Source organism: Dyella sp. BiH032, from assembly GCF_031954525.1.
In the GTDB taxonomy this organism is placed as follows: domain Bacteria; phylum Pseudomonadota; class Gammaproteobacteria; order Xanthomonadales; family Rhodanobacteraceae; genus Dyella_D.
This window is the reverse complement of record NZ_CP134868.1, coordinates 110245-197852: the sequence shown is the minus strand read 5'-3', so window position 1 is coordinate 197852 and position 87608 is coordinate 110245. Positions and strand designations below refer to the sequence as shown.

The following is an 87608-nucleotide window of genomic DNA, read 5'->3' as shown; positions in this document are numbered from 1 at the left end:
CGACGAACGACACATACGAAAAAGCCCCACGGGTGCGAACCGCAGGGCTTCTTTTCGTAGACCTATGGGATTGGTTGTACACACCCCAAAAGGCCCGGTTTGGCGACCGGTCTTTAGGGTACGACCAAAAAACCATTTGGGTCAAGTTTCGCTCGTCCTCAAAAAAGTGAGGACCCCAAATGACAACTTATGCGCACACCATCCCGAACGCTTCGGCGGTCGCCGACGCCCTGTCGATCCTGCAGCGGCTCCGTCAACACTGCTCGAGCCTCCCTGCGGCCGTCGTACTCCTGACGCTCGCCCAGACCACCGAGTTCGCAGAAGGGGAGTGCACAACCGCGCTCTCCACTTACGAGATCGCCAACGCAGCGTCCATGACGCCGGCTGCTGTGCAGCGTGGAATCAACGCCCTTCGCGAAGCGGGCCTCATTGCCCGCCATCAGCAGATCAAGCAGAAGGGATGCGTCGCCCTCACGCTCATCACGCCAAAAGGGCTTGACATTCTACGCCCATCCGCGCTAGGCGCAACTGCGCTCCCGGCAGGGCTCCTGAGTGACCTTGTGGGTGAACCGCTGAGCGTCATGGAAGCGTGCGCCCGTGCGTGGAAGGAGGGGCTTGTGCCCGACCCGACGCTCCTCCAGGACTTCCGTGGACCGTCTGACGCCTACGAGCGCGTAATGGGTGCACTGCGGGCCAATACCGAGCAAGCGCAGGAGATGCTGATGGCCGCGGTTGACGAGGCCCAGATGATGGCCGACGCGGAAGAGCAGGGCAGGGTGGTCGTTCCGCTCTCTGACGGAAGCATCCTCGAACTCAACGCCGCAGAGTTCGCCGCCCAGGCGCCGTGCCCCGTGGACCTTCGCTTTATCCGCGAAACGCTCTTGCTCGTAATGGCGCGCGGTCGTCAGCTCGACGCACCAATGGCCAAGCGCCTCGCTGCGGAGGCCGGCTACTCGCGAGCCGTGGGCTTTGTACGCGGCCACGCTTGGGAGGCCGGCAGTCGTGTCCTAGCATCGGTGATGTCCCGTGTGACTTGGTCTCGCCCGCGCAGCATCCGGCAAGCCTGGTACACGGCCGTTGAATCGTGCTCAGCAGTCCTCGGAGGGCAGTTATCCACAGGTGCATCGGTTTCAGTTCACTAACTTGGTTTTCCAACAGATAAAAGCTCTCTAAAGAAAACCAGTTAGCTGCCGACAAACGACATGCCTGTGGACCGGATGCCCTGATTGCGCTCTTGGTTGGTCCGCTATGAATCCGGATCGCTTGGGGCCTGCTGTACCCGGACACAGTGCTTAGGAGTGGAACGTGCTGGATGCAAACACCTTTCTGGTAAACGACCTGGTCGACTACGGGTTGGATGCGCTGATGTTCATTCGGCAGGTCGCCGCTCGCGATCCGTCCGCTGCCCAAGAGATCTGCCGTTTCCGCAATCAGCGTTTGCTGTACGTCCTCGAGCGTCTCGACCAAGCCGCCTTGCGCCGGTTGTTGGGCGCTGTCGGTTGCCCGTTTGCCCCCCGAACTGCCGAGCTTCTCGCGGCCCTCGATGCACTGGAAGGCGGGCTTCGTCCGAAGGGTTTGATCAACGCACCTGAGTTCTATTCGGAGAACGAACACTTTGGACGAGAGCTGGAACGCATCCAGCAGCAGTTCTGGACATTGTTCCGCCAGGAAGCCCACCAGAACCACCATTCATGCGCCACGACCTTTGACATCGACGACCACCAGGTCATTCGTCGCATCGCCACGCTGAAGCTGAACGAGCTGCGTCTCCTTGCGCGATTCCCCATTGCCCTTAGGATTAGCCAATCCTCAGGCTTCGAGCTCGCGTTGAGCTTGGAAGGGCAGGGCGTGACGAATCCCACGCGCCTAGCTGTTGCCGGGATGGCGGCTGCATGCTTCGATGAGCCGGCAGCAGAGCACGCGCAAGGGGTGGTGTGATGACGACTCAGAGGCTTGTTGGTAAGGCCCACGACGGGGCCATGAAATTGGCGATCCTTCAGGCCAAGCATCTCGCTGGCTACCAGGAAGGCTCAATCGTCAATTCGGCGGAGCGCCTTGCCAAACTCGGCTTGCGCGCGAGCCTGATCCACGAACTGACCGGCATCCCCCAGAGCAACACCTCGCGCATCGTTAAGTCAGTGGGCAACTTTAAGACTGGTCGACGCAAGACCAGCATCGACGACATCTTCCGAAATGCGACGACGCATCAGCAGATATCGATGTTCCTCGTCATGGTTGAACGCCAGCGCAAACTCAATCCCGCGGGCACACTGCTGGCCTGCCACATCCTGGATGCCGTCCGCAGCATGTGCGCACGAGCACCGAGCCAGCTGCACTCAGCTGACTGGGAGCGCCTCACTGAGGCCGCGCTGTCGCTGCAAACGGGCGCGCTGCGGTTGATCACATGTTCCGCGTGCCACACGCGGCATGTCGTACCATCGAAGGAGAGCGAGGGGCTTGGTGCCAAGATCAATGAGTCCGATCGGGCGTGCCCCCTGTGCCGGATCACCGAGTCGGTGACCACCATGAAGAAAAAGGTGGTTGACGATCGCGAAGTCACGTTCGTCACCACAATCAGACAGGCAGACAACACCGTTATTCCCACCCTTGCGGCCGACCTCTTCGAGCGTCGCCAGCGCCTAAGGGCGGCAGGAGTGGGGGAGCCGAAGACGGCAACACGCTAAACCGGCCCGGGGCAAAACAACAGCAAACAAAGGCAGTGTTTCGCCGCTGACCTCCAGGGGCCGCCACCTAGCATGGGTGGTATGCGCGCCCTCATCTCCGCAGTTCTAACTTCCATTTCCCTGTTGGCCTCCACGCCCGTCAGCGCCGTGCCGAGTGCACAGGCGCCCGCGCCCCCTGGGCGACAGGATTCGCCGCAAACGGCGGCCAAGCCCGAGCGCAATCCGGACGACGGCTGGTTCTTCTACAGGGACCCGCGCGAGGAGGAGAAGAAGAAAACGCCACCTCCCAAGCCGGCAGTGCCGGCGGCGCCGACCGACATGAGCGAAAAGGTCGGTAGCGCCGAGTGGATTCAAAAGAACCTGCCCCGGATCATGATGGACGCCATCAACAATCCGAAGGATCGGGAGAAGGTTGAGCTCTACGGCTACGTCCAGAAACTCGCGATGGACAAATCGGAGCAGTTCGCAAATACGTACATTCGCGTCATGAGCGCCAACCCTGCGCTCGACGAGACGATCAGCAATCCCACAAGCACATTCGCGTTGCGCGAGCTCGACAGCAAGCGCGACACCGAGCGCGCTGCTGTCCTTCAGGAGATCGCGAAGACTACCGGTCTCTGGTACTTCTTCCGGTCCGACTGCCCATATTGCCATCGCCAGAATCCGCTCCTCGATCTGCTGCAGCAGGACTCGGGGATCTCCATCCTTCCGATCAGCCTGGACCACCAACCGCTGCAAGACGGGTCGTATCCAAACTGGGTCGCAGATAGTGGCCAGGGCCAGTATCTCGGCGTGACCAGTACACCGACTCTCTTCATGGTCCATCCGTCAACGGGGCAGCTGGTCAGCCTGGCTGTCGGGCAGCGGTCCCTCCCTGACATTGAACGACGGATCATCGAGATCTCGCGCGACCAGAATTGGATCGACGAGGCAACGTATCAGCGCGCGATGAAAGGAATGCCGCAGCGCTTCATCACGGACGCGTTCGATCCGTCATCGATCGACGATCCCAACGATCCGAAGCAGGTGCTCGACGCACTGCGCCGCGCAGGCATGCACGGCGAAGCGCAACAAGCCGCGACTCTCGATGACCTACAGAAGGCAACGGGAAGCAATGCCACACCATGGAAAGGCTCGGAGTAAGCAGCAATGAAGCGAATTCTTCTACTCGTACTCGTTGCCTTTGCGGCGATCAGCGGTCATGTGCACGCGCAAAGTGGCGTCGCAGGCCAGTCGGCGAACATCTTCAATTCAATGACGAACACAACCGACCCGAAGGTCGTGATGGGCGCGCGCCGAGGCGTCATCACTGGCGGCAGCTTCCAAATGAAGAACCGCATGATGAACGTGCAGCTCATCTCGATGAATGCACCCAACGTGACGGGCGGCTGCGGTGGCATCGATGCATTCATGGGGTCCTTCTCGTTCATTTCTAAGGACCAGATTGTCTCCGCATTGCGCTCTATCGCATCGGCCGCAGTCGGCTACGCGTTCAAGCTCGCGCTGCAAAGCATGTGCCCGTCCTGCGAAAAGATCATGGGCGAGATGCAGAACATGATGAACAACGTGACGATGAACAACATCAACTCGTGCGAGGTGGGGCAATCCATCATCAATGCCGGTGGAGACGACTCGATTGCGCACGGAATTGAATCCATGGGCGCGCCGGTGCGCACCTGGCTTGGTCAGGCCGATGACTACCAGGCCAGTAAGAACCAGAACAAGTCCAGCACTCCGCTCGGCTCACTTGCGAACCAGTCTCCCCAAGTCTTCGATCAGGTTATTCCTGGGAACGTGGTGTGGCGTGCACTGATGTCACAAGGCGTCGGCACGTGGGTTGGACAGCAAAACGATCAGATGCTCGAGGACATCATGTCGCTCACTGGCACGATTATCGTGTGCATGCCTGATGCGGCGCAGAGTGAGTGCTCTGTTGCGGGGGCCCAGGGCAGCAGGATCGGCCAGCAAGGGTCGCTCATCCAGTACCGCCAGCCACCCACCATGACGATCAAGGAGCTTGTGGAAGGGACTGATGGGTCGCGTCAGATCAAGCGTATCCAATGCGTCGGGCAGCACCCGCATGACCTGAACGGCTGCAATCGGATAATCGTGCAGGACTACAGCGACTACGAGGGCCTGCGGACCAAGCTCATGAAGGTATTTCTTGGCGACGGCACCGAAGGGTCGGGCATGTTGGACCAGGTTTACATGGGGCAACGCGCGCCAACGGCACAAGAGCAGGCGCTGATGACCGGTGGTGGCCAGTACACCCAGCTGGCTATCAGCCTTGCCATGAAATCGCCGGCGGCGGCGAAGCGATTCGTCGCCCAATTTGGTGATCTGATTGCGGCGGAACTGGCTCAGGAAATCGTGTTCGTCAACATCGACTCCGCCCTGACCGCTGTTGCCCAGCAAACCAGTGGAGACACGAAACCCATCCGGCAGCTGCTGCAGGAATCTCTGCAGCGTAACCAGGACGAGATGAAGCTCTACTACGACAACGCCAAGTCGAAGAGCGCGGTTATCAACTACTGGTCCGAGATCCAGCACGCGCTGGAGAAGCGCGACCCGGTACAGCGCCCCGTCGGCGCCGTGAACTGAAGAAGGGAATCCTCAGTGCCAAATCTATTTGTCAAGACGGGAAAAGTCTTCGAGATCTACTCGATGGGCGACGGCCTCTATATGAAGCGCGTCCTCGACGGCGTCGCCTCGATGAGCAACAGCGGACTTTTTGTCTCGCTGGGTGCCCTCGGGCTGCTGCTTGGTCTGTTGATGGTCGCTGTTAAGCATGTCTCGAACAACGCCCAGAGGACCGAGTTCGGTGTTCTCTTTTTGTCATTCATTGCATTCTGCGTCATCTTCGGCATGCGGGCGGACGTCATCATCCATGACCTCGGCGGCGCTCCAGGTGCGGTGCAGAATGGCACGTTCCCGGTGGACAACGTGCCGTACGGTGTTGCAGCTGCGGGAAGCATCGTCTCCACACTGGGCCTCACTCTGTCCGAGAAGATGGAGCAGGGCTACGGCCTACCGTCAGGCGGAACAAATCTCGATGGTACGACGGGCTTTGGAAGGAGTTTGGAGTGGATTAACGCGGTGCGAAATTGGGAGCTGCCGGAGTTCGACGACACGGGGTCGAACGGCATCATTTCGCGATTCAAGAACAACGTTTCGTACTACCTGGCGAACTGCACATTTGTTGCGGCAGGCAACGGCCAGCTCAACATGGCGAAAGCCTTCAACACCGCAAATCCTTTCAGCTTCGGCGATACCACGACGGGAGGGCTTGGTTACAACAACCGGTTCATCACCACAAAGTGGGAAGATGCGAATCACAACATCACGGACATGGACTGCTCTGCGGCCCTCAATCAGTTGAATGCCGACGCCGGCAGTGACTCTCTATTCACTGCGTTTGCAAATGCGTCTGCGGTCCGAATGAAGCGCTTGGTACCGGGATACCCAGCCGCACAACAGATGCGGGACGCCTTCAGCGACATTGGCATGGCCGGCGACGAAGCGGCTGCCTACACGATGAGCTCGGCGGTCAATGCGGTTTGGTCTATGGCGCTCCGACGCGGTAGCGATCCCTCGGGACTGGACGTCATGACCGCTGTTATGGTCAACCAAGGGACTGAGCAGCGTGCCACCCAATGGGGCGCCGATGAATCGATGTTCCGCCAGGTGGCTCGGCCGATGGCCGCGTTCTTTGAGTCGATGATCTACGCGATGGCACCGTTCATGGCGTTGGTCGTTGGCTTGGGGGCGTGGGGCTTCCAGAAGCTCATGACGTACATGGTGCTGACCATTTGGGTGGCACTATGGTTGCCCGTGTTGTCAGTGGTGAATCTGTTCCAGATCACCATGGCCCAACATGGCGTCGACGCGATGATGCAGGTGCCCCCAGGGGCAACGGCACTCTCGGTAACAAGTATTGCGGGAGCTGCCAACCTGCAGCATCAGATCGTCAATTGGTTGGCCACGGGCGCAACTATCGCGGCCGCCACACCGGCGATCACCATGATGCTTATCTTCGGCGGTGCTGTAACCGCAAGTGCGCTGGCTGGCCGCATGCAAGGGGCCGAGTTCAGCAACGAGAAGATGGTGAATCCTGACACGGTGAAAGACGCACCGGTCATGGAGCGCAAGGCGATGGAAACTCACGATCAGATGTCGGGCACGGTGGCTACAGGCTCCAGCGAACTGCAGCCGAAGTACCAGACCAGCGACATCCGAAGCGCCGCTACCCAGTCCGCGAGCAGCGAGCTTTCATCTGCGTCCCAGACATTTGCGTCCAACGCGTCCTCCGCGGTGAAGGCAGACTGGACCAACAAGCAAGGTCAGTCGTTCTCTGCCGCGCACACGTTTGACAGCAGGGCAACCGACGCGCAGAAGCAGCTAGTCCAGTGGGGTCAGCAGAACGGCTTCCAGATCGACAATAGCAATGCAGCAACCTTCGCCGCGATGGTTTCTAGCGCGGTGGCCGGCAATTTTGGGGCGGCTGCGAAGATCGGAGGCAACGCTGGCCTGAACATGGCTGGGCAGTCTGGGGGTTCCTTCACCGAGAACGATGCGAAGCAACTTAGCCAGCGCATCGCAAAGTCCATCGCCGAGGGAGGCGACGCGTCCGCGACGATCGCGCGCGCCATCGGCGATACGGTGACGCAGCAGGCGTCGCTTGGCTCCGAGTCGGCGCAGAGCGCGTCGCAGGGTAACGATTACAAGCGCAGTGAGGCAGACCTGCAGCAGAAGCAGCAGAACTACTCTGAGACGGTTTCCGCATCCAGCTCGCTGGCTTCGGGGCAGACGTTGACCAATCAGTCTGTGGCGCACGCTCTCGTGGAGCGAGGGCTCGGCCAACGGGTGGTTGACCAGGCCCGAGAGCACGCCGGTGCACCGGCCTTCAAGGAAGCTCAACAGCGTGTCGCTGAAGCCCCTTGGGCCAGTGCGAACGCACATGAGCGGGACGTACAGGCTGCACTTGTCGCGCTTGATGGCCAGGTTAACTCACCGGGCTCGCTACGCGAGGGGCACAGTGCGGATAGACAGCGAGCCTTGATGGAAGCGCTTGGTGCCGCCGGTGGTGTCTCTGGAGCGGGAGTCATGTCGGCCGCCATGAGCAATCCCGATAGGAATGCCGGTGTCAGCGGAGAGGTGGCGTTCGGAGACGCGACGAGGGCCGTGCAGCACGCTGGAGTCGGAACCAACTTGAACGCTGGCCAGGTAATCGGGCAGGCCAACGGGACAATCGCAGGGCAGGGGGCCGAGGAGGCGAAGGGTAACGTCATTGGTCGAGCTGGCATCTCCGACGCGATGGCAGATCGAGGCACTCACGAAGGCGAGCTTCAACAGCATCGCCAGAACCCTGATGGGTCTGAGCTCGCGCAGCGGATGCATGGCGACTACAAGGAACGGTCACTCGAAATCGGCAAGGATCTTGGCGCTTACCGCGATGCCCAGGCGGAGGGCATGATGGCCCGCGACACTGGAGGTCTGGGTCGCGCGCCGAAGAGTCTGTACAACGACGTCCTCAACAACGGCAATAACACGAGCACGAGCTCTGTCGTCGCAGCGCTGGAGTACAGCTATAACGTCGGCCGCCATCAGCCTACTGATGCAGCGGTCACAACAATCAATCAGAACGCAGACAGTAGCTTTGGCGCAATGTTCGGCCGGGGCATCACTCAGGAGTCTGCCGCGAACGCCGCCTTCGACAAGGATGCAGCGGCAAAGTCCACGCGCGACTTCAACTCGGAATTGGCGCGGATTGAGCGACTTCAGGGAACCGAATTCAGCCCACAGCTTGTGGCGGCTCAAGCGGCTGTCTCCGCGACGCGAATGAACAATGGTGCGTCCCCGTACGTCGCCGAGCGCTACTTCGAGGCCACCAGTAAGCTGACTGACGGCGAGAAGAAGTTCCTCGCGGAGTGGTCCGACAAGGCCCACAACGGCGACGCCGGCGGCGGCGTGGCGGACATCTCGCCTGGCGCAATGGCTGCTGGAAAGAACCCTGAGGGGCTTCAGTTCCGCGAGGATCGGCCCGCGCTCTCCTTTGGTCCGGTGAGTCCCGACGCAAATGGGTTCCAGACCTCCTCATCAGCCCCACAGGCGGGTGCGTTCAAGTTTGGAGGAGCGGGACCAGTGAACCTTATGAGTCCCTCCGAGGGGAGTACGTACGAGTCCGTCAGCGTTGAGGTGGGCGGCGGTGGTCAGGGTGTGCCGACCATGTCCCGGGCAATGCAGTCACCGTTTACGACCGTTGAACGAAGCGCCGCGGGCGCAGGCTCCGCCCGAGCGCCAGAGGACGTCGCTGCATCGCGGGGCCCTGGCGGATAGTCGGAACCAAGAGCCTGCTGAGAAGATTGCAGGGCATAAAAAAGGGTATCCGGATTTTAGTGTGGGAAGACCGCACTAGCCCTTCTTGTCTGACAGCTCTCGTTCGGTAGGTTTCTGGTATCGCAAGGCTTACGCGCTTTTAGCCTTCAGTGTGGGCTTTGTCTGGCGCATGTCGGTGCAAGGAAACAATCAGTGGCAGGTCACCTTGCCCCCGGCTCGAACTGGGGTTTGAGGCGCAGTGGAACGGAAAACCGGGTTAAGCCACGCGCCTAGCTCCCGTGCAGAGAATCGATCAGCGGGCACGACACAGTGCCTCGCTGCGCATGGCACTCGTTGACCAACCGTGACAGCACCGCTTCGATTCGCGTCAGGTCCGCCATCTTGGTGCGCACGTCGGTGAGCTGGAGCGCAGCCAGCTCGGCGGCTTCGCTGCAGTGAGTGCCGTCCTCAAGCTGTAGGAGTTGGCCGACTTCGTCCAGGTTGAACCCCAGCCGCTGGGCGGATTTCACGAAACGCACCCGCGCCACGTCCGCCGATCCGTAGCGGCGAATACTGCCGACGGGCCGACCTGGTTCTGGCAATAACCCCTTGCGCTGATAGAACCGGATGGTCTCCACGTTGACCCCAGCGGCCTTGGCGAAAGCCCCGATGGTCAGTGTTTGCGGATCGTTCACCATCGCGCTTGACTCCGTACTTGACTACGGAAGTAACCTTAGCGCATCACGCAACGTCTCGGAAGGAGATCCCTCACATGGCAGACCCCAGCAACGGCCGCGGTGCACTGGCCGCCGGTGGCCTCGCCGCCATCCTCGCCTCGACCTGCTGCCTCGGTCCGCTGGTGCTGATCACGCTGGGTTTCTCCGGCGCCTGGATCGGCAACTTGACCGCGCTGGAACCGTACCGGCCGATCTTCATTGGCGTGGCGCTCGTGGCGCTGTTCTTCGCGTGGCGTCGCATCTTCCGGCCGGCTCGCGCCTGCGCGCCGGACGACGCATGCGCCGTGCCCCAGGTGCGGACGGCCTACAAGGTGATCTTCTGGATCGTCACCGCCCTGGTGCTGATCGCGCTCGTGTTCCCCTACCTCATGCCCCTGTTCTACTGAAAGGAGATTGCCATGAAGAAACTCGTCGCATTGCTCGCTCTGACCGTTGCCCTCAGCGCTCCCGCCTGGGCCGCCACCAAAACCGTCACGCTGTCGGTGCCGAGCATGACCTGCGCCACCTGTCCGATCACGGTCAAGAAGGCGCTGACCAAGGTCGAAGGCGTCATCGAGGCCAAGGTGACCTGGGAGCCCAAGGAGGCGGTGGTAACCTACGACGATGCCAAGACCACTCCGGCCGCGTTGACCAAAGCCACCGAGAACGCCGGCTACCCGTCTACCGTCAAGAAGTGAGCACACGCTCATGACCGAGGCGATCACGCTGCACATCGATGGCATGACCTGCGGGTCGTGCGCCGAGCACGTCAAGCAGACCTTGGAAAAGGTGCCCGGCGTGCGTTCGGCCTCAGTGTCCTACCCACAGCGCCGGGCCGAGATTGAGGCCAGCGTAGGTACCGCCGCGGACGTGACCTCGCTGGTCGCGGCGGTATCCGCACTCGGTTACCGAGCGCAGCTTGCCGATGCGCCGGGGCAACCCAGCGACCTGCTGAACAATGCACAAGAGCGGCTGGGCGGCGAACCAAAGCGCGAGGACGATGAGGCTGCACTGCACGTGGCCGTGATCGGCAGCGGCGGCGCGGCGATGGCGGCGGCGTTGAAGGCCGTCGAGCAAGGGGCGCGTGTGACGCTGATCGAGCGCAGCACTCTCGGCGGCACCTGCGTCAACGTCGGATGTGTGCCGTCCAAGATCATGATCCGCGCTGCCCACATTGCGCATCTGCGTCGCGAGAGTCCGTTCGATGACGGCATTGCCGCCGCCTCGCCGAAGATTCTGCGTAAGCGCTTGCTGGCTCAGCAGCAGGGGCGCGTCGATGAACTGCGCCACGCCAAGTACGAAGGCATCCTGACGAGCACCCCGACCATCACCGTGCTGCGCGGCGATGCCCGATTCAAGGATGCGCACACGCTGACCGTGGCAACCGCTGACGACGGGATGCGCGAGGTGAGTTTCGACCGCTGCCTCATCGCCACCGGGGCCAGTCCGGCGATTCCACCGATCCCGGGCTTGAAAGACACGCCCTTCTGGACGTCGACCGAAGCGCTGGCCAGCGACACGATCCCCGATCGGCTGGCCGTGATCGGCTCGTCGGTGGTGGCCGTCGAACTCGCGCAGGCCTTTGCCCGGCTGGGCAGCAAGGTGACCATGCTGGCGCGCAGCACACTGTTCTTTCGCGAAGACCCCGCCATTGGCGAGGCCATCACGGCCGTGTTCCGCGCCGAAGGCATCGAAGTGCTGGACCACACCCAGGCCAGCCAGGTCGCCTATGAGGATGGGGAATTCGTGCTCACCACCGAACGCGGCGAACTGCATGCCGACCGGCTGTTGTTCGCCACCGGCCGCACCCCAAACACCCGCACGCTCAACCTCGACGCGGCCGGTGTGGTGGTCAATGCGCAAGGCGCCATCACCATCGACCACGCGATGCGCACTACCGTGCCGCACATCTATGCCGCCGGCGACTGCACTGACCAGCCGCAGTTCGTCTACGTCGCGGCGGCGGCCGGCACCCGCGCTGCAATCAACATGACGGGTGGCAACGCGACGCTGGATCTGACGGCGATGCCGGCGGTGGTGTTCACCGACCCGCAGATCGCCACCGTGGGCTACAGCGAAGCCGAAGCGCACCACGACGGTATCGAGACCGACAGCCGCACGCTGACGCTCGACAACGTGCCCCGGGCGCTGGTCAACTTCGACACGCGCGGTTTCATCAAGCTGGTTTCGGAGGCCGGTTCGGGACGACTGATCGGCGTGCAAGCGGTAGCCCCGGAAGCAGGCGAGCTGATCCAAACCGCAGTACTGGCGATTCGCAACCGCATGACGGTGCGAGAGTTGGCCGACCAGTTATTCCCCTACCTGACGATGGTCGAGGGGCTGAAACTCGCGGCACAAACCTTCACCAAGGACGTAAAGCAACTGTCCTGTTGCGCGGGGTAGTGGCTGGGCCTCTTACCTATGCTTCATCGGCTGAATCACAAATTCAGGCTGAAGCGCCGCCTCTTGCACAATGGGCTGAGGACTATTCGAAATACCCCTCTTCGAGTAGCCGCGCCAGCGTCGGGAGATAGGGGCCGTACTCGACCACGCGCGTGATCTTCTTCTTGCGCGTTGCCGCCGTGGTCATCCGCTGGAACACGAAGTCCGTGGTCATTGGGTCGTCGTCATCGACCAACACGGTTTCGATAACCGAGCCATCCTTGCGCGCCTTCTTGTCGTAGAGCATGCGCGCCCGAAGCACCTCGAAGCTGTAACCCCTGCCCATGCGGTTCATGTCTTTGGCCACTCGGTTGACTGACTCAGTATAGGCATTGGTAATCGGCTGCTCGAAGTAGGCGAAGATTTCGTCGTGCCAGTTGTGCACGGCGGTGGTCAGGTCCTTGAACGTGGCCGCCAATTCGGTCGGAATATTGGCCTGCCACTTCGCGCAGGCGGCTTCTGCTGCTGGGCGGGTCTTCTGATCCCAGATCGACAGAAATCCTTCCTTGAGCGCGTGGGCTTCGCTTAGGAGCGGGAACTGTTGGAACCATTCCCGCATCCGGTCCATATCTCTCCCTGTCAGGTCGTGCTGCCGCTTGAGCAGCAGGAACCGCTCGTCCTTGAGTTTGAGGCGCTGCCGGGTGGCCAAATCCTTGCGAATGCGCTTGCGCAGCTTCTCCAGCGCGTCGTTCGCCATGCGCTGGATATGGAATCGATCGACCACGATCCGGGCCTGTGGCAGCGTGGCGCGCACCACCTGCCGATAAACGTGGTACATGTCCATCGCCACCCACTCGACCGAGTCCTTGTCCCGCAGGTCGCGGAAATAGGGCATCAACTCGGCTTTGGCCCGGCTGGGGCGGATATCGAACACGGTCTTGCGCTCGACGTTGGTGATCATGGCCCGGTACTGGCCGATGATCTTGAGCTCGTCGATACCCAGCACCCGCGGCGTCCGGAACTGGGTCTTGGCCTCGACCTCCTCGATGAAATCGTCGAAGACGTGGCGGACCGTCTTTTCGTCCACGGCTACTTCCCGGGCAAGGGCCGCAAAGGTCTTGGAGAAGGACTGGTCGCGGATATAACGCACCAGACGCGCCGTGGCTTGGCGTTTTCCATCAAGGTCCGCCACAGGCTCAAACAAGGTCTTGGTGCAGCTTGTACAGCGATAGCGACGGCGCTGGATGAAGATCACGACGGGTTTGCCGTGCGTCGGTGTGTCCTGAAACGACTGTTCCTGTGAGCCGTGACCATGCAGGCGTCCGGTCTTGCACAGCGGGCAGGTCACCCACTGATTGACGCCTTCGGCCTTGACGACGTAACTGTCCTCGCTGGTCAGGATTTCAAGCGTCTTCAGGCTTCGCAGCTGGAGAAAGTCCGTCACTCAGCACCTTGGGCGAACCCACACTGAAATCCGACTTTTACTCTAGCACATCCGCTCAGCCGTCCAACACCAAAATCCATTCTTTGAAAGTGATAGCTACAAAGACCCAAGGAGCCAGAACCCACACCAGATTCCGGATACCCATAAAAAAGGGGTGCTTCGAGCGCCCCTTTTTCCTTGACCACGGTCATTCTGCGGCGCTACCTATTGTCGAACGCCGAGCCCAAGCTGTCGTCGGACGGCGAGAGGCTCTTGTTGTGCGGCCACGATTGGTCTGCGGGGAGGCGAACGTCTCCATAGCCGTCTGGCGGGTTTGGAGTGCTCGCCGCTCCGAACCCAGAACCGTCGCCAGCCGCGGAAGCCTGAAACGGCCTGATGCGCCCCTTGTTCCGTTTTGCGGAGCGCCAGCGCGCGTACGAGACGAGCGCAATAATGAACGTGAGGAAGAGTACGATCTTCATAAGAACCCCCTGACCGCCTTTACCCTAGCACGCGCCTCAGCCGACCCCAAAATCCTCTGGATTTTGAGGTGGCGCAGACGGTAGGATCGTAGCTAATTCAGTGTCAGCCCATAGCCGACACTTCGGTGACGAGGCCCACCCAATGGCCGAACCTATCCTCCAGATAGGCCCCTCTGATCCAGTACGGATCGTTTCAATCCCTTCTTTGCCAGTCACTGGCTAAACCTATTGTCCCAACGGGACCCATCCTCCCGTTGTGCGCGGGTTGGATTCTTTCGTCTTGCACTCGTCCGCACAGCGAGAAGGAAATCACCATGTCTTTGGAACTTATCGTTCTGCTCATCGGCTGCGCCCTGATCATGATTAGCAACAAGCAGAACAGGGCCCCGAAGAGCCAACCCAATGATCGCCAGCGCCTGCTGGACGAGTCGCTGTCCAAGCCGCTTCCCCAGACCCCTGTCGTAGTGAAGGAGTCGAAGGATGGTCGCGTGAAGGGTGAGCCTCAGCTCGCTGATCTCAGCAGCCTCGCGGCCGCTGCGATCGAACCCCCGATCATGACCAGCAAGCAGCTCTTCGAGCGTCTGTCCGCTGCCGGCGGCCCGAACGTGGTCGTCTCGGAAGAGCGCGTGATGGAGATTCGCCGCGCGCGCAATCTCTTGAAGCCTCGCGAGGACTTGGTCGAACCCGCGGTAGAGGTGCCGTACGAGATCGTGGATTTGGGCCTCCCGCCCGACTTGATCAATGACGAGCACGTCGATGTCTGGGCTGACGAGCATTTTGCTGAAGTCGCCTGAGAAGACCCACAAGGAGCCCCACTCAGGGCTCCTTCTTTTTTCCTGTCCAACAGAGCGCCATGGCGTTCCAATTGGGGTCGACAAACCAACCCCTACGGACGACCTCCTCTCCCGCTTCAATCTCAACGGCCCCTTTCTAGGGGCCTTTTTTTTCGGCATCGCGCGCGGCGACGCCGACACGAAACTGGCCCCGGTAATGGCACTGTTTCGGAGATAGGACGCTTCGACTGGCCTCTACTGTGTGAGCTCCCGTCATCGGAGCGACCCCACACATGCAGCGCGTCCAGATCCCGCGCCACGTCGATGCACCCCAGCGGTTCCTGCTATGGACCGTCGACCAGGCCATCCCGTTCCTGATCATTGTCGGCCTTGGCATCTTCCTCAAGATGCTCTTCGTTTCGATTTGCGTAGGCATCGCCGTCAGCTGGTACTTCAATCGGTATCGCGAATCTCGCGCAGACGCCTTTCTCAAGCACATGTTTTGGTGGTATGGCATGTCGAGCGTCAAGTCGAGTGTGCGGTCGGTCGTCAATCCCTTCATGCGGAGGATCTTCCCGGCATGAATTTGACGAACTACCTCTCGACATGGAAGGGGACCCTTGCTGAGAATCGGCTTGGGCGGCACGTGATGTTGGTCCAAGCCGCTGTGATTCTCGTTCTTGGCTTCGCGCTGGCCACACGCCATCCGGTCGTCGTGATGGTTCCCCCCGGGCTCACCGACAAGGGAGCCATGATGGTGGACGACGCCAACGACGCGGTGCGCACCGCGTGGGGCGGCTTCTTTGCCGACACGCTGGCAAACGTCACGCCGCGCACGGCGGACTTCCTCGACAAGAAGCTCGGCCCATTCCTCGCGCCGGACATCAGCAGCAAGGTTCGGGATCTGATTGCCGCGCAGGCTAAGCAGATCAAGGATGAGCAGGTCTCCATCCAGTTTAGCGCGACCGACGTGTGGGCCGTACCCGACACCGACACTGTGGTAGTGACCGGCGAGTACACGATCCATGGCATTCGCGAAGCAGAGAAGCGGACAACACGCACCTTCGAGTTCGGAATCAAGATCGTCAACTACCGCGTTGTGCTGACGGGTATCGATGTCTACGAAGGGCCGTGGCGCCCGTCCACCGAACGCGAAAAGAAAGCGGCGGCAGCGGCGCGCAAGGCCGCCGAAGCCCAGCAGCCAGGAACCTAAGGAGAAGCAAGGATGCGAACGATGCGCGCGCGAGTGCTCGCGATTGCCATGATGGCGTATGGGTTGTCAGCCTATGCCGAAACGACGCCTGGCCTTCCGGTTCAGCAGGCCCATCCGCCGCAGGCGCAGGGCAATGGTCCGCAGGCGCCGATGGCCGGTGGTGTCGAAGGCACTGACGGGCTTACCCCGGAGGAACGGCGCGTTGCAGCTGGACTGTTGGCGCCGGCCCCGCGAAATGCAGAGGTCGCGAAGGCACCGGTAAAGGCGCCGCCGCCCGAGATGAAGGTGAAGGCGGGCGTGACCACGATTTTCGCCATTGGTCGATCGCAGACCAACCGCATTGTCGTTCCCTTCAAGAAGCCGAAGGTGATGACAGCTGCGACCGAGGACCAAGCCAAGATTGATGTTGATCCGGACTTCCCGCTTGTCTACGTGACGACGGCTCGGAGTGAGCCAATCAGCATGTTCATCTACGACGAGAACGATAAGACCAACGCAATCTCCGTATCCCTCGTCCCCGCAGACATTCCGGCGGTGAGCGTGACCATGCGCCTCGAGAACTACGTGCCGCGTGAGCCAGTCGAGCAGGCGCCCCGTCACGAAGGCGACGCAAAGTCGGCGCGAGGTTGGGAAACGGACCAGCCGTTCACGGACACGATCAAGGAGCTTTTTCGAAATGCCGCGTTGGGCAAGGTTCCTTCCGGTTACTCGCTGGGACCCATGGATGCGCGCTCAGCAGCGGCCGCGCGATGTGAAATGCCTGGACTGCGCATCGAGCAGAAGCAGCTCCTGACTGGGTTCAACATGCAGCTCGTGGTGGCGCGGGTGACCAACATGCAGCCGGTTCCCGTCGATGTGGTTGAGACGGGTTGCCGAGGCAGTGATGTTCTTGCCGCAGCCGCGTGGCCTAGCGTGCATCTTCAGCCAGGTCAGGCGACCGAGCTTTATGTCGCCATCCGTGCGCCGGGCGAGGAAGCTAACGACGAAGTACGCCCGTCCCTGGTGAGCGAGGGACACTGATATGGCTATGCCAAAGGCAATCACCGAACGCTGGGAAAAGCTGAACCCGAAGCAGAAGCAGTATCTGACATGGGGCGCGATGCTCAGTGTCCTTTTCGTTCTCGGCTACTACATTTTCGTTACCCCGCCGAAGCAAGCCACTCACAAGGGGCCGCAGCAGATCAAGATGGCGAATGAGCTTATGCCTTCGAACGCAGCCCGCGATCTCGGCATGAGCAGCCTGGCCACGAGCGTGAAGGACGCGCAGCGTGACCAAAAGCAACTTGGTCAGACCGTGAACCAGTTAAGGCTGCAGAACGACGCTCGCAACCGCCAGGGCAATGACGGACAAGAGCGCAGTGCAGCCCAGAAGACGCAGTCCGAGCTGGGCGATCTACGCAAGCAGGTGGAAGAGCTCCAGAAGAAGCTCGAAGAGGGCGGTTCTCAGACTGCACAGGGCGGTCAGCAGGCGCCCAACGGTCAGCGTGCCGGCCAGGCCGGTGCGGCGATGGCTCCGATGGCAGGCACCGCCGCGGCATCTGGTGTCGCCGGTTCGGGCGTTGTCACCCTACGTGAGATCGGACGTGGTGGCCCGTCGACCGCGCACGCAACCGCAGCCAACGCTGCGCCGGCGGCGGCCGGCGTACCCAATAAGCCCGGAACGGCTATACCGGCCACGACCACGAAAACTGATGAGAAGGTGCCTACGCAGTACTTGCCTTCGGGATCGATGCTTCAGGGCGTGAACATCACCGGCATGGACGCCCCGACGGGCAAGGGGGCTATGAAAGACCCGGTGCCGATGCTGATCCGAGTGAAGAAAGAAGCGATTCTCCCCAACCGCTATCACGCGGACGTCCGGGAGTGCTTCATCGTCGCCTCCGGTCATGGTGATCTCGCATCCGAGCGTGCGTACATCCGATCCGTCAGCATTTCGTGCATCCGCAAGGACAAGCGCGTGATCGATATCGCGGCCGAGGCCGTGGTGATTGGCCCAGACGGCAAGGTCGGTATGCGCGGCCGACTCGTGACCAAGCAGGGCCAGATGATCGCGAAGGCGGGCGTCGCCGGCATCGCACAGGGCTTTGCACAAGCCTTCAGCGGCAGCAACTACCGCATGAACTTCGCCTCCGACAACACCGATTACGGCACGGCATTCGAGCAGGGCGCAGGGCAGGGCGTTGGGTCCGCGTTCGATCGTATTGCCAAGTACTACCTCGACCTCGCCGACCAGATGTTTCCTGTCGTCGAGATCGATGCGGGCCAGCGCGTGACTTTCATGCTGGTGAAGGGTGTCTCCATGGGCGTCCTCAAGTGATCTGACGAAACAGGGCCCGACAACCCGTTCGTTTCCAGCCCCGAATACGCGCCCTCTCGTCGAGCATGACGAGGTCAAGGAGAGACTCATGTATCAACTTCGAATTATTTCCGCTGGTCTGCTCGCGTTGGCGCTTAGCGCCTGCGCGACTGGCAGCTCAAAGTTCGCTTGCCCGCGCCCACAGGGCGTGACGTGTATGTCTGCCCCTGACGTCTACACCGCGACCAACAACGCAGATGAGGTCGTCGGTGTGGATCCGTCGGAGGCCGCCAAGCTCGCAAAGCAGGGCAAGAGCGCGGGAAAAGTTGCGTCGCCGGCTCCGGCTCCGGCGGTCGCTAGTGTCACGCCGGCTGGACCTGTCGCGCAGTCGGTCAGCGCGCCGGCGGAGCTGCACCTCGACGGATCAACGCTCGCGTTGTCGCCGCCCGGCTCGCGTGTCGTGAGCGACGCGAGCCAGTACAACACTGCGGCAGCCATCTCCAGTCGACAGACAGCAAGCAAGCAGCGCGGTGTCCCCGCGCTCGGAGCGGACAGCTCGCCGGACGCATTCAGGCAGCCGGCAAAGATCATGCGCATCTACGTTCGCCCGTGGGAAGACGACGCGGGTGACTTGCACATGAGTGGATTTATTTTCACGGAGATTGAACCGCGCAAGTGGTCGGTCGCTCAGAAGTCGAGCGACGACGACGGGCTGTTCCGTCTCCTTGATGCACCCGGGAAGGAAGCGGCGCAGGAAGCACCGGCAGGCGTTGGAAAAGCCACTCCGACGACTCCCCGCACGGGAAACGGAGGTGGCGCCAACCCGTAAGGAAATCCCATGAAGTATCTGAAGAACCTGGCCGCGCGCATGCAGAAGAACAAGAAGCTGCAGCGCGCGAATGAACTGGTCCAGCGTTACGGCCTCCTGGTCGCTCTCCTCACCCTTGTGTCCGGCATGGCAATCGCCGGGAATCAGGGTGCCGAGTTCGACACGATCTACCAGATGGTCCGGGGCTGGCTGGAGGGCACGCTCGGCAAGGTGCTCGCGATGGGTGCATTCGGTATCGGCATGGCCGTCGGCATCGTGAAGCAGTCCCTGATGGCACTCGCCATCGGTATCGGCTTCGCCGTCGTCCTCGCTTATGCGCCGGCAATCATCGACGCGATCTTCACCTTCTCGCTGTAACGGGCTCGCATTTCACGCCCGGGTTTATCTGGGGCCGGCAATCACGTCGGCCCCCTTTCTCTCTACCGCCAAAATCGATTCGTTCAAATAGGAGACGGCTTGTGCCAACCGCTGCCGAACGCCAGGAGGCGCTGATTCGCAACTTCGGTGTTGTTCACGCGTATGACTCGGATGACGGGATCTTCGTGGTGTCGCCCGATCGAATCGGCTTCGGCGCGATCATGCCACCGCTCAACGGCATCGATACCGCCACACTTGAGGCGTTGAACGTCCTGCTGAACGTGCCGTACCCGACCAACTCGACCCTACAGGTCCTGCATTACGCGTCGCCGGACATTGAGCCTGTGGTTTGGGACTTCAAAGAGCTGCGCCGGAATGAGAGGGACCCGGCCCTCAATAAGATTTCCGAAGAGCGCGTCAACTTCCTGCGTGGCCTGACGCTCAACGCCGCGAGCGAAGTAGCCGGAGCGCGTCTCCGTCAGCTCCAGGTCGTGATCACGGTTACCGTGCCCCACGGTACACACGAGCCGACGTTGCAGGAGAAATCCGCAATCAAAGAGCTGATGCAGAACTTTGACGCGGCGCTGAAAGCGATCCGCCTGCCATTTGAGAGGCTGACCGCCTCGCGCTACGTGCGCTTCATGGAGACGCTCCTCAACCACAGTCCGAACGCCATCTGGCGCCGAACCGCGGTGGCCGAATGCGAGCCGGACGAACTCCTGTGTAACCAGATCTTGGATCCCGACACCGTCATTGACTTCGAGAGGGACGCGATCCGCCTCGGTGACTACGCGCACGTGCGCTGCCTGAGCGTCAAGCGCTACCCCGACTCGCTCTTCCCCGGCATGGCCCAGTACTACATGGGCGACATCATGAAGGGAACGAAGGCCATGCGAGACCCGGTCCTCTATGTGGTGAATGTTATTTACCCGGACCACGAAAACCGCCGTGGGCTCCTGCAGCGCGACTTCCAGTGGGCGAAGAAGAACGCAGAGGGCCCGCTCGCACGCCTGGTTCCGGAGTACGGCCGACGCGCCGAGAGCCTTCGCCAGATGGTCGAGGCCATGGACAACGGCGATCGGATCATCTATTCGTACTTCGGCGCGGCAGTCTTCTCTCGCACGAACGAGCAGTCGATTCAGGCCGCCGGCGACGTTCAGGCGATGATGCGCACGCTCGGATTCCAGGCGGTGCCGGACAAGTACGCCCTCCAGCCTCTCTTTTCTCAGCTCATGCCCTTTGGGGCCGAGCCAGCCATGCGAGAGTTCACGGGTCGCTACCGGACCTATGGAACGCGCCATGTCGTTCCGATGCTGCCAATCATCGGTAGCTGGCGTGGGTCTCGCCGTCCGCTGTTGACGTTCATCAGCCGCGATGGCCAGCTCATGCCCTGGTCGCCGTACGACACAGACAGTAACAACAACTTCGTCATCGCCGCGAAGTCGGGCTCGGGCAAGAGCTTCCTCGCGAACGCGATCGTGACCAACTTCCTCAGCATCGGCGGTCGCGCCTGGCTGATCGATAAGGGCTTCAGCTACAAGAAGCTGTGTAAGGACCGCGGCGGTCAGTACATCGAATTCGAAGCGGACTCTGACATCTGCATCAACCCGTTCTCGATCGTTAAGGACTTTGGCGACGAGGTCGAGATCCTGGTCGGCATCCTTCAGATTATGGCCGCGCCGAAGGAAGGCTTCGATGAATTCCAGGCACCGGGCGTCCAGCGCGTTCTTACGCAGCAGTGGGAGAAGCATGGGCACAAGCTAATCATCGACGACATCGAAGAGGCTCTGCTCGCAGAGGACGACCGTCGCCTGCAGGACGTGGGAAAGCAGCTCTTCCCGTTCACATCGAGGGGCCAGTACGGCAAGTTCTTCAACGGTCCCAGCAACGTCAATCTGGACAACCGCCTGGTTGTGCTCGAACTCCAGCAGCTGACAGGTCGTCAGCACCTGCAGCGCGTGGTGCTGCTGCAGCTGATGTATCAGATCCAGCAGTCGATGGACAAGCTCCCAGTGGAGATGCCGAAGTGCCTGCTGGTGGACGAGGCGTTCAATCTGATCGCCACCGGCGAGACCAAGGAGTTCATCATTAGCTGGTATCGCCAGCTGCGCAAGTTCGGTGCGGCGGCCGGCATCTGTACCCAGTCGGTGAACGACTTCTATCAGAACGAGGGTGCGGCGGCGATCATCGAAAACTCCGCTCATAAGCTTCTCCTTGCGCAGGAGCGCGACTCGATCTCGATGGCCAAGAGCAAGGGCCGCCTGACCCTTTCGGAGGGCGAGTTCGCGCTGCTCGAGACGGTGCATTCGGTGCAGGGCGAGTTTTCCGAGATCTTGATCGTTGGTCCGTACGGCACTGGAGTTGGACGCCTGGTTGAGTCGCCGTACAACAAGCTCTTGTATTCGTCGCACGCGGCTGACAAGGGCGCTATCGAGAACTACGTCAAGGCCGGTCTGGAGCAAGACGCGGCAATTCACGCGGTCCTTCGTGATCGCGGCATTTCGTACGGGGCGAGGACCGCAGCATGAGTGAGGGCACGCACAAGATCAGTGGCGCGCCGCCGTCTTCCGGCACAGGACGCTCCGTGTTTTGGTTTGTGGTTCTGGTATGGCCCGTCGTAGTAGCTCTTGTCGCGCTTCGCTGGAGCGGCGCGCTTCATCTGTCCGACGAGCTGGCCCAGCGTCCACGCGTTGTTGTGATGGACGTACAGGGCACGATCCAAGCAGAGGTTACCCGGCTTGGTGGTGATGACGCCGCACTAAAGGTAGCTATCGGTCACGTGCAGGATGTCGCGCGCGACTTGCGGAGCCAGGGTTACGTCGTTCTTGACCAGTCCTATGTGTACGCCTACCCGCAAAGCATTGAAGTGCGCACCGAAGAAGAGGGTGCGCCCGCGAGTCCAGCGGGCACCGGGGGACAAAAGTGAGCCTGGCGGTCCTCCGTTCCGCGCCGGCGCCCAAGGAGCGCTGGAGTAAGACCAAGACCCTGAACCTGGTGTGCGGGATCACGATTGCATGGCTGATCGCTCTTAAGGCGCTGGGTTCGTTCGTCCACCTCGGGGTGGATCCCCAGCCGACGCCGTGTCTGCCTTGGCGCTACTTCATTGTCGGCCAGCAAGTCCCGGACGTGGTCGAGCGGGGACGGATCTACATGTACCGCGCGTACCGCATTCCGATGATGCCGAACGGCATCCACGTCGCGAAGTACGCGGGCGCGGTGGCTGGCGATCACGTTGTCGTGAACGAACAGGGCATTTTCATCAACGGCCGCCGCTGGGGGCCGCTCAACAAGGAAGTGATGATGAAGGGAAGGATGACCATGGACGATGTCCGTGCTGACTACGTTGTGCCCGCAGGCAAGGTCCTGATGCTTGGCACCATGCCTAACACGTGGGATGGGCGCTACTGGGGTCTGGTGAAGATCGGCCAGATCGACGGGAAGGCGGTGCCCCTGTGGTAACTAAAGCCAATTCGTTCCTCGTCGCCGGACTCGTTGCTGTGATCGGTACCGCCTATGCACAGCAGATCGCTGCACCAGCGAAGCCGTCGTCGTCCGCCGTGGCCGACAAGATCATGGTCGAGCGCGCACAAGCGGCGCTGGAGAACCCCGAGGCCGTCGCCGGCAGTGGCTGGCAGGAGAGCGCTGACGCCACCATTGCGACTGAGAAAGCGGCACGTGGTGATCAGCTGAGGGCCATCGTTGACCAGCACCCCACTGCGTTGCAGCAGGAACTGGATAAAGCCGCGAAGACGCTGAACTTGCCGTCTCCGGTTGCACAGAAGCCCGGGATTGCAAAGCAGGCGCCCAACGTGAAGTACCGCGTCTACCTCTCGCAGTCGATGGGAGAAGCCGCGGTGCGGGAAGCCATGACGGATGCGGTAGGTCGCGAGGACACAATGCTGATCTTCCGTGGGCCGAACAAAGGTCAGACGGTCAATCAGCTCCAGGTTTGGCTCGGCAATATGGTGAAGGAGCGTGTGCAGAAGGCCGAGCCGCTCCCCAACATCTTCGTGGACCCGACGGCTTTCAGTGAACACGACATTACGGTGGTACCCACCGTGGAGCGCGTGGACGCCGCTGGGAAGACCATTGCGTCTGTTCGCGGCCTATTCGATACCGCGTGGCTGGGGTCCGAAGTGGCGAACGGCGCCAAAGGTGACCTGGGGTCTCGCGGCCAAACTTATCCCGTGTCCGAGATCGACCTGTTGGCCGCCATGCAGGAGAAGGTCAAGAATTTCGACTGGGATGCATGGAAGCAGAAGGCTGCGGCCGATTACTGGAAGAAGGCGCCCTTCACTGAGTTGCCGCGCGTGAGCCAGGCCCGGGTGCGCGAAATCGACCCAACGGTTGTGGTGCCGAAGGACATCATTGCTCCGAACGGTACGGTTGTGGCCAGGGCAGGGGACACCTTCAATCCCCTCGAGTCAATGGGCTTCCACCAGAAGCTGTTGATCTTCGACGCAACGGACAAGGCCCAGCTGGAGTACGCGCGAAAGTTCCTCAAAGCCGCGGCGGGAACGCGCGTGACCTTGATCACCACGACTATGAACCGTGACGAAGGCTTTGACGGCTACGTGGGGATGGAGAACGAGCTGGAGCATCCGGTCTACATGTTGAATGCCCAGGTCCGCGACACGTTCCACGTGGAGATGGTGCCAACGACAGTTGAAGCCACGAAGAAAGTCTTTGTTGTGACTGAGGTGCCGGTGCACCAGGGAGTGAAGTGACATGAGCCGCCTGGTACTGACGCTGCGCCGTGGACAGGGTGTCACGGTGGACATTCCACACGGCGAGGGTGAGCCCGAAAGCATGCACCTTCAAATCGAGCACGTGGAGAAGGGAGAGGTACGCGTGGCGTTTGAGGCGCCAACCCACATCTCCATCATCCGCGACCAACTCCTGAAAGCGGGATTCAAGCGCGCGGCCGGGGGTGGCCATGATTAAGGCGCGCTTGCGCGCCTTTGGCGCCAAACTCATCCTCGGCTTCACCCTTGCGTTCGGCTTCAATGCGTTGGCCCTTGCCGACGTAGCCTCTGACGTGGGTGTGTCCGGCGCAACCTGTCCGGACGCGAAGTTCTTCAGCGGAGCGATGATCACCAATCTATGCTGGAAGTGCTTCTTTCCCATTCGGATCATGGGCATTCCTATTGGCGGCGGCCCGGTGCCGGACGATGCGGCTTCTCCGTTCTGCATTTGCCCAGGCCGAACCTTCGGCATTCCATCGCCGGGCATCACGCTCGGCCTTTGGGAGCCCCGTAACATGTTCGAGATGGTGCGGCAGCCATGGTGCAGTCCTGTCTTTGGTAAGCCGCTGATTAGCTCGAAGACGAAGCTGGGTGTCTCGGGTCTCGCGCGCTGGGGCGGTTACAAGCCAGAGAGCATGGAAAACCCGCAGTCCATGGGTGCCTACTACAACTGGCACTGGTGGGCGTACCCCGTGAACGTGCTGTTGGATTCCTTGATCGGGTCCGTTTGTTCGACCAAGGGCGGATATGACATGGATCTCCTGTACTTCTCCGAGATTGATCCGACCTGGAACAACGATGAGCTAGCGTTCTACACGCAGCCGGAGGCGAAGCTATTCTCAAACCCGCTGGTCATTGCCAGCTGCGCTGCGGACGCGGTGGCGGCGACGGTCGATAAGCCCATCCAGTTGATGTACTGGTGTGCTGGCACGTGGGGTCATGCATACCCATTCACTGGCAACGTGAACAACGCAGACAGTCCGCCGCGAAACACGTCGCTCCTCACGTTCCGTGCACTTGCCGCGCTACATCGAAGGACACTAGCCAAGAAAACGTACGGTGACGACTCGGTGTGTCGAAGCTCGATTTCTCCGATGATCCCGAAGCAGCAGTACCGTCTGCAGACTTTCTATCCGCTACCTGAGAAGAGCGGCAACCATTGGCTCGGCGCGAGCCCCTTCGAGTGGGGTGAGTGGCGCAATATCCCAATGAAAGGCGAAGACTACATCATCTTGCAGTGGAACTGGGTCGACTGCTGTGTTACGTTTTATTAACAATTGAAATAGACGGCTAGACGTCCAAACGCCAGCGCTGCCTAGCGCTGGCGTTTCTCTATCCGTGTGCTGCGCTACGCGCGGCAGATCTCCCTGCCGTCTGTGCCAGGCGCGTGTTTTACCGAGTGCCGCACGCGGGCCGCGTCGTACGACGGCCCGCCCTCGCTCCTCTTGTTGTCGCGTGGGAAACGCGACGGTTAAAAGGCAGTGTTTCGGCTCCTGGCCAAGTGTGGCGGTGGCTAGAGTCTTCGGTGGTCAAGTTGTAGCTCCGGCCCGCCAGGGCGGGGCGCCGAAGTGACCGCTTTGGTTCAGGGGCAGCGGCCAGTTTCGCAAGGGCCTTGTCTTCCGCGTGCGTTACCGGTTCAAGCTTTGAGGAAAGGAATCTCGATGTTCCGTAAAGGACGCAGTAACGCCATTGCCCTCGCGATTGCCCTTGGGGTCACGTGCTTCGGGATCTCAGCTCAGACTGTGCCGGCGGATACCGGCCAGGCCGTCTCCACGCAGCAAACTGCGCTTTCAAGCACGCAGACAGCGAGTACGACCAACACAGCCACATCTGACGGTGACGCGTTGCTCGCGAATAAGCCGAACGTGGGGTACGCCGACGGGGGCGAGGCGGGAACCGGGACCGTCAGCCTCAACGGCGAGACAGTCGACATGAACCGTTTGGCGCCGAGCACGACGGATAAGTCGTATCTAGACAAGCTGAAGAACGCGAATAACGGCAAAGACTTGAACGGACTTAAGGCCGTCTACGACTCGGAGTCTGCGAAGGTCGATACAGACACCGGCGCAATGGGGCAGGCCAGTAACGTAGTTTCGAAGTCCGCGTCGAACAAAACGTTCAGTCAGAGCGATCTTGAGAACGACCCCGCGCTTAGTGGATCCGCCACTGCCTTCGACAGCGCAACGAACGGCAACGCGCTTAGCAATGTGTTCGGTGACTGCAAAGACACCACCGTCGTCACTCCGACGACGGAGGAGGGGTACATCATCGACTACAAGACCTGCGACAAGGTCCTGACTCCGACCCAACAAGGCGTGGTGTGTACTCGTACGCGTCATGGCACCGTGACCATTCCCCGTGTGCCGGGACAGAAGGATGCGCAGCTGCTTGTGGAGCAGGGCGCGACCATGCAGGTTTGCCAACGAAAGACGACCGCTTACAAGTATCGGGAAACCCTGCACCAGACCCGCGACGGCGACCTGACCATCACCACCGAGACGGGTGGACTATCTTGCAAGCGCGTTATGTCTGCCTCGAGCTCGAGCCAGACAACGCAGGGGTCGGCCCAGGGCGACCTGCCGATAAGCACTGAAATGGGTAGCGTGTCGTGCAGGCGCACCGTCTATGTGACGGGTGGGTCTTCGAGCACCCCGACGAGCCAGGTGATCAAATCCACTGGCGGCTCAAAAACTGCAACGGATTACGAGTGCTATTCGGCAACGATCAGTGTCCCCGCCGGGGCCTCCGTGAGTGGGCTTACGGTCGGTGGCAACGGTTCCTTCACGACTGTCTCGGGAAGTTACGTCGGCGGCAGCACGATTGAATACTGCTACTCACAGCGTAAGTTTACCGGCACGTCCCAGATCATCGCCTACTGGAACAACGTCGTTAACACCCAGGCAGCGGGTCTCCAGGAAGATGGTTGGTGCGGCGACCCTGGCTCAGCGCAGTGCCCGACGCGTTGGAGCTGTGATGCCACTGCCCCGTACAACGTCAACGGCCAGACTGTGCAGCCCAATATCGCGCAGCAGAAGGCGTACCTGTTCCCCGGTGCCCCGGACACGTGCGTCGTGGCGTCGCTGAATCGGTCGTGCGGTGGGACCGCCACCAACGGTGCAGCAATCCCCATCGGTGACAAGGTCCCGGCGGGTGCAACGTATGGCAGCATCGCGCCGAAGAAGCAGAGCGCGATCGAGACGATCAGCGAGTTCGTGCTGCCAATTGCCGTTGCCGGCGAGGTCAGCGGCATTCGCGTGACGAACTTCAGCTGGTGGGTCTCTAACCCGCAGAACGGTGTGAGCGTCACCCTGACGCAGACGCCGACGCAGGCGAATGGGTGGGTGGCGGGCTTCTCTGTGAGCCGTTCTGACTTTTCCTACGTACCTCAGCAACCGCACATCGTGATGACTTGGAACGTCGTCACGTCAACGACCGATGTAGGCGTAGGCGATCAGGGCAACTGCAACGACCCGGGTAGCACCGCGTGCCCAACTCAATGGTCATGTACTCAGCAGGCGCCGACGACCCTCAACGGTTTGGCTGTATCCGCAGCGCTGGCGCAATCGAAAGCGCCACTCTTTCCGGGGGCCCCGAACACGTGCGTGGTGGGCGAACTCAACAGGGTGTGCAACGGGTCATCGAGCGCCATCACCAGCATTGGTATCGGCGACCTACTGCCACCAGGTGCAACGGATATCTCCGCCTTCAACTGGTACGTAACGAACCCGGATACGAACCTTTCGGTGGCGCTCACCGCGGCGCCTACGCTCGCGAACGGCTGGACCGCGTCTTTCCAGGTTATACGGAGGTACACGGGCAATAGCTCGCCGACCCCGGCGAAGCCTCATATCCACATGACGTGGGACGTGCTTGGCCCAGAGAAGATTGCGGTCGGTACGCAGGACACGGGTGACTGCAATGCATCTCCGGAGAGCCCCAGTTGCAAGATGGTTTGGCACTGCACTCAGAAGTCGCCTGGCGACGTCGACGGCATCCATCTGGAGTACAGCGACCTCTACAATGGCGGTCGTGGCCAGCTCTACCCGGGTGAGGGTTATGGCTGCTTAGTGGCAACCTATAATCAGGAGTGCTCGGGCACGGGCGGCGTCCAGACTTCCGTGTCGATCGCGGACCAGATCAAAGGCGGCGTGAAGCAGATCTTCGACTACTCGTGGACTGTAAGCGTGCCGATCGCCGGCGTTACGGTGACCCAGATCCAAGCACCCACGTTCGACAACGGGTGGATCGCGATCTTCCAGACGACGCGCCAGACCTGGGCGAGTGAGCCGCCAGGGCAGCCCACGGTCCACCTCCAGTGGAACCAGGATGGTGATCCCCAGTACGGATTCTCCGTCGAGGACTCTGGTGATTGCTCTCTGCATAGTGACCAGTTCTGCAAGGTGAACTGGACCTGTGACCAGCGCGCTCCCGTTGTCGTCAATGGCCTGACAATCCCGGCCGAGATTGTGCAGCAGCAGCCACCGCTGTTTGACGGTGACGGCGGCACCTGCATGGTGGCCACGCTCCACTACGACTGTTCAGGCATCTACAACAGCACGGGTGACGTTTGCTGGGACGACGATGACGGCACTCGCCATTGCATGCCCCAGGAACCATCCGACGGGCAGCCAAACTCCTGCGCCGACCTCGAGAGTGACCCGACATGCACGCTCAAGTCGAAGGACTGCGCCGAGGGCGGCATGGGCGACAACGGGTGGTGCTACATCGAGACCTATCAGTATGCCTGCAAGAAGGGTGTCCCGATCACGGATCACACGGTGACCGAGACGACCCAGTGCAGCGCGAACAACGCGTGCCTCGATGGGTCTTGCACGTCCCAAGACAAGAAGGACGAAGCGTCCTATTCGCGCAACCAGTCTTTGGCCAAGCAGGTTGAAACCCAGCACGTATTGAACGACTGGACCATCGATGGCGCCGCGCCTACTGGTTCCACGTCGCCTTCCCCGAACCCTGCTCCGCAGTCGATGTCCGTCGTGCCAGCTTGGGCAAACCCCACAGGAGGTGGAAATTGAAATCGTTGATTCTTCGGCTTGCCGCGTTGGCGACGGTAACCGCGGCGGTTGGTACCGCGTTCGCTCAGTCTTCCGGCGGGACTACGGTGCAGCCTGGTTGGTCGCCGACCGAGGCCACGCAGTGGGGCATTCCAGCTGATACTCCGCTGCCGGAAGGCATGGGTGGCGTCAAATCCCTCGACGGGTTCGACCTCAATCGCATTAGCTTTTTCGCGGGCAAGCGCCTTGACTGCAAGAACATGCTGGGCGGCCTTCTAAAGTGCTGCAAGAAAACCGTGCCGGACCCCCAGAAGGATTGGTGGGACCAGTATCGGAAGACGCAGAAGCAGTCGACTGCATTTGACGCAAGCAAGCTCATTGACCACGTCCAAGGGGCGTGGAATCAGATGCAGGGGGGTGCAGATCACTGGGATCTCAACTCCACGTTTACCTCTTCCTTTGAAAACCTAACCGGTGGTGGCGCGACGCCGACGGACACGGGCTTTGGGAGTATTGGTCAGGCGAACGACGCGTTCATGGATGGCCAGAATACAAACGTCAAGCCAAAGCTTGGCTGGTACTGTGACGACTCAGATTTCGAGGTCGCGGTCCAGAAGCAGGTGGGGACGTGCCACTACCTTGGCTCCAAGTGCCAGAGCAAGGTCCTCGGCGTATGCCTGGTGAAGAAGGAGCTGTACTGCTGCTTCAACTCACCGATCACTCGCATCATGCGCGAAGACATGATGTCTCGCGGTATTGGTGACATGGGTGACGCCAAGCACCCTAACTGTGCCGGGCTATCGGTTGCACAGCTGTCGGGCGGCGCGCTGGACCAGATTGACACCAACGAGATGATCGGGCGAATGCAAATGGGAGGGTTCCTTCCGGACGACGTGATGGATCCCAACGCTGCGGAGTCGCTCTATACCGGTGCCGGTAGTACGTATGGCGATCCGAGCCGCATCCCCGTGAGTCAGCGCACTGATCAGCACCTTGAGTCGATGGACTATCAGGGCTCAACGGCATCAATCAACGACGACCTTTCCAAGACACTGCCAACTCAGGCCACCGATACGCCGACTGGTCCGGGGCAGATTACGTTCACTACCGGCTATTACAGCTTCGACAGCGGCAAGCCGGCGGTGATTTCGATGAGCCGCAACGGCGGTACCGGCATGGTGTCGGTCGTGTTCAACACGCAATCCGGGACTGCCACCGATGGCCGAGATTTCAGCGGTGTGAGTCAGACCATCTACTGGAGCCAAGGCGATGTGGGTGAGAAGACTGTCTCCGTCCCGACATCGGCCTTCAGCGGAAGCGACAAGCGAACCTTCAAGATCGTGCTCAGCCAGCCCACGGGCGGCGCTACGGTCACGCCCTACACCAATGTGGACGTCGACCTGCGTCCGTCGGAGAACTGATCATGGCTGTACTGACCACCGCCGCTTTGCCGATGTTCGTGGAGAACATCACCGACTGCCTTCCCGTCAGCTCCGGGCGAACGATCCGCCAATGGCTCCTGAGTCACCCGGATCTGCTCCATCAGGGGCTGCTCACAGCTATCCGCCAGGCGTTCAAAGAGAGTGGCCAGGCCAAGGGCGCGCCCACCGACACCGACCGCAGAGCGTTCCTGTTGCGCTGCCTAACGGCGGTGGTGGACCCGTTTGACGTGCCGGCGGCCACCGAGGAAGTGAACGAAGCCTGGTTCCAGCCCGACTACCTCGCGATGCTCGAGGCCTGCGCGCTGTATGGCATCCATCTTATGCGTGACTTGTTCGACCGCTTCAGCGAGACGAGTGGGGCGCAGTCCGATGAGGACGCGGCAATCAACAAGCTCAACGGGAGGCTGCTGACCGACGCCGGCGTATCCGAGCGGATCAAGATGGTGTACCAGCTCACCCACGTCGAGGCGCTGGAGAGGCTTCTCGACGCTGCGTGGAAGGAGCGATCGGGGGCTCGTTACAAGTATCGGTCCACGGTGGTGCTGGAGAACGGCGAAGCGCGCTGGACGGTCGATCGCGACGCCTTCGTCGCGGGCCCGCATGGGCTGACCTGGATTCGCAATGGCGTGATCTGGTTTGGCCAGGGTCACGTGTGCGGTGGGCAGCCGATTATCCAGTACGAGGACAAGGCAGCGCTGCGACTCAACAAGAGCAATATTGAGTCGAGTCGCGACCTCTGGCGCGCCGGGCCGACACTCGCGGTCGACAACGGGGCTACTGCCGCGACGCTATGAGCCTAGAGCTTTGGCAGAGTGACTTCGACGATTTGCGCGCGCGGCGGCCCACTCGCTGGGGCCCGTGGGTATCGCCGCGGGTTGTCGTGGCACCGTGGATCGTTTCGGCGCTCTTTGGCGATGTCACCGTCGCGTTTGGCCGACTGATGGTCAGGAGGGCGCTCCTGGGTGCTCCCTCGTACGCACGAAGGTCTCTGCTGGCGATCGCGTGGGGCAGGGTGGTGCGTGGTCACCTTGTCGCATCCGCCGGAGCGTTACTCTGCCTGGGCGCGTTCCTGATGCTCGGCACGATCCGCGGCGCTGAGCTTCTGGCCTGCAGCGCCGGCGTCGGTCTGGCTGTGTGGGTGGCGTGGCTTGGGCGGGCTCGACGCGCGTTCGAAGCGGATGACGAGGCGTCTCGCTTGGTCGGCAGGGGAGGGGTTGTTGCTGGATTGCTATGGCGTGGGGCCAAGAAGCGCGCTGCGGCGACCCAGGCGTCTCGCCCCGAATCGAAGGACTCGCGGGCCCCCTGAAGCCGAAGTTGTGGATGAGCTTGGTGGCGCGCATCGAGCCTATGGCCGCAATCGGGCGCGCCGTCGCGGCGTCTCAGGCGTCCGGCGGGGCCAGACGGGCTTTCAAGCAGAACTCGCGTGCGTACTTAAGGTTGTCGCGGGCCATCCCGTCATCCCCGAAGCACTCCTGGTCGACAATGTGCCCCGAGATTGGATCAAGTGACGTCACCTTAGCGACGTTCAGGACGTTCCAACCGATGACGCGGTCGTAGTTGATCGCCTCGACATCTGCGCGCGCGTACGTAAGTTGAAGAATCGGCTTTTCAAACTCGCGACCGTACTTGTCGACGAGCTGCTCAACCATCTGCACCGCGATCGTGTCGTACGGGACGTCGGCGAGATCCTTGCGTGCGTGCTCGAGCACGTCCTTAGCCTGGTTGCCGCCGGAGAAGATCGAGTCCTGCCGAATGGCGATGGTCACCTGTTTCGTGGCCGAGTCCAGTGGGCGCACTGAGATCACCTTGTGCAGTTTCTCAAGCTTTGCGTAGGGCGAGGGAGCAACCTTGGGCATCGGCGCATCCTCGCTGCCACGGTGGTTGTCGTCCTTGCCAACAAACGCGCCAAGAACCACGAGTCCAATGGCGAGACCCGCCAGGCCCTGCCCGAATTTCTTGCTTATCCCTGCCATCAACTTCTCCTTGGTGTGGTGGATCGCCGCTGAGGTGAGCCGCTGGTCCAAACGCTCGGCATTTAGCCTGCGCTGCGCGGCGACGTCAAACCGATGTCATCCACGGACAGTTTGATGGTCATGGGTTGGAAGCAGACCTGTGGCTCTTCCTGGTGGCAGCCCTGCACGGTCACCGAGATGTCGCCGGCGGCACCTTCTGTCAGAGGGATGGCCATCGTGAAGGTATCCAGGTACTCCTCCGATTGATTGCCGAGGCCATCGTCGACAAGCTGGCCAGCTGGGAGTTGGGCAGCACCGCGCACACGACCGGTGCCTCCATCACGCACGTGGATGCGCTCGCGGTACACGGCGTAGCCCGGCTCAACGTCCCATGTCACGTAGAGGGTCTGCCCGACCCGGGCGGAGTGGGCCACTCTAAATGCCTCGGGGGCATCGAGAAGGTCGCCGGCGTGCGACGTAAGGGGGGCGAGAGCCGCTGCCGCGAGTGCGGCAATGAGGAAATGACCCATCTCAAGCAACCCCTGCCAACCTGGAGCAATGTTCGTCCCATGCCGCATCGACTACCTCGTCGCATCGGTCCTCGAGGACGTTCTTCAAGGTAGAGGCGTCGTTCGCAGCGTCCACAGGGTCGCGCGTCAGTGCCGAGCGTAGAGCGTCCTTCAGCCAGTTCGAGGCCCCCGGATCAGCGAGGATGTTGTCGATCTTCGGATTGCTCATGGGAATTGTCTCCTTGAATGGTCAGGAGACGATAGGCAAGGTCAGGATCCACAGCGCTCGGAAACGACGCGATCAGCGTCGGGGGTTTTCCGGCTGCGGCGGCCCCATGAGCGCGAACCACTCAGCCGATGAAGGAAGTCGACGGGCCGGGGGCAGCCATTGGAAGCACATGATCACCGCGCTCATAGAGCGCATCGAGGACGTGGCTACCTAACGTGCGGGTGTTGTATTCGTTGCCGCTGCCGTTTGTGAGGGTTATCCCTAGGCCTTTCGCCATCTCGCGCAACGCGGGTTTCGTCGGCTCGACAAGCTGTCCTGAGGACCAGACCTGGATCGTGCCGTTCTCTAGCTCAACGACTTTAGAGCCGTTGTGGAAAGCCTCGCGCGCAACGGCCAATGGCTTAGCCTCGCCCGGAGGCGAGGCTAAGCCGCGCACTGTCAGCATGAGCTTGCCGCCTTCGCGACCGGCCATAGCCGTCCGCGCGACCGAAGATAGCTCGTCGTAGACCTGCTCAACCTGCATATCTTCCGTATTGATGCGCACCACCACGACTCGGTCCACCTCGGACAGCGTGTTGGCGTTGAACGGAATCTGACAGGGAAGGCTGCGCGTGGTGGTCTTTACGCTCACCCGTTCGCCGGCGGCGCTCACGACGTCGTAGCCGCGCTGGTTCGCCTGCAGTGCCATCTGGCCGTTGGTGAGCACGCAGGCATACAACTCACCGATGCGCCCGCAGAGGTGCGGAAGAGCTTTGGCCTCGACACCCCAGTTGAGTTCCCGTTCCAGCCACGCGAGCGCTTCGCCGAGACTTTGTAGTTGCTGCATCTGAGTGAGTGCCATGGGTGCATGGTCCTGAGGCGGGTAGGGAATCGAGATCTCAGCAGGGCCAGTTGGCTCCAGGTGCATTGGCACGGCCCGGGCTCACGCAGGTATCGGTCCTAGCAACTCAACGTCTGACTGGGCGAGAGGATAAAGGCTGCGAGCTAGTACGCGACGCCCGTTGGTGAAAACCTTGGCGGCCGGATCCCAATTGCACTCGTAAAGCTTGCCGTAGCCAATGCGAAACACGGGAATGCCGGGTAGTTCGTGGTGAACCATCTCGTCTGTGATGTCCATTTCCTGCCCGGTGCGATGATCAACAACACGCATCCATTCTTGGAGAAAGACACCGTACACGTTGTAGCGAAAGAGCGTCACTTCATTGCAATCGTATTCTCCACGCTGCGTTACTGCATTGTGGATGCAATTAATTGACTGGGCCCTCAGGTGTTCCGGATACATGCGCCGGTCCGGACTGTCGGGGTCCTGCTGCGTGCTACCTTGCGCAAACGCGGCCCCAACGGACGCATCATCGAAGGGCCCAACCACGAGCCCAATGGGGCCGTAGTAGTTCATGCATCCGACGCTCGGGTTGTACATATCGCCGCCGAGCACTATGGAACACGAAATCTCGATTTGGTTCCTGCGTCGATACGCGACTTGAAGTCGTTCCACCGGCCCGAGTGCGTTCGTAGCGTCCGTGCCGATGCCCTTGGCAACACCTATGCAGTGAACCAAGAAGAACTCGTTGTCGGCCAAGTAGAAATTGAGCTCTGCTGCTGGGACCACGCTTGCTCCATTAGGCTGAAAGTGGATTGGCGAACAGCTCCGATGCACTGTCGCGCGAGAGCCTTACGCCATCTTCGTCAGCGACGCCTGACCGATCCGTAGCGAGCAGTGACGATGGATTCTTCGTATCCGTGGTAGCCCTCGACAGCCGTTATGACGGCGTCTGCTGCGGCGTCGGGTTGGCCCAGCGAGGCGAAATCACTTGGCGAGACGAACCGCTCCACCTGCTCCTTGCGGTTTTTCTCAAAGACTTGAGGGGCACTTAGACCCGCAAGCACCAGAATGTTGAGCTCGACGGCCAAGTCCTTCAAGGCGCGGGCATGTTCTCCCGCCATCCGCGGTGAACCTGAAGTTCCGTTCGAGCGCCGCATAGATGCCATGTCGTCTACGACAAGCATGCGCGTACTGCCGGCGATGGGAGTGATCGTCCTCGAAATGGCCTGGACGGTCGGTCGCGCAACCGACTCAATCGAAATATCGATCGCTTCCACGAGCCGCCAGAGTTGCTGTTGCTCTCGATCGATGGTGGCGGCCCGCGCCGTTCGCCACGAGGCGTCAAGATGAATCTTGGACGCGTCGTCATAGGAAGGCTCGTGCTCTCCGTGCTCCTTGTCGGCCGCTTGCCGCGCCAGTGACTCGATACGGCGAGCTAACTCGTTTTGCCACCGGTCTAGCGCAACACCAGGGTGCTCGGACAGAGCCAAGTAGAGAATGCCTCCTGTTCCTGACCCATTTGCCGCTGCCCGTACTAAGGCTGCGTCGCGCCAGTCGCGATAATGACTGGCGATAAGGACCAGAGATCCAAGCGGGATAGGCGCGAGGTCTGCGATCTTGATGTCACACCGCGGTCCAGTTTGAACGACTGTCATCAGGCGACTCCGACGCAAACGAATGTAAATGATGGCATTTGGGAATGGATCGTCCCGGCCGCGCGCGCATCCGGGGCATTCTCCCACGTTACGCGCAAGCCCCGCTCAAATGGGCTCCTGCCAGAAGGCACAGTAACTATCGCGTCCGGTTTGCGCGCGGCCGGGTATTGGCCTGGTGTCGTACGGGCCGGAGCTTGCGGCGAACGGGACGTGCCTTTGCCGAAGCTGGATCCACGTCGGCAAAGTAGCGGTCGCACGGGACGCACTTCGCTTCGATGCCGTGGCCGCCCCAGAATGGTGTGCGACAGCCCGGGCACTGGTACTTTCGGCGGCTGCCGGCGGGCGTCGGCTCGCGGTACACGAGCTTGTCCTGAAGCGAAGCGTACGCCGGCTCGGGCAGCGGCGGTGGTGGCACCTCGGCGACGGGGGCATTGGGCAGCGGTTCCTCCGTGGTGTCGTGGTCGCCGAGGCGTGGAGCGCGCGCCTGTTCGGGCGTGGCCGTGTGGGGCAGCGCCGCCGCGTGGCGATCGACCCAAGAAAATGCGAAGCCCTCCGCGAGCAGCTTGCGGCACGCCACGTCGAAGGGGCCGCCCTCCTCGATGACATGACCGACGCGATGGCCGGTCTCCTTGCCGTTAGGATCGCCGTCGACGCGCGGTAATAGTCCAACTTGCTTCAAGTAGTTGGCCAGTTCACGGTTGTGATAGCTGGGTCGACTTTGGTGCTGGCCAACCAAGCTTTGCTGGAGTCGGCACATGGCATGCACCATGGTCGCGAGGCTCTCCGTGAGGCTGCGCACCGGCAGCCAACTCGGGTTGAGGGCAAGCTCGCCTGTTTCACGACGCGATCGGTGAACGTACTGACGCTTGCGGTAGAACCCGAACGAGTTACTTTCGCGCTGGTACGAAAGCACGATCGTGTTGGGCAGCGTGCCTCCAAACAAGGAATTGTTGAAGTAGGTGTAGGCGCGCTGCAGTTCTTGGCTGACTTCGTCGGTAGGAGTCGTCACGGGCCGGTCCATTAGCTTGTACAAGCCATCGCTACATTCTGTGGCCGATCAATGTGGTAGGTTTGATCGAGTGAGGCTGCGGTTATTTTGCGGACATCGACGTGACCACCCGACGGATGATGATTGCGCTGCGACTTAAGCTACGTGCGTGACGCGCCCGGCCTTTATTGCTGCCAAACCCAGGACCACGAAGCCACTCACGACGATCGCGAACTTGCCGAAGTCGATCCAGTCCTGGCGCGCGCGATGGCGGTTCTCGGACTCGCGGTGCTGTTGGTCATTGCGCTCGATCCGGTCGGCCGCGTCACGACGTTCCTCTTGCGTCTTTGCTTGGCGATAGCCCTGGGCAAATGTGTCGTGGGTCCGTTGCGTCCGCTGCGCCGCACCGTCGGCGTGGACGCGGCGGGTCTCGGTGGCCGCCTGCTCCAGCGAATGGATCGTGCGTGCGACTGCATCGGCCGCGCTGGCCGCCGTCTGTCCCGGTCCACCCTTGGGGCTGCGCCCACCCGCGCCGGCGTGCTGGGCGCGCGGGGTCGGGCCTCGACCGTGGCGCAGCTGCTCGCGCACGTCGTCCAACTGCTCGTGATAGGTGCGGTGCGGCCGGCTCATGTCGGATCTCCTTGCTTGCGGGTGCGCTTGGTTTTGGTGGCAGGTTTCGGGGCGGACGCACTCTTCAGCGCCGTGATCTCGCCCTCGAGGCGGGCAATGGTCTGCTGCGCCGTGGCCAGCTGCACGGTTAGTGGGCGCAAGGTCTCGCATTCGGTTTCGCGCGCTTTGAGTCGCTCCTCGAGGGCGCCCCACTGGCGAACGTCGCGGTCGCGCTGCTGCTCCAGGCGAGTAACGGCCGCCTGCTGATCCGCGAGTTGTGTCTCCGCGCGCGATGCGCGGGCAGCTGCCGCGTCGGCCTGGTGGCGGGCCGTGGCCAGCTCAACGGTGAGAGTCGTTAGTTCGCCGGCGAGGCGCTCGTGGCGTTCCTGCAGTGTGATTAGCGCCGTGGCGGCGGCGACGCGCGCGGCATCCGCGGTGGCGATCTCGGCTCGGGCCGCGTCGCGCTCTTCCGTAACGGCCTGGCGTGATGCCGTCAATTCCTTGATGGTCTGCTCGGCGGCGGCGAGCGCGCCGCGATCCTGGGCTCCTAGCGCGTCCGCCGCTTGCAGGGCCTGCCGCAGACCGCTCGCCTCGTTCTGCAGACGCTCCGCGGTGTCCTTGGTTTCGCGCAATTCCTGCTGCAGCGTGGCGAGGTGGCGCTCTCGTTCGTCGTGCGCGCTCGCGGCAGCCGCCTGGGCCTGGACAAACGCGTCCTTCTCGGCGCGCAGCGCTTGGCGCTCGATGTCCAGCGTGGCGCGTTCGCCGTCCAGTGCGCGTTGGCCGGTCTCAGTAGCCGCGGCTTGCAGCGACTGCCAGGCTTCCCAGAAGCCCTTGTGTACGTCCGGTGGCGAGGCGCGGCGAGCAGGCGAGAGCCGTGCCATCGCGGAGGTGATCTTCGGATAGACCGCGTTTGGGGAACCCTGACGATTGGTGACGGCGTGCACGAGCTTGAGGCTGGGCACCTGTCCGAGGTCGAGTGCCGCTTCTACGATGACGTCGATGTCGGCTTGGCTGAGAGGGCGCGGCTTGGGGCCACGCGCCGCCACGTAGCGCGTGCGAATCTGGGCGATCGCGTCTTGCTGAGCCACACGTTCGTGCAGCGGCTGGGCACTAGCGCGATGTCCGCCCATGAAGGCCTGAAGCACGCCATCGAGGTCGCCGAGATCGCTGAGGTGGTCAGCGCGCCGCAGTACCTCCGGCAGATCCATCTCGCCGTCCACCAGCAGCAACGCTGGGGAGGGTCCATCCTGTGCCTTGTCGAACTGGAGCACGCCCGATGCGTGTGGGAACGGCGCGCGCATTGCGAGCTTGCCCCCCAGCAGCTGGAAACCACTGCGCGCGGGCGTGGGCCCGGGCAAATAGGTGAGCGACGCTGGCGTGAGAACGAGGGTACGGCCCTCACCGCCGAGGGCGATGGCATGGTCCGCCGCCTTGCTGGGATCGATCGCGCGACGCCCGAGTCCCATTGGCACCGGCGCCTCCACCTTGAGTGTGGTCACCCTAACGCTGTTGACGCCGTGATCGCTCCGCGGATCGGTGTACCAGGCCACGCAGCGTCCGGTGTCGATCAACCGCTGCAAGGTTGAGCGCATTTCGTCGAGCCGTGTCCAAACCAAGTCGCCGTCCGTGGCGCGCCCAGTGACGGCGGCCGCCACGGCGGCGTCCCAGCGCGAGGTCCGCAAGTTGTCGTTGGGCGTGGCCACGGGCGGTCCGGAGTGAGGTCGTGGCCGCCAGCGTACCGCGGGCGACGTCAACTGTAAAGTATCGAACAAAGGCTATGTAGCGAATAGCCTTACGTTTGTTAGATGGGCAATAATTTCATTTATTACCTATTCCGTGCTCGTCGGTACGATTGCAAATGGCGCCTGACCGGCGTAACCTCAGGGTCGACGCATTCCGCCTTGAGAGAACGCCATGACTGTCCACGTCGCCACCGCCCCGGTGAATGTCGTGAAGCTGGGCCTGCGCTTGGACGCCGCGCACCATCGCGTGACGTCCTCGGTGGGCCGCATTTCGCTGTTCGAGCTGGACCGCAAGCGCGGTGCGGACGAGCGCGTGGTCGCGCCGGGCCTGGCGTTCTATCTAATGGCGCCGCTGGGCGCGCGCGAAGAAGACATTCCCGAAGACGCGATCAGCCTGATCAAGGCGACGGTGGCCCGGGTGTTCGGCCGGCGCACCGTGGCGGCCGAGACGCTCAAGCGCCTATGGTCGGGCACGAACCAGTGCGAGAACGCCTGGGCGCTGCTCGAGGCGCAGGACCACACCGTCGCGGTGCGTCCGGCGCGCACCGGGCTCAGCCGCGAGTACCTGTCGAAGGCGTTCACCCTGCACGACCACGATATCTTCGACGCGTCGAATCGGGCGCGACATGAGTTTTCCGAGCCCGTCCGATTGCTGGTGGAGGTCTCGCCCAAGCATGGCGGCGGCGATGAGACCGACTGGGCGCGCCTGGTCGAGCGCCTGGCCGCCGACGCCCCAGCCACCGAGGCGGCGGAGGCCGCCCCTGCCCCGCGCACCGAGAAGCAGCGCTTCTTGGACGAGCATTGCCTCACCGCCGCGCAGGTCGCCAGCCGGTGGAATGTGCGCGCGGAAGACGCCAGCTCGTGGGCCAGCCGCAAGCGCCGGGCCGATGAGTTGTTCGGCGTCTGGTCGTCGAGCGACCGGACCTACATGCATCCTGAGTTCCAATGCGCCAAGGGCCTGACGGACGACCATCGCCGTGCCTTGTTCGCCACCTTGCGGACCCGCGCGGGCTGGTCTGACGCACCGGATCAGGACCAGGGCCGCTGGAAGCGCGCGACCTGGCTCTATCAACCCAACACGGCGCTGTCCAAGGCGGCGCTCGCCGCCCCGGGCATCGATATGAGCGACCCGGTCACCGCCGCCTTGACGCTGAACTTCGTGAGCGACGAGCCGCGGTCGCCGGCGGAGGTCTTTGGTGAAGCGCCCGAGGCGGTCATCGCCTTGGCCAAGGAGTTGGCGCCGGGCGAGGGTCACCGTGACTGACCTCATCACGACATGGCCTTTCCAGACCCACACCATCCGCGCCGGCGACGAGGTGGCGCACACCTACCGTGCCGAGTTCGATGCGCGCTCAGCGAACCCGCGTTGCGACACCCGTTTCGCGCTGATGGGCCCGCCGGGGCAACCCAACTTGCGCGCGGCGTACTACGTCGCCACCGGTCACCGCGGCGCACTGTGGGAGATCATCCTGCGCACGCTGGCTCCGAAAGCGGACAACACGGTCACGGTGCCGCGAGGCCTCTATGAGGGCCGCCGTCTGGTGCGCCTGCGCGCCAAACGCGACATTCCCCTCGTCATCCGGGTGGACCGCCCGCATCGGCTACGCTTTGTGGCCGCCGACTCGCCCGAGGACGCGGCTTGGGACATCGCCTGCACGAACAGCGTCCACGCGATGTCCCAAGGCATGGCCGCCGCCGTCGAACGCTTTCTGACGCAGCACGGCGTCCAGCACGCGGCGCTCGGCTGGCGTTCGAAGCAGTACCCGGACGACTTGGTCTACATCTTGTACACGCCGCCGTTCGATCCTGACGACTGGGAGATCCTGGCGGACATCGACTTGACGAGCGCGGAAGGCCTCGCCTTGATCAAGGACGCGGTCGAAGCGCCCGGTTACCGCTGGGCCGATGAGCCGGCGCCGGAGCAGGACGTCGACCCATGACCGAGCTGCTGGTCGTCGACAGCCTGCAGGATCTGCACGACCTGGCGGCCGTTGCGCCGGCCGCGTTCGAGCCGGTGGTCGCGGTGCCGTCGGCGCCGGCCTTGCTGGAGCGCTTGCGCGCCTGGGAAGCGGACTTTCACGCCGGCCAGGCCCGCGCCACGGTGGCCGCCGTGCGCGCGGACTGGCTGCAATACATCGATTGGTGCGAGGCCCAGCACCACACGCCCTTGCCGGCGGATGTGGATCAACTGGCGTCTTTCATCAACAACGCTCTCATTCGCGGGCGCAAGCTCAGCACACTCAAGCGCTACGTCTACACCGTCGGCCTGATCCACGAGGCCGCCGGGCTTCCCAGCCCGGCCAAGGATGCGCGGTGGAAGCGTAAGTGGGGGGCGATCAAGAAGCAGTTGGCCGAGCGCGCCGGCACGGACGGCGAGCCCGACAATGGCAACCTGACGCGCCAGGCCGGTGAGCTGCTCACCGACGACATCACGACCATCCTGGCCACCCTCGGCACGCATCCGCGCGATCGGCGCGATGCCGCGATGCTCAAACTGGCCTCCGACACGCTCGCCCGCGAATCGGAGCTGGTCGCGGTGCGGGTCGAGCACCTCCACTTCAATCGGGCCCGTGGCAGCTGGTCGCTATGGCTCCCGCGTAGCAAGAGCAACCAAACCGGCGAGCGCCGCGATTACCGCCACGTGTCCGAGGAGACGATGGCGTGCATTCGCGCGTGGCAGGCCGCGGCGGGCATCGACGAGGGACTACTGTTTCGTCCGGTGGGCGGCCGCCCCAAGCGGCGTGTGCAAACGGCCCTCGAGGAAGGGCGCGAGCCGCCCGTCGTCGCATTGGGGGCAAAGGAGGTGGCACGCATCTTCCGCCGGCGTGCGATCCAGGCCGGATTGACGAACGCCTGGAGCATCTCCGGTCACTCCACCCGCGTGGGGACCGCCAACGACCTGATCAACGGCGGCGCGACCATCGCGCAGATCATGGACGCCGGCGGCTGGCGTAGCGCTGAAATGGTGGCTGTCTACACGCGGCGCTCCCAAGCCGGTGCCAATGCGGTCGCCGAATTGCGCGCGCGGCAGCGGGCGCGTGGCGGCACCCAGGGGCGCTAATGGACGATCGGTCTTGCCTCAGGCGCGCGGCGCGATGAGCACCGCGCACTGGTCCCACCACCTGGAATCCTTGGGCGACGACGCGTTCGAAGAGTGGCTGTGCCTGTATTTCCAGGAGCGCGACGGCCTGGCGTTCCCCCCACAACGGAACGGCCGCTCAGGGCAGGCCCAGGCGGGCGTCGACCTGTACTTCCGCAATGCGACGGGCGAATGGGTCGGCGTGCAGGCCAAGGCCTACACCCGCACGAAGCTCACGCCGGCGAAGCTCGATGTCGAAGTCGCGGCCGCCCACGCGTTCACACCGCCGCTCACGCACTACATCGTGTGCACGCTCAATGAGCGCGACGCCGCGCTGCAGACCCACGCACGCGACGCGACCATCCACTCGCTTCCCAACGTCACCGTGATCGCGCGGCAGGACCTGGCCGAGGAAACCTCCCGCCGTCCTCGTCTGGCCAAAGGCCTCATGGCGTACGTATCCCCCGGCTATCTAGAGGCCATGCGCCAGGCCTGGGAGTCGCTGCCCAGCGCGGCGATCCCGGCCGCCGCACCGGACATCGGTCCCGCGAGCGGCGACATGGCCCTGCGCACCCTGGGCGCGTGGACCGACGCTGGCAATCCGGGGCGCACCCTGGAAGAACTGGCGCGCTACACCGGGACGGCGACGCGCGGTGAGCGCTTGCTGGTGGAAGTGCGGGCGAGGTTTGCGCTGGGCGAGCTCGCGACCATCGTGGCCCTCGTGGAGAGCGAGCTGCTGCAGCCGTCGCCAAGCGCCGCGGTGATCGCGTTCGGTGCGCACGCGGCCCAACTGCAGGGCGATGCGCCGCGGGCTGATGCCTGGCTGGCCACGGCCTTGGCAGCGGCTACGCCGGCAACGAAACCTCAGGTGGTGGGCTCGTACGTGCGCGTGCACGCACTGCGCGAGGACATGCCGTTCGCTGCGCTTGAGGCGTTCGCAACCGACGCCTTGGGCGACCCGCTCCCGATCGCGTTGGCGCTGGCCGACGCCGCCTTTCAGAACGGCGAGATGGCGACGGCCGTCGTCTGGTACGAGCGCGCCCGGAACCGCCAGGCCGATTGGCCACCCGGCGCCCGGGCCAACGAGCTGGGTGCCCGCACTTGGCAGCTGATCCGCGCCCAGGACGCGGGCACCCCGGTGACCGAGGCGCTGCGCGGGTGCGCGGCGCAGCTGGAGGGGCTCCTCGCCGATCCCGCCATTCAGAGTCCTGGGCTGCGCCTGCCGATGCTCGTGAACCTCGGCCACGCCAAGCGGACCCTGGGAGAGTTCGCGGCGGCGGCCACGGCCTGGGAAGAGGCTCTCGGCTTGCCCGAGGCGCCGGCATCACTGTGGCTCTACCGGTGCGCCCTGTCGGCGGTCGAAGGCGTGCCCCTGCCGCCCGAGGCTCTGATCACGCGCTGGACGGACAACCGTCGCGCGGCGCTGATCCTGGCCAGTGCCTACACCTGGCAGGGCGACACCGCGCGCGCGACCACGTTGATCGACCGCGTCTTCGCCGATCCAGCGGCGACCGCGGAGGACCGCGTGCTCGCGCACATCGAGCGCATCCGCGTCGAAACGACCGGTCAGGACAGCCTGGTCACGCCGGCGCACGTCGACACCATGCTCGGCCTGGTGAACCGGGACGAGCCGTCGCTTCCCCTTTTCGCGTGGCTGGTCGGCAACTTCGGCGCCGCCGGACCGGAGCAGGACGAGCGCGTGCGTCAGGCCGTCACCGATCTGGCGCCGCACCTGACGATCGAAGCGCCTCACCGCCTGGCGCTCGCCGAGGATCTCGTGCGCGCCGACCTCGATGAGGCGGCGATCGCCTGGCTTCCGGACATCGAGCGCCAGGCGTGGCCCGACCGTGGAGCGGTCGGAGACCTGTCCGGGGCCCTCGCCCTCCTTCGCATCTATTCCAAGACGTTTCGGTGGGCGGATGCGCGCCAGCTGGTCGATCAGCTCATCCACCAGTTCCCCTCCGACGCGCAGGTGCTGCAGCACGCTGCCCAGGCCCTTCGCCGTGCCGGCGATCGAGCGGGGGCGTACGCGCTACTGACCGACGCGATACGCCAGGGCGTGCACGACGGCGCGCTGATCCTCAACTGGGCGCAGCTCGGGTTGAGCCTGGGCCAGCGTCGCACTGGCCACCGCTTGCTGCGAAGCGTGCAGATTGCGCCCCGTAACCCGGAAGAGTACGGGCATCTGCTCCGTGCCCGGGCGCTGCTGGGCCTCCACGACGATGTCGGTCTCACCCTGACGTCGGCGATGCAAGTCACGCCGGAAACGGCGGGTACCGTCTTCACAAGCGGGCTGCTGGGCGGCCGCGCACGACCGTCCCGTGTCGCCTACGGACGCATCGCGTACGTCACCATTGCGCAGGACGGGATCGAGCGGTTCAACGAGCACGCTCTGCTTTTGGAGGAACCTGGCGAGGGCCTGCCGGGCGTGCGCGCGCTGGACAGCCAGCATTTCCCCTGGATCGCAGAGCTCCTAGGCGCGCTACCCGGTGAAAGACGGGTGCTCACCTCCCCACCGTTCGCCGGCGCCGAGGCGACCATTGTCGACGTGGTCGGCGCCGATCGCTGGGGCGTGCTGCAGGCGGCGCAACTGGTGCATCTCTTGCCCAGCACCACGACCGGCGTGGAGACGCTCCAGCCCGACATCGAGGCGCTGCGCGACCGACTGTCGCAGCAGGCCACGGCCCATCGTCACGCGCGCCAGCAGCAGCTCAGCACGGCGGCGGAGCGTGGGTCCGGCATCGCCCTGATCGCCAAGGCCTGGGGCGTCAGTCCGCGGACGCTGCTGCGGAAGAGCTCCCCATGGGCACCCACCGGCCATCCCGGCACTCCGGAGGAGATCAACTCGGACGATCGAAGCCTGGTCGAATGCGCGCGGGTGGTGGTGGATCCCATCAGCCTGCTGCTGCTGGTCGATATCGGTGCAGAGTCATTGTTGAGCGCTCTGCCGGACAAAGCCGTCATGACCCCCCAAGCGGTTTGGCAGCTGTTCGACTGGTGGTACGTGCATGAGCGCCACCAGCGTGGAACACGGGCTCACGTCGCGCTGATGGACGACGGCCGCATGGCTTGGATTCCGCTCACGGCCGCTGAGCGGAGGGCGACGCGCGCGTTCTGGCTCCGGGTCAAGGAGACCGTGGAGCGCTATATCGAACTGATCGAGGCCCCTGCCCTGTCGAACATGGAGCTGAAGCGCTGCGCGGGTCTGCTTGGCAATCCCGTCGTCAGCGGCATCGCGTTGGCGGCGGCCCACGGTTGGGCCTACCTGACCGAGGAGGCGATGATGCGTGCGGTCACGACCCACATTGGACAAGCCAAGGTGTGCAGCGTGCACCGGCTCATCGCGAGTGGAGCTTCGCTCGGTTGGTGGTCCGTCCCGCGCGCGGTCACACTGCTCGCCACGCTCATGCGCCACGGGTGGAGCTGGATAAGCTTTCCGGTGTCGATGCTGGCCGCCGCGTGCAAGCTACCAAATGACAAGCGCGGGGACATTCCAAATCTGCTGCTCAGTCGGATCAAGAAGGGCGACCCCACGGTGGGCGTGCAGACCATCTTTGCCCTGCTCCGTGACCTTGATCGAGGCGCCTACCCTAACGTGGCGGTAGGCCGCCTCCGAAACTTTGCCATTGACTGCTTTCCGGGCGGGAGCGACCCGAAGTACCGGGCCGCTGTGGCGCAGACGTTTGTTCGCTTGCATCCCGCAGCGATCCATAAGGCCACCCGACGACGTGTGCAGACGTGGGCCGCCACCGGACGCGCGGCGGGGTAAGCATGAGCCCCACCCGTTGGCCGCCTTGTGCAACCCACGTTAGGAAGGGTCACGCGTGTGGCGGGACCCTTCGCTGCATCTATGCGTGATGGCACGGCCCCGTTCGCTACCGCGTCTTAACGAAGTCTCCCTCCTCGACCGACATGTCGAGCACACTCCCAAAATGAGCGAACGCCAGCTGCTCCAGGGTGTACGCATGCCGTAGATGGAGCGTGATTGGGGTGGTCGGTGTCCACGCATCGGTGGTCCCCTGTCGCCGATGCCGGATGGCTGCGAGCGGCGTTCCTTCGTTGTCCTGCGCAAACCACGCTTCGTAGTCCCAGGCCACGCCGTCAGCGTTAAAACTGCCTTTGATCATTTCTTTCATCGAGTTTATCCACTGTTGTTGATGTCGATTGGCGACCGGAGATTGGTCACCGCGATAAAATTAATGACCCGCAGAACGCATAGCTGAACGGCAAGCGTCAGTTCACACTTGCCGGGCACGCCCTCCCGCCCGAGCATCTAGCGCATGAGCAACCTCAAACGTTGGGACCACCTGCAATTCGCCTTGAGCCAGTTGAATGAGCGATCCCCGAGAGAGCAGAACCTAGCTGCCGTGTTCGAGGAATCGCCAGAAGGCCGGGACCGGCTGGAGCTCTTCCTCGCTCAGTCTCCGCCAGCCTGGCGGACGTACATTGAGCCCCGCCTCCCAAAGATTCGTGAGGTACCAGTTCGCTACATCGGCTTCCTGGGCAACATCAATTCGGCCGGTGTCGTCACCGCGGCGGCTCGCACTGAAGATGAGCTGTTGGATGGCCTCATTCCGTGGTTTGTGGAAAAGCTGATGACAAACGGAGGCATGTGCCCGTTCGTTCTGGGCGTGCGTGATTCCGTGCGAAGTGCCATCGAGACGCGATTGGCGGCGTTGGAGCCGACCAGGGGCGAGGATGGCAGTCTGTTAGCTGCCCCACTACTCGGCGTGCTACGAGGTACACATGGTGTGCAGAACGGAGCGGCGGGGCTCCCAGCTCAGGCAACGGCAGCGCAAATAGACCCAATGAATCCTACCGCCATTTGGGGTGGTCGGTACGTCGCACCGGGCCGCGTCGCCTATACGGCTGAGCGATTTGTGCAGGTTGCTGATGAATATCAAACAGCGGTGTTCACGGCGTGGTTGGAAAGCGACCCCGAGGGCTTGAAGAAGCTACGAGCAGCCGGGCATGAGCCGTTTGTATTTGAGGTCATGTCGAACGGAACACTTCGCGTGACGGGCATCGTGCCTTCAGGTCCGACCGCCCCCATCGAGTTCGCCTCTGGTGAGTGGGTTGAAGACGAGCCACAGTGACTTATAGCTCACCGCGATAGCGAATAATGGCCTGTTCGAGCTCCGTCTTCGTCTCAGGGAAACATCCAGCCTCGTCACAGAACATCGTGAACATAAGCGAGCATGCTTCACAGCCACATTCGCCCGCGCAAAGGGGATGGCATGTCGCCTTGCAGGTGCAGGGAACTGGCTCCTGAAGCACCGTCATGTAGCCGTCGCCCTCAGGGTATCGGAGCTTGCCGGCCTCGCTGGGCGTGTTCGTACTCACAACGTTACCTCTTGGATTAGCTCCGGCCCTTGGTTGCGCGGATTGTTGATCGCCTTAGAGATTGGGAAGTAGGTAAGGTCCGGCTCCGGGACGTCCCTAATCGCCTGCTCTGCTTCCTCTGGTGTGCCGAGCAACCAATGCTCCCAGCGATCCGAAGGGAGAAAAACCGGCTGGCGGTCGTGAATATCGCCGCTGACCTTGCCGGGCTCACCAGTGATCACAGTGAACGTTCGCAGCCATTCGGCGCCCGGGTCCTTAGGGTCTTTCCAAACTTCCCAGAGTCCCGCGGCCATGAGAAGCGTGTTGTCGGTTTTGTGGATGAGATAGGGCTGCTTCGGAGGCTTGTCGCCCTTCCACTCGTAGTAAGCGGACATGGGCACCAAGCAGCGACGCTTTTTGAATGCCACGCGGTAACTGGGAAGCTTAGTAACCGTCTCCACCTTCGCATTAATTCGCTTAGAGGCATCCTTTGTGTCTTTGGCCCACGAGGGCATCAAACCCCACTTGAACGCGTGAATTTCCAAGTCGCGCTCACCCTGAAAAACGACCGGCGCGCGCATCATCGGGCACAAGTTGTAGATTGGCTCGCGCTGATTTACTGCGCTCTCCAGATCGAGGCCAAGCTGCTGGATCGCAGCCTTGTCGTTGCGGGACAAACCGATGGGGTAGCTACCGTACCTACCGCACATCTTCGGAGGGCACCTGAGGCGGAATTGCGAGATGGTGTTTGGCCAGGATCTCGTCCGTTCGGGCATTCACCCAGTCGTAGTCCTCGGCAGAAGCCTGGTCGAGTATGACGTCCGCCATGCCGGCGAATTCTGGCCAGAATTCGCTTGGGTCCGGGTGCATCTTCTTCATGTCATCAATGGCTGCATCCAGCTCATCCAGCTGCTTCGCAAGGTTTTGTCGCGTCGCCATGGTCGTATCCCCGATCAGATGTCTAGCTCACCGTACGTCCGCTAATGTCCTTGGGCGGTCAAACTATCGATGGCGGCTAAATGCGTGGCGGTCGTGCTGGCCAGCCATCAGCGGAACCGTATGCGGTCCGACAGCAATAGCTTACCCGCTTGGCCGGGGCCTAAGGTGCCCGGCTCGGCCGCGCTCCGGCAGAATGGCGCCATCGCTATAGGGAGCGCTTGCCGTTGAGTCGAGAGTTGGATTTGTCGACCCCCCTTCCGGACGACCTGAACGAGCGGCTGCGCTCGCTATACGACGAGATGCTGTGGCTTGCCGGCCGGCCCGGCATAACGCCATCAATGGCGCGCGCGTGGTACACGCACATTGTGTCGAACCGGTTGGCAAGACAGATCCGCTTCTTCACAGGCGAGGTATCGAGATCCGCGCTTGCCGATCCCCGGCAGCGCCTAACACTGGAGCACTTCAAGCGGTTGCAGACGCGACTCACCGCACTCGTGGAAGGCGACCTCGCTGGGCCTAGGGACGCGGAGGCTTTCATTCGAGTCCTTCGCGACCTTGAGCAGGTTCGAATTACGACGCTGTCAGAGAATTATGCGGCAATGAAGGCGAACGGCGATTACGACGTGGCTGGCATTGACCTCGTTCAGTGGGATGAAATCCCCGAAGACGTGCGCCGTGTACTTTGGGAGCGTGTCTTGAACGGGAAAGTGATGAATTATGAGGCCTATGCGGTGCCTGGGGCGCGGAGCCGAAGCGGTAGACAGAACACCGGAGCTTGAATCCGTTGTCGCGATATAAGTGGTCAGAGCCCCGCCGCTTCATACCGCGCCGCCAAGGCGGCAAAGCGCCTAGCCTCGCTGTTGAGGAACCGGATATCGGCGTACTTCTCGTGCGTTTTGTGAGCTCTGTTCGTGGGCCGGAACTTCAGCTCCTCAGCCTGCTTTTTGCACTCGGCCGCCCTCGCCTCCGCCCATGCCTGCTTGGTTGGATACCACGTTCCTTTCGCCACTGAGATGCCCTCGATTTTTGCGATCTCACTCAGGGTGGTCCACGATGGGTGCCGGTAAAAATCAGGCTTCGTTTCGCAGCGACTTTGGGAGCACCGTGTGGGAACTCGGGGAACGTCTACGTTTGCTGGTCAGCTGTTTGCGGATGCCGGTGGGCTACTGGCTGCCGGCGTGGCCCTGGGTGACGCGCCAGGGCGAGAGCGAGCGCGGCTTGCGAAGAACGCCACCGAGGAATGGGCTTTGGCGCGGCACCTGAGCGCCCTTGCTTCGAGTCACCGCTTGGCGTTTCCCGTGATCGCTTGGCCAGGTGAAAGGCCGGACTTCACCATTCAAACCGGCACCCACGAAACGGGCTTGGAAGTCACGCAGGCTGTCGACGCCAGCTATGCGCGCTTCCTCAGTTTCGCGGCACGTGCCGGTCTGACTGATGTGCCGGACGCTGTCCAGTTCTTGTCGCTGTCGAGTGCAGCATCGATGTCCGGACGCGACATGGAAGCGCTAGTCGCTCGGCTCATAGAACACCCACCCGCCACACGGTTGCCTAGGGACGACGATCCGGCGGCGACGCTCAAATGCTGGCTTGCGCTGATCGGGGATGCGATAACGAAGAAGACCGATCGGTACGTGCGTGCACCGCTGACGGTCGAGCGATGTGACCTGCTCATCTACGACAACACAGGGTTGAACGTCGAGTTGGGCAGCGCGCTCGACATGCTCGGTGCGTCGCTACCACTCGCGCAAACGTTCGAGCGCGTATATCTGCTCACCGGCGCCGCGCTGCTCGAGCTCGATGCAGCTATGCCGCACGCTCCGCCTTTTGTTCACGAAGTACCGATCGCGCTGCTCGCGTGAGTGCGGATTCCGGTCTGACTGAACACCAATTCCGGCGACCACTGAACACCCTGCTGGTACTGACCATGTGTGTCAGGGGCACCGTTTGGCCATCTGGCTGATGGTCGTCAGAAAGGCGGCTTGATCTACTTAGCCGCAGTACTAGGTGGGAGGCGTCTCGATGAAGCCCCTTATTTCTTTGGTGCGAGGTGTTTTCGTTACGTGGGCGCTGGTCGTCAGCGCCCCATGGCCAGACCCTTGTGCGGCCGAGGTTGCTACCCCTGGGGATACTGAAAGCAATCTGCGAGAGGCGCGCGAACTCTTCACCAGGAATCAGTCTACGCCTGGGATCCACACAACTGACTCGGGCTTACAGTATCAAGTGCTAATGCAGGGCACCGGACACGCCCCTGGGCCTCACTCGACCGTTACCTTCTGGTACGACTTAGGCCTCCCCGATGGCACGACGCTAAAGTCTGCCAGGGCCACCCTGCCGGTGGAGACGATGATTCCGGGGCTTCGCGCCGGGCTTCTCTTGATGCGCGAGGGCGAAGAGAGTCGGCTCTTTCTGCAGCCTGAACTGGCTTACGGCGACAACCCGGGTTCGCCGGTGCCTCCCAATAAGGCCTTGATCTATACGATCACGTTGATCAAGGTAAGCGGCGACACGTCGGGTGCCAATGAGCCCAAAGAGGAAAGCATAGGGGTCGCAATGCTCGGGGCCGCGACTGAAGTATTTACGTCTGCGCTGCGCATCAAGGCTTCTGCCGACGCAACTCAACAGGTGCGAAGCAATGAGTTGGCCGCGCGACGAGCGGAACTATCCGCGGAGCAAGCGGCGCAGGCTGCGCGTCAGGCAGCCCTACTAGCGAGCACGGCGAAGGGACAGCAGCCGGCCACGGCGTCGAACCAACCAGCGTTCCAACCCTTCAACACAGTTTCGTCGCCGTCCGGAGCTTCACTACCGCAAACCGTTGGGACGTATCCAACGCCATCTGGCCCAGCCAATCACCCATCCAGCGTGCCAGCTGCATCACCCGTGAGTCCGACCCCGCAACCGACGGCGAATTTCAGCTCTACCTACGGAACAATGTGCCAGGATCCCAGCGATCCATCGACGTGCATATTCAATGTAGTCGTAAGCAACGCGGGAGCGAGCGGAATCTATTGCTCAGTTGATGTGACGTTCTCGCGACATAACAGCGTGACCGGGAACGATGACGTGCTCCACGCGCATGACGTAGGGTGGGTCCCTGGGCAGCAGACGTCGGTGGTTAGCTCGAACCTGGGCTCAAACGGTAGCTATCAAAACCTCACTTGCTCTGTTCACTGACGACTAACGAATGTCGCCATCACCCGGTGGGTCGATCTTTCGTTCGACCGCGGCGAGCAAACCTCGATGATCGACGGCCAGACGCCCCGTCATGACATGCGTGCAGGGGACGTGCGCTGGCCGTGGAACGGTTCGCTTTGGCGCGCTTCTGTGGCCACTGGCGGCGTGAAGGCGGTCTCGGAAAAGCCCCATTTGGTCGCGCACCTGTTGGTCGCGCGCTGTGCGGTCATCAGTTGATTGCTATCAGTAACCGTTTTGGCCTATTGCCGGCCGAGTTCGCAATAATCTTTCGTGCGCGTTCCCGGACCTTTCGGAACTGCTCTGATTGAGCAACAGCTGCAGAGTGACCAACAGCAGCGCGTTGTTCAAACGGAGCCGGAACGCTGTTCAATCATTACCAGCGCCCGCACGTGAGTATCGTCGTCTGAGATGTCCCACTCCTATGCTCAAGAGGGATTCAGCAGAGGAGATCAGAAATGCGAAAGGCAAAGCGCGCCATGTGCGAGTGGGTCGTCGTCATCTGGGAAGGTGGCAAGCCTCGTGAGGTGGCCCGCCGCAGGGTCTGGTCGGACGCGGATGCGCGTGCTGGCCAGGTGCGCGAGGGGGCGAGCGCACGCGTGAGGATTGAGGATTCCGAGGCCTGGGCGCTGGCGAAGGGCGGGCGCTGATAGCGCCCTTGCCTTGTTGCCTAGCTTGCGACCGGGCGTTCTGGTTCCCGGTCCGAGGTAGAGCAAGGCGCCGCGCTCGTTACGAGTCGCGGCGCCGTCCTTCTTAGAACCGCCAGGTGAGGCTCATGCGAGCGGACTGATCCGTCGCGTGGCTACCGAACTGCCCGCCGTAGGTCGCGTCGACGGTCACAGCCGGAGATACATCGAAGCTCACACCACCGGACACCGCGGCGACGTTCTTCGCAACCGGCACGCCGGAGACGTTGAACGTGTTGCCGCCTGCGGCGAAGCGTTCCGCGGCCACCGGGGTGATATCGCCCGAGGCGTGCTGCCAGCCGAGACTCACGTTGGCGCGAAGACCACCGCGATCATCCAAGTTGAAGCTGCCGCGGGCGCCCAGTGTGCTAACGGTGACGGCGCTGTCGTCGCCCGAAACGTTCAGCGCGGCGGCGGAGCCGTGCTCATGGATGTCGTCGGTGGTGATGCGGTCGTAAGCGACATTGACGAACGGTGCGACCGTGCTGCGACCAAGCGAGAACTCATAGCCGGCATCGAAGAACGCCTGCGCCGTGTTGGCGTCATAACGGCTGACCGCCTGACCATTGACGGCGCCGAAGCTCATCGAGCGGGACGCGTTCACCTTCTGCCAGCCGTAGACCGCGCCAGCCTGCACACGAACGGCACCAACCTTCGTGTCACCGTAGAGACCGGCGTAGGTGTCCACGTGATGGGCCGAGGTGGCCGGACCCTGGCTGCGGGCCGTGCCCTGTCCCTGTCCAAGCAGGGCACCAATACGGGCATCGCCACCGACCGCCAGATCGGCGCCAACGACCAGGCCGCTGCCGTTGCTGTCCAGCTCAGCTGCGTTGCCGTCGCTGTCGTGCGAGCCCCAGTGACCCCACACGGAGGTCCATGCAGTGACGCCCGCCTGGCTGGTCTCGGCGTGTCCGTTTGCTTCGCTGGCCACTCCGGCGAGGTGCGCACCAATCGCGTCGCGAACGTAACGGTCGTTCTCAAGGATCGCCGTGCGAGTGCTTGCGTGGATGTCGCCCTGCAGCTGTTCGAAAGCCTTGGCTGCAGTTACATCGTCGAGGAGGACGAGAGCGTCATAGACGGCAGCCCCAGCTCCGAGCGATTCCGCGGCAGCAGCAGCAGCCTTCGCGTTGCGGGTGCCTGCCACTGTCGGGAATGTCACGTCGTTACGCTCAAGAACAAACCCGACGTTGTCGGTACCGTAGCTGAGGGTCGGATTTACGAAGGCGAAGTTGGAGGCGACCGAGGCAAACTGGCCGGTAACTGGACCGGTAGCGGTCAGCACCTGGTAGTTCGTATTTGCCTTCCAGTCCGACGACGGCAGGATCAAAAGCGCACTGCCCGCGAGCGCGACGGCGCCGTTCACCACGAGGCGGCTACCCGTGCCATCGGCGGCCGTGTCGATCAGCAGCTGGCCACCGCTGGTCTGGGTGAAGTTGCCGTTGATCGTGAGGGTGCCAATCGAGCCGCCCGGGCGGACGATACCGTTGTTCACGACGTCGCCGCTGATCGTGCCGTGACCGCGCAGGGTGCCGGCGGTGCCAACATCGATGTGTCCACCCAGCAGAGCGGTCGGCGTCGATGCATCGCCCACTTCGAGCGTTCCGGCAGCGATGTTCGTCGTGCCCGAGAACGTATTTTTGCCGTTGAGGATGAGAGTTCCGGCTCCGGACTTGAGGAAGTTGCCTTGCCCGGACAGGACGCCGGCGTAGACGCCGTCGCTGGCCTGATCGAGCTGCAGGCTCCCGTTGTCGACGATGTCGCCCTTGATGCTGTTGGTGTCGCCCTTCAGGCGACCTGCGTTGATGATGGTGCCACCGGTGTAGGAATTGGCGCCCGACAAAGTGAGCGTGCCGGTGCCGTTCTGCACCACGGAGCCGGCGCCGCTGATCGCGCCCGAGAAGGACAAATCATCGCCGTGCGCGAACGCGAGCGTTCCATTGTTGGCCACCGGGCCGACGATGGTGCCGGTCGTGCCGCCATCGCCAATCTGAAGCGTGCCCCGGCTGATGCTCGTGCCACCCGCGTAGGTGTTGGTGCCCGTGAGGGTCAGGGTGCCTGCACCCTTCTGGACAATGGCACCGCTGCCTGAAACGGTACCGGTGTACGCCACGGCATCACTGCGGTTGAACGCGAGCGTCGCGTTGTCGACCACGTTCGCGTTGCCCAAGCCGCCGGCCGCGCCACCGGTGCCGTACTGGAGGGTGCCTTCGCTGATGACGACGGTGCCTGCGTAAGCATTGGTGCTGGCGATCGCCAGAGTGCCGGTGCCGGTCTTGGTCAGCGTACCCACGCCCGTCTGCGCGCCACTGATGGTGCCAGTAAGCGTCAGATCTGCATCCGTCTGGAGCGTTCCGCCGTCCTGTGCGATCGAGATCGCGCGCGCGGAAGTCAGGGCAGCGGTGTTCTCCAGCGTGCCGCCGTTGAGCGCGAGCGCGCCGGCCTGGTTGCCCAGATTTTGGTCACTCGAAATCGCGAGTGTGCCGCCCTCCACCGACCAGTTGGTGACCTCGGACGTGGTCCCCTGCAGCGTCCACGTGCTGTTGCCGGATTTGCGGAAGAACTTGAACCCTGCGTACTGGGTCGTAGCGCTGGAAGCGGCGGCGGCGGACACGATGCCCGATACATCGAACGACGCGTTTGCGTCGCCGCCAAGTGCCAGGGTGTCGCCAGCCGTGGGTGTCGGCGGTGCCATGAACATGGCGAACGCCGGACCCGCATCCTGCTCGCTCACGACGTTGCCCTTGAAGGAATAGCCGGCTTCGAGCACGACGGTATTACCACCGCCGGTAAGCGTGACCGCATTTGCACGCTCGATGCCGTCGCCGGACAAACCGCCTTCGATGAGACCGCCGTTGACGACGAGGCTATTGCCAAAAGAGTAGATGCCGGCACCGCCGGCGCCCATTGCTCCAGGGGTGCCTTCGGCGCCGGCGACGCCGGCTGCACCCTGGGCGCCATTCTGTGTAATGCCCGGGAGCCCTGCTTGGCCACCGTTTCCACCCAGTCCAGCGGCGCCGCCGTGCGCCTCACCGCCCAAGCCTCCGTTGCCGCCAGAGATCGTGCCTGTGTTGATTACGGTGAATGCGACGCCCGATACGCCGTTGCCGCCGTCACCGCCGCGGCCACCGGTGCCGCCTGCACCGCCAGTGCCGCCGGTAAAGCCCGGGGAACCATCGCCGAACGGGGAGGGCATGGCGGGCATGCCGTCTGCGCCGTTGCCGCCCTGCCCGCCCGCTCCGCCGTTGGCGGTACCGCCTGCTCCGCCGTTGCCGCCGCGAACCAGTCCCGTATTGGTCAGCGTGAAACTGTCGCCATTGATGCCATCGCCGCCCACCCCACCGAAGCCACCCGTCTGACCTCCGCTGCCGGTGGCGCCGTTCGTTCCGATTGCTTGGGTCGGCTGCGCACCGTTGCCGCTAGCACCCGCGCCACCGTTACCCGCGAGCAGAGAACCAGCGTTGGTGACGGTGCCGCTGTCGACGTAAATCGCCGAATCGCCGTAACCGCCCCAACCACCCGGCTGGCCGTCGCCGACCGCGCCATTCTTGCCCCAAATCGTTGAACCGTTGGCGACCTGCACGTTGCCCGCGCTGTTCACCGACAAGGTCGCTAGCGACGTCGCATTCGTGCCGTCGCCGATCACAAGGGCGCCTTCATCGACGGTCCAGCTGACATCAGCGGAGGTGTTGCCGATGAGCGTCCAGCGGCCGGCGCCGGTCTTGGAATAGCTCGCGAAGCCATAGAAGAGGGCGCGGCCCGACGTGTACGCCGCCGGCGCAGTAGAGGAAATGGAAGTGAGATCGAAGGTCGCGTCACCCGTGCCGCCCAGGCGCAGCTCACTGTCACTGGCGTGGCTAACCACGTTGCCGAAGAACTGCGAGAACTGCTGAAGCTCAAGCACTGCGCCAACGCCCGTGATGTCGACGGCGTTGCTGCGCGAACCGTTAGCCGATTTGCCGCCGTAGACCAAGCCAGCATTCACCACGTGCGCGTTGTCGCCCACGACGCGAATACCGACGCCACCGAACCCATCGGTCGTGCCCAGGACGCCCACGTCACCACCGCGGATGGTGGCACCGGCATTGTTGACCAGCGTACCGGAGGCAATCGCCACGCCGTCGCCCGCATCGGGGTTGCCCAGGGTATGCGACAAGCCAGTGCCTGTCGGCGTGCGCCCGCCATTGATCGCGCCGGAGTTGATGAGAGTCGCGCCATCGGAAAGGAGCGCGCCAGCACCGCCGCCGCCCGCGCCGGCGAATGTCCCGCTGCTCATGCCCGCGTTGCCGCCGGTCCCGCCGGTGATTGTGCCCACGTTGCTGAAGGTGGTCGTGGAGTTGGAGACAGCCACGCCTGCGCCACCACCGCCGCCACCGCCGCTCATGTTGATGTCCTGGCCATCACCGCCGGCGCCACCGTTGCCGCCCGTGATGCTGTCGCCGTTCGACCCGGTCGAGGTGACGGCGAGACCCAAGGCACCACCGCCGCCGCCGCCGCCACCAGTCTTCTGGCCGGGCGTCCCGAACGGATTGGAGCCACCGCCACCACCTGCGCCACTGCCGCCGGTAATGAGGCCACCGCCGGCACCGCCGCTGCCGTTACCGGCGCCGGACGAGGATGCGCCGGCGCCGCCGCCATTGGTCGCAGTTCCGCCTGGGGACGTGACTGCGGCGCCGCCTTTGCCGGCACCACCGCCGAGGTCGGTGGCAATGCCATCGCCGCCAGTCGAGCCGCTGCTACCGTCACCGCCATGGGAAACGTTGTCTCCACCAGCGCCACCTTGCCCACCAGAAGCGCCCGAAGCGCCCGCCTGGCCATCGAGCGAGCTGGCAGCGAACGCTGCCGGCGGCGCCATGAAGGTACTGAGTGCGAGCACACCAGCGAGCGCGATACTGAGGGTGGTCTGTGCGGGCGCTCGGCGGCGCTCGTCCGCGCCACTAGCGTTGGAGCTGTGTGAGCTGGTGTGCTCGGATGCGACCTGCAGGACCTTCAAGGCGCGGTTGAATACGACACGATAAGTTTTGTTCAAGGACTATCTCCCTTTCCATGTGGAAGAGCGTTGGTGGCAGCGGAACGATCCGCTTTCGCTACGCCTCTGCGCGGCGCGACGTCTTCTGATTGCGGGGACGCAATCGAAAGGACCTATATCGGCAGCGCCGCAACAACTTGAGGACTAGGAAGCGAACTTCGCAGTCGTGTTGCGTGGCATCCACCAATGTGAGGCACTGCCTTTCAGCGCAAAGTTTGTCTGCGTAGTGCCAGTCGGGTGTGTCGCGAATGCGGAGTACTTGTGACGCTGTGTACTCACTGAGTGGGCGTGAGCCTCACGACGCGCGCGACGAGCACGCCCCTCTTCCCAGGTGGGGGATTCTTGCTCAGTGGAAATCGCGTGATCTGGCGTCGAGATTGCCAAGCATTTCCGTGTAGTCGAGAAGGCGCGCAGCGATGAGGTGACTGACTCCGTCTTGATGCTCCCACCGCCCGATGACGCCGAGAAGCTTCGCCTCCAGGTACACGCGTTTATGCATCTCGGCGACGTCACGCCAAACGACGACATTGATTGGACCGAACTCGTCTTCCAGGGTTATGAAAGTAACGCCACTTGCGGTTTGCGGCCGCTGGCGTTGGGTGACGAGGCCGGCGGCGCGCACGAAGCTCGCGTTCGGTTTTGCCGCGAGCGTGCGCGAGTCGATGCAACGCACGGCGCGTAGCTGATCGCGAATGAGTTGAATCGGGTGGGGACCGAGCGTCAGGCCAACGTGCGCATAGTCGGCGAGCGTGTTTTCGCCCTGCGACGGCGCGGGAATCGACGCATGCTCCTCCTCCGGACTGGTGTTGCCAAACAGCGGCAGCTGGGCCTCCACGCCGGCGATCGCCCAACGGGCGCGATGGCGGTGGCCAGCCAGGCCTCGCAAGGCGCCGGCGTCGGCGAGCAGGTCGCGATGGCGCGAATCAATCGCCGCGCGTCCGCACAGGTCGGCGATGTCCGTAAAGCGTTTCGCGTCGCGTGCGGACACGATTCGCTCAGCCATGTCTTCCCTGAAGCCGCGAACCTGGCGAAAGCCGAGCCTAATCGCGAAGCCGCCGGTCGAGGAGCGATCGCTTTCTAGCGTGTTGTCCCACTCGCTATGGCGCACGTCGACCGGGCGCATGACAATGCCGTGGCGTTGCCCGTCCTGCACGAGCTGGCTCGGTGCATAGAAGCCCATCGGCTGGGAGTTCAGCAGCGCGCACAGGAACTCGGCGGGATAGTGGCACTTGAGCCAGCACGACACGTAGGCGATGTGGGCGAAGCTGGCAGCATGGCTCTCGGGGAAGCCGTAGCTCCCGAAGCCCTTAATCTGCTCGAATAGCTTGTCGCAGTAGTCCTGGCTAAACCCGTTGTCCCTCATTCCCGTCATCAACCGCTCGCGGTGCGCTTCAAGGCCGCCGTGTCGCTTCCATGCCGCCATCGCACGGCGAAGCTGGTCCGCCTCGCCGGCGGAGTATCCCGCGGCGACCATGGCGAGTTTCATCACCTGCTCTTGGAATAACGGCACGCCGAGTGTGCGTTCGAACACCGCCTTAAGTTCTTCCGATGGATAGGTGATCTCCTCCTCACCGCGCCGGCGGCGAAGGTACGGATGGATCATGTCGCCCTGGATCGGTCCCGGTCGGACGATGGCTACCTGTATCACCAGGTCGTAGAAGTTGCGCGGTCGGTGCCGAGGGAGCATCGCCATTTGCGCGCGGCTTTCGATTTGGAACACGCCGACGGTATCGGCGCGCTGAATCATCTCGTAGGTCGCGTCGTCTTGGTCCTGCGAAATGGATGCCATGCTCAGCGCTCGGCCGTGGTGTGCGAGCAGGAGATCCAGACACTTCTGCACGCAGGTCAACATGCCAAGCGCGAGACAGTCGACCTTGAGGAGGCCCATTGTGTCCAGGTCATCCTTGTCCCACTGGATGATCGTGCGATCTGGCATGGCCGCGTTTTCGACTGGCACGAGATGCGACAGCGGCATATCCGAGATGACGAATCCACCGACGTGCTGTGACAAGTGACGAGGTGAGTCGAGAATCTCGCGCGTGAGATATACCACGCGCTTGAGCAGAGGGCTGTCGGGGTCAAACCCGCGCTCACGCAGCTGGGCGTCGAGGTTCTCCTCGCCGTCCCACCATGCGAAGACCTTCGATAGCAGATCGATCTGATCGAGCGGCAATGCTAGTGCGCGCGCGACGTCACGAACGGCAGACTTACCGCGATACGAAATCACCGTCGCTGCGAGCGCTGCTCGGTCCCTCCCGTATTTTTGGTAGATATGCTGGAACACCTCTTCGCGGCGCTCGTGCTCGAAGTCGATGTCGATATCCGGCGGCTCGTTGCGCTCGATCGACATGAAGCGCTCAACAAGCAAGTTGTTGACGTTCGGATCTACTTCAGTGACGCCAAGGGCGAAGCAGACGGCAGAGTTGGCTGCCGATCCGCGGCCTTGGCACAAGATGCCGCGACCACGCGCGAAGTCGACGATCTCATGAACGGTGAGGAAGTACGGCTCGTACTTGAGCTGGGCGATCAAGTCGTATTCGTGGTCGATCTGGGCGCGAACCTTTGCGGACAGGCCCCCTGGCCATCGGCGCCGAGCCCCTTCTTCCGTCAGCTCCTTCAACCACGACATCGGTGTGTGGCCGTCTGGAACAAGTTCTGCTGGATACTTGTAGCTGAGTTCTTCGAGCGAGAAGCGACACTGCTCCGCGATGCGCAGCGACTCGGCTAGGAGCTCTGGCGGATACACGGTGGCGAGTGCCTCGCGCGCACGCAGATGACGCTCGCCGTTTGGGAAGATCAGGCCACCGGCTTCGGGAACAGTGCGGCGATGTCGGATTGCGGTGAGCACGTCTTGCAGCGCGCGCCGCCGGCGCACATGCATGTGCACGTCACCGCTGGCTACCAGCGGAATTTGAAGGTGTTGTCCTGTCAATTCCAGCGCGCGAAGCCGCTGGGCGTCGTCGGGCCCCATGTGCAGCTCCACGGCCAGACGAAGTCGATCGCCGAACGCTTCCTTGAGCCACCTTCCCTCTTCCTCTTCGATCTCCTGACGCGGCACCCAGAGGGCGATGGTTCCCGGCAGCCCGCCGCCGAAGTCTTGCCGGTGGATGCGGTACTCACCCTTCTCGGCGGCGCGGCGCCCGCGCGTGATCAAGGCACAGAGGCCGACGTAACCTTCCTTCGATGCGCACAACAGAACGACCTTTGGACCGTCCTCGAGCTGGAACTCGGCACCGACGATGAGGGCGACACCCGTTTTCCGTGATGCTTCCAGCGCGCGGACGATGCCGGCGAGCGAGCACTCGTCGGTGATGGCGAGAGCCTGATAGCCGCACTCCTTGGCGCGCTCGAACAGCTCCAAGGCGCTCGAGGCTCCGCGCTGGAAACTGAAGTTCGACAGGCAATGTAGTTCGGCGTATTCGGGCGCCATGGACACACCCTCGACCAGGATGGTCCGCTGCGGACTGGGCCGCCCGGCGGGCCGCCTTTAGGTCAGCTTGAATGTTGGGTCAGAAATCAAGTCTACGGCCCGGTAGTCTCGCGCTGCGCGAGACGCCCAAGAGCGCTTACCGCCGAAAGTGTTGTATTCCGCGGACATTTATGCGGTGCAACCGCGGAGAAGATGCTGTTTGCGCGCGGATAACTATGTGTCCCGCCCGTCAGCCGCGGAAAACGATGCACCAGGACCGCATTCGGCGCGGACAACTATGCATCAGGGTCGACCGTAACCGCGGACAATGGTCGAGTTGTACCGGGGTTGAGCCGAGCTACCTGCAATTTTGATAAGTAGAGTTCGAATTGTCTTGTTGAATTAATCGCTTATCAGATTCTAGGGGCCGCCCATTTCGTGGCTGAGGGCAATCGTCGCGTTCTCCAACGTTACGAGTGGGTGACCCGCGCAGTAGCCGTCGATGAAGCTCCACATACCAGCCGCGTCCGTATGTGTCATCTCAAGGTCGAGCCGCCCTGTAGCAGTGACGTACCCCAAGACCCACTGCTGAAGTGCGTACAGCTCGTTGATGTCCTGCCCCTTCCGCACATCAAGCCATCCTCCACAGGAGGTGCTCGCACCGATGCCGTAGCTCGTGTGGCTTCCCTTTGGAGCAGTCATAGGAGCACCCGCAAGCAATACCGACAAAAACGCAGTAAACATCGCCGTCCTCCTCTCGGTGTTAGATATCTCAGCGCATGCGGCCAGGGTGCGTCTCAGGAAGAACTAGGCTGTATCGGTTGACAGGTTTCGGGCCGCGCCGCGGCGAATGTTCGGCAACGCTCCTCGCGCTTGCTAGCGTCTGTCATGTCAGCTCAAGCTGCACGTAATCAAGCGCATTGCAGATAAGGCGCTTCCACTCGCCCCCTTCGGTAGCGAGCAGCACGAGCTTGTTGGCTCCCGCTTCCAGATTCGTCAAGTCGATCTTTTTGCGGTCCGCAAGCGGGGCACGCAGATGCTTCTTGAGGATAACCGCATGGTCGGACACTGCGCGACGTAAGTCCCTCAATAGACCATCGCGCGCGTCGTTTCCAAAACGGAAAATAGACCCTGCATCTTTGATGTCGGCTCCCTTGATGCTCATAACGGGGGCCCGATTGCCACTCAGACCCACCAGATAGCCGTAGAGCCCCACCGGCTCGTGACTGTTGAAATGCCAAGTCCGGGTGAACTTTACGCTCCGCGAATCGAAGCTACCCTCGTATTCCGCATCGTGGAAGTCGAATACCCACGGCAGAAGAACCGGAGGAAATCCGTCTTTAACAAGGGTATCCGCGAGGGGGCGAATCGCTTCGTTGAGGGCTTCGGCCGCTGGCAGGAAATCGACCGCTCTGTCTCGAAGGTGTGCCTCACACCGACTCGCAATCCCGTCCAGCACGCGATAGGCCGGAGCCATTGTCGGGAAACGACCAATGAACTTGTAGAGCGGGACGAGACTAAGCGCGACGCAGCGGTAAGCCGTAGCCTGTTCTGCAAGCTCGTCCCCCGTCATGGACGCGAACCAATCGTCGCCCGGTGCGAACATCTGTGGCAGGTACGCGTCCAGATCGGTCAGACCATTCTTCGCGCGCTCCATCCTCGTCTGCTCGTCGAGTTGATCGATGATTACGTTGAGGCGTCCAATAATGGCCTCGTTGCCCTGGTAGACGACGGAAATGAGGCTCTCCAAGTAATGGCTGAGCGCCTGGATGTGTTCGGATTGCCCTTCCCGGATGGCTTCGAGTACCCCGACCGTCTGTTCGGCGAGGCCGATCTTGATCCCGTTTAGGTAGGCGGGGTCGTTCCACCCGGCGCTCCCGAAGGCGAGCCCTCGCGAAGCCTGGCCTGTCCATAATCCGATCCTGAAGTCACCGTCCGAGTTCATGCGAATTCATCCTTCAATGCGGCTGACGAATCGTACCGAATCCCAAGGACCATCTCAGCGGCTGATGGCGATCGATGCTACTGGTTGAACGGCCTTTACCCCGGTCTGGCCAACTCGCTGGTACCGGGGCAGGTTGTGCCGATCCGGAGTGCGACGCGACTACACTTCGGAGCAGCCGCCTCAGTGCACCAGGGGAAATGATGAAAGAAGTCGAGTGCCAGGTCTGCCGGGCAAAGAATCGAGTGGACCGCTACCGCGTGCGCGCCCAAGCGCGCTGTGGAAGGTGCGGCAGTTTCCTTCTGGAGCCTAGTTGGGTAGCCGTGGCTCGGAATGCATACCGGTACCGCTATCAGATCGCCGCTGCGGCGGTAGCTGTGGCAGGGGTTGCCGTCTATCAGCAGTGGGGCGAATCCCCGCGGGTGACGCGGCCAGAGTCCGACTGGGCGCCGCCGTCGCCACCGAACTTCGCGGTCAAAGTGGCCCCGCCGTCGCAGGACCGGTCCCACGGCGCCGACCTGGCGCGCCTGCAGCCGTCGGCCCTAGTGATGACGTGCGTTCCCGTGGCTGTGACCTCCGGGTCCTTCAAGATCTACACCCACCAGCGCGGCGTGGCGCCACTCAAACTGACCACGCCTGCCGGCGGCGACAACTACCTGGTGAAGTTGGTCAAGGCGGGAACAAAGAACGTGGTCATGAGTGCGTACGTGTCCGCAGGCGACACTCAAACGTTCAAGGTGCCGCTAGGCAGCTACGAGATCTACTACGCCCAGGGCAAAGTGTGGTGCGGCGAGAAGGAGTCCTTCGGACGCGGCAGTACGCGCCTGGTGCGCCTCGCCGGCAACTTTGAGTTCACGAAGCAGGGAAACAGCTTCGTGGGCCACGAGATTGAGCTGATCGAGCAGATCGCCGGCAACCTGCGCTCCGAAGAGGTCTCGGACGACGAATTCGCTTCTCTCGTGCCGGCCGGTCCAGCTGATGGGCAGGACGTGAGTGGGGGGAAGTGAGATGGGCGCTGGTGGCTACCGCTATGACTCCATCTTCCCGCGTGAGCGGTTTGTCCAAGATGCCCTCGAGCGTCATTTCGCGGCGCGAGGCTTTCTCATCGATGCCGCGGGGACGATTGACCTGAAATGCTCCCATCCAGAGACGCGAGAGCGATGGCAGATCGAGGCGAAAGGGGCAACGACCCAGTGCGGTCTCGACTTTCGCACTGGCCTTGGCCAGCTGGTGCAGCGCATGGAGGACAAAGACGTGATCCATGCGATCGCCATGCCTGACTTGAAGCAGTTTCGAATTCAGGCCGCGACCGTTGCGCCCTGGGTCGTCAAGGCACTCAACATGCGATGGCTCCTCGTGTCAGAGGACGGTGCCGTGCGCGAATGGCAGAGTGACCGTTAGCTGCGAATGCGCGTATTGGAGTCGGAGGGCGGCGCTAGCGCGACCGCCCTCCTTGGTTGCCCAGCGTGAGCAACAAAATTATCGGCTACTCGTCCTGATTCTAAAGGTCGCGCCAGAACCGCAGTAGCTCACGAGCCCTACTTTGTTTTCCTGGGCACTCGCTTTGCAACCTTCCGAGCCACCTTCTTGACGGGCCCCGAGCGCTTCTTGGCCGGCGCCGGCGCTCCGCCACCGATCAGGAGGGATTCCTTCGTCACACCGCGGCGCTTCAGTGCCTTCTTGAACCACTCGGGCTCACGGCCGCGCCCGGACCATGTTACCGACGGGTCCTCTGGATTACGGTACTTCGGGGCTGCGGATCCAGACTTTCCCACACTAGCGGCACCCTTCTTGCCGCGGGTGGGATAGACCTCATCGATGGTCAGCCCGTTCGAATGCAGGAGCGCCTCGATCTTCTGCCTGGTCGATTTGATGAGTTCTGAGCGCGCGTTACCGAGTTGTGCACTCGCATTGGCGATGAGCATTTCCAGTTCTTTCGGCGAGAGATTCTTCAGATCAATGGCCATGGTTGGTCCTGTGTTGGGCTCCCCAGCCTAGTGTAGGCCAGCAAGAATGGCGAACACGCACTCCGCAAGACGCAGTCCTGTCAGGTCTCGCGGGCGGGCGGAGCCCACGGCGCATCTGTGTCCACACGATCGCCATCGGTAGCTAGAAGCCATGTCCAGCGCGCACGACATGCCTCTGGATTGACGAGTGCCTGGTCGATCATGCGGCGCGGTGCATGCGCGTCGTGCATGGAGACCTCATCACCAAAACGATCCCACGAGTGCTGGTAGTGCTCGCGCATGACGGCACGGCCGAGCGACGCCATCTCCTCGCTGACGCCGCGCTCGATCGCGATCCGCTCCCAGTGGTCCCACGGATACTGGCGCGGTGCCAGGCTGGCCATTGAAAAGATGTCCAGCTCCGCGCCTTTGGGAGCACGATCAACGGGCACTGGGAAGGCGTTTGGGCACTCGCCGGCACGAAGCAGCTCAAGGAGCTGCGCCCACCCTCCATAGCCGAGTAGACGAGTGTTCTCGAACGCGACACGATCAAGCGCCTCGTTGAGAGGAATGCCCTCTTTCTTCGCCAGACGCTTGGCGTCTTGGCGGGCGCGGGCGACGGAACGGCCAGAAGGGAAAACGAGAGAGTCATCAGAGGACTTCACGGCTTTGTTTCCATGAGCTGCAGAGCCCGCCATCTGCAGCCACGGCATGCCGTTTGGCTGAGATATTGTCTGCTGGCCGTGAAGGGGCCTGCGCCCGGTGGCGGGCGAATGCCGGGCGGCAGATCGCCCAGCCGAAGCCTAACACTTGCCGGTGCAAATTGTCCGGCGCTCTCTGCGTGGAAGAATTAACCCACGATGCCGTTTGGCGCGGTCTCGCGGCAATGCAAAATGGGGCCATGCCAAGGAAGGAATCACATGTCATTCGCGTCACAGTTCTCCCGTTATGCCGCAACCATCGCCGGGCTCCCGCCTGATTTCGATACGGACGCGACGCTTCCCTCGGCTCTTCGGATGATCGGAGATGACCGCGACGCTGTTTTCTACGCACCGTTCGATCACGTCGTGGAATCCGCTCGCTTGGTGCTTGTTGGCATCACTCCCGGAAAGCAGCAAGCCGACGCAGCCATCGGCACTGCTCGTGGTGCGTTGCTGCGTGGGCTATCGGAGGCTGAGGCCTGCGAGCTCGCGAAGTCGACGGCCAGCTTCGCCGGCATGGCTCGAACAAATCTGGTGAACCTTCTCGACCACGTTGGCCTGGCAGAGCGCATGGGCATCGCATCCACGTCACTCCTTTGGACTTCCCGCACCGACTTGGTTCACTTCACCTCATCGCTCCGGTATCCGGTGTTTCGGGACGGAAAGAACTTCGGTGGGTCTGGGATCACAAGGTCTCCCCTCCTAAGGACGGAGATCGAGCGGTGGTTCGCTACTGAGTGCCGCGGGCTGACCGGTGCCCTCTTCCTTCCGCTCGGTGCCGCTGCGCTGGAAGCTTGTGAGTTCATGGCCAGCGCTGGGCACCTTCGGCAGGATCAGATCCTGTCCGGGCTCCCACATCCCGCCGGGTCGAATGGCGAGCGGGTCGCGTATTTCCTACGCCGAAAGCGAAAGGAAGACCTGTCGAAGAAAACAGATCCCGATGTCATCGACCGGGGCCGGGAGCGGGTTCTGCGTCGCGTCGCCGCGTGGCGCGGTTAGGCAACCAGCTTAGTCGCGCTTGAGCTGGTGAAGAAACCCTTCCAGGTGGTGTCTATCGTCAGACGTCCACGTGTCCCGCTGTAGTGCCTCGCGTAGCAGCTCTCGTAGTAGCGCGGCGGTCGCCGGCGTCACGGTCGCGCGACGACCGCCGTTAATGCGTTGCCGAGCGCGATAGAGCGCCGCGCGAGCTTTATCCGAAAGCGCCGGTGGTCGCGGCTCAGCCACGGAGCAGGCCGGCTCATCTGGGTGAGGAGTATGGCGAGCCTGCCTCAGCGCAGGAGGTGAGTCAGTCATAGACCTACTGAGACCGGCGGCGTACACGAGTCCATCGCGCAAGGGCGACCACTGTGGACTGATAGACGAAGGCCCAACACGGCAATGTACCGGCAGCCACCACCAGACACGTGATCGCAGTGTTCTGCGCGCTCTCGGGCGCTAGGCTCCCCTTCGGCAGTGCGATGGTTGCGATGAAGGCAACGGTGACGCCGGAGGCTGTAACAGGAAGTGTGCGTTTGTATAGTCCCCGAAGTTCTCGGATGTGCGCCGACGAGTGGCCGCGAAGGGGGCGGGACGCGATCATGTAGAGGAAGCCGAGCGCGACTACGAATGGCAGAGCGAAATCGGCAGACACAGCCTCCGGGAGCATTCCCCCGACGCTGCTGAGCACGACGGCCAGCCCGAGGACAACGACGGCGCCGAGCAGCAAGTGGGACCGGCGGTAAAGAGTGGATCGGTCGCTCGCTCCTGAGTGAATCGGCGACTGGCTCGGGATCGGTGCTCTCTCGGTCATTTGTTCTCGGCCTTTAGAATCAGGGCCTGCAAGTGCGGGTCGTGCAGGGCGCAGTAGACAGCCTGGCGTGTCGAAGTGCAGGGCACGGAGTTGCCATCAATCACTAGACGGAGGTCATGGAGAGCGCCATTCCCGTCTAGTGCACCTTGAAGGGTTACTGGGATCCGCAAATTCTCGGGTCGGTCTGGGCTGGACAGGCTATAGGCGAAGACGACGAACCCGACCAGGGCTACAGGCGCAAGCAGCATCCGTTTCACCCGACCGTTCATGCCTTTGCCTCGCGAGTCGCGAGATAGCCCATCGCACTTTCAACTCGTGCTCCCATCGTCTTACGCAGTCGGCGTGTGACAAGCGTCGCGACAACCAGCGCGGCGAGCCACAGAGCCGCGGAGGAGGAGGCAGCGCGCAAGCGGTCGCGGGTATGTTGGTAGTCCGCGAGCTTAGCCTCCGCCATTGAGGAGCGTGCTTCATTGAAGGCGCTGCGCTCCATGACGATGACGCGCGAAGGGTCAATCTCCGATGAAGCGGACAGCGTCCCCGGCCAGGACAACAGTGCGACTTTGAGCGCTCCATTCTTGGTCAGATATGCAACCTGTGCCGCGAGGTAGCGGCCCGCGTCAGTGCTTGCCTCCTTGGGATGATCCTTCAGCCATGCCTGCCATTCGGCCGGTTTTTCGGGCACTGCGGCTGCAGCCGTCGCCCCGTCGTTCCCACTGGAAGGGAACATCGCGCCGAACATCTGCGGGCCCATGAACATCGCGAATGCGAACGCGCCAGCACCGACCAGGGCACTAAAGGACCCGCGCACGACCGACAGCGCGAGGCCCACAACAAGCGCAGTGACCGCCATGATGATCGGGAATGGCCCCGTGAAGATCATCGACGCAATAGAGTCAAACGGTGAGCCGCCAAGTGACGCGGCTCCGGACGCGGCTTGCGCGGCAGCGCTCACAATGCTTTGCGGAACGTCCAGCGATCGGAAGGTGACGGATGGTGCGGCGAAGTAGTGCCAGACTCCCATGATTAGGAGCGACACAGCGACGCCGAGGGTGCCGCCAGAGAACAACCTGGAGGCGAGCTTGACCTTGCGGTGACGCTCGGAGAGCCGAATCGCATCGTTGGCGATATCGCCCGCCATATCAATCAGGGCCGATTGGCCGGTCTTACGTGAAGAGATAGCTGTCATTTGCTCACCACTTCCTTATGAGTGCTGCCGGGTTGGCCTGTGGTTGGCGCGGTAGCGGTCAGGCTGCGCCGGCGCGGTCGTTGCTAATGCGGCGCGCGGGATCGGTATCCACCGGGCGCCCAAGCTGCGCTTGCACGCTCTGTTTGAGAAGGCGGACTTTCTCCTCGACCTGCGCGCGGTTGCGCTGCCCCTCGTCCTGAATGCGCCGCACGTCGGCGTACGTCTTCACGAGGTCGTCCTGCACGGCTTGCAACGTGTCCACATCGATTGCGAGGCGCTGGTTGGCCTCGGCTGCGCGAATCGTGTTGCGCTGGAGCAGTTTGGCGTTGTCGCGCAGAAGCTGGTTGTTGGTCTCGTCGATTCGCTCAGCGAAATCGACGGCGCGCTTCTGGTCCTCGAGTGCAACACGCAGGACGAACTGGCGCTTGAAGTTCGGGATGGTGATCGTCTTGGCGCTGCTGAACTTATCCAACAACTGGGCATCGTTATCTTGCAGCATGCGGATCATCGGCAGCTGCTGCAGGTTCGAGTGCTGCAGGACGAGCATGTCGGCGATTCGCTTGTCCAGCACCTGAATCACCGTCTTGGCCTCACTCTGTGCCATCGCCTCTTCAGGGTTGGCAGCCTCGGGGAGGGCGTCATAGTCCTGCTGCAATTGCTTGAGTTTCTGCTTGCCGGCGAGGATGTGCTGGCCGATAAGGCGGTACTCGTCGCGAACCGAGATCGCCATGGCGTCCATGTCATGGATTCGGCGGTTGAGCGTCTGTTCGGTGGTATCAACCTGTGCGGCCAGCTTGTTGACCTGCTCCTCCACCGTGTTAAAACGCGCGATCGCTTTGTCTTTCGCATTGGTGAAGCGGTCGATCAGGGAGCCAATCACCGGCAACTTCGAGCGGCTGCCGCCCAGCGCGGTGAAGTTTGCCTTGCCTGCGGCCGAGGCGAGTTCGTTGAGGAGTTCGCCGGCGTTGTCGAGGTCCTTCGAACGCACTTGGGCGAGGATCGAATCGGTGAAGCTGCTCGTGTGCTTGCCGATTTCCAGACCGAACCCGGAGACGGCCGCCGGCGAGGAGGCATCAATAGATGCCTTCAACTGTTGTACGGCGGGAAGATCTTCCGCGCGCAGACCAAGTTCCTTCAACTCCTTGGGGTCTGCGGCGATCACGACGTCGTTCATGGGTGCTCCGATAGAAGATTGATGGATGGTCAGCACAGGCAGGGGTTAGGTTAGCGACGTGGTGCGTTGGCGAAGCCCTGGGCTGCTCCGGCGACAACGGCAAAGGTGTGGTGGTCGAACAGGGGAAGAAGCGTTCCCCGTGCCTCCTCAAAGCGCGCGATAAGGTGGTCCGAATTCGCGATGGCCAAGCGCATCTGCTCGACGGTCAGGCCCAGCGAGAGGATGTAGGTGTCGAGGTTGGCCAGTCGTCGGAGGTGACGGTCCCGCTCGTGCGAAGGAATCGACGCGGTCGCGCGGCGACCCTCTTCCATCAGTACCGTCTGCCGGAGGCGCTCTTGCTCGGTTTCAGCGATTGTTCCCTCAAGTACGTTTTTGAGGTGGCGAACGCGCTCGCAGGCGTCGGACGCCTCAGTGGCCAAGTTTGGCAACGCCTCACGCGAACGCGCGTACTCCACACGTCGCTGGAGGTAGGCACCGGTGAATCGGGCCCAGAATGAGGGCTTATCCTGCAACGGGCGCGGATCGGCGGCCTTCACGCCATCCATGAGGCGTTCCAAAGCGTCTGAGAGGGCTGAGGTAGGGGCTGCGGCCATTTCCTCATTGGCAGCCTTGATCATTTCGTTGAAGTCGGGCGCGCCCTGGTCCTGGCGGCCCGCAGGCGCCTCTCCGGCCACGGTGTCCTTTCCCATGTGTGTCCTCTGCTTCGTTGTGAGCGAGCCAAGCCGGCGCGCTGTGGTTCCCGGAGCCAAAGTCTAGGAATCGGTCTGCTCAGCCCCGGCGGGAAACGGTGGCACTTGTGCCCGCTCTTTCCGGGCTTGGTTGACAAAGAGGTGGGTAGCTGAACTAAAAGCCGGCCTCAAAGCTGGAGGGCGCCAGGTCGCAGAATTTTGTGAACCTTCCTAGGAAAGCGAGCTTGACCGTGTCGGTAGGCCCGTTTCGTTGCTTGCCTACGATGACCTCGGCCATGCCTTTATCGGGCGACTCTTTGTTGTAGTAGTCATCCCTGTAAATGAACATGATCACGTCTGCGTCCTGCTCGATCGCGCCGGATTCGCGCAGGTCGGACAGCAGCGGTCGCTTGTCAGCGCGACTCTCCAGCGAGCGATTAAGCTGCGACAGGGCGACCACGGGGCAGTTCAGTTCTTTGGCCAGAGCCTTCAGGCTGCGCGAGATCTCGGAGATCTCTGTGGCGCGGTTCTCCTTGTTCCCGGGAACCTGCATGAGCTGCAGATAGTCCACGACAACGAGCGCCAGGCCTCCACATTCGCGGTGCAGGCGGCGAGCGCGTGTGCGCAGCTCGACAGGCGAGAGACTCGGAGTGTCGTCAATGAAAATCTTGGTTTCGGTGAGAACGCTGGTAGCGTGAGTGATTCGCGGCCAGTCTTCCTCATGAATGTCGCCATTGCGCAGGTGCTGCTGGTCGACGCGCCCGATCGAGGAAACGAGACGCAAACCGAGCTGCGCGGCGGACATCTCCATGGAGAAGATGGCGACCCCCCGCTTTGTGTTCACGGCTGCGGCTTCTGCAATGTTCACCGAGAATGCTGTCTTTCCCATCGACGGCCGTGCAGCGACGATGACTAGGTCGCTGGGCTGCAGCCCTGACAGGATCTTGTCCAGGTCTGTGAATCCTGTGGTTACCCCGGTGAGCTGGCCACGATTGTCGAAGCGACTGGAGATGAGGCCGAAGGCTTGGCGGGCCACATCGCGGGAGTTGTATACCTCCTTGCGGGAGCCAGTACCGGCTTCGGCAATGCGGAAGATCGCTTGCTCTGCCTGCTCGATAACTTCCTTGGCCGAGCCAGCATGCGGGTTGAGTGCCTGCTCGGTGATCCTGGCGCTCACGTCCGCCAACTTGCGCAGGCTTGCCTTCTCGCGAACGATCTCGGCATAGGCCGCCACGTTAGCGGCGCTTGGGGTTGTGTTGGCCAGGTGAATGACGTAAGCGGGATCGATGAGCACAACACGCTTGTTGCTCTCGATCCAGTCGGAGATGGTGACGGCGTCGTAGGGTCGGCCCTTATCTACAAGCTCACAGATCGCCTCGTACAGGACTTGGTGGCGCTTCTGATAGAAGTGCTCGGGCCTCAGCGACCCGCCGACCAGGTCAAAGGCCTCGGAGGACAACATGAGCCCGCCGAGCACCGCCTGCTCGGCCGATTCCGAGTGTGGTGGCACCCGGGTGGACTGCTCTCCTTCCCAGCGACTGGGCAGGTCAGCTGCGCGTGCATTCATTGCATATGACTCCGTCTACCACGTACTGGAGCCAGTGTCAGGGGCGATCCGGGCAGGTCCAAACGGCTCCGCGCGCTAGGAGTCGCCGCGGCGGATCAAGAACCCCTTTCGCGCCATGCGCGCGAAGATCTCCAGCGAGTAGCGGCGCTTCGCGGAGCTGGTGCCGGCGTCGTTCTCGCGGTGTGACGCGACGTGAACGATGTTTCCTTGTCGGGTGAGGACGTGCATGGTGCGTCCATCTGCGAAGCCGTGGACGTCGTCGGTAAGCGGGTTCTGGTAGGGGTCGCGGGTGCGCGACGTTTCCACGGCCGGGGCCGTGGATCGTGCTTTTGGTGGCATGACAATCCTTGTCAGTTGAGGTCAGGCGTCGGCGATGAACTTCACGCCGGCGATGCATTCGCGGATGACGTCGTAAACGACCTGCCAGACGTCTTGTGCAAAGAGAATATCGATCCGGTCGCGATGCAGTGTCATGCGCGCGGCCAAGCCAATGACGTGCTGGTCACCGCTCTTGTACTGCGTGGTCGACTGGCGCAGGCGTTGAACGATCGACTCGCCGCGCTCGGTGATCTGAACAGCCTCGGCGGCCATTCCGGCGATCGCACACACCGCAGCAAGGGCGACGAACATCTTGTCTATCGAGATCAGGTGCGCCGGCGTCAGGTGCCAGGGCATCTGACTCTCCTCTCGCCCGAGTCGCATGCTGACGACCGTTCCAGCATCGGTTCGGGCGAAGCGAACGACATGGGCATTGGGGAGCGGTACACCAATGCAGGCAACCAGGTCGAAGGCCGCTAGGCTCTTTGCGTGGTCGGGGACCGCCTCGGGTGTGAGTCGAATCACGACGCGCTGAAAGAAGTCGCGCAGGGACTTGGACCGCGCATAGTCGATTTTCTGCAGCCCGTGCTGGAGGTGAGAGAGGTTGTGTCGTGGCGGCTCGCCTGTCCAGTCGATCAGATCTTCGACCCGTACGCGAGCCTTCTGCCCGAAAGGATCAAGGATCGGGCGCGCGCGCGTGACGAGAATGTCCGCCAGCTGCCGGAATGCATCCTGAGGGGACATGGCGCGCTCAGGCACGATGCTCAGCTCATCCTGGCGGCTCACCGTCAGCTTAAGGTCGGCGAGCTGGTCAGTGACGGCAATGGCGTGCCTGGTGAAGGTCTCCAGACCGTTCAGTGCGCCCTGATACGCGCAATCCAGCGCTTCGATGATTGGGTCAAGCTCGGGATGCTGCTGAACGTCCATGGTCCTTGGCCCAGATCGGCTGGAGATGTGTACGTCGGAACGACGCCGGATGGGTATCGGCACCGACGCGCCGTTCCTTAGTGGAGGCGCTGGCCGGCAGCGCGTGCGGCAGCGCCCTGCCCTGCACCAGGAAGACAGCAAGGAATGGAGTAAGGGACGCGAACGCTCTCACCCTCGAGGAGCACTCGGGCGTTGCGCAGCGCGGGTACGGCGCCGTCCAGCTCGATGCGGCAGATGTGCACCGCGCCTGCGCCAGTTGGTTCATGCAGGTGGAAGACGATGTGCGGGACGGCCGCGGCACCGCCGCCCTGCTCCACGGCAACGGTGCTCACAACGACAAAGGGGCGGAGGGCCGCATAAGTGAGTTCGCCCAGCAGCCGTTCCACGGAGCCTTCGTGGCCACCGGTTTGCGCGATGGCGACAGCGCCGTCGGGTTTCGTGAGGATCACGAAGTGGAGATTCGAGAGGGCGTTGCTCGGGGTGTCGAGGATCTCGGCCCACGTGCGAGCGACCCTGCGCGCTTTGGCAAGCAGCTCGTTGCCAGACGCGGTCGTCGGCGACGAGGGGATGGTGATGGTCGAACTGGGCATACGCTTCCTACGATGTCTGGGCCGTCCTGGCCATGAATGAAGTTTGATCAGCCGTTGGCGTAGCGCCGCTGGCCGCCCTGCTGCTGCGGTTGGCGTCCGCCGGCATGGCTCTGGCTGTGGCCGCCATTGTTACCGCCCTTCGCGGCCTGCTGTTCGGTGTATGCCTGGGCAACCTGACGCACCAAGCGCTCGACGAGGACGGGGTCCTGCTTCAGGAACGCCGCCGTTTGGCGAACGAACATCGAGTGAACCTCGCCGAGATCGGTGTAGCTCACCTGCACAGTGCGGGGTTGGAAGTCCGCGCTCTTGCCCTTGCCCATCGAAAACTTGATGGTTCCCGCGTACTGACCCTCCTGACGTTCGGCGCTCAGCCACTTCTCGTTGTGGCCGGAGAGGAAGATCTTGTTGATGTGGCCATAGAGCAGCGAGCAGACGAGCTGCAGCTCGCTCGTGGTGAGCTGGAAGATCAGCTTGTCCTTCCAGTTGTAGTTCTTGTTCTGGCCCGTCGCGGCCTCGATCTGCACGGTTGGGGCAGACGCCTGAGTGGTCGTGACTTCGAAGCACAAGGCAGCGCGGCCGCCGTAGACGTGCTTGGACTCGTACACGCGCGGCTGGTCGGACGATGGTGGCGCGCGATCGCCAGCATCGTCACGGTAGTGGCCCTGCTGTTGTTCGCGACGCGGCGCAAACGGCTGCTCCGTCGACTGGGTTCGGTTGGGCGCACGCTGCTCTCCCGCGGCTGCATCCTGCGGGCGCTGCGACTGCCCCTGCGGGGGTCGCTGCGTCGCGCGCTGGGCATCGCCCTGGTTACCGCCGTGCGAAGTGTTCCCTGCACGCTCTTGCGTGCGTGGGGTCGGCGAGCGCGGCGCGCTCCCCTCCTCTGCACGTCGTGCCTGGCCAGTCGGTGCCCCCGGAGGTGGCATGGAACGGTTGTGGTTCGACAGGACGGGCGTCGACTGGGAGCGCTGGTCAGCGGCACCCTGCGCCGCCGCGTTGGCGGGGGCATTCGTCGGGATCCACGGTTGGTCGGAGCCGCCGGCGGCGTCGAGAAGCCACTGCGTGATGTCGCGCTTGGCGGTCCCGTCGTTGCGCAGAGCCATGGTCGTGACGTTGCGGACGCGGTCGGGTCCCTGAGCAATCAGGACGCGGAACGCCTGCTCGAACGTGGCGCGGTCGAAGCCGACCTTGCGCAGTGCCTCAAGAAAGCGAGTGGCGGTCACGTAGCGCGAGAGCCACTTCGAACCTTGCTCACCGCCATTGCAGGCGACCTTCACGACGTCGTCCAAGTGGTTGCCGACCGCCCGCTGCAGCGAAGCGAACCCGTGATCGCTCGCGATGGGCTGGAGGCCGAGTGCCGTGGCAGCGTTGTTGAAGGTGGTGAGATTGATCGAATCCATGCAGGCCTCGCCCGTTTTACCGTGTTCCAGAATTGCAGCATGTCGTCCCAAGATTTGCGACGGTTTCGCCTGCTATCCAATCCACGTATATCAGGCAGATTTGACGAGTCCAAACGTGGGCTCGGTTTCTGCATCTGCCCGTTTAGGGGGAATCGTCCACTCGCCGCCGTGCTGCAAGACCTCCGTGAACACCTCGCCGGTGTCCCGCTTGCGCAGCATGCAGATCGGGCTGCTGAGCACCGCAGTGACAACGCAATGGCCGTGGTCCGGATGGAAGTACTCGCCGCCGTCCTTGGGCCGGTGACCAGGCTCAATGATGCCGTGAAGCAGTCCGGTCGCGGCGCGCTTCTGAAGGGCCTGCGCTTGGGGTGTGAGTTCTACCGAAACGCGCGCACCGGTCGTGGCCATGTACTCACCCATCGCGCGGTCATGCCGCATCGTGATGGTACCGACGGCATCGGCCTCGATCAGCTTGCGAGCGCTGGCCACAGGCGCGAGGTCCGAGTCATAGAGATAGGGACTCGCGGTCCGGATGTCATTGACGCCCGGATGCCACTCGGGTTCACGAATGGTCCTCTCCAGCGTCTCATCATGGGGGTGGAAGAGCACTAGGCGCTGCATGGCGCGCGTGACGCCGACGAAGTAGAGCCGGCGCTCCTCCTCTTCATCGCTGTCCGGCTGCCCCGATGGGAAGACGCCGCGCGTTAGCCCCACCATCATCACCAGAGGCCATTCAAGCCCCTTGCTTCGGTGCAGGGTCGTCAGCGCCGCGTGGTCACCCTCCGGCGGCTTCTCTTCCTTGAGCGCGGCCATGGGTGTGAGGATCTCCATGAACGCGTCAACCGACCCTGCGCGCTCAGCGAGCTTCACGAAGGCATCCAGGTTGCCCAGCGACTCCTGCGCCTGCTCGGGAGTGGCTGCCGCGCGCTCGATCACTTCACGCATGCGCGTGTGGGCGATGTACGCCTTCACGATGGTCGCCGCCGGAGTGTTGGCCAGCGATCCGCCCGTCAGGAGGCGCAGCACGTCCGCGCGCTCGTCAAGCGCTTTCGCACCGCGCTGGTTCTCGGCCCGCATCGCGTTTGCCGCCTTGGCCAGGATCTGCGGAAGCCGGCCCCGCTCTGGACCTTCGAGATACGGCTCCATCTCGTCTGCGATGTCGGCCAGTACATCGAACGATACAAACGGGCTAGGTGTCGTTAGGAGGGAGAAGATGAAGTGTCCGCGATCATCCGGATCGATGATCCAATAGTTCGCGACCAGGCTCACCGCGCAGACGAGCGCAGCAATCTCAGGAAGGAACAGCAGCCCGACGCGGCCATAGACGTGGTACGGAATGCCGGCCTCGGCCAGCTCAATCTCATAGGGAACAAGGTGACTGAAGTTGCGCGCCAGCATTGCGGTTTCGCGGAGCCGTCCTGCGTTCGCGTACGCCGCGAGCAGCTCGACAACCCCGGAGTCTTTGCCGGGCTTCAGCGGCATGCGTTCAACGCGCGTCTGTGGATTCTCGTTGTGCGCGATAACGAGCCCGTCCGGGAGATCCTTGCCCAGAGTGATCGCGTTGTTGGCGAGCATGGCCACCTCGTGGCCAAAGCGAAACGTGCGACTCATCGGGTACTTCACGCACGGAGAGAAGACCTTTTCGAACTCCTTCGTCATCAGCGAGACTCGACTTCCCCTGAAGCCATAGATCGCCTGGCGACTGTCACCCACGCACACACATGACGCGCGGCTGCCTACCAGGCCCTTGACCATGTAGAAGCTAATCGCGTTGATGTCCTGAAACTCGTCGACGAGGATGTCGTCGTAGCGGTCAGCGAACATGTGCCACAGATCGGGATGATCTTCGAGGAAGCACATAGGCCGATAGATCAGGTCGTCGAAGAAGATGACGCCCCGTTGTGCCTGCTCGCGGACCAGCGCGTAGAACGCCTGCACGTAGGGCCGGCAATCATGGTTGAAGTTGCCGTTGTCGAAGACGGTTTCCGCGCTCTCAAGCTGCGCCTTCACCAGCGTGATGAACTGCTTGAACCCCTGGAACTCGGCCGGTGTGAAGAAGCCGCCCTTGCCAGCCTGCATCCACGCGGCTTTGAGGGCCTTGCGGGCGAACCCGTCTTCAGTCTTGCCTGAGGTCACCAACTTCTCGCGCGGTAACGCGCCACAGGCCACCAAACCCTTGAGGATGCGGTAGCCAACCGAGTGCAGGGTTTTGACTTCGGGGATCGCGCTGGCGTCGCCGATGGCGCGCTGAAGCCTCGCCTCGAAGCTCACCTGCGCGCTCTTGTTGAACATCAGGACCAGCATGGTCGAGGGATTGGAGCCCGTCTTGATCATGCGACGTAGCTTGGCCACCAAAACCGTCGTCTTGCCCGATCCGGGGCCAGCTTCGACCAGGGCGTGGCCATGCTGATGGCGGACCACTGCCTTCTGCTCTTCTGTCAGTTCCCTTTTTCCGCCACTGCTCACGGGCGCGTTCTCCATGCATAGAAAAGCGGCCGTACGCGCGGGGGCGCGACGGACGCGAAGGTCGTAAGGATTCTTGACCGTGCCTGCTGGACGTAAAAATTAGGCGGCGTTTGTGTCGCGGCCTGAGACGTCAGTGGACGGAAGGGATTGCCGTGGCAATCGCACCGTGACCCGGTGCTCGCCTTTGGCGGAAGCTCAGCAATGAACCCGGGGAGTTGGATTCATGGATCAGCGCCCGCGCTTCTGTCTCTCGGAGAGATGACGGCCGTGGGTCGCCGCTTTCGCGGCGCCCACGGGGTCAAGGGTGATGGGTTAGTGCGGCAGTTTGGCTGCCTTGAGGGCAACCTGGTTGAACTTCTGCCGGACAACCTGGCTAGTGTCTAACCCCGCATCGGACAGATTCAGTCCGGTGGGGATGAGGGCCCGTTCGGAACTCGAAACAGCAGGGCCACGGGATGAACGAGGAAGGAGCAACGGCGCATTGCCGTACCGCTTATCCTGCTCAATCATGGCGTGCACCCCCTTCTGAAGGGTCTTCCATACCGTCCTGAGTTCCATGTCCTACCTCGGGTAGCTGCCAGAGCTGCATCCATACGATACGGCTGCCACGGATGAACACGCCATCCGACGCCGGTTGCAGCTTGATAGTACCCGACTCGTCCACCGTTCCCAATCGGCTTAGGTAAATGTCGGTGTAGCGATCACTTCGACTGGTCGCTGCTCGGCCGTCATAGAGCCCGGTGATGGTTGTGCCGTCCTCGAGTCCCACGATGACCACCCGGGTGTCCCCAGAGTTCAGCGTTAGCCACGCGGCGTCCCACGCGTTCACGAAGCTCGGCAGCGGCTGGAGCCGATGCAGATCCCACGTGCCCTTACTGATGCGTCGTGCGAGCACGGCGATCAAGCGGAAGGGGAGCGAGACGAGGTTGTAGCGAATGCTGACAGCCGACACGAAACCGGCGACCGCCGGAATCACGAAGATCGTCAGACCCCAGGTGATCGGGGAACCGAGCAGAGCAAGCGCTAGCTCGTTTGCCGACTTAGTCTTGAGCAGTGAGGAAGGATCAAGCCCAGCCCATGCAAGTAGCACCCAACTGAGTGCAACCATGATGAGGCTGTGGACGAGCCACTGGACCACTGCGTTGTTGATGTCCTTGGGGTCATCTACGACGCTAAAACGCCGACGGCAACGCCCAAACACGTACCCGGGCGTGATGGTCAGAATGACCACCAAAAGGCCCTTGAGGGTGGTAAGGAACTCCATAGGTTTCTGTCTCCAATGCCGGCGGACCGGCTGTTTAGAAACCCACGGGCGCACCTTCCCCTTGGGGAGAGTGCTCCCCGTGGGGTGGTGGTGTAAGCGCAGCGGTTGCTGTGCCCGGTCTTGACGCGCTAGGCGCCGTTGGTGAGTCCGCGCCTGAAAGCGGCGAGGTCTCGTTCTCGTTGTTGGCACACTCGTTCGAACGCCGCCTCGAAGGCCTCCTTGTAGTGGCCAACGACGGTGAGGTTCAGGCAGCGATTTGGACCGCAGAAGATCCTAGCCATGAAACGAAGCTGCTGCTCACGCTCTGTCTTTAGCCACGCCAGGTATTCGCGACGGTCACCTGCGAAGTTCGCCGGGGGCGAGAACATTGCGTTCTCGCCCTCGGCGCCCGGTGCTGTGTCGATTCGCGAATAGTCCCGAATCATTACGCAGCCATCCGTTCAAGTGCTTCGATCGGCTGCCCCATTTCCCGAAGGACCTGGCGCAGCTTCATCTTCCACTGCAGGAAAATGGGCAGTCGCTTTGCAGCTTCCAAACCCATCACGCGCACGACGTCGTCCCAGTCGATGGACTTCGCGTCTTCAGGGATAGCGAACGGCGGGAGCAAACCCGTCGCACGCCGCCCTTCGTTGCGAGCCCGGTCAACCAGCTCGTACGTTGATACCTGCCCTGCCATGCCGCGGTCTCGGTCGCCAAACACAATTACGACTTTGGCCCAGTCGGGCAGAACAACGTTACGGAGCAGGCCGGCGTCCAGCGTCGACCACATCGGAATGCCAAGGTCACGGACCATGGCCCTTGCTGCATACGACGACTCCAGGCCCTCACCAATTCCCAGGACGGGAAACTGGAAAGTGTCCAGACGAACGGCGCAGCCGCTTGGTGCACGATCTGAGACATGGGTCTCCTGCTTACGTGCCTTGGGTACATCGGCCTTCCCTCGGCCGTCACGCTTGAGGTAGGTGCGATGGAGGGTTACGGGTCGGCCGTTGATGTCTTCCAGCAGTGCAACCTGCGCTGGAAACTTTCCGAGGTCGCCCACGGGCTGCGGATCCACATAGCGAAGGCTGGGGTGGAAACGGACGTTCTGGATGTCGGAGCAATCGGGCAGACCGCGCGACTCGATCCAGTTGCGCATCGGCTGAGAGCGGGGGTGCTTGGGGTCGAATGTCCCTTCCCACATCCAATTCAGACGATCGCGGACCTTAGCGTCGGCCCTTGCGATCTCCTCGGGGCTCGCCTCTGGACGCTCGACCTTCTTGACGTGATCCGCAACGAGCGAACCGCCGAGAAAGTCGATGACCATCTGCTTAGCTTCCATGAACGTGCAGCTGTGATACACCATGATCACGCGAAAGCCGTTGGCCATCGTGTTGTCGCAGGTGCAGATGCAGTGCCCAGTCTCCTCGAAGTCCTTGCCGATGCGGAAGTCCGGTTCGGACTTCTTCACCTGCACACGACCGTCGCCCAACACCTTCTTGGTCAGCTTCCCATCGCCATGATTGTTGATGGGGCACGCGACTTTCTTGCGCGGTCCGGCGTTGATGGCGTCCTGCATGCCGGGAATGATCCCCGCCAACACAGAGCCCCAACGACCCTTGAGGTTCCTCAGCAACTGCTCAGTGATTTCCTTCTCTCGCCGGTAGTTCTCTTCGCGCTTTCGCCGAATATCTGCTTCGCTCTGGTACATAGATTTTCCTAATGGGCCGCGCGCGAAGTTGCGTGCGCAAAGTGAGCCGTCTGTACAGCCTGGTGAACCGCAGCGCGGCGCAGACCGTTGGCATACCGGAAAGACGGGGAATCCGGATCGAGATGAATGGTGAGACCTTCGCAGCGAACCTCTGAGAGAGGCGCACCGAGCGGATCGCGTACGCTGACGACCATGTCGCAGAACACTGTTTCACTGGAGGCGAGTGCTTCCAACTTCTGCAGTGCGGCTCCAGAGCGCGCCCCGTGGAAGGGATCACTCAGGCTGCTGACGTAAGCGACCTCAATCACGTGACCGTCATTGGAAGCCCTTCGGGCGACCTGACAACGGTTGATCTTGAGATGGCTGGCCAGGCGCTGGAGCAGCATTTCAGCTTTGCCGTGGGCCTCGTTGAAGATGCTGGCTGCCGCTGCCCTGATGGCTTCGACCTTGTCGGGATGATTGGCCGGGTGGCCAGGCATTGCATCGCCACAGACACCCTCGATGTCGATGTCGCCGGACCAGTATTGGACGCGGGATTCTCGAAGGAGGGAAACGGCGGTGAGGCACCCCATCGCAGCCAATTGCTTGGCCAGGTGGAGCCGGGAGAACGAAGCGGTGGTGAAGCTCAGGCGAAACGGCGATCGCGAAGGATCGACGGTCAGGCTGTCGAGATGAATGCCAAAGGCGTCGAACAGCCGCAGTAGTGCGTCAGTCAGGGACTGATGGGACATGGGGAACTCCTATTAGGAGCGAACCAATGCCCGTGCGGGCGAATTGGCCCGCAGAGGGTGAGCGCCGATTGGCGCGAGTCGGGATGAGATCCGGCATTGCCAGATCGGGTGGTGCGGGTCGGACTGTGAGGCTCCGATTACCTTCTCGTGGCAGGCCACGTAAAGAACATGAGGAAGGGCAGCCCTTCCCGATGCGCTCTTGGTTCCATCATAAGAGCGAGTGCCGCTCCCCGATAGTCTGGGGAGCGGCCTTCGCAATCAGGCAGCCCGAAGCAAGCGCTGTCTGAGTAGTGCCATCAAAGTTAGCGGCAATTCGCCCACTTCCGTGATCGAAAGCCAGTGGTTAAAGAGCCCCTTTCCTGCGTCGGTGCCGATTCCGAGGCCGTAGACCTCGATACCGTCATTCTCGGCAGTCTCGATCGCCATCTGTGTGAGTTGGCGCGAATCCGGCTCACCGTCGGTGTTGACGATCAACACCATGCGGTCGCGACCGGTCTTGAGGAGCATGCGGTGTGCCAGCGTGATCCCCTCGTGCATCGGCGTTGAGTAGCCCGGCGCTGCAAGGTTGAACTGGTCCATGCAGTGCCTCGCCTTCTTACCGAACGGCTTGAGGATCTGGTTACCCGGAAAGGTGATCGCGCCACAATCGACGCCATCGATCCCGTCCAGGGCAACGCAACTCGCGTATAGCGCCTGCGAGCTGAGGACAATGCGCTGCTGGGTTTGCATTGAACCGGATATGTCCTCTGCAAACGCAACAGCGGTGTTGACCTCGATGACCTCCGAGAGGTGCTTGAAGATCCTTCCATCCCCTGTTCCCACGCGGGCAAGGTGGCGGTTGGAGATCTTGCGACCCTTCGTTTGGATGCTCGTATTGCGGTGTGCGTTCGCCTGCATTTCAGCCGTGAGCTTCATGCGGAGCGGACCTGTCACAGCCAACGCTTGGCCCATGTCGTACGGTTCAGGGGCGAGCTCGATGCCATCCGTCGAGGACGTGACATCGATCGTGAGCGCCTCACCGGTCATCTGCAGCGTTTCGCAGTCACCGTCGCCATCGTCCTCCACTTCAGCGATGATCTGCTTCAGCGCGGCTCGGATAACATCACCCTTGTCGCCGTATGCCTGGTCGATGTCCTGACCCTGCAAAACGGCTTCCATAGCGGCAATCTGGCCAGCCAGATCATCACCGGTACTCGGCTCCTGATCTTGGCCATCTTGCTGAGGGCGGTCACCATCGTCCTGATCGGACCCAGTTCGGCCATCGTCGCCGTCCGAAGACGGTTGCTGGCCATCCTGACTCTGGTCACCGTCATCGTCATCGCCGGCGTTTCCGGACTGCCCGGACTGGCCGGACGGACTGGGCTGCTGGCTCTGCTGCTGCTTTGCCTTCTCGATCTCATCCACCAGAAGGTCGCGAATTTGCCCTGAAAGGGCGTAGGCGTCCTCCGTATCGATGAGCGATCCAATACGCGGAAGGATCGCATCGAGACGTGTGAGGAGCGTGGCAGGAAACATCTCCTTGACCACTTCCTCTGCAGCAATGGCCGAACTTCCCAGGGAACGGGTCCCCCGGTGGTCGCACCATGCACGATGAGCAAGGTAGTTGGTGAACGCGGTGATGGGCGCGTCCGTTGGTTTGGAGTCAGCGTAGTGCCCTGTCACGAACATCGCGTGGTTGAGGGCGTCGAGGTACTTGCGAGCACCGCCGTACTTCCGGATGTGCTCATTCTCCTCTCGGACGTCTTCGATGATGCCAAGGATGCGGTAGGTCAGTGGATCGCCCTTCTGCGCCTTGCCCACCACCGAGAAATCAGAGTCCTCGATGTGCCCGAGTTCATGGTGGAGAAGGCCATAGGCCAACGTCAGCATGAGCACAAACGTATCCACGTCCGTTTCGTCCGCCGGTACGGGGAGGTCCATCAGGTAGATGGTCTCGCCATCCGTCGCACCGAGCTCGTGGCCGTGCTTGATGCGTACGTTCTTGCCCAACTCACCGACGAGTGTGTTGGCAAGGATGGGGAGCGAGCCGAGGACGGCGCGACAGGAGCGTTTCATGTCCTCGGGCCGCAGAGCGGCACCGAGGAACACGTCACGCAGATACTGCTTATGGTCTTGGATCTGCATGAGGGCTATCTCCTTACATGGTCATGGTCAAGCCACGGCGACGCGCCGGTGCGGACACAACAGGGGTGGTGGGGACCGGCTCGGCGACGGTGACGTCGTCGGTGGCCGGGATCGAGAGCTCAGGCTGGACGAACAGGTCGTCCTCTTGCTGCAAGTGGTCCTCGAGAGCCGCCTTGCCGTTGGCGAGGAGCTGGTGAGGATTTGCGAGCTGCTCCAGGACCGTGACGCACAAGAGCGTGTTGGCCATGTTGAGCGTGCCTTGCAGCGGCAGCTTGGTGAGCACCGCGGCCAGTGCGTCAGCAGCCGGAGCGATGTCGTCGTTGAGGAAAGCGAAAGCCTTCAGCTTCTTTACCAAGCCGCGAACGTTGTCGAGCTGGGACTGAAGCATGCGGGACTTACCGCGTACCTTTTCGAGCTGCTTGTCAGCCGCAGCGCTGATCGACTTCAGCATCTCGGGTAGAGCCTGATCCAACATGTCCTGGTAGTAGGCGTTGCCGGCACTGCCAGGGTTCTTCGGGTCAGGAGGCGCGAGCTGAAATATGCCGAGACCAAACTTGCAACGGTTCCGGATCTGCGTGTCGGTGGGACGCGACTGAGCGAGCATGAATGCCCAATCGGGGTACTTGTCTTCCTGAGCCTGATAGGCCTCGGGAAGACGCTCGATGAGCGTGTCGAGGGCGTCCTTGAAGTTCTGTTCGAACTCGGGAGCCTTCGCCATGAACTCTTCGTATTTCTCGTGCGTCACCGCAATGCCGCCGGCACCGCGGAAGGAGAAACCCTCCTCTTTCAAGAATCGCTCAATGGCCTTACGGACGCTCTCCATACCGGCGAGCTCTTTGGAGTCAATGAGGACCTTGCGGCCGTCGGATACCAGGGTCTTCGGAGGAAGTTTGTCTTGGTCAACGTCGGGCAGATCTTGCTCGCGTTGGACTTTGACGGTGCCGCTCCAGACCTGGAGGTTGCTATTGATGATGACGAGGTGGTTGGACGGAAGAGTCTGGTGGGTGGTGGGATTGATCATGGTAGGAACCTCTGGGATGCGCTTCCCTAGAAGAAATGGCATCCGGATGCGCGAGCCGGATGTGCCGGTCTCGGGACGAGGTTCTCCCCAACCGGGAGGAACGAGTCGTCCCGATGAGGGCAAAGGTGAAATGCAGGCTGTGACCTCCTGCGTAGGTTTCTGCAAGCGACGCTTGCGAAAAGTGATACCGCCACTGCTTGACGGTGCGCGCCGCGTGGGTGCGCACTGCGAAGGAGTGAGAGTTGGACAAAGGTGCCCGAAGGCACCTCTGTCTCGTTTGGTTAGATCGTCATGCGAAGGCCGGGTCGACGGTTGGCACCTTTTCCGCTCCCTACGCGCATCGGCCGTTTGAGGGCGCGAGTCACATAGAGGCGTTCGAGGATGTCGTCGGTCAGGTGCTTCGTGACGGTGGGTGCCGCCAGCAGATCGCCGATCCTCACCTGAGCGTTGGCTCCATTAGTGATCGTCGGCGTCGTGCCTGCGGTGAGCGCGAACAACAGGGCTACCGAGTCAGCGAACTGTCGGGGGGCCAGGCACGTCAGCTTGTGCCTTTGCGGCGTGTTGCTGTAGTGAACCTGGACTCCTCCGAGAATCCACTTCGCATCCGTGACATCTTTTCCGGCGGTGCTTCCTACGTCGATACCCAGGAGAGCCAAGCTCTCCCAGATTGCGTCGAAGTAAACGCCGGCGGCCGGGTCGGTTTCGGATCCCGTCAACGAGAAGGAGATTTGATCCTCTTTCGCGTCGTCGGTGTTGTGAACGTAGAAGCCGCGATCCAGGAGTTCTTGGACTTTGGCTTTAACGAACTCCGTTACCGAACCGGAGATGAGAGACGGCGGTGTCGTCTGGTTGCGCAGTTTGGCGAGGGTTGACCCCTCACCAACACTGACGCTTCCATCGGACTCCACTACCACGCGGGCAACGATAGGCTTGCTGTCGCCTTCAAGTCGAAGTTCGATCATGATGTTCCCTTAGCCCGTGGCGAGGTCGAAGAGCGCCTTGACGGTCTGCTGCTCAGCGTCGCTGAGGACAGCTGAGTAGACGGGCTTCAACGCATACATCGGCACGTTGAAACCGGGCTTCTCCAGGTAGGACATCATCTCGACCATTTCCAGCCAATCGATCAGGTTGCGACGGCCGAAATCAAGCGTCAGCCGGTGCGTCTTGCTGGTCTGATCGACGAAACCGGTATCTCCCTTTGCCTTGCGGAGGTGATCGGCGAACTTGGCGTACTGCGCTGCCACGTCGGGGTCGGTGTCCGGAAACATCGAGAGGATGAAGTCTTTCTCGCGTTCCTGGGTCGCGTGTTCCATCACGTGCTTGTAGAAGCGGTCCAGCACGGACACATTCTGCTGACGGGTACCTGCGTAGCCACCATCCCGATCCTCGATGAAGCGCGAGTTGCAGGTGGCGAAAACGCAGAAGCCTCGCTTAGCCACGATAACGTCGCCGGACTCCGGAATGGTGTAAGTGCCGTTGTCGATGAGTTCGTTCAACGCAGCCAGTTCGCCTGGCTGGGATAGATCGATCTCTTCGATGCAGCACGGATAGCCACCTTCGGCAGCCAGCCACAGCGTCCCGGGCTCCGCGACGATGTCACCGCCGACCAGCGTTCGCTGATAGAGGGCGTCACCAGCAGTCATGCTCGGACCCCAGCTGATCTTGGGACAGGGGATGCCCTGTCGCGCAAGTCGCTGCTGGATGTACGTCGTCTTGCCGACGCCTTTGGGACCCATAAGAAGGATACCGCGGCGTGGCTGGGACGGCAGACGCTCCCACTCCCGATTCATCACGATGTTGATGAGCCGGTCAAGCTCAAGATCATCGAAAACGTAGCGGTCGTTGATGGGACTGAGGTGCTTATGCTCCTTCGTGCCAGCGTAGACGTAGCAGGCTTGGTCGGCGTACTGCGGCATACCAAGCGTGCCCAGGTCACTGGTCGTGATCTGGTACGTGCGGCCTTCGGTGTTGGCGGCGAAAAGTTCCGGGAAGTCGTTCTGCTGTGCCTGCAGTGCTGCGGGCGAGAGAGCGAGGTTGGCAAGGGCGTGGTTGTACATAGTTCTCTCCAGAGATTTAGAAAGGAGAGATCACGCCCTGGGGAGGAGTGATCTCCCCGGTGGGGTTGTCAGGCAGCGAGTGCTGCCCGCGATGGGTGACCGAACACGCGGTCGATGATGCGTTGGATGCCCGAGTCGAGCGGATCGACGTTGAGCTGAGGTTGCGGCAAGCGGACTTCCGTGCGGGCGTCTTCTGGGTCGAAGCCAAGGGCATCGGCACATTCGACGAACGACAGCGGGGTCTGCTGATCGGAGAGGATCCATTCGATTGCGTCGTGGTCACCAGATTCGGCGGCCAGGATGGCTTCGCGGAGCACCTGTGCGTGGGGCAGTTCTGCTCCGTACGCGTTGGCGATCCAGCGCTTGGCCATGCTACGAAGGATGTCCGGGTCCTGCTGGCCAACGTCGATGAATTCGCCCGAATCGGGATCCTTCATCTCCATGTTGAACAGCCGGCAGCACTCCTCGAACGAGAACGTGGCACCAGGTTCGTTGCGAAACATCCAGGCGATGATTTCAGCAGCGCGAGTGGACTTCTTCTCACACATGGCCTTGAGCGATTCCATCGATTCCTTGAGCAGAATCGAATGCAGGCGGTACATGCCCTGCTCACTCCAGTCGAGCGCGTTGCTGGATTCTTCCTTGGTCGCGTGTGGACGGTAGGCGATCTTCCGAGGCGTGGCGCGGCACTTCAGTTTCAGGCTGTACTGCTTTCCCTTAATGCGACGCTGCTTCGGAGCTGCCTTGCGTTGGCGCTTCTGTTTGCCGCCTTCGCTGGCGAACAATAGGAGCTGATGGACTTCGATGCGGTGCTGCTCGGTCGGGGTTTCTTCCAGACGATGAGCGGCGACGATGCGGCGTGCACGGACGAGAACGGGCGTGCGAAGCCGCGCAACCACGTGGGTCGCGAACTTAAACATGGGTGGATCTCCTCTGGCTGCAAGAACGGCCGAGAGGAGTCCCGGAGCGGGAACTCAGCCCGGCCGGGTGGGGTTACGTTGGAAGGATTCCAACGTGCTGACTGTGACCCTCAGCGGGGGTATCACCTGCGAGGCAGGTAGAAAACGAACCGAAGCAGCCAGAGGAGGGTTGCCCGGTGTGCAAATTATTACCACAGGGAGGTCGTGTCGGCAATGGATCACGTGTCCCGTTTAGACGGCAGCCAAACGGCCGCTATGCTCAACAGTTGCCCTTCACGGAGGAACAGAAAACATGCCGCGTCAC

General features: G+C 62.3%; 75 protein-coding genes (1 of these 75 running past the window's edge). 38 read left to right on the top strand and 37 right to left on the bottom strand.

Annotated elements, in window-relative coordinates:
* The first annotated feature begins 179 nt into the window (after positions 1-179).
* From RKE25_RS23035 to RKE25_RS23010, 6 genes are all read left to right on the top strand, one after another.
* A complete protein-coding gene (locus tag RKE25_RS23035; RefSeq protein ID WP_311842545.1) occupies positions 180-1142 on the top strand; it encodes a helix-turn-helix domain-containing protein in 963 nt (320 codons plus the stop codon).
* Between the two features lie 163 nt (positions 1143-1305).
* Positions 1306-1938 carry a hypothetical protein gene (locus tag RKE25_RS23030; protein WP_311842544.1) on the top strand — a complete coding sequence of 211 codons (633 nt, stop codon included), beginning with the start codon at positions 1306-1308 and terminating at the stop codon, positions 1936-1938.
* A 41-nt stretch (positions 1939-1979) separates the two neighbouring features.
* Positions 1980-2684 carry a hypothetical protein gene (locus RKE25_RS23025; RefSeq protein WP_311842543.1) on the top strand — a complete coding sequence of 235 codons (705 nt, stop codon included), beginning with the start codon at positions 1980-1982 and terminating at the stop codon, positions 2682-2684.
* An 81-nt stretch (positions 2685-2765) separates the two neighbouring features.
* Positions 2766-3827: a conjugal transfer protein TraF gene (locus RKE25_RS23020; protein ID WP_311842542.1), complete on the top strand. Its 1062-nt coding sequence runs from the start codon at positions 2766-2768 to the stop codon at positions 3825-3827.
* 6 nt (positions 3828-3833) lie between these two features.
* The gene (locus tag RKE25_RS23015) at positions 3834-5285 is read left to right on the top strand and encodes a conjugal transfer protein TraH (RefSeq protein ID WP_311842541.1); all 1452 of its coding nucleotides are present in this window, start codon (positions 3834-3836) and stop codon (positions 5283-5285) included.
* A gap of 15 nt (positions 5286-5300) precedes the next feature.
* A complete protein-coding gene (locus RKE25_RS23010) occupies positions 5301-9020 on the top strand; it encodes a conjugal transfer protein TraG N-terminal domain-containing protein (RefSeq protein ID WP_311842540.1) in 3720 nt (1239 codons plus the stop codon).
* 269 nt (positions 9021-9289) lie between these two features.
* Here RKE25_RS23010 and merR read toward each other — a convergent pair whose 3' ends face one another.
* The gene (merR, locus tag RKE25_RS23005) at positions 9290-9697 is read right to left on the bottom strand and encodes an Hg(II)-responsive transcriptional regulator (RefSeq protein WP_012480188.1); all 408 of its coding nucleotides are present in this window, start codon (positions 9695-9697) and stop codon (positions 9290-9292) included.
* Between the two features lie 74 nt (positions 9698-9771).
* Between merR and merT the strand changes: the two genes are divergently transcribed.
* Genes merT through merA form a run of 3 tightly spaced genes read left to right on the top strand, consistent with a single transcriptional unit; the run spans position 9772 to position 12118 of the window.
* A complete protein-coding gene (gene merT, locus RKE25_RS23000; protein ID WP_019183730.1) occupies positions 9772-10122 on the top strand; it encodes a mercuric ion transporter MerT in 351 nt (116 codons plus the stop codon).
* A gap of 12 nt (positions 10123-10134) precedes the next feature.
* Positions 10135-10413 (top strand): mercury resistance system periplasmic binding protein MerP, encoded by a 279-nt coding sequence (gene merP / locus RKE25_RS22995; RefSeq protein ID WP_012480190.1) that lies wholly within the window; start codon positions 10135-10137, stop codon positions 10411-10413.
* 10 nt (positions 10414-10423) lie between these two features.
* The gene (merA, locus tag RKE25_RS22990) at positions 10424-12118 is read left to right on the top strand and encodes a mercury(II) reductase (RefSeq protein WP_074546696.1); all 1695 of its coding nucleotides are present in this window, start codon (positions 10424-10426) and stop codon (positions 12116-12118) included.
* An 82-nt stretch (positions 12119-12200) separates the two neighbouring features.
* On the opposite strand, the gene RKE25_RS22985 is transcribed toward merA, so the two are convergent.
* A complete protein-coding gene (locus tag RKE25_RS22985) occupies positions 12201-13541 on the bottom strand; it encodes an ISL3-like element ISStma11 family transposase (RefSeq protein WP_311842539.1) in 1341 nt (446 codons plus the stop codon).
* A gap of 775 nt (positions 13542-14316) precedes the next feature.
* On the opposite strand from RKE25_RS22985, the gene RKE25_RS22980 reads away from it, so the two are divergent.
* From RKE25_RS22980 to RKE25_RS22905, 16 genes are all read left to right on the top strand, one after another.
* Entirely contained in the window at positions 14317-14796 is a 480-nt protein-coding gene (locus tag RKE25_RS22980; RefSeq protein WP_311842538.1) for a hypothetical protein, read from the top strand.
* A 272-nt stretch (positions 14797-15068) separates the two neighbouring features.
* Entirely contained in the window at positions 15069-15359 is a 291-nt protein-coding gene (traL, locus tag RKE25_RS22975; protein ID WP_311842537.1) for a type IV conjugative transfer system protein TraL, read from the top strand.
* A complete protein-coding gene (locus tag RKE25_RS22970; RefSeq protein ID WP_311842536.1) occupies positions 15356-15988 on the top strand; it encodes a TraE/TraK family type IV conjugative transfer system protein in 633 nt (210 codons plus the stop codon). The genes traL and RKE25_RS22970 overlap by 4 nt, the downstream gene beginning before the upstream one ends.
* A gap of 12 nt (positions 15989-16000) precedes the next feature.
* The gene (locus tag RKE25_RS22965) at positions 16001-17008 is read left to right on the top strand and encodes a type-F conjugative transfer system secretin TraK (protein WP_311842535.1); all 1008 of its coding nucleotides are present in this window, start codon (positions 16001-16003) and stop codon (positions 17006-17008) included.
* A gap of 1 nt (position 17009) precedes the next feature.
* On the top strand, positions 17010-18305 hold the full coding sequence (locus RKE25_RS22960; RefSeq protein WP_311842534.1) for a TraB/VirB10 family protein: 1296 nt from the start codon (positions 17010-17012) through the stop codon (positions 18303-18305).
* An 88-nt stretch (positions 18306-18393) separates the two neighbouring features.
* A complete protein-coding gene (locus RKE25_RS22955; RefSeq protein WP_311842533.1) occupies positions 18394-19113 on the top strand; it encodes a TraV family lipoprotein in 720 nt (239 codons plus the stop codon).
* A 9-nt stretch (positions 19114-19122) separates the two neighbouring features.
* A complete protein-coding gene (gene traA / locus RKE25_RS22950) occupies positions 19123-19470 on the top strand; it encodes a TraA family conjugative transfer protein (protein ID WP_311842532.1) in 348 nt (115 codons plus the stop codon).
* A gap of 101 nt (positions 19471-19571) precedes the next feature.
* Entirely contained in the window at positions 19572-21998 is a 2427-nt protein-coding gene (traC, locus tag RKE25_RS22945; protein WP_311842531.1) for a type IV secretion system protein TraC, read from the top strand.
* Positions 21995-22396 carry a hypothetical protein gene (locus RKE25_RS22940; protein ID WP_311842530.1) on the top strand — a complete coding sequence of 134 codons (402 nt, stop codon included), beginning with the start codon at positions 21995-21997 and terminating at the stop codon, positions 22394-22396. The genes traC and RKE25_RS22940 overlap by 4 nt, the downstream gene beginning before the upstream one ends.
* The gene (locus RKE25_RS22935; RefSeq protein WP_311842529.1) at positions 22393-22929 is read left to right on the top strand and encodes a S26 family signal peptidase; all 537 of its coding nucleotides are present in this window, start codon (positions 22393-22395) and stop codon (positions 22927-22929) included. The genes RKE25_RS22940 and RKE25_RS22935 overlap by 4 nt, the downstream gene beginning before the upstream one ends.
* Complete coding sequence (locus tag RKE25_RS22930) at positions 22923-24197, top strand: TrbC family F-type conjugative pilus assembly protein (RefSeq protein ID WP_311842528.1); 1275 nt, start codon at positions 22923-22925, stop codon at positions 24195-24197. Before RKE25_RS22935 ends, RKE25_RS22930 begins: the two co-directional genes overlap by 7 nt.
* A 1-nt stretch (position 24198) precedes the next feature.
* Positions 24199-24414 carry a carbon storage regulator gene (locus RKE25_RS22925; protein ID WP_311842527.1) on the top strand — a complete coding sequence of 72 codons (216 nt, stop codon included), beginning with the start codon at positions 24199-24201 and terminating at the stop codon, positions 24412-24414.
* Positions 24407-25489 (top strand): TraU family protein, encoded by a 1083-nt coding sequence (locus RKE25_RS22920; RefSeq protein WP_311842526.1) that lies wholly within the window; start codon positions 24407-24409, stop codon positions 25487-25489. The genes RKE25_RS22925 and RKE25_RS22920 overlap by 8 nt, the downstream gene beginning before the upstream one ends.
* Positions 25490-25876: 387 nt before the next feature.
* Positions 25877-29248, top strand: a complete 3372-nt coding sequence (locus RKE25_RS22915; protein WP_311842525.1) for a hypothetical protein — start codon at positions 25877-25879, stop codon at positions 29246-29248.
* A complete protein-coding gene (gene traN, locus RKE25_RS22910) occupies positions 29245-30648 on the top strand; it encodes a conjugal transfer protein TraN (protein WP_311842524.1) in 1404 nt (467 codons plus the stop codon). The genes RKE25_RS22915 and traN overlap by 4 nt, the downstream gene beginning before the upstream one ends.
* A 2-nt stretch (positions 30649-30650) precedes the next feature.
* On the top strand, positions 30651-31463 hold the full coding sequence (locus RKE25_RS22905; RefSeq protein ID WP_311842523.1) for a hypothetical protein: 813 nt from the start codon (positions 30651-30653) through the stop codon (positions 31461-31463).
* A gap of 585 nt (positions 31464-32048) precedes the next feature.
* Here RKE25_RS22905 and RKE25_RS22900 read toward each other — a convergent pair.
* From RKE25_RS22900 to RKE25_RS22860, 9 genes are all read right to left on the bottom strand, one after another.
* Positions 32049-32693 (bottom strand): hypothetical protein, encoded by a 645-nt coding sequence (locus RKE25_RS22900; RefSeq protein ID WP_311842522.1) that lies wholly within the window; start codon positions 32691-32693, stop codon positions 32049-32051.
* 11 nt (positions 32694-32704) lie between these two features.
* Positions 32705-33151, bottom strand: a complete 447-nt coding sequence (locus tag RKE25_RS22895) for a protein-disulfide reductase DsbD N-terminal domain-containing protein (RefSeq protein WP_311842521.1) — start codon at positions 33149-33151, stop codon at positions 32705-32707.
* A 1-nt stretch (position 33152) separates the two neighbouring features.
* The gene (locus RKE25_RS22890; RefSeq protein ID WP_311842520.1) at positions 33153-33359 is read right to left on the bottom strand and encodes a hypothetical protein; all 207 of its coding nucleotides are present in this window, start codon (positions 33357-33359) and stop codon (positions 33153-33155) included.
* A 121-nt stretch (positions 33360-33480) separates the two neighbouring features.
* Positions 33481-34200 carry a hypothetical protein gene (locus tag RKE25_RS22885; RefSeq protein ID WP_311842519.1) on the bottom strand — a complete coding sequence of 240 codons (720 nt, stop codon included), beginning with the start codon at positions 34198-34200 and terminating at the stop codon, positions 33481-33483.
* An 81-nt stretch (positions 34201-34281) separates the two neighbouring features.
* Positions 34282-34968 carry a hypothetical protein gene (locus RKE25_RS22880; protein ID WP_311842518.1) on the bottom strand — a complete coding sequence of 229 codons (687 nt, stop codon included), beginning with the start codon at positions 34966-34968 and terminating at the stop codon, positions 34282-34284.
* A 77-nt stretch (positions 34969-35045) separates the two neighbouring features.
* Positions 35046-35837 carry a hypothetical protein gene (locus RKE25_RS22875; protein WP_311842517.1) on the bottom strand — a complete coding sequence of 264 codons (792 nt, stop codon included), beginning with the start codon at positions 35835-35837 and terminating at the stop codon, positions 35046-35048.
* Between the two features lie 136 nt (positions 35838-35973).
* A complete protein-coding gene (locus tag RKE25_RS22870; RefSeq protein WP_311842516.1) occupies positions 35974-36846 on the bottom strand; it encodes a hypothetical protein in 873 nt (290 codons plus the stop codon).
* A 135-nt stretch (positions 36847-36981) separates the two neighbouring features.
* A complete protein-coding gene (locus RKE25_RS22865) occupies positions 36982-37455 on the bottom strand; it encodes a hypothetical protein (RefSeq protein WP_311842515.1) in 474 nt (157 codons plus the stop codon).
* On the bottom strand, positions 37452-39137 hold the full coding sequence (locus tag RKE25_RS22860) for a DNA-binding protein (protein ID WP_311842514.1): 1686 nt from the start codon (positions 39135-39137) through the stop codon (positions 37452-37454). Before RKE25_RS22860 ends, RKE25_RS22865 begins: the two co-directional genes overlap by 4 nt.
* A 247-nt stretch (positions 39138-39384) precedes the next feature.
* On the opposite strand from RKE25_RS22860, the gene RKE25_RS22855 reads away from it, so the two are divergent.
* Genes RKE25_RS22855 through RKE25_RS22840 form a run of 4 tightly spaced genes read left to right on the top strand, consistent with a single transcriptional unit; the run spans position 39385 to position 46024 of the window.
* The gene (locus RKE25_RS22855; RefSeq protein ID WP_311842513.1) at positions 39385-40440 is read left to right on the top strand and encodes a hypothetical protein; all 1056 of its coding nucleotides are present in this window, start codon (positions 39385-39387) and stop codon (positions 40438-40440) included.
* Positions 40433-41116 (top strand): hypothetical protein, encoded by a 684-nt coding sequence (locus tag RKE25_RS22850; protein ID WP_311842512.1) that lies wholly within the window; start codon positions 40433-40435, stop codon positions 41114-41116. Before RKE25_RS22855 ends, RKE25_RS22850 begins: the two co-directional genes overlap by 8 nt.
* On the top strand, positions 41113-42237 hold the full coding sequence (locus RKE25_RS22845) for a tyrosine-type recombinase/integrase (protein ID WP_311842511.1): 1125 nt from the start codon (positions 41113-41115) through the stop codon (positions 42235-42237). The genes RKE25_RS22850 and RKE25_RS22845 overlap by 4 nt, the downstream gene beginning before the upstream one ends.
* A gap of 34 nt (positions 42238-42271) precedes the next feature.
* The gene (locus tag RKE25_RS22840; protein WP_311842510.1) at positions 42272-46024 is read left to right on the top strand and encodes a hypothetical protein; all 3753 of its coding nucleotides are present in this window, start codon (positions 42272-42274) and stop codon (positions 46022-46024) included.
* A gap of 106 nt (positions 46025-46130) precedes the next feature.
* On the opposite strand, the gene RKE25_RS22835 is transcribed toward RKE25_RS22840, so the two are convergent.
* Positions 46131-46391, bottom strand: a complete 261-nt coding sequence (locus RKE25_RS22835; RefSeq protein WP_311842509.1) for a hypothetical protein — start codon at positions 46389-46391, stop codon at positions 46131-46133.
* A 144-nt stretch (positions 46392-46535) separates the two neighbouring features.
* On the opposite strand from RKE25_RS22835, the gene RKE25_RS22830 reads away from it, so the two are divergent.
* On the top strand, positions 46536-47351 hold the full coding sequence (locus RKE25_RS22830) for a hypothetical protein (RefSeq protein ID WP_311842508.1): 816 nt from the start codon (positions 46536-46538) through the stop codon (positions 47349-47351).
* A 243-nt stretch (positions 47352-47594) separates the two neighbouring features.
* Here the strand turns inward: RKE25_RS22830 and RKE25_RS22825 are convergent, their stop codons facing one another.
* Both RKE25_RS22825 and RKE25_RS22820 read right to left on the bottom strand, forming a co-directional pair.
* Positions 47595-48254, bottom strand: coding sequence for an SOS response-associated peptidase (locus RKE25_RS22825; protein WP_311842507.1), 660 nt, complete (start codon positions 48252-48254; stop codon positions 47595-47597).
* A gap of 22 nt (positions 48255-48276) precedes the next feature.
* Positions 48277-48516, bottom strand: coding sequence for a hypothetical protein (locus RKE25_RS22820; protein WP_311842506.1), 240 nt, complete (start codon positions 48514-48516; stop codon positions 48277-48279).
* A 242-nt stretch (positions 48517-48758) separates the two neighbouring features.
* Between RKE25_RS22820 and RKE25_RS22815 the strand changes: the two genes are divergently transcribed.
* The 4 genes from RKE25_RS22815 to RKE25_RS22800 all read left to right on the top strand — a co-directional run bounded on the left by RKE25_RS22815 (position 48759) and on the right by RKE25_RS22800 (position 52355).
* A complete protein-coding gene (locus RKE25_RS22815; protein ID WP_311842505.1) occupies positions 48759-49295 on the top strand; it encodes a hypothetical protein in 537 nt (178 codons plus the stop codon).
* Positions 49296-49802: 507 nt separating this feature from the next.
* Positions 49803-50375: a hypothetical protein gene (locus tag RKE25_RS22810; RefSeq protein WP_311842504.1), complete on the top strand. Its 573-nt coding sequence runs from the start codon at positions 49803-49805 to the stop codon at positions 50373-50375.
* A 1378-nt stretch (positions 50376-51753) separates the two neighbouring features.
* A complete protein-coding gene (locus RKE25_RS22805; protein ID WP_311842503.1) occupies positions 51754-51924 on the top strand; it encodes a hypothetical protein in 171 nt (56 codons plus the stop codon).
* Positions 51925-52163: 239 nt separating this feature from the next.
* Positions 52164-52355: a hypothetical protein gene (locus tag RKE25_RS22800; RefSeq protein ID WP_311842502.1), complete on the top strand. Its 192-nt coding sequence runs from the start codon at positions 52164-52166 to the stop codon at positions 52353-52355.
* A gap of 103 nt (positions 52356-52458) precedes the next feature.
* On the opposite strand, the gene RKE25_RS22795 is transcribed toward RKE25_RS22800, so the two are convergent.
* The 3 genes from RKE25_RS22795 to RKE25_RS22785 form a co-directional block, all read right to left on the bottom strand.
* The gene (locus RKE25_RS22795; RefSeq protein ID WP_311842501.1) at positions 52459-57417 is read right to left on the bottom strand and encodes an autotransporter domain-containing protein; all 4959 of its coding nucleotides are present in this window, start codon (positions 57415-57417) and stop codon (positions 52459-52461) included.
* Positions 57418-57763: 346 nt separating this feature from the next.
* Entirely contained in the window at positions 57764-60847 is a 3084-nt protein-coding gene (locus RKE25_RS22790) for an error-prone DNA polymerase (RefSeq protein ID WP_311842500.1), read from the bottom strand.
* A gap of 865 nt (positions 60848-61712) precedes the next feature.
* A complete protein-coding gene (locus RKE25_RS22785) occupies positions 61713-62771 on the bottom strand; it encodes a hypothetical protein (protein ID WP_311842499.1) in 1059 nt (352 codons plus the stop codon).
* 320 nt (positions 62772-63091) lie between these two features.
* Here RKE25_RS22785 and RKE25_RS22780 point away from each other — a divergent pair, with 320 nt between their 5' ends.
* Together RKE25_RS22780 and RKE25_RS22775 are read left to right on the top strand one after the other, a co-directional pair.
* Positions 63092-63775: a hypothetical protein gene (locus RKE25_RS22780; protein ID WP_311842498.1), complete on the top strand. Its 684-nt coding sequence runs from the start codon at positions 63092-63094 to the stop codon at positions 63773-63775.
* A gap of 1 nt (position 63776) precedes the next feature.
* Positions 63777-64169: a hypothetical protein gene (locus RKE25_RS22775; protein WP_311842497.1), complete on the top strand. Its 393-nt coding sequence runs from the start codon at positions 63777-63779 to the stop codon at positions 64167-64169.
* Positions 64170-64306: 137 nt separating this feature from the next.
* Here RKE25_RS22775 and RKE25_RS22770 read toward each other — a convergent pair whose 3' ends face one another.
* Both RKE25_RS22770 and RKE25_RS22765 read right to left on the bottom strand, forming a co-directional pair.
* Entirely contained in the window at positions 64307-64735 is a 429-nt protein-coding gene (locus tag RKE25_RS22770; RefSeq protein WP_311842496.1) for an H-NS histone family protein, read from the bottom strand.
* 80 nt (positions 64736-64815) lie between these two features.
* Positions 64816-65379, bottom strand: coding sequence for a hypothetical protein (locus tag RKE25_RS22765; protein ID WP_311842495.1), 564 nt, complete (start codon positions 65377-65379; stop codon positions 64816-64818).
* Between the two features lie 255 nt (positions 65380-65634).
* On the opposite strand from RKE25_RS22765, the gene RKE25_RS22760 reads away from it, so the two are divergent.
* Positions 65635-66414, top strand: coding sequence for a hypothetical protein (locus tag RKE25_RS22760; protein ID WP_311842494.1), 780 nt, complete (start codon positions 65635-65637; stop codon positions 66412-66414).
* Positions 66415-67469: 1055 nt separating this feature from the next.
* Here RKE25_RS22760 and RKE25_RS22755 read toward each other — a convergent pair.
* From RKE25_RS22755 to RKE25_RS22670, 18 genes are all read right to left on the bottom strand, one after another.
* Positions 67470-68390, bottom strand: a complete 921-nt coding sequence (locus RKE25_RS22755) for a hypothetical protein (protein WP_311842493.1) — start codon at positions 68388-68390, stop codon at positions 67470-67472.
* Between the two features lie 58 nt (positions 68391-68448).
* The gene (locus tag RKE25_RS22750) at positions 68449-69564 is read right to left on the bottom strand and encodes a toxic anion resistance protein (RefSeq protein ID WP_311842492.1); all 1116 of its coding nucleotides are present in this window, start codon (positions 69562-69564) and stop codon (positions 68449-68451) included.
* Between the two features lie 50 nt (positions 69565-69614).
* Positions 69615-70253 carry a hypothetical protein gene (locus RKE25_RS22745; protein ID WP_311842491.1) on the bottom strand — a complete coding sequence of 213 codons (639 nt, stop codon included), beginning with the start codon at positions 70251-70253 and terminating at the stop codon, positions 69615-69617.
* Positions 70254-70407: 154 nt separating this feature from the next.
* Positions 70408-71799 (bottom strand): replicative DNA helicase, encoded by a 1392-nt coding sequence (gene dnaB, locus RKE25_RS22740; protein WP_311842490.1) that lies wholly within the window; start codon positions 71797-71799, stop codon positions 70408-70410.
* A 75-nt stretch (positions 71800-71874) separates the two neighbouring features.
* Positions 71875-72105, bottom strand: coding sequence for a hypothetical protein (locus RKE25_RS22735; protein ID WP_311842489.1), 231 nt, complete (start codon positions 72103-72105; stop codon positions 71875-71877).
* 54 nt (positions 72106-72159) lie between these two features.
* A complete protein-coding gene (locus RKE25_RS22730) occupies positions 72160-73044 on the bottom strand; it encodes a hypothetical protein (RefSeq protein ID WP_311842488.1) in 885 nt (294 codons plus the stop codon).
* Positions 73045-73121: 77 nt separating this feature from the next.
* A complete protein-coding gene (locus RKE25_RS22725) occupies positions 73122-73634 on the bottom strand; it encodes a hypothetical protein (protein WP_311842487.1) in 513 nt (170 codons plus the stop codon).
* A 47-nt stretch (positions 73635-73681) separates the two neighbouring features.
* On the bottom strand, positions 73682-75031 hold the full coding sequence (locus RKE25_RS22720) for a hypothetical protein (RefSeq protein WP_311842486.1): 1350 nt from the start codon (positions 75029-75031) through the stop codon (positions 73682-73684).
* 90 nt (positions 75032-75121) lie between these two features.
* Complete coding sequence (locus RKE25_RS22715; RefSeq protein ID WP_311842485.1) at positions 75122-77497, bottom strand: ATP-dependent helicase; 2376 nt, start codon at positions 77495-77497, stop codon at positions 75122-75124.
* Positions 77498-77999: 502 nt separating this feature from the next.
* Complete coding sequence (locus RKE25_RS22710; RefSeq protein ID WP_311842484.1) at positions 78000-78761, bottom strand: DUF6338 family protein; 762 nt, start codon at positions 78759-78761, stop codon at positions 78000-78002.
* Positions 78762-78889: 128 nt separating this feature from the next.
* Positions 78890-79186 (bottom strand): hypothetical protein, encoded by a 297-nt coding sequence (locus RKE25_RS22705; protein ID WP_311842483.1) that lies wholly within the window; start codon positions 79184-79186, stop codon positions 78890-78892.
* A complete protein-coding gene (locus RKE25_RS22700; RefSeq protein WP_311842482.1) occupies positions 79186-80451 on the bottom strand; it encodes a toprim domain-containing protein in 1266 nt (421 codons plus the stop codon). Before RKE25_RS22700 ends, RKE25_RS22705 begins: the two co-directional genes overlap by 1 nt.
* Positions 80452-80459: 8 nt before the next feature.
* Positions 80460-81182 (bottom strand): hypothetical protein, encoded by a 723-nt coding sequence (locus tag RKE25_RS22695; RefSeq protein ID WP_311842481.1) that lies wholly within the window; start codon positions 81180-81182, stop codon positions 80460-80462.
* 258 nt (positions 81183-81440) lie between these two features.
* Positions 81441-83306, bottom strand: coding sequence for a hypothetical protein (locus RKE25_RS22690; protein ID WP_311842480.1), 1866 nt, complete (start codon positions 83304-83306; stop codon positions 81441-81443).
* A 13-nt stretch (positions 83307-83319) separates the two neighbouring features.
* Entirely contained in the window at positions 83320-84327 is a 1008-nt protein-coding gene (locus RKE25_RS22685; RefSeq protein WP_311842479.1) for a DUF3150 domain-containing protein, read from the bottom strand.
* A gap of 281 nt (positions 84328-84608) precedes the next feature.
* Positions 84609-85289 (bottom strand): hypothetical protein, encoded by a 681-nt coding sequence (locus RKE25_RS22680; protein WP_311842478.1) that lies wholly within the window; start codon positions 85287-85289, stop codon positions 84609-84611.
* Between the two features lie 9 nt (positions 85290-85298).
* The gene (locus tag RKE25_RS22675) at positions 85299-86384 is read right to left on the bottom strand and encodes an AAA family ATPase (protein WP_311842477.1); all 1086 of its coding nucleotides are present in this window, start codon (positions 86382-86384) and stop codon (positions 85299-85301) included.
* A gap of 68 nt (positions 86385-86452) precedes the next feature.
* On the bottom strand, positions 86453-87304 hold the full coding sequence (locus RKE25_RS22670; protein ID WP_311842476.1) for a hypothetical protein: 852 nt from the start codon (positions 87302-87304) through the stop codon (positions 86453-86455).
* Positions 87305-87596: 292 nt separating this feature from the next.
* Here RKE25_RS22670 and RKE25_RS22665 point away from each other — a divergent pair, with 292 nt between their 5' ends.
* A protein-coding gene (locus RKE25_RS22665) for a hypothetical protein (protein ID WP_311842475.1) crosses the window boundary here: on the top strand, positions 87597-87608 show its 5' portion. The gene runs 378 nt beyond the window's last position; 12 of the gene's 390 nt are visible here — the first part of the coding sequence; the start codon lies at positions 87597-87599; its stop codon lies off the right edge, out of view.

What these genes read in the sequence shown, in the direction of transcription:
- RKE25_RS23035 (WP_311842545.1), top strand. Translation starts at nt 180, where the DNA reads ATGACAACTTATGCGCACACCATCCCGAACGCTTCGGCGGTCGCCGAC.
- RKE25_RS23025 (WP_311842543.1), top strand. Translation starts at nt 1,980, where the DNA reads ATGAAATTGGCGATCCTTCAGGCCAAGCATCTCGCTGGCTACCAGGAA.
- RKE25_RS23020 (WP_311842542.1), top strand. Translation starts at nt 2,766, where the DNA reads ATGCGCGCCCTCATCTCCGCAGTTCTAACTTCCATTTCCCTGTTGGCC.
- RKE25_RS23015 (WP_311842541.1), top strand. Translation starts at nt 3,834, where the DNA reads ATGAAGCGAATTCTTCTACTCGTACTCGTTGCCTTTGCGGCGATCAGC.
- merR (WP_012480188.1), bottom strand. Translation starts at nt 9,697, where the DNA reads ATGGTGAACGATCCGCAAACACTGACCATCGGGGCTTTCGCCAAGGCC.
- merT (WP_019183730.1), top strand. Translation starts at nt 9,772, where the DNA reads ATGGCAGACCCCAGCAACGGCCGCGGTGCACTGGCCGCCGGTGGCCTC.
- merP (WP_012480190.1), top strand. Translation starts at nt 10,135, where the DNA reads ATGAAGAAACTCGTCGCATTGCTCGCTCTGACCGTTGCCCTCAGCGCT.
- merA (WP_074546696.1), top strand. Translation starts at nt 10,424, where the DNA reads ATGACCGAGGCGATCACGCTGCACATCGATGGCATGACCTGCGGGTCG.
- RKE25_RS22980 (WP_311842538.1), top strand. Translation starts at nt 14,317, where the DNA reads ATGTCTTTGGAACTTATCGTTCTGCTCATCGGCTGCGCCCTGATCATG.
- traL (WP_311842537.1), top strand. Translation starts at nt 15,069, where the DNA reads ATGCAGCGCGTCCAGATCCCGCGCCACGTCGATGCACCCCAGCGGTTC.
- RKE25_RS22970 (WP_311842536.1), top strand. Translation starts at nt 15,356, where the DNA reads ATGAATTTGACGAACTACCTCTCGACATGGAAGGGGACCCTTGCTGAG.
- RKE25_RS22965 (WP_311842535.1), top strand. Translation starts at nt 16,001, where the DNA reads ATGCGAACGATGCGCGCGCGAGTGCTCGCGATTGCCATGATGGCGTAT.
- RKE25_RS22960 (WP_311842534.1), top strand. Translation starts at nt 17,010, where the DNA reads ATGGCTATGCCAAAGGCAATCACCGAACGCTGGGAAAAGCTGAACCCG.
- RKE25_RS22955 (WP_311842533.1), top strand. Translation starts at nt 18,394, where the DNA reads ATGTATCAACTTCGAATTATTTCCGCTGGTCTGCTCGCGTTGGCGCTT.
- traA (WP_311842532.1), top strand. Translation starts at nt 19,123, where the DNA reads ATGAAGTATCTGAAGAACCTGGCCGCGCGCATGCAGAAGAACAAGAAG.
- RKE25_RS22940 (WP_311842530.1), top strand. Translation starts at nt 21,995, where the DNA reads ATGAGTGAGGGCACGCACAAGATCAGTGGCGCGCCGCCGTCTTCCGGC.
- RKE25_RS22925 (WP_311842527.1), top strand. Translation starts at nt 24,199, where the DNA reads ATGAGCCGCCTGGTACTGACGCTGCGCCGTGGACAGGGTGTCACGGTG.
- RKE25_RS22920 (WP_311842526.1), top strand. Translation starts at nt 24,407, where the DNA reads ATGATTAAGGCGCGCTTGCGCGCCTTTGGCGCCAAACTCATCCTCGGC.
- RKE25_RS22915 (WP_311842525.1), top strand. Translation starts at nt 25,877, where the DNA reads ATGTTCCGTAAAGGACGCAGTAACGCCATTGCCCTCGCGATTGCCCTT.
- RKE25_RS22905 (WP_311842523.1), top strand. Translation starts at nt 30,651, where the DNA reads ATGGCTGTACTGACCACCGCCGCTTTGCCGATGTTCGTGGAGAACATC.
- RKE25_RS22895 (WP_311842521.1), bottom strand. Translation starts at nt 33,151, where the DNA reads ATGGGTCATTTCCTCATTGCCGCACTCGCGGCAGCGGCTCTCGCCCCC.
- RKE25_RS22890 (WP_311842520.1), bottom strand. Translation starts at nt 33,359, where the DNA reads ATGAGCAATCCGAAGATCGACAACATCCTCGCTGATCCGGGGGCCTCG.
- RKE25_RS22885 (WP_311842519.1), bottom strand. Translation starts at nt 34,200, where the DNA reads ATGGCACTCACTCAGATGCAGCAACTACAAAGTCTCGGCGAAGCGCTC.
- RKE25_RS22875 (WP_311842517.1), bottom strand. Translation starts at nt 35,837, where the DNA reads ATGACAGTCGTTCAAACTGGACCGCGGTGTGACATCAAGATCGCAGAC.
- RKE25_RS22865 (WP_311842515.1), bottom strand. Translation starts at nt 37,455, where the DNA reads ATGAGCCGGCCGCACCGCACCTATCACGAGCAGTTGGACGACGTGCGC.
- RKE25_RS22845 (WP_311842511.1), top strand. Translation starts at nt 41,113, where the DNA reads ATGACCGAGCTGCTGGTCGTCGACAGCCTGCAGGATCTGCACGACCTG.
- RKE25_RS22840 (WP_311842510.1), top strand. Translation starts at nt 42,272, where the DNA reads ATGAGCACCGCGCACTGGTCCCACCACCTGGAATCCTTGGGCGACGAC.
- RKE25_RS22835 (WP_311842509.1), bottom strand. Translation starts at nt 46,391, where the DNA reads ATGAAAGAAATGATCAAAGGCAGTTTTAACGCTGACGGCGTGGCCTGG.
- RKE25_RS22830 (WP_311842508.1), top strand. Translation starts at nt 46,536, where the DNA reads ATGAGCAACCTCAAACGTTGGGACCACCTGCAATTCGCCTTGAGCCAG.
- RKE25_RS22820 (WP_311842506.1), bottom strand. Translation starts at nt 48,516, where the DNA reads ATGGCGACGCGACAAAACCTTGCGAAGCAGCTGGATGAGCTGGATGCA.
- RKE25_RS22805 (WP_311842503.1), top strand. Translation starts at nt 51,754, where the DNA reads ATGATCGACGGCCAGACGCCCCGTCATGACATGCGTGCAGGGGACGTG.
- RKE25_RS22800 (WP_311842502.1), top strand. Translation starts at nt 52,164, where the DNA reads ATGCGAAAGGCAAAGCGCGCCATGTGCGAGTGGGTCGTCGTCATCTGG.
- RKE25_RS22790 (WP_311842500.1), bottom strand. Translation starts at nt 60,847, where the DNA reads ATGGCGCCCGAATACGCCGAACTACATTGCCTGTCGAACTTCAGTTTC.
- RKE25_RS22785 (WP_311842499.1), bottom strand. Translation starts at nt 62,771, where the DNA reads ATGAACTCGGACGGTGACTTCAGGATCGGATTATGGACAGGCCAGGCT.
- RKE25_RS22775 (WP_311842497.1), top strand. Translation starts at nt 63,777, where the DNA reads ATGGGCGCTGGTGGCTACCGCTATGACTCCATCTTCCCGCGTGAGCGG.
- RKE25_RS22770 (WP_311842496.1), bottom strand. Translation starts at nt 64,735, where the DNA reads ATGGCCATTGATCTGAAGAATCTCTCGCCGAAAGAACTGGAAATGCTC.
- RKE25_RS22760 (WP_311842494.1), top strand. Translation starts at nt 65,635, where the DNA reads ATGTCATTCGCGTCACAGTTCTCCCGTTATGCCGCAACCATCGCCGGG.
- RKE25_RS22755 (WP_311842493.1), bottom strand. Translation starts at nt 68,390, where the DNA reads ATGACAGCTATCTCTTCACGTAAGACCGGCCAATCGGCCCTGATTGAT.
- RKE25_RS22750 (WP_311842492.1), bottom strand. Translation starts at nt 69,564, where the DNA reads ATGAACGACGTCGTGATCGCCGCAGACCCCAAGGAGTTGAAGGAACTT.
- RKE25_RS22745 (WP_311842491.1), bottom strand. Translation starts at nt 70,253, where the DNA reads ATGGGAAAGGACACCGTGGCCGGAGAGGCGCCTGCGGGCCGCCAGGAC.
- dnaB (WP_311842490.1), bottom strand. Translation starts at nt 71,799, where the DNA reads ATGAATGCACGCGCAGCTGACCTGCCCAGTCGCTGGGAAGGAGAGCAG.
- RKE25_RS22730 (WP_311842488.1), bottom strand. Translation starts at nt 73,044, where the DNA reads ATGGACGTTCAGCAGCATCCCGAGCTTGACCCAATCATCGAAGCGCTG.
- RKE25_RS22725 (WP_311842487.1), bottom strand. Translation starts at nt 73,634, where the DNA reads ATGCCCAGTTCGACCATCACCATCCCCTCGTCGCCGACGACCGCGTCT.
- RKE25_RS22720 (WP_311842486.1), bottom strand. Translation starts at nt 75,031, where the DNA reads ATGGATTCGATCAATCTCACCACCTTCAACAACGCTGCCACGGCACTC.
- RKE25_RS22710 (WP_311842484.1), bottom strand. Translation starts at nt 78,761, where the DNA reads ATGGAGTTCCTTACCACCCTCAAGGGCCTTTTGGTGGTCATTCTGACC.
- RKE25_RS22705 (WP_311842483.1), bottom strand. Translation starts at nt 79,186, where the DNA reads ATGATTCGGGACTATTCGCGAATCGACACAGCACCGGGCGCCGAGGGC.
- RKE25_RS22700 (WP_311842482.1), bottom strand. Translation starts at nt 80,451, where the DNA reads ATGTACCAGAGCGAAGCAGATATTCGGCGAAAGCGCGAAGAGAACTAC.
- RKE25_RS22695 (WP_311842481.1), bottom strand. Translation starts at nt 81,182, where the DNA reads ATGTCCCATCAGTCCCTGACTGACGCACTACTGCGGCTGTTCGACGCC.
- RKE25_RS22690 (WP_311842480.1), bottom strand. Translation starts at nt 83,306, where the DNA reads ATGCAGATCCAAGACCATAAGCAGTATCTGCGTGACGTGTTCCTCGGT.
- RKE25_RS22685 (WP_311842479.1), bottom strand. Translation starts at nt 84,327, where the DNA reads ATGATCAATCCCACCACCCACCAGACTCTTCCGTCCAACCACCTCGTC.
- RKE25_RS22680 (WP_311842478.1), bottom strand. Translation starts at nt 85,289, where the DNA reads ATGATCGAACTTCGACTTGAAGGCGACAGCAAGCCTATCGTTGCCCGC.
- RKE25_RS22675 (WP_311842477.1), bottom strand. Translation starts at nt 86,384, where the DNA reads ATGTACAACCACGCCCTTGCCAACCTCGCTCTCTCGCCCGCAGCACTG.
- RKE25_RS22670 (WP_311842476.1), bottom strand. Translation starts at nt 87,304, where the DNA reads ATGTTTAAGTTCGCGACCCACGTGGTTGCGCGGCTTCGCACGCCCGTT.